Source organism: Pantoea sp. Cr_R13, assembly GCF_029222565.1.
Taxonomy (GTDB): domain Bacteria; phylum Pseudomonadota; class Gammaproteobacteria; order Enterobacterales; family Enterobacteriaceae; genus Pantoea; species Pantoea eucalypti.
The window spans coordinates 285,469-400,811 of sequence record NZ_JARHXL010000009.1; the positions used below are offsets into that span (position 1 = coordinate 285,469).

Annotated in this window: 98 protein-coding genes, 5 pseudogenes and 1 riboswitch (2 of these 104 only partly in view); of the genes and pseudogenes, 60 read left to right on the forward strand and 43 right to left on the reverse strand. The window is 50.9% G+C overall.

The annotated features are described in order from the left end of the window. Positions 1-428, reverse strand: partial view of a GABA permease gene (gene gabP, locus P2R09_RS05330; protein ID WP_275767776.1) — the 5' end (the start) only. It extends 988 nt beyond the left edge of the window; the window shows 428 of its 1,416 coding nt (coding positions 1-428); it begins with the start codon at positions 426-428; the stop codon falls past the left edge of the window. A gap of 76 nt (positions 429-504) precedes the next feature. Then, positions 505-1,791, reverse strand: coding sequence for a 4-aminobutyrate--2-oxoglutarate transaminase (gene gabT / locus P2R09_RS05335; protein ID WP_275767777.1), 1,287 nt, complete (start codon positions 1,789-1,791; stop codon positions 505-507). A gap of 110 nt (positions 1,792-1,901) precedes the next feature. Here gabT and P2R09_RS05340 point away from each other — a divergent pair, with 110 nt between their 5' ends. From P2R09_RS05340 to P2R09_RS05380, 9 genes are all read left to right on the forward strand, one after another. Next, positions 1,902-3,392: a PLP-dependent aminotransferase family protein gene (locus P2R09_RS05340; protein WP_275767779.1), complete on the forward strand. Its 1,491-nt coding sequence runs from the start codon at positions 1,902-1,904 to the stop codon at positions 3,390-3,392. Between the two features lie 127 nt (positions 3,393-3,519). After that, positions 3,520-4,863 carry a glycoside hydrolase family 10 protein gene (locus P2R09_RS05345; RefSeq protein WP_275768114.1) on the forward strand — a complete coding sequence of 448 codons (1,344 nt, stop codon included), beginning with the start codon at positions 3,520-3,522 and terminating at the stop codon, positions 4,861-4,863. A gap of 519 nt (positions 4,864-5,382) precedes the next feature. After that, positions 5,383-5,676 (forward strand): hypothetical protein, encoded by a 294-nt coding sequence (locus P2R09_RS05350; protein ID WP_275767781.1) that lies wholly within the window; start codon positions 5,383-5,385, stop codon positions 5,674-5,676. Further along, positions 5,673-6,377, forward strand: coding sequence for a replication protein P (locus P2R09_RS05355; protein WP_275767783.1), 705 nt, complete (start codon positions 5,673-5,675; stop codon positions 6,375-6,377). The genes P2R09_RS05350 and P2R09_RS05355 overlap by 4 nt, the downstream gene beginning before the upstream one ends. Further along, positions 6,370-6,522, forward strand: a complete 153-nt coding sequence (locus tag P2R09_RS05360; RefSeq protein WP_275767785.1) for a hypothetical protein — start codon at positions 6,370-6,372, stop codon at positions 6,520-6,522. The genes P2R09_RS05355 and P2R09_RS05360 overlap by 8 nt, the downstream gene beginning before the upstream one ends. Further along, the gene (locus P2R09_RS05365; protein WP_275767787.1) at positions 6,519-6,743 is read left to right on the forward strand and encodes a hypothetical protein; all 225 of its coding nucleotides are present in this window, start codon (positions 6,519-6,521) and stop codon (positions 6,741-6,743) included. The genes P2R09_RS05360 and P2R09_RS05365 overlap by 4 nt, the downstream gene beginning before the upstream one ends. 731 nt (positions 6,744-7,474) lie before the next feature. Continuing rightward, positions 7,475-8,194, forward strand: a complete 720-nt coding sequence (locus tag P2R09_RS05370; RefSeq protein ID WP_275767789.1) for a Crp/Fnr family transcriptional regulator — start codon at positions 7,475-7,477, stop codon at positions 8,192-8,194. A gap of 187 nt (positions 8,195-8,381) precedes the next feature. Further along, on the forward strand, positions 8,382-8,630 hold the full coding sequence (locus P2R09_RS05375) for an SHOCT domain-containing protein (protein ID WP_275767791.1): 249 nt from the start codon (positions 8,382-8,384) through the stop codon (positions 8,628-8,630). Beyond that, positions 8,627-10,996 carry a phosphoketolase family protein gene (locus P2R09_RS05380; protein ID WP_275767793.1) on the forward strand — a complete coding sequence of 790 codons (2,370 nt, stop codon included), beginning with the start codon at positions 8,627-8,629 and terminating at the stop codon, positions 10,994-10,996. The genes P2R09_RS05375 and P2R09_RS05380 overlap by 4 nt, the downstream gene beginning before the upstream one ends. 51 nt (positions 10,997-11,047) lie before the next feature. On the opposite strand, the gene mgtA is transcribed toward P2R09_RS05380, so the two are convergent. The 3 genes from mgtA to P2R09_RS05395 all read right to left on the reverse strand — a co-directional run bounded on the left by mgtA (position 11,048) and on the right by P2R09_RS05395 (position 15,901). Next, a complete protein-coding gene (gene mgtA / locus P2R09_RS05385) occupies positions 11,048-13,795 on the reverse strand; it encodes a magnesium-translocating P-type ATPase (RefSeq protein ID WP_275767795.1) in 2,748 nt (915 codons plus the stop codon). Positions 13,796-13,883: 88 nt separating this feature from the next. After that, positions 13,884-14,159, reverse strand: a complete 276-nt coding sequence (locus P2R09_RS05390; RefSeq protein WP_275767797.1) for a hypothetical protein — start codon at positions 14,157-14,159, stop codon at positions 13,884-13,886. Positions 14,160-15,418: 1,259 nt separating this feature from the next. After that, the gene (locus P2R09_RS05395; protein ID WP_275768116.1) at positions 15,419-15,901 is read right to left on the reverse strand and encodes a helix-turn-helix domain-containing protein; all 483 of its coding nucleotides are present in this window, start codon (positions 15,899-15,901) and stop codon (positions 15,419-15,421) included. A gap of 435 nt (positions 15,902-16,336) precedes the next feature. Between P2R09_RS05395 and P2R09_RS05400 the strand changes: the two genes are divergently transcribed. From P2R09_RS05400 to P2R09_RS05415, 4 genes are all read left to right on the forward strand, one after another. Then, positions 16,337-17,167 (forward strand): MBL fold metallo-hydrolase, encoded by an 831-nt coding sequence (locus tag P2R09_RS05400; protein ID WP_275767799.1) that lies wholly within the window; start codon positions 16,337-16,339, stop codon positions 17,165-17,167. Between the two features lie 7 nt (positions 17,168-17,174). Then, positions 17,175-18,068: an alpha/beta hydrolase gene (locus P2R09_RS05405; protein WP_275767801.1), complete on the forward strand. Its 894-nt coding sequence runs from the start codon at positions 17,175-17,177 to the stop codon at positions 18,066-18,068. 77 nt (positions 18,069-18,145) lie between these two features. Beyond that, positions 18,146-18,556 (forward strand): hypothetical protein, encoded by a 411-nt coding sequence (locus P2R09_RS05410; RefSeq protein ID WP_275767803.1) that lies wholly within the window; start codon positions 18,146-18,148, stop codon positions 18,554-18,556. 56 nt (positions 18,557-18,612) lie between these two features. Next, positions 18,613-19,026, forward strand: coding sequence for a tautomerase family protein (locus tag P2R09_RS05415; RefSeq protein WP_275767805.1), 414 nt, complete (start codon positions 18,613-18,615; stop codon positions 19,024-19,026). A gap of 715 nt (positions 19,027-19,741) precedes the next feature. Here the strand turns inward: P2R09_RS05415 and P2R09_RS05420 are convergent. Beyond that, the gene (locus P2R09_RS05420) at positions 19,742-20,098 is read right to left on the reverse strand and encodes a hypothetical protein (RefSeq protein WP_275767807.1); all 357 of its coding nucleotides are present in this window, start codon (positions 20,096-20,098) and stop codon (positions 19,742-19,744) included. 1,160 nt (positions 20,099-21,258) lie between these two features. Between P2R09_RS05420 and P2R09_RS05425 the strand changes: the two genes are divergently transcribed. The 8 genes and pseudogenes from P2R09_RS05425 to P2R09_RS05455 all read left to right on the forward strand — a co-directional run bounded on the left by P2R09_RS05425 (position 21,259) and on the right by P2R09_RS05455 (position 37,367). Then, positions 21,259-22,401, forward strand: a complete 1,143-nt coding sequence (locus tag P2R09_RS05425; RefSeq protein WP_275768117.1) for an efflux RND transporter periplasmic adaptor subunit — start codon at positions 21,259-21,261, stop codon at positions 22,399-22,401. After that, a pseudogene (locus tag P2R09_RS05430) lies at positions 22,398-22,999 on the forward strand (ABC transporter ATP-binding protein); the annotation flags it as partial. The gene P2R09_RS05425 and the pseudogene P2R09_RS05430, both read left to right, overlap by 4 nt. Positions 23,000-23,449: 450 nt before the next feature. Further along, positions 23,450-24,115: pseudogene (locus P2R09_RS21590) on the forward strand (integrase); the annotation flags it as partial. A 954-nt stretch (positions 24,116-25,069) separates the two neighbouring features. Beyond that, positions 25,070-25,228 (forward strand): YnfU family zinc-binding protein, encoded by a 159-nt coding sequence (locus P2R09_RS05435; protein WP_222591975.1) that lies wholly within the window; start codon positions 25,070-25,072, stop codon positions 25,226-25,228. 157 nt (positions 25,229-25,385) lie between these two features. Then, the gene (locus P2R09_RS05440; protein ID WP_275767810.1) at positions 25,386-33,971 is read left to right on the forward strand and encodes a glucoamylase family protein; all 8,586 of its coding nucleotides are present in this window, start codon (positions 25,386-25,388) and stop codon (positions 33,969-33,971) included. A 491-nt stretch (positions 33,972-34,462) separates the two neighbouring features. After that, positions 34,463-34,606 (forward strand): annotated as a pseudogene (locus P2R09_RS05445) (general stress protein); the annotation flags it as partial. Between the two features lie 654 nt (positions 34,607-35,260). Next, on the forward strand, positions 35,261-36,001 hold the full coding sequence (locus P2R09_RS05450) for a nitroreductase family protein (RefSeq protein ID WP_275767812.1): 741 nt from the start codon (positions 35,261-35,263) through the stop codon (positions 35,999-36,001). 163 nt (positions 36,002-36,164) lie between these two features. Then, positions 36,165-37,367, forward strand: coding sequence for an MFS transporter (locus P2R09_RS05455; protein WP_275767814.1), 1,203 nt, complete (start codon positions 36,165-36,167; stop codon positions 37,365-37,367). 145 nt (positions 37,368-37,512) lie between these two features. Here the strand turns inward: P2R09_RS05455 and P2R09_RS05460 are convergent, their stop codons facing one another. The 3 genes from P2R09_RS05460 to P2R09_RS05470 all read right to left on the reverse strand — a co-directional run bounded on the left by P2R09_RS05460 (position 37,513) and on the right by P2R09_RS05470 (position 42,873). Continuing rightward, a complete protein-coding gene (locus tag P2R09_RS05460; RefSeq protein ID WP_275767816.1) occupies positions 37,513-40,986 on the reverse strand; it encodes an autotransporter domain-containing protein in 3,474 nt (1,157 codons plus the stop codon). Positions 40,987-41,630: 644 nt separating this feature from the next. Continuing rightward, positions 41,631-41,846: a YdgH/BhsA/McbA-like domain containing protein gene (locus P2R09_RS05465; RefSeq protein WP_275767818.1), complete on the reverse strand. Its 216-nt coding sequence runs from the start codon at positions 41,844-41,846 to the stop codon at positions 41,631-41,633. A 109-nt stretch (positions 41,847-41,955) separates the two neighbouring features. Beyond that, positions 41,956-42,873 (reverse strand): LysR substrate-binding domain-containing protein, encoded by a 918-nt coding sequence (locus P2R09_RS05470; protein WP_313044945.1) that lies wholly within the window; start codon positions 42,871-42,873, stop codon positions 41,956-41,958. Between the two features lie 161 nt (positions 42,874-43,034). On the opposite strand from P2R09_RS05470, the gene P2R09_RS05475 reads away from it, so the two are divergent. After that, positions 43,035-43,715 carry a type 1 glutamine amidotransferase domain-containing protein gene (locus tag P2R09_RS05475; RefSeq protein WP_275767822.1) on the forward strand — a complete coding sequence of 227 codons (681 nt, stop codon included), beginning with the start codon at positions 43,035-43,037 and terminating at the stop codon, positions 43,713-43,715. Positions 43,716-44,824: 1,109 nt separating this feature from the next. On the opposite strand, the gene clcA is transcribed toward P2R09_RS05475, so the two are convergent. Together clcA and P2R09_RS05485 are read right to left on the reverse strand one after the other, a co-directional pair. Then, positions 44,825-46,216: a H(+)/Cl(-) exchange transporter ClcA gene (gene clcA, locus P2R09_RS05480; RefSeq protein ID WP_275767824.1), complete on the reverse strand. Its 1,392-nt coding sequence runs from the start codon at positions 46,214-46,216 to the stop codon at positions 44,825-44,827. 93 nt (positions 46,217-46,309) lie between these two features. Next, positions 46,310-46,618 carry a YicS family protein gene (locus P2R09_RS05485; RefSeq protein WP_275767826.1) on the reverse strand — a complete coding sequence of 103 codons (309 nt, stop codon included), beginning with the start codon at positions 46,616-46,618 and terminating at the stop codon, positions 46,310-46,312. A gap of 163 nt (positions 46,619-46,781) precedes the next feature. On the opposite strand from P2R09_RS05485, the gene P2R09_RS05490 reads away from it, so the two are divergent. Further along, complete coding sequence (locus tag P2R09_RS05490) at positions 46,782-48,008, forward strand: FAD-dependent oxidoreductase (protein ID WP_275767828.1); 1,227 nt, start codon at positions 46,782-46,784, stop codon at positions 48,006-48,008. A gap of 151 nt (positions 48,009-48,159) precedes the next feature. Beyond that, positions 48,160-49,932 (forward strand): EAL domain-containing protein, encoded by a 1,773-nt coding sequence (locus tag P2R09_RS05495; RefSeq protein WP_275767830.1) that lies wholly within the window; start codon positions 48,160-48,162, stop codon positions 49,930-49,932. 33 nt (positions 49,933-49,965) lie between these two features. Here the strand turns inward: P2R09_RS05495 and P2R09_RS05500 are convergent, their stop codons facing one another. The 6 genes from P2R09_RS05500 to ascF all read right to left on the reverse strand — a co-directional run bounded on the left by P2R09_RS05500 (position 49,966) and on the right by ascF (position 56,306). After that, positions 49,966-50,901, reverse strand: coding sequence for an ABC transporter substrate-binding protein (locus tag P2R09_RS05500; protein ID WP_275767832.1), 936 nt, complete (start codon positions 50,899-50,901; stop codon positions 49,966-49,968). Between the two features lie 23 nt (positions 50,902-50,924). Next, on the reverse strand, positions 50,925-51,680 hold the full coding sequence (locus tag P2R09_RS05505; protein WP_275767834.1) for an ABC transporter permease: 756 nt from the start codon (positions 51,678-51,680) through the stop codon (positions 50,925-50,927). Next, on the reverse strand, positions 51,677-52,417 hold the full coding sequence (locus tag P2R09_RS05510; RefSeq protein ID WP_275767837.1) for an ABC transporter ATP-binding protein: 741 nt from the start codon (positions 52,415-52,417) through the stop codon (positions 51,677-51,679). The genes P2R09_RS05505 and P2R09_RS05510 overlap by 4 nt, the downstream gene beginning before the upstream one ends. Beyond that, on the reverse strand, positions 52,414-53,115 hold the full coding sequence (gene tenA, locus P2R09_RS05515; protein ID WP_275767839.1) for a thiaminase II: 702 nt from the start codon (positions 53,113-53,115) through the stop codon (positions 52,414-52,416). Before tenA ends, P2R09_RS05510 begins: the two co-directional genes overlap by 4 nt. A 68-nt stretch (positions 53,116-53,183) precedes the next feature. After that, positions 53,184-53,286, reverse strand: a riboswitch (TPP riboswitch). Between the two features lie 105 nt (positions 53,287-53,391). Further along, complete coding sequence (locus tag P2R09_RS05520; RefSeq protein ID WP_003854953.1) at positions 53,392-54,822, reverse strand: 6-phospho-beta-glucosidase; 1,431 nt, start codon at positions 54,820-54,822, stop codon at positions 53,392-53,394. Positions 54,823-54,857: 35 nt separating this feature from the next. Continuing rightward, positions 54,858-56,306 (reverse strand): PTS cellobiose/arbutin/salicin transporter subunit IIBC, encoded by a 1,449-nt coding sequence (gene ascF / locus P2R09_RS05525; RefSeq protein ID WP_275767843.1) that lies wholly within the window; start codon positions 56,304-56,306, stop codon positions 54,858-54,860. Positions 56,307-56,563: 257 nt separating this feature from the next. Here ascF and P2R09_RS05530 point away from each other — a divergent pair, with 257 nt between their 5' ends. After that, a complete protein-coding gene (locus P2R09_RS05530) occupies positions 56,564-57,580 on the forward strand; it encodes a LacI family DNA-binding transcriptional regulator (protein ID WP_275767845.1) in 1,017 nt (338 codons plus the stop codon). Here P2R09_RS05530 and P2R09_RS05535 read toward each other — a convergent pair. Next, a complete protein-coding gene (locus tag P2R09_RS05535) occupies positions 57,577-58,326 on the reverse strand; it encodes a DNA-binding transcriptional regulator YciT (protein ID WP_275767847.1) in 750 nt (249 codons plus the stop codon). The two genes, P2R09_RS05530 and P2R09_RS05535, sit on opposite strands and share 4 nt — an antisense overlap. A gap of 76 nt (positions 58,327-58,402) precedes the next feature. After that, a complete protein-coding gene (locus P2R09_RS05540; protein ID WP_275767849.1) occupies positions 58,403-59,668 on the reverse strand; it encodes a DUF1479 domain-containing protein in 1,266 nt (421 codons plus the stop codon). 254 nt (positions 59,669-59,922) lie between these two features. Between P2R09_RS05540 and P2R09_RS05545 the strand changes: the two genes are divergently transcribed. Next, positions 59,923-60,744 carry a Cof-type HAD-IIB family hydrolase gene (locus P2R09_RS05545; protein ID WP_275768119.1) on the forward strand — a complete coding sequence of 274 codons (822 nt, stop codon included), beginning with the start codon at positions 59,923-59,925 and terminating at the stop codon, positions 60,742-60,744. Between the two features lie 13 nt (positions 60,745-60,757). Here P2R09_RS05545 and P2R09_RS05550 read toward each other — a convergent pair whose 3' ends face one another. After that, positions 60,758-61,162, reverse strand: coding sequence for a helix-turn-helix domain-containing protein (locus P2R09_RS05550; protein WP_275767851.1), 405 nt, complete (start codon positions 61,160-61,162; stop codon positions 60,758-60,760). Between the two features lie 110 nt (positions 61,163-61,272). On the opposite strand from P2R09_RS05550, the gene P2R09_RS05555 reads away from it, so the two are divergent. Continuing rightward, a complete protein-coding gene (locus P2R09_RS05555) occupies positions 61,273-62,322 on the forward strand; it encodes an NAD(P)-dependent alcohol dehydrogenase (protein WP_275767853.1) in 1,050 nt (349 codons plus the stop codon). A gap of 226 nt (positions 62,323-62,548) precedes the next feature. Here P2R09_RS05555 and P2R09_RS05560 read toward each other — a convergent pair whose 3' ends face one another. The 3 genes from P2R09_RS05560 to P2R09_RS05570 form a co-directional block, all read right to left on the reverse strand. Then, positions 62,549-63,235 (reverse strand): hypothetical protein, encoded by a 687-nt coding sequence (locus tag P2R09_RS05560; protein WP_275767855.1) that lies wholly within the window; start codon positions 63,233-63,235, stop codon positions 62,549-62,551. Positions 63,236-63,329: 94 nt separating this feature from the next. Beyond that, positions 63,330-63,461, reverse strand: a complete 132-nt coding sequence (locus tag P2R09_RS05565) for a hypothetical protein (RefSeq protein ID WP_275767857.1) — start codon at positions 63,459-63,461, stop codon at positions 63,330-63,332. Positions 63,462-63,574: 113 nt separating this feature from the next. Then, a complete protein-coding gene (locus tag P2R09_RS05570; protein WP_039661474.1) occupies positions 63,575-63,799 on the reverse strand; it encodes a hypothetical protein in 225 nt (74 codons plus the stop codon). 229 nt (positions 63,800-64,028) lie between these two features. On the opposite strand from P2R09_RS05570, the gene P2R09_RS05575 reads away from it, so the two are divergent. Further along, entirely contained in the window at positions 64,029-64,337 is a 309-nt protein-coding gene (locus P2R09_RS05575) for a hypothetical protein (RefSeq protein WP_275767859.1), read from the forward strand. Positions 64,338-64,524: 187 nt separating this feature from the next. Then, positions 64,525-65,619 (forward strand): diguanylate cyclase, encoded by a 1,095-nt coding sequence (locus P2R09_RS05580; RefSeq protein WP_275767861.1) that lies wholly within the window; start codon positions 64,525-64,527, stop codon positions 65,617-65,619. Between the two features lie 36 nt (positions 65,620-65,655). Here P2R09_RS05580 and map read toward each other — a convergent pair whose 3' ends face one another. The 3 genes from map to P2R09_RS05595 form a co-directional block, all read right to left on the reverse strand. After that, the gene (gene map / locus P2R09_RS05585) at positions 65,656-66,441 is read right to left on the reverse strand and encodes a type I methionyl aminopeptidase (RefSeq protein ID WP_275767863.1); all 786 of its coding nucleotides are present in this window, start codon (positions 66,439-66,441) and stop codon (positions 65,656-65,658) included. Next, positions 66,438-66,683 (reverse strand): ParD-like family protein, encoded by a 246-nt coding sequence (locus P2R09_RS05590; RefSeq protein ID WP_003854973.1) that lies wholly within the window; start codon positions 66,681-66,683, stop codon positions 66,438-66,440. Before P2R09_RS05590 ends, map begins: the two co-directional genes overlap by 4 nt. Before the next feature lie 224 nt (positions 66,684-66,907). Beyond that, positions 66,908-67,399, reverse strand: coding sequence for a hypothetical protein (locus tag P2R09_RS05595; RefSeq protein WP_275767865.1), 492 nt, complete (start codon positions 67,397-67,399; stop codon positions 66,908-66,910). 362 nt (positions 67,400-67,761) lie between these two features. Between P2R09_RS05595 and P2R09_RS05600 the strand changes: the two genes are divergently transcribed. From P2R09_RS05600 to P2R09_RS05615, 4 genes are all read left to right on the forward strand, one after another. Next, positions 67,762-68,910: an efflux RND transporter periplasmic adaptor subunit gene (locus tag P2R09_RS05600; protein WP_275767867.1), complete on the forward strand. Its 1,149-nt coding sequence runs from the start codon at positions 67,762-67,764 to the stop codon at positions 68,908-68,910. 1 nt (position 68,911) lies between these two features. Then, on the forward strand, positions 68,912-72,073 hold the full coding sequence (locus P2R09_RS05605; RefSeq protein WP_275767869.1) for an efflux RND transporter permease subunit: 3,162 nt from the start codon (positions 68,912-68,914) through the stop codon (positions 72,071-72,073). After that, complete coding sequence (locus P2R09_RS05610) at positions 72,073-73,503, forward strand: efflux transporter outer membrane subunit (protein WP_275767871.1); 1,431 nt, start codon at positions 72,073-72,075, stop codon at positions 73,501-73,503. Before P2R09_RS05605 ends, P2R09_RS05610 begins: the two co-directional genes overlap by 1 nt. A 214-nt stretch (positions 73,504-73,717) precedes the next feature. Then, positions 73,718-74,299: a TetR/AcrR family transcriptional regulator gene (locus P2R09_RS05615; protein WP_275767873.1), complete on the forward strand. Its 582-nt coding sequence runs from the start codon at positions 73,718-73,720 to the stop codon at positions 74,297-74,299. A 1-nt stretch (position 74,300) separates the two neighbouring features. Here the strand turns inward: P2R09_RS05615 and P2R09_RS05620 are convergent, their stop codons facing one another. Then, positions 74,301-74,864, reverse strand: coding sequence for a TetR/AcrR family transcriptional regulator (locus P2R09_RS05620; RefSeq protein ID WP_275767875.1), 564 nt, complete (start codon positions 74,862-74,864; stop codon positions 74,301-74,303). A 160-nt stretch (positions 74,865-75,024) separates the two neighbouring features. Continuing rightward, complete coding sequence (locus P2R09_RS05625; RefSeq protein ID WP_275767877.1) at positions 75,025-75,273, reverse strand: hypothetical protein; 249 nt, start codon at positions 75,271-75,273, stop codon at positions 75,025-75,027. Between the two features lie 576 nt (positions 75,274-75,849). Between P2R09_RS05625 and P2R09_RS05630 the strand changes: the two genes are divergently transcribed. Further along, positions 75,850-76,371, forward strand: coding sequence for a GNAT family N-acetyltransferase (locus tag P2R09_RS05630; RefSeq protein WP_275768121.1), 522 nt, complete (start codon positions 75,850-75,852; stop codon positions 76,369-76,371). 40 nt (positions 76,372-76,411) lie between these two features. On the opposite strand, the gene P2R09_RS05635 is transcribed toward P2R09_RS05630, so the two are convergent. Both P2R09_RS05635 and P2R09_RS05640 read right to left on the reverse strand, forming a co-directional pair. Then, the gene (locus P2R09_RS05635; RefSeq protein ID WP_275767879.1) at positions 76,412-76,909 is read right to left on the reverse strand and encodes a GrpB family protein; all 498 of its coding nucleotides are present in this window, start codon (positions 76,907-76,909) and stop codon (positions 76,412-76,414) included. A gap of 278 nt (positions 76,910-77,187) precedes the next feature. Then, entirely contained in the window at positions 77,188-78,360 is a 1,173-nt protein-coding gene (locus P2R09_RS05640) for an EAL domain-containing protein (protein ID WP_275767881.1), read from the reverse strand. A gap of 611 nt (positions 78,361-78,971) precedes the next feature. On the opposite strand from P2R09_RS05640, the gene P2R09_RS05645 reads away from it, so the two are divergent. The 8 genes and pseudogenes from P2R09_RS05645 to P2R09_RS05680 all read left to right on the forward strand — a co-directional run bounded on the left by P2R09_RS05645 (position 78,972) and on the right by P2R09_RS05680 (position 85,576). Then, positions 78,972-79,943, forward strand: coding sequence for a D-2-hydroxyacid dehydrogenase family protein (locus P2R09_RS05645; protein WP_275767882.1), 972 nt, complete (start codon positions 78,972-78,974; stop codon positions 79,941-79,943). Between the two features lie 184 nt (positions 79,944-80,127). Further along, positions 80,128-80,445 (forward strand): metalloregulator ArsR/SmtB family transcription factor, encoded by a 318-nt coding sequence (locus P2R09_RS05650; protein WP_003854984.1) that lies wholly within the window; start codon positions 80,128-80,130, stop codon positions 80,443-80,445. Continuing rightward, a pseudogene (locus tag P2R09_RS05655) lies at positions 80,442-80,968 on the forward strand (rhodanese family protein). The gene P2R09_RS05650 and the pseudogene P2R09_RS05655 overlap by 4 nt, the downstream one beginning before the upstream one ends. A 455-nt stretch (positions 80,969-81,423) precedes the next feature. After that, positions 81,424-82,986, forward strand: a complete 1,563-nt coding sequence (locus tag P2R09_RS05660) for a methyl-accepting chemotaxis protein (RefSeq protein ID WP_275767884.1) — start codon at positions 81,424-81,426, stop codon at positions 82,984-82,986. Between the two features lie 192 nt (positions 82,987-83,178). Then, positions 83,179-83,739, forward strand: a complete 561-nt coding sequence (locus P2R09_RS05665; RefSeq protein ID WP_275767886.1) for a fasciclin domain-containing protein — start codon at positions 83,179-83,181, stop codon at positions 83,737-83,739. A gap of 61 nt (positions 83,740-83,800) precedes the next feature. Continuing rightward, a complete protein-coding gene (locus P2R09_RS05670) occupies positions 83,801-84,349 on the forward strand; it encodes a sigma-70 family RNA polymerase sigma factor (protein ID WP_275767888.1) in 549 nt (182 codons plus the stop codon). Then, a complete protein-coding gene (locus P2R09_RS05675) occupies positions 84,346-85,023 on the forward strand; it encodes an anti-sigma factor (protein WP_275767890.1) in 678 nt (225 codons plus the stop codon). The genes P2R09_RS05670 and P2R09_RS05675 overlap by 4 nt, the downstream gene beginning before the upstream one ends. A 112-nt stretch (positions 85,024-85,135) precedes the next feature. Then, a complete protein-coding gene (locus tag P2R09_RS05680) occupies positions 85,136-85,576 on the forward strand; it encodes a GNAT family N-acetyltransferase (RefSeq protein ID WP_275767892.1) in 441 nt (146 codons plus the stop codon). A 208-nt stretch (positions 85,577-85,784) separates the two neighbouring features. Here the strand turns inward: P2R09_RS05680 and P2R09_RS05685 are convergent, their stop codons facing one another. Next, positions 85,785-87,746, reverse strand: a complete 1,962-nt coding sequence (locus tag P2R09_RS05685) for a sigma 54-interacting transcriptional regulator (RefSeq protein ID WP_275767894.1) — start codon at positions 87,744-87,746, stop codon at positions 85,785-85,787. 186 nt (positions 87,747-87,932) lie between these two features. On the opposite strand from P2R09_RS05685, the gene P2R09_RS05690 reads away from it, so the two are divergent. The 4 genes from P2R09_RS05690 (at position 87,933) to P2R09_RS05705 (ending at position 92,196) form a co-directional block, all read left to right on the forward strand. Then, complete coding sequence (locus tag P2R09_RS05690) at positions 87,933-89,381, forward strand: sugar porter family MFS transporter (RefSeq protein WP_275767896.1); 1,449 nt, start codon at positions 87,933-87,935, stop codon at positions 89,379-89,381. A gap of 12 nt (positions 89,382-89,393) precedes the next feature. Then, positions 89,394-90,407 (forward strand): Gfo/Idh/MocA family oxidoreductase, encoded by a 1,014-nt coding sequence (locus P2R09_RS05695; protein ID WP_275767898.1) that lies wholly within the window; start codon positions 89,394-89,396, stop codon positions 90,405-90,407. Then, positions 90,407-91,186: a TIM barrel protein gene (locus P2R09_RS05700; protein ID WP_275767900.1), complete on the forward strand. Its 780-nt coding sequence runs from the start codon at positions 90,407-90,409 to the stop codon at positions 91,184-91,186. The genes P2R09_RS05695 and P2R09_RS05700 overlap by 1 nt, the downstream gene beginning before the upstream one ends. A gap of 86 nt (positions 91,187-91,272) precedes the next feature. Beyond that, positions 91,273-92,196, forward strand: a complete 924-nt coding sequence (locus P2R09_RS05705) for a substrate-binding domain-containing protein (protein WP_275767902.1) — start codon at positions 91,273-91,275, stop codon at positions 92,194-92,196. A 163-nt stretch (positions 92,197-92,359) separates the two neighbouring features. Here the strand turns inward: P2R09_RS05705 and P2R09_RS05710 are convergent, their stop codons facing one another. From P2R09_RS05710 to P2R09_RS05725, 4 genes are all read right to left on the reverse strand, one after another. Further along, positions 92,360-92,707: a hypothetical protein gene (locus P2R09_RS05710; RefSeq protein WP_275767904.1), complete on the reverse strand. Its 348-nt coding sequence runs from the start codon at positions 92,705-92,707 to the stop codon at positions 92,360-92,362. A gap of 686 nt (positions 92,708-93,393) precedes the next feature. Continuing rightward, entirely contained in the window at positions 93,394-95,013 is a 1,620-nt protein-coding gene (locus tag P2R09_RS05715; RefSeq protein ID WP_275767906.1) for a methyl-accepting chemotaxis protein, read from the reverse strand. Positions 95,014-95,096: 83 nt separating this feature from the next. Then, positions 95,097-96,203: an EAL domain-containing protein gene (locus P2R09_RS05720; RefSeq protein WP_345799215.1), complete on the reverse strand. Its 1,107-nt coding sequence runs from the start codon at positions 96,201-96,203 to the stop codon at positions 95,097-95,099. A gap of 973 nt (positions 96,204-97,176) precedes the next feature. Then, on the reverse strand, positions 97,177-98,115 hold the full coding sequence (locus tag P2R09_RS05725; RefSeq protein WP_275767908.1) for a helix-turn-helix domain-containing protein: 939 nt from the start codon (positions 98,113-98,115) through the stop codon (positions 97,177-97,179). Positions 98,116-98,588: 473 nt separating this feature from the next. Between P2R09_RS05725 and cybB the strand changes: the two genes are divergently transcribed. Together cybB and P2R09_RS05735 are read left to right on the forward strand one after the other, a co-directional pair. Then, positions 98,589-99,113 (forward strand): cytochrome b561, encoded by a 525-nt coding sequence (gene cybB / locus P2R09_RS05730; protein WP_275767910.1) that lies wholly within the window; start codon positions 98,589-98,591, stop codon positions 99,111-99,113. A gap of 84 nt (positions 99,114-99,197) precedes the next feature. Beyond that, the gene (locus P2R09_RS05735) at positions 99,198-99,548 is read left to right on the forward strand and encodes a DUF3147 family protein (RefSeq protein WP_275767912.1); all 351 of its coding nucleotides are present in this window, start codon (positions 99,198-99,200) and stop codon (positions 99,546-99,548) included. A 29-nt stretch (positions 99,549-99,577) separates the two neighbouring features. Here P2R09_RS05735 and P2R09_RS05740 read toward each other — a convergent pair whose 3' ends face one another. The 7 genes from P2R09_RS05740 to P2R09_RS05770 form a co-directional block, all read right to left on the reverse strand. Next, a complete protein-coding gene (locus tag P2R09_RS05740; protein WP_275767914.1) occupies positions 99,578-100,261 on the reverse strand; it encodes a VIT family protein in 684 nt (227 codons plus the stop codon). A gap of 164 nt (positions 100,262-100,425) precedes the next feature. Beyond that, entirely contained in the window at positions 100,426-101,046 is a 621-nt protein-coding gene (locus P2R09_RS05745; RefSeq protein ID WP_275767916.1) for a hypothetical protein, read from the reverse strand. After that, a complete protein-coding gene (locus P2R09_RS05750; RefSeq protein ID WP_275767918.1) occupies positions 101,047-101,853 on the reverse strand; it encodes an SDR family oxidoreductase in 807 nt (268 codons plus the stop codon). Next, positions 101,837-102,505, reverse strand: coding sequence for an iron-containing redox enzyme family protein (locus P2R09_RS05755; protein ID WP_275767920.1), 669 nt, complete (start codon positions 102,503-102,505; stop codon positions 101,837-101,839). The genes P2R09_RS05750 and P2R09_RS05755 overlap by 17 nt, the downstream gene beginning before the upstream one ends. Continuing rightward, positions 102,506-103,942: an AMP-binding protein gene (locus tag P2R09_RS05760; RefSeq protein ID WP_275767922.1), complete on the reverse strand. Its 1,437-nt coding sequence runs from the start codon at positions 103,940-103,942 to the stop codon at positions 102,506-102,508. It abuts the gene before it with no gap. After that, positions 103,932-104,531 (reverse strand): thermostable hemolysin, encoded by a 600-nt coding sequence (locus P2R09_RS05765; RefSeq protein WP_275767924.1) that lies wholly within the window; start codon positions 104,529-104,531, stop codon positions 103,932-103,934. Before P2R09_RS05765 ends, P2R09_RS05760 begins: the two co-directional genes overlap by 11 nt. A gap of 62 nt (positions 104,532-104,593) precedes the next feature. Then, positions 104,594-105,178, reverse strand: coding sequence for a cytochrome b/b6 domain-containing protein (locus tag P2R09_RS05770; protein ID WP_275767926.1), 585 nt, complete (start codon positions 105,176-105,178; stop codon positions 104,594-104,596). Positions 105,179-105,580: 402 nt separating this feature from the next. Here P2R09_RS05770 and P2R09_RS05775 point away from each other — a divergent pair. The 4 genes and pseudogenes from P2R09_RS05775 to fetB all read left to right on the forward strand — a co-directional run bounded on the left by P2R09_RS05775 (position 105,581) and on the right by fetB (position 108,610). Next, positions 105,581-106,239, forward strand: a pseudogene (locus tag P2R09_RS05775) (DUF1345 domain-containing protein). Between the two features lie 179 nt (positions 106,240-106,418). Next, the gene (locus tag P2R09_RS05780; RefSeq protein ID WP_275767928.1) at positions 106,419-106,907 is read left to right on the forward strand and encodes a hypothetical protein; all 489 of its coding nucleotides are present in this window, start codon (positions 106,419-106,421) and stop codon (positions 106,905-106,907) included. A gap of 277 nt (positions 106,908-107,184) precedes the next feature. After that, on the forward strand, positions 107,185-107,853 hold the full coding sequence (locus P2R09_RS05785) for an ATP-binding cassette domain-containing protein (protein WP_275767930.1): 669 nt from the start codon (positions 107,185-107,187) through the stop codon (positions 107,851-107,853). Then, positions 107,840-108,610, forward strand: coding sequence for an iron export ABC transporter permease subunit FetB (fetB, locus tag P2R09_RS05790; RefSeq protein WP_275767932.1), 771 nt, complete (start codon positions 107,840-107,842; stop codon positions 108,608-108,610). Before P2R09_RS05785 ends, fetB begins: the two co-directional genes overlap by 14 nt. Before the next feature lie 194 nt (positions 108,611-108,804). On the opposite strand, the gene P2R09_RS05795 is transcribed toward fetB, so the two are convergent. After that, entirely contained in the window at positions 108,805-109,206 is a 402-nt protein-coding gene (locus tag P2R09_RS05795; RefSeq protein ID WP_275767933.1) for a VOC family protein, read from the reverse strand. A 143-nt stretch (positions 109,207-109,349) separates the two neighbouring features. Here P2R09_RS05795 and P2R09_RS05800 point away from each other — a divergent pair, with 143 nt between their 5' ends. The 8 genes from P2R09_RS05800 to P2R09_RS05835 form a co-directional block, all read left to right on the forward strand. Beyond that, a complete protein-coding gene (locus tag P2R09_RS05800; RefSeq protein ID WP_275767935.1) occupies positions 109,350-109,664 on the forward strand; it encodes an antibiotic biosynthesis monooxygenase in 315 nt (104 codons plus the stop codon). Between the two features lie 186 nt (positions 109,665-109,850). Beyond that, entirely contained in the window at positions 109,851-110,810 is a 960-nt protein-coding gene (locus P2R09_RS05805; RefSeq protein ID WP_275767937.1) for a LysR family transcriptional regulator, read from the forward strand. Positions 110,811-111,163: 353 nt separating this feature from the next. Then, entirely contained in the window at positions 111,164-112,618 is a 1,455-nt protein-coding gene (locus tag P2R09_RS05810; RefSeq protein WP_275767939.1) for an NAD(P)/FAD-dependent oxidoreductase, read from the forward strand. Further along, positions 112,615-113,097, forward strand: a complete 483-nt coding sequence (locus tag P2R09_RS05815; protein ID WP_275767941.1) for a hypothetical protein — start codon at positions 112,615-112,617, stop codon at positions 113,095-113,097. Before P2R09_RS05810 ends, P2R09_RS05815 begins: the two co-directional genes overlap by 4 nt. Beyond that, positions 113,094-113,660: a peroxidase-related enzyme gene (locus P2R09_RS05820; RefSeq protein WP_275767943.1), complete on the forward strand. Its 567-nt coding sequence runs from the start codon at positions 113,094-113,096 to the stop codon at positions 113,658-113,660. Before P2R09_RS05815 ends, P2R09_RS05820 begins: the two co-directional genes overlap by 4 nt. A gap of 12 nt (positions 113,661-113,672) precedes the next feature. Continuing rightward, positions 113,673-114,410 (forward strand): amino acid ABC transporter ATP-binding protein, encoded by a 738-nt coding sequence (locus P2R09_RS05825; protein ID WP_003855046.1) that lies wholly within the window; start codon positions 113,673-113,675, stop codon positions 114,408-114,410. Positions 114,411-114,430: 20 nt separating this feature from the next. Then, a complete protein-coding gene (locus P2R09_RS05830; protein ID WP_003855047.1) occupies positions 114,431-115,246 on the forward strand; it encodes a transporter substrate-binding domain-containing protein in 816 nt (271 codons plus the stop codon). A 79-nt stretch (positions 115,247-115,325) separates the two neighbouring features. After that, positions 115,326-115,343, forward strand: the 5' end (the start) of a protein-coding gene (locus tag P2R09_RS05835; protein ID WP_197066380.1) for an amino acid ABC transporter permease. 672 nt of this gene lie beyond the right edge of the window; 18 of the gene's 690 nt are visible here — the first part of the coding sequence; it begins with the start codon at positions 115,326-115,328; the stop codon falls past the right edge of the window.

The following is a 115,343-nucleotide window of genomic DNA, read 5'->3' on the forward strand; positions in this document are numbered from 1 at the left end:
TTGGTGATGGTCAGCAGTAATGTAATGGCGAAAGTGAACTGCCAGATGGCGATATCGGGGAACCAGGCATGCAGAATGGTGCCTGCTGCATTGGCCTCCAGCGGAATGACCAGCACCCAGAACCACCAGTAAAGCCAGCCGATGGTAAAACCGGCCCAGCGTCCGAGAGCTTTATCCGCGTAGGTTGAGAACGAGCCGGAGTCGGGCGAGGCAACAGCCATCTCAGCCAGCATCCGCATGATCAATACGACCAGGGCACCCGCCGCTGCGTAAGAGATCAGGACCGCCGGGCCCGCTTCAGAAATTGCGTGGCCGGAGCCAACAAACAGTCCTGCGCCAATCACACCAGCAATTGAGAGCATACGCACGTGGCGCGGTTTCAGGTTTTGGGCGAGCGAATCTTCATTCGCATTCTGAGTCATCGTCATGTAAACGTCTCCAGACGGCGTCCGGCCTGTGAGACCGGACGAACGGGGATAAACTTGCGTTAACGCGCCAGCGAAATCAGGCTGGGACGACGGGATGTCCGGCAGATGCGACACAGTGATTGATCACCGTGGAGAGAATGGTCAGCGCCTGGCTGAACTGGGCATCCGGAATGGTGAGCGGGTAAAGGAAGCGGATGACGTTGCCTTTGGCTCCACAGGTCAGCAGCAGCAGGCCCTGTTCCATTGCCATCTTCTGAACGGCCTGCGCGGTGCTGGCCTGATAAAACTCCATCGCCACCATCGAACCCAGCGCACGCACGTCAGCAATATCCGGATGCTTGCGCTGGTGCTCCTGCAGCTCAGCTTCAAGCCGGGCACCGAGTTCAACGGCACGCTGACAGAGCTGCTCCTCTTCAATCACATCCAGAACCGCGTGGGCTGAAGCGATAGCCAGCGGGTTTCCGGCGTAGGTTCCGCCCAGCCCACCAGGCGCTGGCGCATCCATGACTTCTGCACGACCTGCGATGGCAGAGAGCGGCATCCCGCCAGCCAGGCTTTTGGCCATCGTGATGATATCGGCCTTCACCGGATAGTGTTCCATGGCAAATAGCTTGCCGGTGCGGGCAAATCCGCTCTGCACTTCATCTGCAATCAGCAGAATGCCGTGACGGTCAGCCAGTTCGCGCAGCTGCACCATAAACTCTGCCGGTGCCGCATGGAAACCACCTTCGCCCTGTACCGGCTCCAGCACAATTGCGGCGACGTCATGCGGTGCAATGTCCTGAGTAAAAATTTCGTCGAGGCTGGTCAGCGCGGCCTCAATGCTGATTCCCTGAACCGCGCTGGGATAGCGTGCATGAAACACTGACGGCGGCATCGGGCCGAAATCGCGTTTATAAGGCGCCACTTTCCCGGTCATCGCCATCGTCATAAAGGTACGGCCATGGAACGCGTTACCAAAGGTGATGATGCCGTGACGGCGGGTAAAGGCACGCGCCACTTTCACTGCATTTTCTACGGCTTCCGCGCCGGTTGTGAAGAAGGCGGTTTTCGCCGGCCCAGCGATTGGCACCCGCTGATTAATGCGCTCGGCAAGTGCGATGTAACTTTCATAAGGCGTGATCTGGAAGGCCGTATGAGTAAACTTTGTTAACTGTTCGGCAATCGCCTGTTCAATGCGTGGATGGCGGTGGCCGGTGTTCAGCACTGCGATGCCGCCCGCAAAGTCGATCCAGCTGTTACCGTCCTGATCCCATAAGGTGGCGTTCTCTGCCCGGGCAACGTACCAGTCGCATAGCGTACCGATACCTTTGGGAAGAGCCTGTGCTTTGCGCTGCTGCATCAGGTTATTTTTTTCGCTCATTTATTCCACCTCGTTAATATGCGTGTTTACAATTCCCGACAAACACGTTTATTTATGCCTGAGGCGCGGTGAGTTGCCAGAGCCAATTGTGAGAGGAAAGGTGGAGCCAATTGCGACTGTTGTACGCAGATCATCTATTAGCACGGTTACAGTTTCTAAGAACGGGCTCATTACATCAGCGGCTGCTGAATTGTATGCAGGCCGCGATCATTGAAGAGGTATTCCCGCGCGGAAGCCGTTTGCCGCCAACACGCGATCTGGCGCGCGAACTGGGCGTGTCGCGAAATACCGTTATGCATGTCTATGAGAGCCTGATGGCGCAAGGTTATGTCACGGCGCGAACCGGCAGCGGCACCTGGATTGCCGAGACGCTGCCGGAAAGCTGCCTGCAGAGCGATGCGATTGCCGATCTTCAGGCTGTGAAAGCGCAACGACCGGCGACGCTGTCAAAGCGGGGCGCCACGCTACTCGGTCATGCAACCGCATCACCGTATCAATGGGGCGCATTTGTCCCAGGCGCACCGGATGTCACTGAATTCCCCCACAAGCTATTCAGTCAGATTCAGGCGCGGCTGAACCGCGAACCTGACGTTCACCGTCTGGTTTACAGCAGCGGCGGTGGCTGTCCCGATTTGCGCCATGCGCTGGTGGATTATCTGCGGGTTGCACGATCTGTGCGGGCCGATGCTGATCAGATTCTGATTACGGAAGGGGTTCATCAGGCGGTTGATCTGGTGACGCGGGTGCTCTGCGATCCGGGCGATCGGGTCTGGATGGAGGAGCCGGGCTACTGGGGAACACGGAATCTGTTGCGTATGAATGGCCTGAAAATTCGCGCGATGCCGGTGGACGAGCAGGGCCTGGTGCCGGACAGCGGGCCGCCACCCAAAATGGTGTTTGTGACACCGTCGCACCAGTATCCATTGGGCGTTCATCTCAGTCTGGCCCGTCGTCAGGCATTGCTCTCTCTGGCCCGCCGTCATCAGAGCTGGATTGTTGAAGATGATTACGACAGTGAATTTCGTTTTTCGGGACAGCCACACCCTTCACTGCAGGGTCTGGAAGCAGATGCACCGGTTATTTACATGGGTACGTTTAGCAAAACGCTCTATCCCGCGCTGCGTATCGGCTACCTGGTGGTACCGAAACCGCTGGCGCAGCCATTACGCATCGCGGCGGCGGAGCTCTATCGCGGCGGGCATCTGCTGATTCAGCGGGCGCTGGCGGAGTTTATCCGGCTGGGTCATTACATGGAGCATATCCGCCGGATGCGGCTGCTTTATCGTCAGCGGCGACAGTTTCTCTGCCGGCTTATCGAGCGCTATCTGGGACCTGCTTTTTTACCGGCATTCAATCATGAAGCCGGTTTGCATCTGGTGATGCCGCTGCCAGCCGGTGCTGATGACGTGGCGATAGCCGCAGAGGCACTTAAGCGCGGGGTCAAGGTGAGGCCGCTTTCGCAATATTATATGCACCCACAGGAGGAGCGTGGATTACTGCTGGGCTACGCCTGCGTTAATGAGCGGCAGTGTCAGGATGCGTTTGGCACCCTTAAAGCCTGTCTGGCGTCTGCCGGTATTGAATTCACTCCACAGCGCTAGCGGGTTCAGGGCCTGATTTTAATGGCGGCGATTTTACCGTTGCCGCTGTGCTAACGCATTGACATTTAATCAGACTCACCGAGAATACATCTCTTTGCGCCCCGACCAGACAATACTGGAGTTCATCATCGTCTTTAATCTCTTTTCTGCACAGGCCAGAACCGCTATTAAGCGAGGCGCCGCGCTCGCTGCGGCGTTGTTGCTGGTCAGTTGCGCATCTGAGCCGCCGAAATCGCTGGTGACGCCTTTTCCGCCCGTAACAAAACAGCCGCTACCTGCAGGCAAGCCAGACCGCCCTGAGGTGCATGAACCTGTGCGGGGCGTCTGGTTAGCCACGGTATCGCGTCTTGACTGGCCACCGGTAGCGTCGGTGAATGGCACCCGTCCGGCGGCAGAGCGTATTCGCCTGCAGCAGCAATCACTGACCGACAAGCTGGATAAGCTGAAAAGCCTGGGGATCAACACGGTGTTTTTCCAGGTCAAACCCGATGCTACCGCGCTCTGGCCCTCAAAAATCCTGCCCTGGTCCGATATGCTGACCGGCAAAATCGGTGAGGATCCTGGCTATGATCCGCTGCAGTTTATGCTGGATGAGGCACATAAACGCGGTATCAAAGTCCATGCATGGTTCAACCCTTACCGGGTATCGGTGAACACTAAGCCCTCAACCGTGAGCGAACTGAACCGCACACTGTCACTGCACCCGGCCAGTGTTTTTGTATTGCATCGCGACTGGATCCGCACCGCTGGCGATCGCTATGTGCTCGATCCGGGTATTCCTGAGGTGCGTGACTGGATTACCAGCATTGTGGCCGAGGTTGTCGCGCGCTATCCCATCGACGGTGTGCAGTTCGATGACTACTTCTATTCCGAATCTGCGGGTTCGCTGCTCAACGATAATCAGACCTTCAGCCGTTATGGCCAGGGTTTTGCCAGTAAAGCAGACTGGCGGCGTCATAACACGCAGCAACTGATTGAGCAGGTATCTCGCACCATTAAGCAGCTGAAGCCGGAGGTTGAGTTTGGTGTCAGCCCGGCGGGCGTCTGGCGCAATCTGTCCCATGATCCTGCCGGTTCCGATACACGCGGCGCGGCGGCCTATGACGAAGCCTTTGCGGATACCCGCCGCTGGGTGCAGCAGGGTTTGCTGGATTACATTGCGCCCCAGCTGTACTGGCCATTTTCCCGTCAGGCTGCCCGTTACGACGTGCTGGCAAACTGGTGGGCAGAGGTGGTGAAACCCACTAAAACCCGACTCTATATTGGTCTGGCGCTCTACAAAGTGGGGGAACCTTCAAAAATTGAGCCTGACTGGACGCTTCAGGGTGGCGTGCCAGAGTTGAAAAAACAGCTCGATCTCAATGAATCGAACCCCAACATCAACGGCACCATTCTGTTCAGAGAGAACTATCTGAATCAGCCACAGACTCAGCAGGCGGTGAGCTATCTTAAAAGCCGCTGGGGAGGCTGAAAAATGCCACATCAGCATGACCAGTGCGGTTAAGTTTTTCCCTGTGACTTACTGCTATTCTTGCGCTATATAACAGTTTTTATTCCATCTATTTTCTATCGATTCCCGGCTATTCCGGTTTTGACCGCGATAGCTGGCGAATCGCATAAAAAACAGATAATTGATGAGTTTTTGTATTCCGCATTATTCCGGGTGTTTCTTTTCACTTACCCTTTTTTCGTGTACATAATGATGTACATAATTTCCAACCTCCAAAGAATCTATGGCGCTCTCGGATGCTGCCCTGCGTTCAATGCTGGGCAAGGAATATGAAAAAGTCAGGTCAAAACGGACCGTGACGGATTATCTGTCCGGATATCACGTAAAGGCCGGATTACCTTCCAATACCGTTACCGCTGGAACGGGCAGGGTGAACGTGTCGATATCGGCATCCGTCCTGAAGCGGCAACCCATTCACCGAAAGGTGACAAGTGGGGAACTGCTGACGACCTGAAGGCAGCCGAGTGGATGTTCAGCAGGGTGAAGATTATTACTCCAACTGCAAAAGCCCCAAACTGGCCTGCCTGGGCTAACGAAGTCCGCCTTCTGAGAGGATCGCTGGATGTCACGCATCACGACATCTGCGAAACCTTCAGGTGGGCTAACGCCGATCACTTCTGGCAGACCAATATCCTCAGCCCTGCAAAACTCCGCGCCAAGTGGGACACACTCCGTGCGCAGATGAGCCAGCCAGGGCGTAACCGGCAGGCAGTGGCTCAGCAGCCCGCTCAGCACTGGAACAGCCGCGAAGCCTGGGAGAATGAATTCCTATGAGAAATCTCGTATCAGCAATTCAGAATCGTGATGCAGGCGCACTGGCTCGCATTGCAGGAGATGGTCCGCGCCCGGTTGAGCGCGGAGTGCATGAGGACGTTGAGCGCCTTGTCGATGCTCTGTTTTCGAATCTTAAGCAGGTATTCCCGGCATCGGTCAGCACCGCCTGGCGCAACCCGAACGACGAAGCTGCAGCGAAACGCCAGTGGATTGCCGCGTTTGCCGAGAACGGCATTCACAACAAGCAGCAGCTGTCAGCAGGCATGAAGCTGGCCCGCGCCAGTGGTTCGCCGTTCCTGCCATCGCCCGGCCAGTTTATCGAGTGGTGCAAGCAGGGCGAGCATCGTGCAGCTGGCTTGCCTGCTGACGAAGAGCTTTACGGCATGTTCCGCCTGTACTGCCGCGATCGGAGCATATACGACAGCAGCGAAGAGTTCCCCTGGGAAAGCCCGGCCTGTTTCCACATGGTGACAGCGGTCTATAACCAGATGCGCTCATTTAACCTGACGGATTCTGAATGCCGGAAACGCCTGGGCGATGAACTGCGTAAGATGTCCCGCCGCATTGAAGCTGGCGAAGTCATCCCGCCGCCGCGCAAACAGATCCCACAACTCCACATCCCAACCGGTAGCGAAAAGGCACTGGACCACCTCGCCGACATTCACCGCCGCTTTGGCCTGAAAGGTGGCCGTCATGACTGAGATGAACCGCATACGCTTTGAGCGACTGTATCGCAGCGTTCACGATGACAAACACAACCTGACCCGCTCACATCTTGGCTATCAGGATGCCGTGGTAGACCGGGCGTTTTCCTTCTGGCTTGAGGGAAGGGAGAGCGCAGCATGACACAGGTAACTCAACTGATAATTAACACGCCGCTGATGCGACAGGCGCGCAACTTGCAGCTGGCAATCATCGATCTGGCTAAGAAGCGCGACCTGAAACCGGAGCAGTTCCGGGCGCACCTGCACGCTATCGACATGCTGGCGCGTGAAGCGCACGACCTTATTGTCGACGCTGAAGATGAGCAGCAGCCAGCAAAGGGCCAGAAACGGGGAGGATTTTGATGAAAATGAAATGTCCGCCACTTTGGTACATCAAAAAGAAATGGGCGGCCCGCCTGCAAAGACAAGGAGCGAGCCAATGAACAAGCCATCCGATGTAAAGTCATGGAGAGTGATTCACGCTGTCATACACTGGCGATCTTGCAGCCATATGTGGTCAAGTACTCGCGCGGCCGCTTCGACAATGTCATGCATATTATCCAGATTAGGCTGAGCTTTTCGTCCCTCTTCCCTTGGTGTACTTATGAAGTATCAACATCTGAATTCCGAATACATAATTGATGCGGCCAAATCGCGTTTTTTTCAATGATGCTTTCAGTTATCCATCCTGTCACACTCATGATGATGAGTGATACGCAAAAACGTTTTTTAAAATTTGATTTCTTATTAAGAGAAATATTAAAAAAGGCGGATTACTGGTAAGGGAGGAAACATTAATAAATGCTATCATCAAACTGCATTGATCTTACTTATTAAAAATAATTGATTTATAATATTATGAATAGAGCAAAGGACTTATGATTGCATCAGGAAGATTTTAAAAAGAACGCCCCTCCAGACTAATAATATACCCAAACCTTATAGTTATCCTTATCCAGAATTCACAAGGCTTCTCAAAGGGGCATGATTACTATCGGAAAATTATCCGAATTGTAATTTTAGTGTTACAATAAATGTCTATTAGTGTGAAAAAAATCAATCTGACTATCGTTTATAACTTAATAGGAAGCATCATGTCTGATGATAAAGTTACTGGTTTTCTAAACAAGAATCATCTACTTGCAGCACTACCTGAAGATGTGAAGGTTAGATTACGCCCTTTCACAGAGCTTGTTAATTTAGAACTTGGACAGGTAATGTATGAATCTGGTGATAAAATGTCATATGTCTACTTCCCTGTAGACTCTATCGTTTCGTTACTTTATGTCATGGAGAATGGTTCCTCGGCTGAAATTTCGGTAGTTGGGAATGAGGGACTTGTAGGCATATCACTTTTTATGGGAGGAAAGAGCACATCCAGTCGTGCTATTGTTCAAAGCGCTGGAATGGCCTATAAACTGAGAGGTAAAAAGTTAACAGAAGAGTTTGACCGCCACGGGAAGTTACTTGCACTGATGCTCCGTTATACACAATCGTTAATAACTCAAATGGCTCAGACTGCTGTTTGTAATCGTCATCACTCAATTGATCAGCAATTATGTCGCTGGCTTTTACTCTCTTTAGACCGACTTCCAGACAATCATTTAAAAATGACACAGGAATTAATTGCTAATATGCTGGGAGTAAGGCGAGAGGGGGTGACCGAAGCAGCAGGGAAATTGCAACGTTTAGGTATTATTGATTATCACCGTGGACATATCACTGTTTTGGATAGAGACAAACTTGAATCTCTCAGTTGTGAGTGTTATGCAGTTGTTAAAAAAGAGACTGATCGGCTATTACCTTATACTTAGTGATAAATAAAATAACTTTCGATTAAAACACTAATTACCCACCACTCTGCCTGCGATCAGAAAATAAATAAAGGCCGGGTAAATTTTTATTTACTTATGTTCGCTACCGTACAGAAGTCATTAACATACCTTCGTATAATAAAGCATAACCTGAAGTAAAGGTTCAACTTTTTAAGCAGAGGTGGTTATGCCGTATGATTTCTGGAATAGTCTCTATGCCGGTTGGGGTTGGTTTTTGTGGTTTGCCGTCTGGGTTCTTCTGGTTTCCAGCATTGGACACTGGGGTTACAGTTATCGTGTTAACAGACGTGCATCTGTAAATAAACATAAAACAGCCCTCGATATGTTAAACGAGCGCTATGCACGCGGCGAGATTAAGCGTGACGAATTTACACACATCAAGGCTGAAATAGCGCCAAGAAACCCAACATTATGAAATCCCCTACTCTTAATCAGGTTCAGTTATGGGAAATTGACGGCTACTGGCGAGCAGCTAACTATCTTTCAGTGGGGCAAATATACCTCACTGAAAACCCTCTTTTAAACCGTCCCCTCGTGTCATCTGATATTAAGAAGATGCTTCTGGGGCACTGGGGGACAACACCGGGTCAGAATTTTATTTATGCGCATTTGAATCGCGTTATTAAAAAATTTGACCTTGATATGATTTATCTTTCTGGGCCTGGTCATGGAGGCCCTGCAGTGGTAGCAAATACTTACCTGGAGGGGACATATACGGAAGTCTATCCTGAAATAAGTCAGGATTTCTCAGGAATAAAACGACTTTTTAAACAGTTTTCTGCTCCAGGCGGAATCCCTAGTCACGCCTCGCCAGAATGCCCAGGCTCCATTCATGAGGGAGGAGAGTTAGGATATTCACTAAGCCATGCTTTCGGAGCAGCATTTGATAATCCAGATCTGATTGTTGCCTGCGTCGTAGGTGACGGTGAAGCTGAATCAGGACCGCTGGCGACAGCATGGCACTCTAATAAATTTCTTAGCCCTGTCAGTGATGGAGCAGTATTGCCTATTCTGCATTTAAATGGATATAAGATTTCAAATCCGACCATATTGTCACGGATCAGTCATGATGAGCTAGAACATCTTTTAACGGGCTATGGCTGGCGACCGGTTTTCATAGAAGGTGATAGTCCTTCTAAAATGCATGAGAGCATGGCGGCAGCGCTTGATTGTATCGTAAAGGAAGTCCGGGATATCCAGTTTAATGCCCGAGTGAATGATGAGGACAAAAGACCGCGCTGGCCCATGATTGTTCTCAAATCGCCTAAAGGCTGGACAGGCCCTGAAGTTGTGGATGGCGTTCAGATTGAAGGTACATTTCGTGCGCACCAGATTCCCCTATCTAATCCGGCGACAAACCCCGAACATCTTCGGCTTCTTGAAAGATGGTTACGAAGCTACAAGCCTTATGAATTATTTGATGAGAGTGGGCGCCTGTTCCCAACATTTGCAGCATTAGCACCGACTGGAGAAAGGCGCATGGGCGCAAATCCGCACGCAAACGGTGGCAAATTATTGCGCGATCTGGAGATGCCAGATTTTCATAACTATGCCACTGATGTGCCAACCCACGGCGTCCAGGATGCTGGTGATACTCACGCGCTCGGCCCATTCCTGCGAGACATCGTAAAACTCAATAGTGCTTATCATAATTTTCGTGTTTTTGGGCCCGACGAAACTATCTCTAATGGATTAGTTGCTTTGTTTGAAGCCACTCGCCGGCAGTGGGAGGCTACGACTGAGATAAATGACGAATATCTCGGCCGCAGCGGCTGCGTTATGGAGGTCCTCAGTGAGCACCAATGTCAGGGCTGGCTGGAAGGTTACCTGCTAACCGGCAGACACGGCTTATTCAATTGTTATGAGGCATTCATCAGCATTGTGGATTCAATGTTCAACCAGCATGCGAAATGGTTAAAAGTCGCCACAAATTTGCCATGGCGTCGTGATATTGCGTCACTTAATTATTTACTGACGTCTCATGTCTGGCGACAGGACCACAACGGTTTCTCTCATCAGGATCCGGGCTTTATCTCGCATGTCGTTAACAAGAAGGCTGAGGTAGTCCGGGTTTACCTGCCGCCTGATGCCAATTGCCTACTCTCGGTAATCGATCATTGTCTGCGCAGTCGAAATTACGTAAACGTCGTTATCGCCGGGAAGCACCCCGCACCACAGTGGTTATCAATGGATCAAGCGGCTGAGCACTGTGCTGCAGGTATCAGTATCTGGGAATGGGCGAGTAACGATCAGGACAGTGAAGCTGATGTGGTTTTGGCCTGCTGCGGAGATGTTCCTACTCTGGAAACCCTGGCTGCAGTATCAATCCTGCGAAACTATTTACCAGCGCTGAAAATCCGCGTGGTAAATGTCGTCGATCTCATGAAGTTACAGCCTAATAACGTACATCCACATGGACTGAGTGACGAAGCGTTCGATGCATTCTTCACTGTTGATAAACCGGTTATATTTGCCTTTCATGCTTATCCTGCTCTGATTCATACACTGACTTATCGTCGAACAAACCATTTTAATATACATGTTCACGGTTATAAGGAGGAAGGTACGATAACAACACCCTTTGATATGACAGTGCTTAATGAACTTGATCGCTTTCATTTAGTGATGGATGTGATCGATAACGTTCCAGAAGCCGGACGAGAAGGTTCAGCAATCAAGATTTTGCTCGAAAGTAAGTTGAATGAGCATCGGCTTTATATTAACACCCATGGCGAGGATATGCCCGAGATACGTAACTGGAAATGGAATAACGAAAAGTGAAAATAAATAAATCTTTTGAATTATGAGAAAAAACAATCCGCTATGGGTTTATTACCAACCATAGCGGCGGATGTAGAACATCTTCATCAATTGAGTCAGGCCGATATACCCGGCGAGGATAACTGGTAAAAGTGAGAAATAGAGCGGTGGCAGTGACTCGAGTTTAAAGTAACTGGCTAATGGTCCCATTGGTAAAAATATGCCCGCCGCCATAACTAACGCAGTCATTATGATCAGCGGAAGGCTGGCGCGACTCTGTATGAAAGGAACCTTAGGAGTACGAATCATGTGCACAATCAGTGTTTGCGTTAACAGACCGACAATAAACCAGCCTGATTGAAAAAGTGTCTGAGTAGCAGGCGAGTTTGCGCCGAAAACATACCACATTAACGAAAATGTGATGAGATCAAATACCGTACTAATAGGTCCGAAGAAAATCATAAAACGACCGACTTCGCTGGGCTGCCAATGCTGTGGTTTTGCGGTCAGCTCATCATCAACGTTATCGAAGGGTATCGCAGATTGTGAAATATCGTAAAGCAGGTTTTGCACCAGAAGATGGACTGGCAGCATGGGTAAAAAGGGAATCAATGCGGATGCGAAAAGAACAGAAAATACGTTTCCGAAGTTTGAGCTTGAGGTCATTTTTATATATTTCAACATATTACTAAAAGTACGCCGTCCTTCTAAGACACCCTCCACCAGAATCAGTAAGTTTTTTTCGAGTAAAATAATATCTGCTGCCTCTCTGGCAATATCAACAGCAGTGTCAACAGATATTCCGACATCAGCGGAGTGTAAAGCGGGAGCGTCGTTTATACCATCACCCATATATCCCACGATATACATATTTTTTTTCAGCGCTTTAACAATCCGGTCTTTGTGAAGCGGCGTTAGTCTGGAAAATACATTATGGATTTCAACAGCTTTAAGTAAATCATTATCCTGCATATTCTCAATATCCTGCCCAAGCAGAATATTTTGTGATTGCAGACCGACCTCTTTACATATTTTAGCCGTAACCCGTTCATTGTCCCCCGTTAATACCTTGACCAGCACACCATGTTCGGCAAGTGCCATCAGCGCGGGCGCAGCAGAATCCTTTGGCGGATCCAGAAAGGCGATATAGCCAACCAGCGTGAGTTCAGACTCATCTGCTATGCTGTAACCCTTTAAAGCCTGCGGCTCTGCACGAGTTGCAACCGCTACCACACGTAAACCATCGTCATTGAAATTGCCGGTAATCTCCCGAATGCGCTCAAGTAAAGTTGCTGATAACGGCTCGGTAATTTCTCCATGCTTTACCTGCGTACAGACAGCGAGAATTTCTTCAACGGCTCCCTTTGTTATCAATATGTTATTTTCATTTTTCTCGCATACGACGACTGACATACGTCGTCGCGTAAAATCAAAAGGAATTTCGTCGATTTTTATGTAATCTTGCGTGAGAGTCAGATTCTGGTTTACCTCCTGATGTTCGAGAACAGCGACATCAAGCAGGTTCTTCAGGCCCGTCTGATAGAAACTGTTAAGATAAGCGAGTTCCAGCACCTGAGAGGACTCCTTTCCCCAGACATCGACATGGCGCGCAAGAAAAATTTTATCCTGTGTTAATGTTCCTGTTTTGTCTGTACATAAAACATCCATTGCACCAAAACTCTGGATAGCGTCCAGTCGTTTAACAATAACTTTTTTTCTCGACAAAACTACTGCGCCCTTCGCCAGCGTGGAAGTGACAATCATTGGTAACATTTCAGGTGTCAGACCCACCGCTACGGACAGAGAAAATAGCAGTGCCTGCAGCCAGTCTCCTTTACTGAACCCATTGATTAAAAAGACTAACGGGACCATGACAACCATAAATCGAATCAGAAGCCAGCTGACCTTATTCACGCCGGCCTGAAAAGCGGTAGATGTTCTCGTCGTCACGCTGATCTGAGAGGCCAGCGTACCAAAATAGGTTGCATTCCCCGTAGTCAGTACCACCGCAGTAGCAGACCCTGAAACCACGTTCGTCCCCATAAAAAGGATATTCTCAAGATCCAGTACGTTGTTCGCGTGCAGATCAGGTTGTATTGCGTGCTTCTCTACAGGCATGGATTCGCCAGACATCGCCGACTGTCCCAGATAGAGGTCTTTAGCAAACAACACCCGGCAATCTGCAGGAATCATATCTCCGGCAGATAAAAGAATGACATCACCGGGTACAAGCATCTTAATAGGGATGTCTGCATGCAGAATGGACTTTGTCTTTAGAGCATTCACATTGTCGTCCACAGCAGGTACATCCTCTTCAACTAGGGTGGGACGCTGGACAGTTGCGGTATTACTCACCATCTCTTTTAGCGATTCGGCAGCTTTATTAGATTTACTTTCCTGCCAGAATCGCAAGACCGTTGATATTGCCACCATGCAAAGAATCACAAGGGCTGACTTATTATCCTGCGTGAGAAAGGATATAACAGCCAGTAACGTCAGAAGTAAATTAAAGGGATTTTTAAAACTGCTCCAGAGTCGGATGCCCCAGTGCAGAGGTTTTTCGCGATCAATTTCATTCAGTCCAGTGCGTCTGCGTACTGCTGATGCCTGTTCCTCAGTCAGCCCCTGAGGATGTCCGGCCAAATGCATAATAATGACGTCAGGTGAACTAACCGCTGCTTTAATCAGCGAAGCTGTCAGCTCACCAGACACAGCTTCATGAGCAGCTGTTCGCACAGTCGTATCGACTAGCGCGCTACGCTGAAAATGGCGGTTATGCATAAGACCGACAAAATATTCATGTAAAGTGGTAAGCTTCATTGCATTCTCCCTGGCTACTACAAATGACATTCTCCATCAATGGGCAAAAACTTAGCTCGCTGCCCGGTGTCCTTAGCAATCACAAATATCAAAACCGTGAGTTACGAGAGGGAAATATTGATCGTGCAGGCTCGTAAGCTTTTCTTCCTGAAGTAATGCTTTTTTTTAGCGCTGAGGATTTTCCTAATGAAATACCCATTTCTGTATATGCACTGGAGATTTGACTTGAGCTTCCTCCGGAAAGAGTACAGTAATATTCTTTTTTCAGGACGTATTCTTTATGAGCAGATTCTGCATCCCGAAGCAGAGATTCGTGTTGACTGCTGGTTTTTACAATTTCGGACATCATCTTTATTTTGGTCATAATGTGAATCCTGAACGTTGATTATCTGTTCATTTTATCTCTTTATCAGAAGAGTTATGTTCGATAGCGAACATAGCCCTACATAAAAATTTTATTTGTTTTTCAAAAAGATAAATGCAAAAACTTCTGTTTATCTATAATCGATTTTTTATTTTTTCAAAGCAGTAAATAAAAATGACAGAGGCATTGTGAATATGAATTAATTTACTTCGGCAGTTTTAATATTTAATGATTAAAGGGCTTAACAAAGGCCTTGGTACACCTCTTCTTCTTGAGCGAAATGTAGACGAAGAATGGCATCCAGACTGTAAAGAACTCGCTGAAGGTCTGCTATCGTCTCTGCATTCGCTTTTACAACTGGCAACATGGTTTCAATGAGGTGAGTGAGACGTATTCCTAAAGCAAAAATTTCTCTGTGAGTACAACTCATTGCTGCCATGGGGTCGCCGCCGCTCAGTCGCCAGTCCAGAGCTAAAGCACATGCGGCTGCCACGTCATTAAAGAGGAGTGCGTAATTTTCTTTTGGGTGACCTGCCGCTGTGCCCAGGTAAAGAGCTGCCACTGGATGAGGTGTGGAGTCAGGTGAGTCATGAGCATTTGTGTGTAATAAAGCAAAGTCTGAAGACCAAGGCGGATGTCCTTCTTTTACTTAAAGAGCTATTTTTCTGAAGTCATCAGCCGTGTTTAGTGCGCCAGGATGTATAAATGAACCATTTTCAGAAAAACACAATTGTGAAAATCCAAAAAACGACATGACCGCAATAGCAATATTTTCATTTTTCATGATGTTAGATAATATTCAGTTGTGTTTTATAAGAGGAACGCTACGCAGCTACAACACAGATCACGATTGACATGATCGCCCACATATTAGTTCATGCCGATGTTAGCAAAGTCCGCTTTTGGCACAAAGCGGACTGACTCCAGGTTAGCGTCCTCCCTTATTTAAGGATAGCGATGCATCGAACCGTTGAACTCACAGCGAGAAACGGACCTTACAATCGTTTCAGGAAGCACAGGAAATATTGTTAACTCGATTATCAGTTTAGTAAAATTAAGGTTAAAGATTAGCTGCCAACCCGGAGTAAAGGGCCAGCTCTCAGATAAATCCCAGCACTCTGATGACAGTCGAAGCTGTGAGAGATATGGGGTGGGGGAATAGGCGAATGTTTGAGTCCTGATTGCTATGCTGGCATGTAACATTCACCTACCGCAAGGCTGGCCAGCTGAGCCAGGGAACATATCTGATGACAAAAGCATTAGCCTTGATTATCAACAGACCCCTCATTTTCAGCCTGGAGTGAATGCAATACGGAGCGCACAGGTTTCGTTGCGCCAAGATGCAGGTAGCGTAGTTCATCCATGAAGATATCCCAGAGTGCGGGCCCACCCTTTTCAAGTACTTCAGCACGTAACACCGATTCCTTACTGGCATCAGTATGTTTTATCCCCCAGGACACCATATATGCGAGTAAAGGGACGAGCTGTATGGCGGCTTCTGTAAGACTGTAGATGACTTTTTGCTGATGATTTGGATCCGGACTTCGTGTCAGCAGCCCTGATGCGGTGAGGCTTTTAAGCCGGCTGGCAAGAATGTTGGTGGCAATACCCTCTTTGTTTTTCTCCAGCAAGGTGCCGTAGTTACGCCTGTTTTCAAACATAACGTCACGGATAACGATGAGGCTCCATCGGTCTCCGATATGTTCAAGTGTCAGGTTGATAGGACAACCTGAGCGTCTCATTTGCTGCAATGTCTTTATCCTCTTTATAACTTTCCGCTTGCATTATGCAAGTATCATAAATATTCTACAACCACTTGCACGATGCAAGTGTTACTGGCTGTTATGCCTCAACAGAAAGATGTATATGAAAATATTCACTATTTTCATGTATTTAATAACGAAATCCACATACCTCGGACAGGGGTGCATTGGATGGATAAAGCCGGGTATAAAAGCACTTTATTGCTCCTCGTTGATTTCGGGGTGTACATATTTCACGATCAAGAGTAATCAGGAAGTAGTATGAAATTGTTAACTAAAAGTTCGCGTGCTTTACTCGCAGTATCCCTGGCACTTGCCAGTCCTCTCATTGCAGTCTCGCCGGTATAGGCCGCTGCGCCGCTGCAGCATCATCAGGTGCCTGGCTTCTATCGCACGATGGTTGGGGACTATGAAGTGACCGCACTCTATGATGGCGGTGGTACCATCAGTTCAGAACTGCTGCATGGAAATCCTAAGCTTATTCAGTCTCTTCTGGCGCGATCGTTCCAGAACGATCCCAAACACGTTTCAGCCACGGTTCAGGGTTTTCTGGTTAATACCGGCTCTAAGTTAGTCCTTGTTGATACTGGTGCGGGGGGGCACTGGGGACCTGCCACACTCGGTAAGCTTGTGCAGAACCTGAAAGCTTCAGGTTACAAACCTGAGCAGGTTGACCTCGTACTTCTGACCCATCTCCACGGCGACCATGCCGGGGGGATTTACAAGGACGGCAAACGCGTTTTCCCGAACGCGACCGTGATGATGAAAAAAGCCGACGCTGATTTCTGGCTCTCTAAAGAAATCATGAATAAAGCACCTGAAGATGCAAAAATTTTCTTCAAAATTGTACAGGATGGCTCAGCGCCTTACATCGCAGCAGGTAAATGGAAACCGTTCGACAGCATGGATGAAATCGTTCCCGGTATTAAACCTGTTGCTATTCCCGGACATACGCCTGGCCATACTGGCTACATGGTCTCTTCGAAGGGGCAATCCCTGTTGATATGGGGTGATATCGCGCATGTAAGTGCCGTCCAGATGCCGCATCCTGAAAACAGCATCGTCTTTGACTCGGACAACGAAGCTGCCGTCAAAACACGTGAAGCGCTACTCAAGAAACTGGCGGCTGATAAGACAATGATTGCCGCAGCGCACATGCCTTATCCCGGTTTAGGTCGTCTGCGCGTGGCTGATAATGGCGTAGGCTATGACTGGGTACCCGCTACTTTTAGCGATCTGGAGTAAACATGCCATGGCCTATAACTCGTCTTCACTTCATTCTTTGCGGGGTGCGATGTTCGCGTCAGCATCTGCGCATCCCGTAAAAACCGTCGGGGCCCTGCGTGCCGGAATAGAATCCATCGCGCAAGCGAATCCGCCAGCCGATGACCTGATCATCGAGGCCACTAATCTGGGAGGCGTATCTGCAGTTTCTATTACGGCACCAGGCGCATCGGCAGATCGCGTTATCCTTCATTTCCACGGCGGTGGCTGGGTATCCGGATCTCCTTCCTCCCATTCAGGCATGCTTGGCGAGCTTTCGCGAGCGGCAAAGACTCAGGTCATTGTGGTTGACCACTCTCTGGCTCCTGAACATCCGTTTCCGGCATCTTACGACGAGTCTATTCGCAGCTATGAAGCCGTGCGTAAATTGGGCAAGCCGTTTGCTATAACCGGAGACTCCAGTGGCGGCGGTATGGCGCTGAATGTTCTTGCCTATGCGTCATCACAGGGTCATAAAGACGCCCGGGCCGCATTACTCATCAGCCCATGGGCTGACCTGACACTGTCTCTGCCTTCAATAACGCAGTTAGCAGACCGTGACCCGATGGTCGATGTGGCAGCATTACGTGATGCAGTCAGAGCTTATACAGGAAACCATGATTTAAAAAATCCGCATATTTCCCCTCTTTTCGCAGACATGCATGATTTTCCTCCAGTGCTTATCCATGTGGGAAGCGATGAAATACTGCTTGATGACTCCCTGGAAATAGATCGGAAGATTCGGGCTGCGGGCGGCAGGTCTTACCTTGAGGTATGGCCTGAAATGTTACATGTCTGGCACATTCTGACCGGCACCTTACCTCAGGCCCATGATGGACTGCAGAGAGCCGGTGAGTTTCTTATGGGATATCTGGAGAAATAGTGCCTCCGCATTTCTGGTTGTAATGGTTATAACCAATCCGTTATCAACGAAGTTAACATTTCTGGCAGGCGATGATTATGAACAATAATACCCAATCAGCATCAGCATCATGGATGCAAATTCTCAGCAAGAAAGGAACTCCCGAATTTGCTGCATCCTTTACACCTGACGTCAGCCTTCAGACCTCTGCCCTGAGTAAGGATGTGGTCGGCCCGACAGCCATTGGAAGTTTCTTCACCACAACGAGCACCCTTTATGAAAACATTGTTTTCGTGAAAGAATCGATCGTTGATGAAAAAACTTACCTTGAGTGGGATGCTACACATTCGGGTAAACCCATTGCTGGCATGACTGTCCTCACCCGAAATGATTCAGGCCTCATCAATAATATTAAGCTTTTCCAGAGTCCTTTTTCTGTCATTCGTGAATTCTCATCTGCACTGAGTGTGCAGCTGCAGGCCGTTTTGGGTCAGGAATTTTTCAAGTAAGTCGGCATATCAGGAAAGCCTGACTAAAGCTAATTCACAAAACCGAGGTAATTTTTATGCCGACATTTCATGCTCACATTGCAGCCCAGACATTCTCCAGCGAAGAGAAGCGTGGCCTGGCTGATGCCTTAAATCTTGCGCTTCATGAAGCTATGGATACGCCTATGGAGGACCGTTTCATCATCATTACTGAGCACAAGGAGGATGAATTTTTCATCCATCCGACCTTTCCTGAGATGAAAAGATCAGAAAAGCGGATGCTGGTAACGGTAACGACCGGTATCAGCAGAACCGTGGAGCAGAAACGCAAGCTTGCGGAACTGGTTACCCGATACGCCGTTGAAAAAGCCGGCGTCAGTCAGGATGATATCAGTCTTCTGATTTATGCCATTCCACTGGAGAACATGAGCTTCGGAGCCGGGAAACTGGTGTCTGATGCAGAACTTTCTATGCCGTGGGTGAACAAATAAAAACGTTGGGATGTTGCGATAGGAAATATCTTTCCTGATTCCATGACCTTCAGGCCTATAGTTGCACAAAAAAATCAGCTTTATGTACCTAATGAAAAGCCGCCTCTGGGCGGCAATTTCTTCTGATGTTCCAGCGGTAGGCATAATTCACCCAATTGACCAGCTTCGCGCAGATTAGTGCATCCCGATGTTAACAACGTCCGCTTCTGGCACAAAGCGGGCCATCTGGATGTAAGGTCCGCTTTAAGCGATCTCTGTAAATTGATGATTGCCGGTGTCAGAGAATGACAGAGTAATGAGCTTTACCCTGGTCTTCCCAGCTACAATGACGGGAATGGTTAGGCCACTTTGTCAGAACGTCAGCTGTACTTTTGCCGCGCTATATTTAACTGAAGCCATTTCCAGTGCGGCAAAGGCTTCTTTCATACCAAGTTCTGCTGACAGTAGCGGTAGCGGATTTATTTTTGCCTGACTCCAGCCATCTTACCGCGGTTGTGAATCCATATATGAAGTGGAACGAACCCAGAAGCTGGATTTCTTTCACCAGTTACGGGCCGATTGGATAGTTTACCTCAGATGCTCCCATACCCAGATGAACGTTAACACCGGCCGGGCGTGTGTAAGCTACTACAGATACGAGAGCTGCAGCAGCGCCGGAGGTCTCCCCGAAGCTATCATTTAAGTAATCTCAGCATGGGTATCTGCTGCTGCACGACTACGAACCTACAAGCGTAAGCCTCTTTTTTATTGTCAGCGCTTCATACAGCGCTTTTGCAAGGCATACAGGTTCTACAAAGCCATCATTTAACTGCAGACCATCAGGATCAGCCCCAAATGAGAGAACGCGCAGCACCGTGTTAATTCGGGTGACACGCTCAAGCTCCAACACAGCCAGGACATTCTGACGCATCTCGCCGTCCTCTTCTGATGCCTCTTCCTGCACAACAGCTGCGCGTGATGCTTTTCCATCCCATAAAATCATGCAGCGTGCCCCATTGAGGGTGACGGCATCTATCACTTCGTAGTACTCATTTATTGATTCGGTACTGTAGGACTCAGGTACAACAAACATAGCTGGCGACTCGATATTTTAGTCATTGAGAAGCCAGCTTAAGGCAGGGTGAAATTCAGGTAAAGTGCTTGTTTTAATTGCAGAAATCACCCGTTAAAGAGGCAATTTTAATGACATTTAAATAGCTCAGGTTGTGTCTGGCTCTGGTGAATTGCTAAAAATCAGGTCGCACAACTTAGCAGGGTGCGGTTAGGGCATAAAAAAACCGAACCTTAAGGCTTAAAAGCGCGCCAGACGTTATTGTCTTAAAGTCCCTAAAGGTGGCATCCTGATCGGTATAGCTTTTATTTTTCATCAATCATTGTTGCTCACATTTAAGAATTTGCCCGGGACACCAGTGCGATAACGCAGCCTTCAAAAAAAAGCCTGCACGCGGCAGGCTGAAAGCATTTCATAGATACGTCTTATTATTCTCTCAAGTACGCACGCCATGCGTTAGCTGTGTGCGTTTAGTATGGCACAGCCTTACAATAAGTAATGCTTAAATATTAATCGCGTTACAGGGCGGAAAGGCGCTCAGGGCGGACAAAAAAAGCCAACACATGGCAGGCAAATCGCTTCGCAGTAAATCTTCTCGATTTGCTGTTAAGACCATTGTGGCTAATAAAAAGCTTGTCAAATTGCAGTATAAAGGGGGTAAATCAGCACAAATTGCGATGTCTCATTTGCTTGCGCAGCACTTATGACTATTCGCTATCCCCGGGACTACCAGGTTTTACTGTCTTGAAGAAAATTCGGGTTCAGCAAATATTCCGCTTTCCTCTCAGGCGTTACAGAAACAGAAATCTGGCGCTGGATACAATTTAAATGATTGGCGATCTATATCCGGCTGCATTGCAGGCTCGAGTCGGCACTCAGAACCTAATCTTTATGCTAATGGCGTAACTTTTAAAAAAGATTTTATCGTGAGCCTTTTAAGACAGAAGAAAATTACTCCAGGTTTCACACTTTCAATTCAAATTTCACTTTGCGCTACATTTATCAGGGACAACAGGCTCTTCCAGAAATATACAGCGCTTGCTGTATCCTGGCTTGATTATTTCAGAATACTGAACTCTATACAGGTTAATAATGAAGGATGAGACCTCAGCTCAACATCATTATGGAAATCCTGTTCGATGTCATCTAAACCCTATCTCATTCGTGGTCTGGTTATTGCCATGATGCTGGCCATCCTGATTGGGGTGGCTTTAATAAGCGTCAACAGTAATAGCCAGGTTAATGAGTATGTTACAGTAAAAGTGCGTGTTGGTAATATTATGAACTCAGTTCTGGCTACCGGCCATATTGACGCCATCAGGCGCGTTGACGTTGGCGCTCAGGCATCAGGACAGGTTAAGTCACTTTATGTAAAGCAGGGTGATTACGTTGTCAAAGGAAAAATGATTGCGAGCATTGATGATGTGCCGCAGCGTAATGCTTTACGTAATGCTGAAGCTACGCTTGAGGGCGCAAAAGCCAGTCTGCAGGCTACACAGGCAAAACTAAAACGTGCCGAACTACGTTTTAAACGCCAAAAGGCGATGCTGAAGGAAAATGCCAGCTCACGTCAGGATTTCGAAGCAGCAGAAGAGGAGCTTATCTCCTGTCGTTCGGAGTTAATGTCAAATAAGGCGCAACTCCTGAAGGCGCAGATTGACGTAGATAATAAAAGGGTAAAACTCGGTTATACCCACGTGCTGGCGCCAATGAATGGCACTGTTATCGCATTAGTTACCTTACAGGGACAGACGGTTAACTCCAGCCAGAGCACGCCAACGATTATCAAACTGGCACAACTCGACGTCATGACGGTTAAAGTGAAAATTTCGGAGGCTGACATAACACGTGTCACTTCAGGACAAACAGTACATTTCACTATTTTCTCTGAACCAGACAAACATTACGAAGCAACGCTCAAAAACATTGAACTCGCCCCGGAATCACTGATGAAAGACGGTTCTTCTGACAGGAATTCTTCTTCGGAATCAGCCTCCCATAATGGTTCAGTTTACTACAACGCGCTGCTTGAAGTGCCCAATCCAGATAACCGGCTTCGTATTGGAATGAATGCGGAGGTATCGCTGATTACTTCCGAAGCTAAAAATACGCTGCTGGTGCCAAGACAGGCTGTTCATACAGTTGATGGAAATGCACATCAGGTGCAGGTGCTGACTCAGGACCACAAGCTGGAAAGCCTTGCAGTTAAAACAGGAATTACCAACAGTGTAGATGTTCAGATCCTCGAGGGATTAAGTGCTGGTGATGTCGTAGTGCTGTCTCAAACAGATGATGAAGCCTCCAGGCAGGGGCAGACGTTATGAGAAATATTATTGAACTAAAGAATATCAGTCGGACGTACTGCACAGGTGGACAGGCGCTGAGGGTTCTGAATTCAGTCAATGTGAACATCGCGTCAGGCGAAATGGTGGCGATTATAGGTTCATCAGGTCAGGTAAATCGACTCTGCTGAATATTATAGGGTGCCTGGATGTGCCTGATAGTGGTGATTATTTTCTTGGCGGGCAAAATGTCGCGCGCCTGTCACCGGACGAATTAGCAAAAGTCAGCAGGGAGCACGTCGGATTTATTTTCCAGCGCTACCATCTGATGCCAGATCTGAGTGCACTGGACAATGTTAAGATCCCTGCGATTTACGCAGGCATCCGGCGTGATGAACGCAGGTTTTTAGCGGCCTCATTGCTGGAAAAGCTTGGGCTTAAAGGTCGTGAGCATCATAAGCCCGGAGAACTTTCCGGTGGTCAGCAGCAACGCGTCAGCATCGCTCGTGCATTGATTAACGGTGCTGAGGTTATTCTGGCCGATGAGCCCACAGGGGCGCTCGACAGCCGTTCCGGGCAGGAGGTGCTGGCTATTCTGAATGAATTAAACAAGCGTGGCCACACGGTGGTGATCGTGACCCCTTCATTTTCGGTCAGAAGAATCAGTTCAGCGCACCGGAAACACTCAGCCATCGTGAGCGAAAAATCTCCTTTTTGCGGACGAAAGCAGCATAAAAACGGCAAAAGTACAGATACGGAACAGGCCACTTACTTATTCTGTGGAAAGCATTCAGTCAGGGCAGTCGATCCTAAGCTTGGCACTATAACTTCAGGCATAAAAAAACCCGCGTTACACGGGCGTAAAGTTGTTCAATTGGGGCAAACCATCTATCAGCCTTGGCTGATGACAGAGAGAATACGCACACCGCAGTAATTTGGAAATAGACGTTCAACAATTTATTCTGATTGACTGAAGCATCAATGTCTGGTTAGGGCAGTATGCCTTTACGTTGCCGGCGATGGGGGAAAAGCGTCGGTGCTCAGGCCCCGCTCCCGCGAAAGCCTGTACAGTTTTATTCTGCAATGCGGCCTCTGGCTGAATGAACGTCTTTCTGAACACGGACTTTCTTACCGACGATCGTATCGGTAAGAAAGTCCGTGTTGTTTTTCAGTACCGCGGTAAGCCTGCCGGCAGCGCTATCCTCAACCGCACGGTGATACCGATGCTTTGCGCGAGGGGGGGGGGCCTTTAGAAGACCGCGGCGGAATGATAATTAGCCAACGGGGAAGGGCTTCAGCGGTGACCGCACTAGCCAGCCTACCTCAGGGCATGTCCCTGTACGAACTGATTCAGTGGACGGGGCATGTAATGCCTCAGTCCACCATGCATTATATTCGTATACGTCCAACTTAGCTGGCCGCCTCGTTCGTAAAAGCAGACAGAGTGGCTCACATGATAAGCGTGCTGATTGACCACGATCCAGAAGCCGCGAGTCTGACCGGACCCACGACGTACTATGATCAGGGTGACTAATACTGCACGAACCCCTTCTGGAGCAGCTGTCAGCAACGGATGACCTGCATCGGTTGCGATTTTAACCTGCTCAAACAGCGCGCGCGCGGACTGGTACTGCAAAGCAAAGCCTCTGTCAGACGTTACCTTGAAGAAGTTCCGCTTACACCCAATGAGAGAGCCATCGTTGAACAGGACGTAGAGAAAATTGAGCTTGCTCTTAAAAGGTTGTCCCTCAAAACCCGAAGGGTAAAACGGGCCGCTATGTTCCAGAATGGACGTTTCTCATATTACTATGTACCAACCGGTGAATCCGTCCGGCTAAAATATTTATTAAGGACTTAATCGTTTATTTACAGTATAAAAAATAACCAGAGATGGTAGAGTAGATCTCATTCATTTTTAAGGCCAAACATAATGTCCTTCTTCAATAGAATTTTGGACCAAATTACCGAGATAACATCTGCATCTATCTGTCCGATATGTAAAAAAGAGTCACAACAGTCGATAAAAAAAATAGGCAAAAAGCAAACTTTGCTCTGCCCACACTGCAAGTCGATATTTGTAAAGCCTGACTAATTAAGTTCATAAAAGGCATACACAATTAAGTGAAATGGTGCCCAACTAACGCTTAAGTTGCCTAGCGGTGGCTTGTTGTGACTATAGGGGCCGGAAATCTCTCAGAGGGAACCCGATTTGTTTTAGGGCTGGCGACTGGAGCGCCAATCCTGAGACAATTGTGCCGTTTTCAACTCATGCCGGGCATCAGTATCTGCTTACCCACATTGCTTTTCAGAAACAACATTATTAATTTTTTATTTCATCTGAGTTGTTACGCCGCTTAATTTTAAAATTTATCGCTTAAACTCCTCTCCAGTGAAAGTAATAAAATCATCATGCTAAAGTATCGCGTCTGATCATCTTCGTTTGATGCCGATGTTTATTATGAAAATATTTTCAATGCTGGTCTCGTCATCATCGCAAACGCTACTTTTTATCAATGAGTTGTTTTGCCAGTGTATGTCCGATTAGCGTCAGTCCCGAACGTTCCTGACACCAGCTGGTGTTAATTGCAGGCTTATGCCAGGGGTCTTCCATCCGGTCACGGTCAGGCAAGTAACAATAACATAAAACAAATTGACTAAAATTTAAGCATTGATGTTAGTATGGGACTCATTCCTTGAAGGGTTAATCACCATGTCTCTTCTCAGTTACGCAAGGAAGCTCATGAGTGGTACGTCCAGGGTCGTCTGTCCTGCCTGTGGTTTACGTTCAGACCAGCCAGCCTCAAAAGTGCGCCTGAAACAGGCAATGCTTTGTCCCGGGTGTAAAGCCCTTTTTGTCTCACCACAATAGCGCCCGACCTGGGTGACTAACGATCTTCGATATCCTGCAGTGAATACCTGGGCCAGCAGCTGATAAATCCCTGATGCCTTATGCACATCCTGAGAGAACGTTTCTGAACTGATTTTTCAACTGCTCTTGCGCGTTAACGTCGCACTAGAGTAACTCTATGAAAATAAATCCCATGGCATGGTTTCGCTCCTCCCATCTCCTGGCAAAAGCACCCGAATGTGCTGCGATTTCGTCCAGTGACATAAGGCTTGAAAACAGTCCGCATCCCGATTTGTTCTCAACGCCTCAGCTTGAGCGCTATGGCCAGAAACTGGCGCATACCCACAAATTGTCCCCGGAAAAATTGCCGTACTATCTGCTCAAACGGCTGGGAGATAACGAAGCCGTCATTACCCAAAACTGTTACACGCTTAACGAGGGTAAAAAATCGGGGATTATGCCTGCAGGGGAGTGGTTGCTGGACAATTATTACCTGATTGAGGAGCAAATTCGTAACGTCCGTCAGCATTTGCCGCCCAGCTTTGGTAAGGGTCTTCCCTCCCTCATTTCGCCGCAACTTTGTCCGCGTATCTATGATATTGCTACGGAGGCCATTGTGCATGGTGACGGGCGCTGGGATATCGCCAGCCTGACCAGCTACATTAACGCCTACCAGCAGGTGACGCCGTTGACGTTGGGCGAAGTCTGGGCTTTACCCGGCATGCTGCGCCTTGCACTTATTGAAAACCTCCGCCGGGTGAGTATCGAAGTTGTTCAGGCTCAGCAGGAACGCAGTCTTGCTGATATGTGGATTACACGCATGACCGAATGCGCGGAAAAAGCGCCAGCCGACTTAATCATGGTCATTGCCGACATGGCGCGTGCACGCCCACCATTGAGCAGTGCCTTTGTCGCTGAAATGGTTCGTCGGTTGCACGGACATGGCATTGCGCTGACGCTACCTCTTAGCTGGATTGAACATCGGCTTGCCGAACAAAGCCTTACTACCCAGGCGCTGATACATCGCTTTAACCAGCAGCTTGCGGCCAGCCAACTTTCTGTCAGCAACAGTATTGCCGGTTTACGCTTGATCAATGAAACCAACTGGGCCGACTTAGCCGAGAACATTAGTGTCGTGGAGCAGACTTTACGTCGAGATCCTGCAGGTATTTACCCCTCCATGCATTTTGATACCCGCGATCATTATCGCCACGTGATTGAGATTCTGGCCAGGGGGAGCCAATTCAGTGAGCCGGAAGTGGCAAATCGCATACTGGCGCTGTCAGATCAATCAGAACCCGGCCTGCCACAATGCCATATTGGTTATTATCTGATGGGCGAAGGGCGACATCAGCTGGAGCGTCGCCTTTCAGTAAATACGTCTGGCCTTAAACGTTTGCGGCACAATTTCAACAAATTTCCCCTGCTATCCTGGCTGGGGAGCATGAGCCTTTTGACCACGGCGGCGACGGCCGCAATTCTATTCAGAACCGCGAATCAGGGAATGGCCTTGTGGTTGATACTACTGGCATTGCCCCTGATTATTGCGGTGAGTCAGCTGGTAAGCGATATGCTGAGTGAGGCGACGACCCGGTTTCGCGTTCCCCGGCCGCTGCCAGCAATGGATTTTTCCAACGGGATCCCGGTTGCTTCTGCGACCCTGGTGGCCATCCCTTGCATGCTGACGAGCAGCGAAAGTTTTGGCAAGCTCCTCACCAGTCTTGAAGTGTGCTGGCTTGGCAATCAGGATGATAGTCTCTGCTTCGCGCTTGTTACTGATTTCGTTGACTCAACAACTGAAAATACAAAAGAACAATGCGCGCTGTTAAGCCAGGCGATGTCAGACATACAAACACTCAACCGGCGCTACCCATGTTGCCGTCAGCGTTTTTATCTGCTGCACCGATCGCCTGAATGGAACGCTTCCCAGGGTATCTGGATGGGTTATGAACGCAAACGGGGCAAGCTGGCGTTGCTGAACAGCTGGTTACGCCATCCTGACACACAATTTTCCAGCGTTGCAGGCATGCCCGCAAACCGTTTACCTGGCCTTATAAAGTATGTCATCACACTGGATAGTGACACCCTGCTGCCACGTGATACTGCGCATAAATTGGTGGCTACGATGGCGCATCCGCTGAACAAGCCAGAGTATGATCCTGTCCGTCAGAGGGTTGTTAAAGGTTACGGTATTTTACAACCGGGACTGGCAGAAGAGATGCCCCGTGAAGGTCAGGGTCGCTATGCAGCTATGCGTAGCAGCGTACCGGGTAATAACCCTTATTCGATGATGTCTTCAGATATCTATCAGGATCTATTTGAAGAAGGGTCCTTCGTTGGGAAAGGCATCTATGATGTCGATATCTTTGCGCAGGCCACCACCAATACCTGCCCCGAAAATCTGGTTCTCAGTCACGATCTGCTTGAAGGATGTTATGCCCGTTCCGGATTGCTGAGCGAGGTCTTACTCTACGAGCAGTATCCGAATGACTATTTGTCCGATGTTGCACGCCGTACGCGCTGGATCCGTGGCGACTGGCAACTGCTTAACTGGCTTAAGCTCCGTGTCAGAAAAGCGGATGGCACAAAGGATAAAAATCCGTTGTCCGCGCTGTCGCGGTGGAAGCTATTTGATAATCTGCGCCGCAGCCTGGTCGCACCCTCTCTACTGGTGCTGCTATTCAGTACGCTGCTGTGGGTGCCCAATCCGTGGTACTGGTCAGGTGTACTGACCCTCATCTGGCTGCTGCCTGCCGCGTTATGTATCATACTTGATCTTATCAATAAGCCGCTTCGTCGTACTTTGAGACAGCAACTGATGCTCGTCACTGCCGGAGCGATGAAACGAGTTTCCCGTGTTGGGCTTAATTTTGTTTTACTGCCGCATGAAGCGGGCTATTCGCTGTACGCGATCACAGTGACGCTCTGGCGCCTTGGTATTAGCCAGCGAAATCTGACCGAGTGGTCCCGTCACACTCCTGATAGCTTCAAGTCCACTTTTTCTGTTTTCCGTTTTTATCGGGCTATGTATCTGAATGTGGCTTGTGGTGTGGCACTTATCTTACTTACCCTGGTTTTTGCGCCGAAATGGCTGACCATAGCATTGATCATCGGCCTGTCGTGGTGCATGGCGCCGCTGTTGCTGAGCTGGCTGAGCCGCACGCCGGCGCGTAAGACTTTCCTGCCCACTCCGGAGCAGAAACAACTTTTGCGTCAGACCAGCCGGGAAATCTGGGCTTTTTTTGAGACATTCGCAACGGCAAATGAAAACTGGCTTCCTCCTGACAATTATCAGGAAATCCCGGAGCCAAAAATTGCACATCGAACCTCTCCTACCAACATCGGACTTTCCCTTCTGGCTAACCTCACGGCCTGGGATTTTGGCTATATCCCTGGCGGGACTGTATTGCAGCGCATCACACAGACGCTGGACTCGCTGGATAAGATGGAGCACTTCCGGGGACATTTGTATAACTGGTATGACACCCGCACGCTGTCCCCGCTTAGTCCGCGTTATGTTTCCAGTGTCGACAGCGGCAATATGGCGGGGCATTTACTGACATTGCGTGAAGGACTGTCTGCCATGCGCCATCAGCCGGTATTAAATCCTCAGCTCATCGTGGAGGGGCTGAGCGACACTTTAAGTGTTCTGGAGAAATACTGGGGATATAACGCGCCAGCCAGTCTGCGACTGCTGCGCATAGATTGTTTAAGTGCAGCATCATTACCTGCCGGCCAGCTGCTCAGCAAACTAAGAAAAATGCAGTCGCATTGCCACGATCTGACTCAACGCAGTCACCTGGAGAGCACGATTGTTGAGCGGTGGACGGCGCATCTGGTCACTCAACTGAAACAGCTTTGCGATGAATGGTCGACATTGCTTGGGTGGTTACCCACAACATATAATGCACAATCATTGCCTGCGCTAAGTGAGCTGGCAGGCGAGAAAACCATTGATGAAGTGCCTCTTCCGACCGCCGTAATAACCCAGGTCAGATTACGACTGTATATTATCAGCGAACTGGAACAACGGCTGGCTGATCATGCACGAATGGATTTTGCGTTTCTGTACAATACGGCTACCAGTATGCTGAGCGTTGGTTACAACTGCGACACCACCACGCTGGATAAAAGCCACTACGATCTTCTGCCCTCTGAAATCCGCCTGACCAGTTTTGTTGCAATAGCAACGAATCAGCTGCCGCTTAAAAGCTGGTATGCACTCGGCCGCCTGTTTACCACCCTGGATCGGGAAACTGCTCTGATGTCATGGAGCGGTTCAATGTTTGAATATCTGATGCCGAATCTGGTGATGCCGTCATGGCACGGCAGTCTGCTGGATACAATGAGCAAATCCGCGGTTATACGGCAGATAGGCTGGGGCAAAGAGCGTGGTGTGCCATGGGGTGTCTCCGAGTCTGGCTATCATGCGTTTGATGTTCAGCACAATTATCAGTATCAGGCATTTGGCGTACCTGGTCTGGGGCTCCGGCGCGGACTCGCCGACGATATGGTTGTTGCCCCTTATGCCACTCTGCTGGCGTTGTTAGTTGCTCCGCAGAAAGCCTGTGAAAATCTGTTCACCCTGGAGAAGAACGGCGCGTGCGGCGAATATGGGTTTTATGAAGCGCTGGACTATACGCCATCGCGGCTGGCATCCGGCCAGCTTTTTTCAGTCGTACAGTCCTGGATGGCGCACCATCAGGGTATGGCCTTCCAGGCGCTGGGGCATCTGCTGTTTGATGCGCCAATGGCCACACGATTTATGTTGAATCCTGCTTTCAGGTCGGCCAGCCTGCTGTTGCAGGAGCGCGTACCCGATGCAGTCGAGCTCTATAGTCCGCGTCGTCATTTTGAGTCCCATGAAGGAAGGGTTAAACCGGTACGCTATGAACCGCGCATTTTCACCCAAGCGGTCACCCCGACCCCGGAAATACAGTTACTTTCCAACGGGCATTACCATCTGATGATAACAACCGGCGGTGGCGGTTACAGCCGCTGGAAAAACATCGCACTCACGCGCTGGCGCAGCGATACCACCCGTGATAACTGGGGAACATTCTGCTATATCCGCGATCCACTGACCGACGAGGTGTGGAGTAATACCTGGCAACCCATGGGTGGCAACACGGATATCAGCAATGATGAAATCATTTTTACCGATGCGGGCGCTGAATTCACACGCGTGCTCGGATCGGTTAGCGTTAAAACTCAGGTTGTCATTTCCCCGGAAGATGACATCGAGCTACGTCGTGTCACTCTGGTGCATCATGGTCGTACACCGCGGACGTTGGAACTGACAACCTATGCCGAAGTGGTGCTGGCCCCGGACGCCAGTGATCAGGCTCATCCTGCATTCAGCAACCTGTTTATCCAGACTGAGACAGATCCCGCTCGGGATGCCATTCTGTGCCACCGACGTTCACGCTCACCGGATGAACAAAGTCCGTACCTGTTTCATATGATGGTGGTACATGGCGAAAGTTCCGGGAACACATCGTTTGAAACCGACAGGGCCAAATTTCTTGGCCGTGGAAGACATCCGGCTGATCCCCTGGCGGTCAGCACGGGCGGGCCACTCAGTAATACCTTCGGGGCCGTGCTGGATCCGATACTGTCGATATCTCACGCGATCAGGCTCCAGCCCGGACAGCCTGTCACCATTGATATGGTGTATGGTGTCAGCGAAAACCGTCAGCAAAGCCTCGAATTAATGGAAAAATATCGCGACCATCCTATCGCCAATCGCGTTTTTGAACTGGCCTGGTCTCACAGTCTGGTCGTGTTGCGGCAGATGAATGCCAGTGAAGAGGACGCAACCTTATTTAACCGCCTCGCCAGCGCAGTAATCTATCCCGGTCAGGAATTACGCAGTGACCAACAGGCTATCAGTCGTAACCGGCGTGGTCAGTCTGGCCTGTGGGGCTGGGGTATTTCAGGTGATTTGCCGATTGTTCTGCTTTGTCTCACCAGCGAGGAAAGAATCGCCTCCGTTGCCACACTGATCCAGGCGCATCGATACTGGCGAATGAAAGGGCTGGAGGTGGACCTCGTGATTCTGAATAACAGTGCCGGTGGCTACCAGCAGGTGTTACAGACGCAGATTATGGATTTAATCAATGCGGGTTCAGAAGCCAGCCTGCTGGATAAACCCGGAGGGATTTTTGTCCGTAACGGTGAACATCTTAGCGCCGAGGATAAGCTGTTGCTGATGAGCGTGGCCTGCCTGAGTCTGGATGATCGCGCTGACGGTATTAAAGAACAACTTAACCAGCGTATTGGCGCGACAAAGAAAATCGGCAGGCCTTTTGTGCCGGAGATAACAACAGGTAACAATCACCATACAGACTGGATACCGGATACGGGCCAGTTACGTCATTTCAATGGATATGGTGGATTTTCTCAGGATGGCCGGGAGTATCAGATTCTCTTAAGAGAAAATGAACCGACGCCAGTGCCCTGGTCAAACGTACTGGCAAATGAACATTTTGGCAGCGTAATTTCTGAAGCCGGGCAGAGCTATAGCTGGTTTGAAAATGCCCATGAATACCGCTTAACGCCCTGGGAAAACGATCCAGTGAGTGACCGATGCGGCGAAGCGTTTTATCTGCGGGATGAAGAGAGTGGTGTGTACTGGTCACCCATGACCTTACCCGCGCGCGGGCAAGGCGACTATCTCACTCGCCATGGTTTTGGTTATAGCGTCTTCGCGCACCGTGAAAGCGGGGTAGACAGTGAACTGACGATATTGGTAGCCGAACAGGCACCGGTTAAGCTTGCCATCCTGAAGCTCAGCAACCATTCGGGCCGCACGCGTAAATTAGCGGTCACTGGCTACGTGGAGTGGACACTCGGGGCAACGCGTGCACACTCTGCCGCGCATATCATTACGCATTCGCACCCCCTGCCTGGCGGTAGTGCAGTAATGGCAAATAACTTTTATGGTTCTGACGGCAGTGAACGCACCGCTTTTTTCGCCATCAATGATCCTCTGAGTACGGTAACCGGTAACCGTCGTGAGTTTGTGGGGCGCAATGGCTCACTACACGCGCCGGCCGCCATGAAAATGCGCAGACTCTCGGGCCAGACAGGGGCCGGATTTGATCCCTGTGCCGCGCTACAGTCGACAGCGACCATTATCGATGGTGATCAGAAAACCTTTGTTTTTGTCCTCGGCGTGGCAGGCAACCTTGTGCAGGCTCAGGAGACGCTTGCCCATTTTCTGAATGAGGATAACGCACGCCAGTCGCTGGACCAGGTTCATCATTTCTGGCACAAGATTCTTGATAAAGTTGTGGTTCAGACACCCGATAGCAGCGTTGATTTGCTGGTGAACGGCTGGTTGCTCTACCAGACAATAGCCTGCCGCATTATGGCGCGCAGCGGATATTACCAGTCCGGCGGTGCATTTGGTTTCCGTGATCAGCTGCAGGATACGCTGGCGCTAAGCCACGTTGCACCGGAGCGATTGCGTAGCCAGATCGTGCTCTGTGCCTCACGGCAGTTTACAGAAGGGGATGTTCAACACTGGTGGCATCCTCCGCACGGCAATGGTGTGCGGACCCGCTGTTCGGATGACTATCTGTGGCTCCCGCTCGCGGTTTGTCACTATGTGGATATAACGGGGGATATCGGGGTACTGGAGGAGCGCATTCCTTATCTCGAAGGACGTCCACTCATGCCTGGTGAAGAATCTGTTTACGATACTCCGGTTATAAGCCATATCGAGGAGACGTTGTGGCAGCACTGCGTCAAAGCCGTTGAACGGGGATTACACTTTGGCCAGCATGGCCTGCCGCTGATGGGGGCTGGCGACTGGAATGATGGGATGAATCTTGTTGGAATCGAAGGCAAAGGCGAAAGCGTCTGGCTCGGCTTTTTCCTCTACGATATTTTACAGCGCTTTGCGGCACTTGCTGAACAGCGACAGGATATGAATGTGGCGACCTTATGCCATTCAGAAGCGCTGCGCTTACAAAAAAACCTCGAATCTTCGGCCTGGGATGGTGAGTGGTACCTGCGAGGCTATTTTGACAATGGTGCGCCGCTGGGATCACGAAGGTCACAGGAGTGCTGTATTGATGCGATAGCCCAAAGCTGGTCGGTCCTGTCCGGCGCAGCTGATCCTGCACGTAGTGCCCAGGCAATGCTGTCGCTGGACAGCTATCTGGTAGATGAAGACGCGGGACTGATCAAACTGTTAACCCCTCCGTTTGATGGCCACGGGCCTGATCCGGGTTACATAAAGGGTTATCTGCCGGGAGTAAGGGAGAATGGCGGGCAGTACACGCATGGTGCTATCTGGGCTGTCATGGCATTTGCCCGTATAGGTGAAAAAGCGCGAGCCTGGCAACTGTGGTCAATGATCAACCCAATAAACCACACGCTGCAACCGGAAGGTATTACCACGTACAAGGCAGAACCTTATGTCATGAGTGCGGATGTGTACAGCGTTCCCCCCCATACCGGGCGGGCTGGGTGGAGCTGGTACACCGGTTCCGCGGGCTGGGCCTATCGTCTGGTAACAGAAGAGTTGCTCGGAATAAAACGTCACGGTGATACGCTTATCATTCATGCGCAGTTACCCGATGAATGGCCTTCATTTAGCATGACCTATCAGCACGGGCAGAGTCAGTATCGCATCACTGTTTCCCATGGTGAAAGTGAGTATCAGGTGACATTGGATGGCATCGGGTTGCCTGACGACCATATCGTTTTAGTGGATGACGGACAAAACCACAGGGTTGATATTATTCAGCGATAAGAAAAAGAGGCGATTGGCATAAAGCAAAAATAAGAGCTCTGAATGACACACAGCAATTCAAAGTTGGTCGCTATGTTTTATTAGCATGGTTGTGATTCAGCGTCCGCTTGTGCCAACAGCAGACATTTATGGTATTGCGTGATGTTATTGAGTGGAAGGACGCATCAGGTCTGCTGTCTAAGACTGAATGAAGATGGTAAAGATGTATGATTTTTTGAGCTATCTTCTATTAAATTTCATGCGCAATCAGCAGATTTTTTTGATGCCAAATCCAGGAAACGCTTAAAGATTTAAAAAATCCCGAAAACACATGATTTGAATCGTTAGGGTAAAATTCGCGTGAGGCAAAATGCATCTCACTGCAAAATAAGTGAAAGTAACGTTTTTTAGTCTTACCATACCTTCATAAAAGTTGCTGTAAAAAAAACAGCCAGAAGAACGGCGGCTCCTATACTTGAATAAGATAATACTTAACCTAAATTGGAGATTTTATGGCAGCAAAACGTGGTGGAGCCGGTAATTTTGCTGAAAATCCGGAGCGCGCGGCAGAAGCCGGACGGAAAGGCGGTCAGTTAAGCGGAGGGAATTTTAGAAATAGCCCTGAGCGAGCCAGTGAAGCGGGCCGGAAAGGTGGTTTGGTAAGAAAAAAGGAGTTCAGGAGCAGCTGCTTCCTGATGCTTGATGAGAAAAGCCCGCGTCCAGCGGGCTTTTTAATGTTGTGTACAGGGCCGTGATGTTAAATCATACTGCCCGGCAGTTAGGATATGTTTTACTTAGTTAAGTGCATGCCTGACGCATGTGATCGTATTCTGCCTTCGCATTTTAGAATGGATGTATGGACAGTTCGGACAGCGACCTGTATTGCGGCCTCGCGCGCTATATCCTCTGTGAGGGGCATGAAGAAGCGCAGCTTAAGAAGCAACTGAGCGCAGGTAATGGTTTAAGCAACAGGATAACGATTTCACCCATTATTGTTCGGACAGACTTTCTACTTCTTTTTTGAACATGCATAGCCGTCAGCGGTGAGCGCTCTTCCTGTGCGGCTGATCTGATATTCAGAATAGGTTAAATATCGCTCCGGTTTAGCTGAAGTTACGGCCACCATCATCGCGATGTATGAACCGCTACGGCCTACCATTTAGATTTCAAAACTAATGCCATAGAGCTTCAGATGTGTACACAGGCTTGTACAAAATAAAAAGCAGTTACAAAAATTATGCCAAAAACCCTTTAATTACCAAGCGTGTGGACACACGACTGTTATAGTTGCGCTTTATATGGGAGGAACCATGAGCGAACTGATTGATATTTTTACAAGTCATAAAAGTGAACGCAGTTTCACTGAGCAACCTGTCGATGAAGCGGTACTGGATCGTATAATCAGTACCGCTTACCGCGCACCAACATCAGTAAACTCGCAGCAGGTTTCTGTGGTCATTACCCGTGATGCCGGACATCGTGCCGAGATCGCTGCCATCGCGGGCGGTCAGCCGTGGATCGCCAAAGCACCCGTGTTTATCACCTTTGTGCTGGATATGCATAAATCAGCGGTCGGCATGGCCGCTGTCGATCAGCAGCAGATCGCTCATCAGAGTATTGAGAGTATCGTATCGGGTTCAACCGATATCGGCATTGCGCTGGGGTCAGTGATGGCCGCGGCACGTTCAGAAGGTCTGGGCATTGTGCCGATTGGTGGTATCCGTCGCGATCCGCAGGCAATGATCTCACTGCTCAATCTTCCACCGATGACCTTCCCGGTTGCCGGCGTGGTAATCGGTCACGTTGACCAGCCCGCTCACCAGAAACCACGTCTGCCGCTGGCCACTTTCCGCCACGATGAGACCTACCAGACCCAGGGTCTGGAGCAGCAGATTGCGGCTTATAATGAAGAAATGGTTCAGCACTGGAAAAACATCGGACGTGATGACGGTGAGAGCTGGAGCGAGAGCGTCAGCGGTTATTACAAGAACATCTACTTCCCGGCTGTACTGCCCGCACTGCTGAAGCAGGGTTTCGGCACAGATAAATAATTTGCTCTTTGTTGAGTGAAACGCAGGGCCATTCGCACACCGTTGCGGGTGGCCTTTTTCATTTTGTTACTATAACGAAATGTGACTTTCCAGGTTGTAACACATAATTTCTCTGTTAACCGAAGCGCAACTGCCTTTAACAGTTACTTTCCAGGGGAATTACATGTCTCAGCGTTCACTTTTTGCGCTCTGTTTAATGAGCTTTTTTCTGGCCGATGTCCGCGATGGTCTGGGGCCTTTTCTGGGTATATTTTTAACGGAACGACACTGGCGACCAGACGAAATTGGTCTGGTGATGACCTGTGGCGGAATAGCCGGATTACTTGCCACCCTGCCTGCGGGCATCGCTGCCGATGCGACCCGCCAAAAAAAAATGATTGTGTTACTGGGCTGCCTTGTCATCACCGTTGCCACGCTGCTGCTGTGGTACAGCAATCAGACATGGACGGCGATGGTCTCACAAATCGTGGCAGGTATTGCGGCGGCCTTCATCGGCCCGACCGTTGCGGGAATTACCCTGGGTCTGACCGGTCAGCGTGGTTTTAACCATCAGATGGGACGCAACGAAGCCTTTAACCATGGCGGTAATACCATTGCTGCCCTGCTGGCGGGTTTCTCCGCGTGGTACTGGGGAATGGGGGCAGTCTTTATTCTGATGACCGTGATGGCGGTTTTCGCAGCCTTCGCAACGCTGGCGATTCGCGGTGACGAAATCGATAACGATGTGGCGCGTGGGTATGAAAAACAGGAAGAGCGACAGCCAGCGCTCAACTTATCAATGTTGATACGTAAACCCGCGCTCATGATAGCTGGCGTGACGTTACTGCTGTTTCATCTTGCCAATGCCGCGTTGCTGCCGATGCTGAGCATGCGCGTCGCTTCGGCTGGGGGTCAGGCGGCAGTAAGTCCGGGGCTGTATGCGGCGGCAACGGTGGTGATTTCACAACTGGTGATGATCCCGGTTGCGCTGTGGGTGTCAAAGCGCGTTGAAACGCAGGGTTATCGTCTGTTCATTATGGTTGCGCTGATGATTTTACCGCTGCGCGCGGTGATTGCGGCAGGTTTTGCTGAGCCGATTTTTGTTATTCCGGTTCAGGTGCTGGATGGTATAGCGGCTGGAATTCTCGGTGTGGCGGTGCCTGGCTACATTGTTACGCTAATGCGAGGCACGGGGCATGTTAACGCCGGGCAGAGCGTCATTATGCTGATGCAGGGTGTAGGTGCTGCGTTGAGTCCTGCCATGACCGGTATGATCGCCGCACGTTATTCCTATAGCACGGCGTTTGCGGTACTCGGAGCGATAGCGCTGGCCGCGCTGATTTTATGGTGGCGTACCGGCAGTTCACCCGCCACCCGTCTTGCCTGACCGGGCACAAAAAAGGCTGCCCATTGGGCAGCCTCTCCTGGCAAATCCGTTTGCGACCATCCGTCATTGCGGGTCTATTTCGACATCCACGTGAGGCACTGAAATTGCGTGAAGAAGGATCGAAGGAGACCTTCTTATACAGCCTTCAGAAACCAATATTTACCCGGATCATCATCATCTGTTCGCGCGTATGCTGCGCGTCCAGTCCCAGCATCCCCTGATAGGCTATGCCTGGCGTGATGTTATGCGGCAACAGAAAATCAATGCCAGTCCCCATTGTCACCGTCTGGCGGCTGGGCTCTGTAAGTTGCACGCGCCAGGTGTCATCTGCGGTGTCGGCATAGCCGACGTGTGCCGAGCCGCTGTCGCTGAAAGCCTGTGCATACTCAACACGAGCCTGCAGTCGCAGGTCACCCCAGTGAGCCGGAATGCGGTGTTCACCGCGGAGTCCTGCTCCGGCAGTGACCTGCGAAAACGTCTTGGGGGCAAAAGCCAGACTGTTGGTGCCCACGCCAGTTTCACTGTAGCCGTCAAACCAGGTTCGGGTGTACTGCAGGCGGGCATAGGGTGAAAGCAGACTGTCCGGTGTGCGAAAGTCATAACCTGACGTCAAAGAGGAAAAGATCTGTCGCCCCGACCGGCTGCCACGGGCCTCTTCTGTGGTGCCGGTGATGACGCGCCTGCTGTCAAAGTCCATCAGCCCATGCCCGAGAAGTCCATCTACGAAAAACGCGTTCGGATGATAGCTGCCATAAAGCGCTGAGCTGAAAGCGCGTCCGTTCGTGCGTGTTCCGCTGTCGCCGATATCGCTGACATCACGGCCGAAACCTATTCCCAGGCCAGCAGTCAAAGCCCGGGAAAACCGATAGTCTGCGCCCGTAGTGACTCCCACGGTAGTATGGCTGAAGCGGATTCCACTGTTGTTGTCGCCACCAAAATCCACATAACCGCCGGTCCACCAGGAAAGCCGCTGTGCTTGCTTATCAGATGAAAAGGGCAGGGACGGAATAAGTGGCTGTGCCGGTATGTCGTTCGTAAAGGCTTTCTGTTGTTGCCATGCGGTCGCCCACATTTTCTGGTCCGCATCGTACTCCGGACGAGCTGAGGGTAACGAATAGCGGATACCGGTCATGTCAGAAGCAATATTTTTTCCGCTGTGCAGCTGCTCAAGTCGGTCGCTGAAGTTGCGTAACTGCGCGCGGGCAAAGTTCTGAGCAGCCCGGAATTGCGCGCTCACCATACCTATCACGTCAGCATCCTGTGCAGGATTGGGGCGGGCCGCAATAGTCAGCAATACCTGCGCCGGAGATGTTGTGCCGGCTGGGCCGGTCAGCACATAACGCAGTGCAAGTGTGCCACTGGCCTGCCCGGCAGCGGTAAAGAACAGCTGAAAATCATTGCCTGAGGTGCGTACTGCAGCAGATCCAAGGCTGCTGTCCGGCTGATCAAGCAACTGAGCACTGGTAAATGGTCCACCTGTTGCACCGTCGGTCAGGCTCACGGTCACCGACTGACCGGCGACAAGCGTGGCGCTGTGGTCGGTGGCCTGAGGAGCGGCGGCGACAACAGACAGGGTGTAATCCGACTGAACTGTGTTTCCGCTGGCATCCGTGACCTGAACGGCGAATGAACCGTTACCGGCAGCCTGCGGGAGGCCGCTCAGCTGGCCGTCAGCGAAAGAGAGGCCGGCAGGCGGGACGCCGTTGAGCTGCCAGCGATAGGGCGCTGTGCCGCCCGTGACGCTTAAGGCCTGAGTATACATTTTTCCGGCTGTTGCCTGAGGCAAGGGGCCGCCAGCAGGCTGCAGCTGGAGAGAAGACTGTGCAGCGGCGCTGACCTTAAGCGTATAGCTACTGGTACCGCTGGCACCCCGACTGTCCGAGGCCGTGACCTGAAAACTGTAGATCCCGGCAACGACTGGCGTGCCTGAGAGTTCGCCGGTCGCGCTACTGAGTGTGAGCCCCGCCGGCAGGTTAACAGCGGTATAGCCGTAAGGCGCGGTTCCTCCGCCCGCGGTTACGGTCTGAGTCCAGCGGATCCCTGCCGTTGCAGGCTGCAGCGCGCCGCCCGGAGGGGAAAGCGTCAGGACTGATGGAGAGACGCTGACTGAAATCCGTGCGCTGGCTGATGTCCCGCTGCTGTTGCTGGCGGTGTAAGTGAGACTGTCGTTGCCGGAGTAACCGGCGGCTGGCGTGTATGTTATCCCGATGCCGGAGACCGTGGCGCTGCCGTGCGCAGGAAGCGTGTTAATACTGATAGAAATGGCTGCACCGCCTGAGAGACTGAGGGACAGCGAATTGGCACTGCTGTTAGCCGCCACGGTTGCGGCGCTGTCGCTGGCTAGAGGCGCGGCGGCGCTGACGCTCAGTGTGTAGCTGGCGCCGCCGGTAGCACCGAGAGCGTCCGTCGCGGTGGCCTGGAAACTGTAACTGCCTGACGCAGAGGGTATTCCTGATAGCGTACCCGATGATGCATTCAGCGAGATGCCCGGCGGAAGTATAGTGCTGCTCCAGGTGTAAGGGGCCGTCCCGCCTGACACGGTCAGCGTCTGCGACCAGGCCGTGCCGGCTGTGGCAGAGGGCAGCGAACCGACCGCGGGAGAGAGGGTCAGGGTAGGTGCACTGACGGTAATGGACACCGTGGCGTCCGCTGACGTCCCGCCGCTGTTTGACGCGTGCCAGACAAAACTGTCGCTGCCGGAATAGCCGGCCACCGGCGTGTAAGTGACCATGGTACGTGAAACGGTGGCGCTGCCGTGAGCAGGTGACATCACGAGGGTCACCGAGGGGGACGTGCCTCCACTCAGGGCCAGCGGGATGGTATTATTCGCGCTGTTCGCCGGCACGGTTGCGCTGCTGTCCGCCGATACCGGCGGTGCCTCCCCGCGGGTAATGGTGATGCTGTATGAGCGCGTGGTACCATCCTGTGCCGTCACCAACACGGAAACAGTGTTGCTTCCGGTGTCCAGGCTGATGCTCTGAGAAGCAGAGCCCGAAGCCACTGCCGCGCCGTTAACCGTTACGGTGGCATGGCTTTCACTGACCACCGGCGTGACCGTGACTGAAGTAACACTGTTTGCGACAGAAGCGCTGTAGCTGCTGGTCCCGGAGCTGAACGACGGCGAGAGGGTACTGGCTGAAAGGGAGAGGCCTGACAGGGTGGCATCACTGGATGAAGAGGCGGCGCTCGTACAGTTAAACACCAGATTGCTTATCTGACCATGTGAGGTGTCTGCCCGGACGGCCAGTCCGTTAGTCTCAAGACTTCCGGTCGGTACGGTCATGGTGACGGTATGCGGAGAGTTACCTGTGGAGTTGGCTGCGTTATAGGTCTGGAAGCTACTCAGGTTGGCACGGGCGAGGCCCACGCTGTCAGCGTTAGATGCAATACCGCCGGAGGCGGAACCACTGTCAGTAAAACTTATGCTGAGAGCATCCCCCGGCAGAAAGTCGGAGGCCGGATACTTGTTTGCGCTGAATGAAAGCGATGTTGAACCTGAGAGCGCATTAACGGCTATACAGCCATTTGAAAGTGCCGAAACCGCCGGGGCAACGTAAATTGACAACACAGCAGACACCAGCAAGACGCTCATGCGTCGCCAGGAAATGAAATTAAGCATTCGTTACCCAGAAAATAATTACTAAGATTAGTCTTATTTACATACGGTAACACAGCCAATTAATAACCTTAAAGCGGGATTAGCAAGTCAAAAGTGGTGTATATCTCAGGACGGTTAAGCAAAGTAGAACAATGAAATTGAAATAATGCGATGAAATTGAGAATGATGATTTTCCGGCAGACAGAATTTCATAGAAACCCGGCTGGCCTGACCGCGGCCATTCTTAATTACAACGATCTGTTATTAATGTCAGATTAATTTTCTTCTGTTTCCCTAACCCGCTGCAAATTGAGAGGAGCTCCGGTAATTTAGCGACGAATGTAGACTGAACTTATTAAATTCCTGCCGCCACTCATCACTGATTCTTCTGGCATGAAGAATATCTTTAACTACCTGTTCATTCAGGCATTAATGGTGAGAACATTCGTTAAAACTCTCGATGAATCTGTGCCTCGTTAGCCTGTCTTGCTGAATGAAACACAGTTCGAGGCCCTGCTTAAAAGCCCGCTGTTCAGATGCTCTGCAGGAAAGATTCGGCCTCTTGTCAGTTCTTATCGTCGCCCGCCACCCGTCTTGCCTGACCGGGAACAAAAAAGGCTGCCCATTGGGCAGCCTCTCCTGGCAAATCCGTTTGCGACCATCCGTTATTTATACAGTTCTGCGGTCATGTGAACACGGTTATTGGTGTTCGCTTCCGTAATTTTGTACTGCGCGCCCTGTTCCTGAGCCTGAGCAGCGATTTTTGATTCTGCACCATCCAGTGTGGATGAGGTGACAGAAACGGTCTCAGCAAAGCTGCCAAATGAGATCATTGAGAATGCAGCGATGGCGGCGATAGAGAGTGCTTTTACGTTTTTCATGGTCATATTCCTGAGTTATGAATGGGGAGGTTGTCTGCCTCCGATGGGAATAATACTAACTCATGTTATCATATCATTATTAACTATTAGTGCGGCAATGGTGATCATGCTAATTGTTTGTCTGTGAGTCAGAAAGCTCCCGTGCCGTTTCCATGATTAACGTCCTGAACCAGCGATGGGCTGGGTCGCTGCGATAACGTGCATGCCAGCCCATTTCCACAGGAAAAGTGCCGAGATCGACAGGTGCGGGAACAATTTTGAGTCGCGGATCCCGGGAAAGGTGCTGACAGATCAGACGTGGTAGGGTGGCGCAATAGTCTGTGACTGCAATCATTTCTGGCACGGCGAGAAAATGTGTGACGGATACGGCAACCTGACGACGCAGGCCGCGCTGTTCAAGCGCCTGATACAATCCTGCACGCATACGGCCAGGTGGCAGAACATTGACGTGTTTAAGCTGCTCATACTGTTCGGCACTGAAGCTATCGCCTGCGAACGGATGATCTGCGCGTAATACACAGGCCAGACTCTCATTCATCAGGTGCTGCACCACCAGATTATCGGGAGGATCAACGATTCGACCCAGCACCATATCGGTGTTGCCGGAAATTACGCCGGTTTCGGTGACGTCATTGCCAAAAGGGGTGAGGCGAAGCCTGACATTAGGTGCTGAAGTCCGCAGGCGAGCCACAATGGCAGGCATCATGATGAATTCAACGTAGCTATTCGGTGCGAGAGTAAATAGCCGTGTGGCATGCAGGGGATCAAAATCCTGCTGGCCCAGAATCACTTTATCGATGGATGACAACGCCGATCCGACCACCTGAGCCAGCTGTTCGGCTTTTGGTGTCGGGCGCATCCCATAACGTTCACGAATAAATAGCGGATCGTTGAGTGTCTCACGAAGCCGGTTCAATGCATTAGATAGCGCCGGCTGGGTGATACCCAGTCGTTCTGCTGCGCGAGTAACGTTACGCTCTTCCATCATGACCAGCAAAACTGGCAGTAAATTCAAATCGTATTTCATTGAGCTATAATGCTATGTGAATAGCTGAAATTGAAGAGATAAATTTCATAAATATTCTTAAGCCCGCCATGATTAATGGGTCAACGCCGTGACTGGCGGCTTACACGCAGATTTTGAATATTCTTACACCTGAAACCGACTGACTGTTATATGGAGCGTAAATGAAAATTTTAATGGTTTTGACCTCGCATGATGAGTTGGGTACCACCGGCAAGAAGACCGGTTTCTGGCTGGAAGAACTTGCCGCGCCTTACTATGCCTTTCTTGATGCGGGTGCTGACATTACGCTGGCGTCGCCAAAAGGCGGACAGCCGCCACTTGATCCAAAAAGTGATGAGCCCGATTCTCAGACCGATGAGACCCGTCGCTTCCATGCTGATTCTGCTGCTCAGGCTGCGCTGGCTTCGACTGTCAGACTTGATACGATGAACCAGGATGCATTTGATGCCGTCTTCTATCCTGGCGGTCATGGACCGTTGTGGGATCTGGCAAATGATAAACACTCCATTTCATTGATCGAACAAACGCTGCAGGCTGGCAAACCGGTTGCACTGGTTTGTCATGCTCCCGGTGTCCTGCGTGATGTGAAAAATGCGGATGGCACGCCTCTGGTTAAAGGCAAAAAAGTCACTGGCTTCACAAACAGTGAAGAAGAGGGCGTTGGCCTGACAGACGTAGTACCGTTCCTTGTAGAAGATGCATTAAAACAGAATGGCGGTATCTACTCACGTGGCGATGACTGGCAGTCCTACACTGTTCAGGATGGCCTGCTGATTACCGGTCAGAATCCGGGTTCATCGGCTGAGACCGCAAAAGTGTTGCTGGCAAACCTGAAAAAATAAAGCAGGTTTTGGCATACACTGGTTGATGGGCGCCTGCGGGCGCCTTTTTTTATTACCGCCGTTGCGTGGAAAACAAATAGTGACCTGCTGAATTATTTATATCGAATAGATTAGGGTTCAATTATTCTTAACCTTTAGAGTAAATCTGCGGGCTTGTGCAGAGATTAAATAATTGGTTAAACCCTTCTACTGCAGATATAAACATGTCTTTAATAACAGTGTTGACATCGTTTTTTATATGCGTAAAGTAGAACTCATCAGCGGCATGAAACAGCCCTGATACACCGGAAACCTACGGTGTTAAGCGTAAAAGGTGTCGACGAATATTAGTTCAACATCGTCGGCGGTTCTGTTAAACATTGTTCTTTGAAACTAAACATTAGTTAATGATAACCCTGTTAAATGGAGTCGAAGTAAGTTTTAAGGTGTTGTAATATGTAGTTTGCAGTATCGCGTCGCGATGATGTAAGGCCTCGTAGTTCTGAACGTTACGTTACGACAGGATACGATTGCGGTTTAAACGTCGTAATGAAAGTAAGGCAACGCATCAAAGAGTATATATCGCGATGGGGGTGTACAGATTTATACGGGCCTGACCTGTCTTTGTCTCCTGAAAGACTATCAGGTGGTGAAAACCGCTAATGGTAATGACATTTTTGTTTCGTGATCATTATTATCCGCAGGATCTGTTCATAAATAGTAGTATCGAAGCAGTACCTTTCAATTAAGTTAGTTAATGGTAAACGTTAAATCTGTCGTACCTTAAAAGCCCTGGCTATTTCAGTCAGGGCTTTTATCATTTTAAGATGCGCATCCGATCCTGAAATATTCAAAGTATATTTATATTTTTGTGGTTGTTTATATTTGTAATATTTTATATAACTCCTGCAGACTCCGCGGCCCGAATTAAAAAGATGCTCCAGGGGATAAATATCCTGCTCAGTGACGGGCGGGTTGCTGTGGCCGAGTGTAACAGTGCTGCCTGACGGGCAGCGCGAAAATTACCTGCATAAAAATGATGGGCATGAGATCAATCACAGGATCAATTCGGCACCTGGTCAGATGCCGTCTGATTAATATGATGATAAGTAACAGAGTCGGATATCCGCTCACCGCGAGTGGGTAGTGTCTGCCTGACGCGCAAGCGTGCGGGCCAGAATAGATGAGTAGAGTGGTTTTCCTCCCAGGAACTGTGCCAGTAGCGTAGCGCCCAGACAGGTAATGATCATCGGCAATATCAGTTGATAGTTATCTGTCATCTCCAGTACCAGCACAATGCCGGTGAGTGGTGCTCTAACCGAAGCCGCGAACAGTGCGCCCATCCCCGCGATAGCAAAAGTACCCGCATCAAGATGGTAAAACGGAAACAGATCCGTCATTGCCACCCCAAATGCTGTACCGAGCAGTGTCCCTAACGCCAGCATCGGGGCAAAAATACCGCCGGGTGCACCCGACCCAAAACAGAGCAGAGTCGTTATCAGCCTGACCAGGAAGATAACCAACAGCAGGGTTAACGGGAAGAGACCATGAACCGCCTGGGGAATCAGTTCAGAACCGCCGCCTGCGCCTGGTGCGAACAGAAGAGCCAGAATGCCGCAACCTCCGCCCAGCAATGCGCCTGCCAGTACCACACGTGCCGTTTTACCTGCGTAAAAGCGGGCAAAAAGATCCTGGGTGATAAATATCATACGGTTAAATAAGACGCCGACCATACCGATAACCATACCCAGTATCAGATAGAGCCACAGCGTCTGCACTGGCGCATCAGCCAGCTTGCCCACAGAGATGACAGCCTGTTCGCCGTTGTAATAGCGAAACACGATGCTCGCCATAATGACACCGGTAAACACAGCTTTAATCGAAATCAGGTTATAACGAAACTGCGGGCGCATCTCCTCGATGATAAACAGGATGCCCGCCAGCGGTGCATTAAAAGCAGCAGCCAGACCGGCGGCCGCACCGGTAGCCAGCAGCGTATGTCGGGCTTCATTACTGCGCATTCCCAGAATATCAATGACCATGCGCCCTATGTTCCCGCCCAGCTGTACCGTTGGGCCTTCCCGGCCCAGCACCATTCCGGCACCCAGCGTGCCCATGCCGCCAAAGAATTTCACGGGAATGACCCGCCACCACCGCACAGGTCTTAGCTCTTCAAGCGCCCCTTCAATTTCAGGAATGCCCGAGCCACCCGCTTCAGGAGCATAACGTCTGACGAGAAAATAGCCGACCATCGCCAGCAGAGCCGAGATGGCAAAGGCAGTGGCGTAGAGTACCCAGCCTTGTAACTGCCCTGGCGCCAGCGTGTCGGCACGCCACTGCTGGATGGTTTCAACGGCGCGTGCAAATGCCACGCCTGCCAGGCCAACCAGCGAACCGACCAGCGCAGCACAAAACAGCATCGCCAGCGGCGTTTTATCACGATAGAGAAGGGCGCGGAACATTCGGCTACGCGCTGTAATGGAGCGAGGAACATAAACCGGCTGCGGTGATTCTTCGTTCATTAAGACATTCTTGTTTAAACAAACCAGCGTGCCAGTTTACTGAGTGGTAAAGTGAAAACAAACGGCAGTATCAATTTCGCCTGAGGAAAAGTGTTACTCGGTTTGTGGTGGACAAACCACTTGTGCCATGCGTTCGCGATAGGCTGGATTGTCCTGATTTTTCAGAGCCCGCACCGCTGCGTTTAATGTTGCCTGATTCTGTTCCATGTTCTGTTTATCGTTGATAAACGTCTGCCGCAATTTTTCATCAGGTACGGCGGGCAATATCTGACACTTCTGGCGCAGATCATCCGTTATTTGCTGCTGCCGCAGAGCAAACTTCAGGGTGTCATACGGAGCGGCGGCCACAACCAGTGGGCTTAACAGCGGCAGAATAAATAGTGTATTGCGGATCACGTTCATAATGATCTCCTCACTGCTGAATCAATAATGGCGGTTCAGCAGCTTCGATTGGAATAAATCGCATTGAGTGATTAGCCTGAGCACAGCACCATCAACCGGTGACGGTCATATCGCCACGGCTGACGCAATAATCATAGCAATACTGGCGCAACAGGGAGCTGATATGCAGCCACATTCCACTGAAATTCTCACCACTGACTGCTGTATTGTGGGTGGTGGTCCTGCGGGGTTAATGCTGGGCTATCTTTTTGCCCGCGCGGGACTGCGTGTAATAGTGATCGAAAAGCACGCCGATTTTCTGCACGATTTTCGTGGTGATACCATCCACCCCTCGACGCTGGAAATTATGCATCAGCTCGACCTACTGGACGCTTTCCTGACGCTGCCGCATCAGCGTGCTGAAAAGCTGGAGGCGGAGATAGCAGGACAGAGCATTACAATGGCTGATTTCTCACGTCTGCCGGTTCAGTGTCGCTTTATTGCTTTTATGCCGCAGTGGGATTTCCTGAACTACATGGCAGAACAGAGCATTCGTTATCCCGGCTTCAGTCTGCTGCAATCAACGTCGTTTGAGTCGCTGAAATATGACAATGGCACGGTCAGTGGCGTGACGGCTTCTCGTGGGAATCAGCAGCTGCATATCACCTGTAAACTGGTGGTCGGTGCCGATGGCCGCCATTCCCGTGTGCGCGAAGCGGCCGGGCTGACGGGACAGGAATTTGGCGCAGCGCGCGATGTTATATGGTTCCGCTTAAGTAAGCAGCCACAGGATCCCGACATTGGGATGGGGCACAAAGGACCCCGTCAGAACTTTATCGTTATCGATCGCGGTGACTACTGGCAGTGCGGGCTGACCATTCCGAAAAGAGAGTTTGCAGCGAAACAGGCTGCCGGACTCGACGCGTTTAAAGCAGAGGTTATGGCACTATCACCTTTTGAAGCGACGCGCATGGCAGAAATCGAGAGCTGGGAGGCGTTTAAGCTGCTGTCGATACGTATTGACCGGCTGGATAAGTGGGCCAGACCCGGCGTACTCTGCATTGGTGATGCGGCTCATGCCATGTCGCCAATTGGCGGGGTGGGGGTAAATCTGGCGATTCAGGATGCAGTTGCGACGGCGAACCTCCTGACGGAATCCCTGAAGCGGGGTGAACTGCAACTGCGCGATCTGGAAAAAGTGCAGAAACGACGTCAGTTCCCTACCGTCGCCACGCAGTTTCTTCAGATTAAAATGAGTCGCAACAAAGCAAAAAGAAAACCCTCGGGCAGTAGCAAGATTCCTGCGATTATCCGTCGCCTGCCATTCTTGCGTTTCGTGCTGGGACGCCTGATTGGTCTTGGCTTCAGGCCTGAGTCGCCACAGGTTGCGCGCGTGAAAGAAGAGCGTTAAATGGTTTCGACAGCGATCATATATCGTGCGACACTGTTTCGCTGTGAAAGTACTGTCAGATTGAGCCGTTATTTATCTGATAATTGGGCGTTAATTGAGCATTTGTAAGCTAAATTATTTCGATTTTTGCGCCTGCATAAGAGAGGTTTCAGTGCATAACGAGCAAAACGGCAGCGACGTAAAACGTCTTAGTGCAATTAAGGCACTTTTGTCACCAGATGAAGCACGGGACAAAGTGCTGGAGAGATTTGTTAATCTCGCCAGCCAGGTGCTGGGTATTTCAGGCAGTTTCATTTCGATTGTTGACGACCACAATCAGTATATTAAAGCGTCTCGTAACTTTGCTCTTAAGCAATCGACCCGCGATGAGTCTCTCTGCCGCCATGTTATTGATGGTGAAGGGCACCTGGTCGTGTATGACACCTTACTGGATGAGCGCTTTGTTACTCACCCGTTTGTTAAAGGCGACCCGCATATTCGTTTTTATGCCGGCGTTTCGCTGCAGAACCTCGACGGTGCCGTGCTGGGCACACTCTGTGTAACCGATACGCAGCCACATCCCTTTGCGGATGACAAACTCGTCACGCTGCGCTCACTGGCTACCCTGGTGTCCTCTTTTCTGGATGCCTGGAATAACGCGGGTTTTGCCGACGTTATTACGCATCTGCCGAATCGTCCCCGCCTGATTCGTGATATTCATCAGCTGACCCTGACCGCGCCTCATAGCCGTTTTCGCCTGATTCTTATCGACTGTCTCGATATCATTCGCGCTTATGAACTTACGCGCGCGGTGGGCGTTGCGCCGATGGAAAAACTCCTGAAGCAGATGGCGCAGGATGTCGCACATCGGCTCAATCTGCCGGAGAATGAAACACTCTATTCGTTTGCACCTGGCCGTTTCGCTATCGTTCAGCCCTATTCGGATCGGTTTACAGCACACAATATGCCTGACCTGTTTAAAGGCATGAAGGCCGACCTGGCGGAAAATATTACGCTCGATCTGAATGTCTTTACCGGCGAAACAGAGTTTGTTCCGGGCCAGATGGATGCGAATGAAACGATACGTCAGGCCGTGAGCGCGCTGCATGAGGCTATTGATGAAAACATCAATGCAATGTCGTTTGACGAGAGTTACGACTCGCGGCGCACCGATGATTTTATGATCATGAACGATCTGGCTCAGGCGCTGAATAAAGATGAAGAGCTCTATCTGGCCTGGCAGCCTAAAGTGTGTCTCAGAACCGGTAAGGCGGTCGGGCTGGAGGCGCTGATTCGCTGGAATCATCCTGAGCGAGGTGAGCTCTTTCCATCAGAATTTATTCCGTTAGCGGGTAAAACCAACCTGATTTCCGATCTGACCAATTGGGTTATCGATCACACCGTTGAGCAACTGGCGCGCTGGAATCGCGAATATGATCTGATTCCGGTCTCAATCAACGTCAGTGAGCGCGATTTCGCCAGACCCGATTTTGCCGATGAGCTGGTGGCTAAACTTGCGGCCGCTCAGTTGCCTAACGCTATCCTGGGGATAGAGTGTCTGGAGAATGAACTGATCACCAAAAGTGATGTGGCGATAAAAGGACTGGAAGCGCTGAAATCTCACGGTTTTGTGATCTCACTGGATGATTTCGGCACGGGTTACAGCAACATCAGCTATCTGCAGGATATCCCGCTGGATGTGATTAAGATTGACCGGTCACTAATCTCGCGTATGGGTGAGGATGACGCTTCGAAAATCATCGTCAGATGCATTATCCAGATGCTGAAAGAGCTGAATTACACCGTGCTGGCCGAAGGCGTCGAAACGGAAGCGACCCTGGGATTACTGAAAACCTACGGTTGCGATCAGATTCAGGGTTATTTCTTCTCAAAACCGCTGCCCGCCAGTGACATTGAACACTGGTTGTTTCAGAAGTCTCATTAATAACCTGCCCGCAGCGCTCGCTGCGGGCGCTTATCACTCACTGCCGATGGCGTAGCGGCCGACCGGCGTGATGCCTTTAATCAGCTTGTTATCAAACAGAAATTGCTCATAAGCCTGATAGCGTGCACGATCCAGTTTTGCCGGATCGGCGGCGAACAGCGGCAGCGTGGCACGCCATGCCTGATGGTTTAGCGGTGTATTCAGCTCAGGATGCTCGCGGGCAAAAATCAGCCAGTTCTCCTCAGGATGCGCCTGCAGCTCCGCATTTCCCTTCTTCAATGCCCGCAGAAACTTCTGAATCTTCTCCGAGTGCGCCTCATCACGGTTGGCGACGATAATCAGCTCGTCATAAGCGGGAACACCATAATCCTCGACGTTAAGAACGACGGGTTGTTTGCCGGCAAGTTTCAACTCCAGCGCTTCAATATTGCGATAGCCGCCGATTACCGCATCTACCTGGCCGGTCATCAGGGCGCTGGTGAGCTGAAAATTAACGTTAATCAATTTGACCTGATCGGCTTTGACGCCGTCATGGGCCAGCATGGTCGCCAGCGTCGCCTGTTCAATGCCACTCACTGAATAGCCGATGCGTTTACCTTTTAAATCCGCCGGTTTTTTTACCGTTTTGTCTAACGTCATCAGTGTGTTCAGTGGCGTGTTAATCAACGTGCCCACCCGCATCAGTGGCAATCCCTGATCGGCGAAGAAATGCAGCTGAGGCTGATAGGTGATGGCTAAGTCCGCCTGCTTTGCCGCGACCAGACGTGGCGGCAGGGCCGGATCGGAAGGCGGCACGATATTTACCTCCAGTCCTTCAGCGGCAAACGCGCCGGTCTGCTGCGCCACCATAATGGGCGCGTGATCGGGATTGATATACCAGTCGAGTACCAGCGTCAGTTTTTCCATCGCCTGAACCTGAGTGGTTAAGGTGGTGCTGAAGAGCAGGGTTAACAGGGGCAGTTTAGTCATGGGATTTCTCATTTTAATGGTCATCAAATTGTCTCAGGAGCCCAGCTAATCAGGCGGTGCAGCAGGCGATCGATAGTCAGCCACAGGGCGAGGGTCATCAGCACCAGAATGAACAGGGCAGCGAAACAGAGATCGCTCTGCATCCGGGCATTGGCATTCAGCATCACAAAACCCAGCCCTTCCGCTGAGCCGACCCATTCGCCGATAATTGCCCCTATCGGCGCGATGGCCGCCGCCATCCGTAACCCTGAACCCAGCGCAGGCAGCGCCGCTTGCAGCCTGACATGGCGCAGTTGTGCTGATGGGGAAGCGCCCATAGTGCGAGCCAGGTCAAGATAGCCGGGCGTAACGCGGCGCAGGCCATCAAAAAAGCTGGAGGTTACCGGGAAGAAGATCACCAGCACGGCCATCGCGACTTTGGCGCTCATGCCAAAGCCAAACCAGAGAACCAGCAGCGGAGCCAGCGCAAATACCGGAATCGCCTGGCTGGTGATCACCAGCGGCATCATCCAGCGCTGTAACCACGGTGAATAGGTCATGCCCAGCGCCAGCACACCACCCAGCAGCACGCCGAGCGCCATGCCGCTGAGGATCTCGGTCAGGGTAATCAGAGTGTGATAGCTGAGATAGTGAGCGTTATGCCACAGCGCAATAGCGACTGCAGCGGGCGAGGGCAGCAGAAAGGCGGGAATGCAGGTCAGCGTGGCCAGCCACCATGCTGCAATCAGACCGACAAACAGCGTAATTCCACGACGAAAACGGACAAAACGTGTACTCATCTGGCTATTCCACTTAGCTGTTTCAACAGTGCGGCCTGACTTCGTATTAAGCCGGCGTCATCGGCTGCTCTGGGCGGCAGGCCCAGTAGTGGTGGAGAGGCTTCGATTCCCGCCGTGCCCATCACCAGCAGGTGATGACTGAGACGACAGGCTTCGGCGGCATCGTGGGTGATCAGCAGCACCGTGTGACCAACCAGCACCTCCGCCGCCAGCGTCTGAATCTGATGACGGGTCAATGCATCCAGTGCGGAGAATGGCTCATCCATTAACACAACAGGCTGACGCGTGTAGAGAGTGCGGGCCAGCGCAGCGCGCTGACGCATCCCGCCGGAGAGTGTAGCGGGCCGCGCGCGGGCGCTCTGGCTCAGCCCAACCCTTGCCAGCAGATATTGCGCCCAGTCGCGATCGGCTTTCTCACCTTTAAGCCGACTGGCCAGGCAGACATTTTGCTCAATCGTCAGCCACGGATAGAGCAAATCCTGCTGCCCCATCCAGGCGATGCGTCCGGTCAGCGGCAGGCCATCGCTGCCGCTAATCTGTCCCGAGGTCGGTGGCGTCAGACCGGCAATGACACGCATCAGGCTGCTTTTGCCTGCACCGCTGGTGCCCAGTAACGCCGTAAATTTACCCCCGGTGATCTCCAGATTAAGCTGACTGAAAAGTTGTTGCTGACCCAGCGTCAGGCAGAGCTGGCGAACTGAAATACCTGGCGGTGTGGCATTGCACAGCTGGCTCATGGTCTGACCCGAAGATCGGCAGCGTGATCTATCCCCATCTGCCAGAATGCTGCTTCCAGCCGGGTCGCAGTGGTGAAAATCTCCGCCAGCCGATCAAAACGTTGTTCTCCGGCGCGCTGCTGAGCCAGCGTTTCAAAAAGTATCAGTGACGAGCCCACCCCCGCCAGATAGGCTTCATCGCCATAATTTTTAATCCATTCGGCGTAAGGATTGCCCTCAACGCGGGTCGCAGGATCATCCAGTAAAGTCAGGCCGATTTCAGCATAACCGGCAACACACGGCATCAGCGCCGTTATGAGCTCCAGTGCATCGCCGGTGTGACCGGCATCCAGCACATAACGGGTGTAATTGAGCGTTTCCGCTGCCTCGGGTTCGCGTGCCATTGTTGCCTCACCGATGCCCCATTGCTGGCAGTAAGCGAGATGCAGCGGCAATTCACCGATAATCGCGTTAAGTGATGCCGTACCGCGTCGTAAAGCTTCAGGCTCAGAGAGTTTGCTGATCAGCAGACCCCAGGCACGGGCGAAGTGGAGCAGGAACAGATAATCCTGGGTGAGATAGTGACGGAAGGCGGCAGGAGGCAGCGTACCCTGACCGAGTTGCTGCACAAAATCGTGCCTCACATAGGCGTGCCATTGCGTGCCCGCCTGCTGGCGCAGACGACCATAGAAACCGGTCTCGAAAAGCGGATGTGACATAGGATCTCCATTAAAAGGGAGATCCGGGCATACGGTCTGGAACAGGGGATAGTGCAGGAAATGAGACAGAAAATCTGCCGACCCGTCCCTTCGCTGGCATGACCCAGATCAGGTTCAAAGGGTTCGGCTTTCGCCATCTCAGCCCATGACAGGACACCCCTCGGAGACATTCGTTATACGATAATTAGTGCCTGAACACAACGCATGCGTCAGTGTTATGCTCAGGCACGTTTGCTACGCAACAGTGCATTCAGATGTACTTATTAAGTGACAGTGTCACTCAAGATCTGCGCCATTACTGGCAATCACTTTCTTATACCACCAGAATGATTTTTTTCGGGTACGCGCCAGCGTGCCGTTGCCCAGATCGTCGCGGTCAACGTAGACGAAACCGTAGCGCTTGCTCATTTCGCCGGTCGAGGCGGCAACCAGATCGATACAGCCCCAGCTGGTATAACCCATCACCGGTACACCATCTTCAATGGCGTCGCCCATCGCGCGGATATGTTCACGCAGATAGCTGATGCGGTAATCGTCATTAATCTCGCCGTTCGCGTCGACTTCATCGCGTGCGCCCAGGCCATTCTCCACCAGGAAGAGGGGCTTCTGATAGCGGTCATACATCATGTTCATCGTGATGCGTAACCCCAGCGGATCGATGCCCCAGCCCCAGTCACTGCGTGGCACATGGGGATTGGTCAGTGATTTCACCACGTTGGCGGCGCTACTGTTCTGCTCGTTCATCTCTGCCGATGCGCAGCGCGAAGCGTAGTAACTGAATGAGACAAAATCGACGCTGTTTTTCAGAATGTCGGCATCACCGTCAGCGATCTCCAGCGTCACCCCTTTTTCACGGAACACGCGGGCCGCATAAGCCGGATAGGCACCGCGCGCCTGCACATCTATAAAAAAGAGGTTTTCGCGGTCTTTCTCCAGTGCAGCCCAGACATCTTCCGGTTTGCTCGACCAGGGATAGAAATTGCCGCCGGCCAGCATACAGCCGACCTGATTGACCGGATTCACTTCATGCGCGATTCGCGTAACCAGCGCGCTGGCAACCAGTTCATGATGTGCTGCCTGATATTTTACCTGGTCTCTATTCTCGCCGGGTTCAAAGACCAGGCCAGCCCCGGAAAACGGACTGTGCAGCAGGATATTGATCTCGTTGAAGGTCAGCCAGTATTTCACCAGTCCATCAAACGCCTCGAAACAGCTTCGTGCGTAACGGGCAAAAAAATCGACCATTTTGCGATTGCGCCATGAGCCATATTCCGTAACCAGATGCATCGGCACATCAAAATGGCAAAGCGTGACCAGCGGTTCGATATTGTATTTCCGGCACTCCTCAAAGACCGCACGATAAAACGCAATGCCTTCCGGATTAGGCGTCAGTTCGTCACCGTTAGGATAGAGCCGGCTCCAGGCAATTGAGGTGCGGAACACGCTGAACCCCATTTCGGCCATCAGCGCAATATCTTCCGGATAGCGGTGATAGAAATCGATAGCGTCATGACTGGGATAGAACTCGTCGTCACGCAGGGCAAAACGTTTTTCCAGACCCAGTTTAACCGGCATCCGGTTTGGGCCATGCGGGATCATATCGACGGTGGTTAAGCCCTTTCCGCCCTCACGAAAACCACCTTCACTCTGGTTAGCGGCCAGCGCGCCGCCCCATAAAAACCCTTGCGGGAACCTTGAATCAGACATGCAATCCTCTTTTTTGGGTCAGCCTGACCCTTTTCCTAATGGCTATTGATCGCGTTAGCGCGTTCGGTAGCAGGCGCAGGTTGCGCAGCGCTTTCGGGTTCTGTCTCAGGAATATCCTCGAAGCCTAACAGTAGCGTCAGCACGAATGACAACACTACCGAGAGCACCATGACCGCACCGACCCAGACAATACTCATGGGATTGGTGGGATCGAAGAACTGTACGCTGGTAAAGAGGCCGGGTGAGGCCATCGAGTGGCTGGCCAGCCCGCCAATGCCCGCAACCGCGCCGCAGATAAAACCACTGATCAGACAGGCGATCAGTGGGCGTTTCAGGCGCACTGCAACGCCATACAGCGCCGGTTCTGAAATCCCTGCAATGATGGCTGATGCCGCAGCTGCCAGTGCTGTCTGGCGCAGTTCACGGTTTTTAGTGCGGAACGCCACCGCCAGCGACGATCCGCCCAGCGACAGGTTGGCGCCGATCTCTGACGGCATCACCATGCCTTCTTTGCCAGTTTCGGCAATGGTCTGGATAATGGTTGGTGTGAAAACCCGGTGCATACCAGTCATCACCAGCAGCGGCCAGATAGCGCCCATAATCGCAACAGACAGCCAGCCAAGATAGCCATGCACGGTATAAACCAGCGCGGAGATGCCGCTGCCGATCCAGATACCAATCGGGCCAATCAGCACAATCGCAATGGGTGCCGCAATGAGCACAATCAGCATCGGTTTCAGGAAGTTTTTAGTGACCGCAGGGGTGATGCGATCCACGCCTCGCTCAATGTGTGACAGGATCCACGTCATCACCAGCGCCGGAATCACCGTGTAGGTGTATTTCACCGCGGTGACCGGGATGAAAGCGAACTCGACCGGCTGACCCTGAGCCGCTTTTGCCATCAGCTCAACAAAATTTGGATGGACCAGAACGCCGGCAATGGCAATCGCCAGCGACATATTAGTTTTGAACTTCAGCGCCGCTGAGGCGGCAACCATGATCGGCAGAAAGAAGAATGCGCCGTCGCCAATGACGTTGAGGATCACCAGCGTTGATGAACCTTTTTCAAACACGCCCGCCATATCAAGAATCATCGCCAGCAGTTTCACCATGGACCCACCAATAATGGCTGGGATCAGTGGCGACATGGTGCCCACCAGCGCATCCAGAATACCTGCGCCAATACCTTTAAGCGTGATTTTGCGTTTTACCGGCACAGTCGATGCTGCGCCGGGCGATCCCAGTTCCAGCACCGCCTGGTAAGCCTGCGATACGTTATTCCCGATGATCACCTGGCACTGGGTATCGTTGTGTACCACGCCCATGACACCAGTGATGGCTTTAAGACGTGGATAGTCGACCTGTGTTTGATCTTTCAGGACAAAACGCAGGCGGGTCATGCAGTGAGTGACGGCTTCGATATTGGTGAGGCCGCCAAGCGCATCGACAATGGCGCGTGACACCTCGGCATAGTTCATGGGCATGATCGCTCTTCTCTGTAGGGTAAATCGGTCAAAATTTTTATGTTTTTAATGCCTGTAAGCAGACAAATAGGAAACCGGTTTCACAAAATCATGAAGGTCTTTACGTGCGGCGACAAGAGTATAAATCGGGCAGATTTCTATTTTGTGAAGTTCATCACCTGCTAAATGCAATGATGTGCGTATGCATACCGGGTAAATATTTCCAATATTGAGAGGCTTAGGTAGACTGCAGGACGACGTAGCAAAGGAGCATCACGATGACAACGATTCAGGAAGTAGCAATTAAGGCGGGCGTTTCAAAAGCGACAGTGTCACGTGTGCTCTCAGGTAATGGCTACGTCGGACAAGAGAAGCGTGAAAGGGTGTTGAAGGCTATTGCAGAAACCGGGTATCGGCCTAATTTGCTGGCCCGCAATCTGGCGACTAAAACGTCTCAGACAATCGGACTGGTCATCACCAACACGCTCTACAGCGGCAGCTACTTTACTGAGTTAATGGCCCACTCCGCACGCATGATGGAGCAGCAGGGCCGTCAGCTGATTCTGGCGGACGGCAAGCACACCGCCGGGCAGGAAGAGGCGGCCATTCAGTTTCTGCTCGATCTGCGCTGTGACGGCATCATCATCTATCCGCGCTTCCTGAGCATTGACGCGCTGGATGCGATTATCTCCAGCCACAAACAGCCCATTCTGGTTATTAACCGGCGGCTGCGCGTCAATCACAGCTACTGCATTTACAGCGATCAGCACGCCAGCAGTGCCACGGCCGTGGGGTATCTGCTGAACCAGGGACACCGCGATATCGCATTTATTACCGGTTCGCAGGATTCTCCGACCGGTGTTGAGCGCCTTAACGGTTATCGTGCTGCGCTGGCTTCAAAGGGCCTTAACGCCGACGACCGCCATATTGTGGCGGGTAAATGGACGGCGCAGAGCGGTATGGCAGCCGTCGACACGCTCCTTGAGCGCAACGTGTCATTTACTGCGCTGGTGGCGAGTAATGATGAGATGGCGATTGGTGCAATCAAACGCCTGACCGAGTGCAACATTGCAGTACCCGATCAGGTCTCGGTAATAGGCTTTGATGATATCCCGCTGGCACCCTATATCACGCCGTCATTATCGAGTATGAAGCTACCGGTCACAGAAATGATCGACGAGACGATCAACCGTCTGGTAACCATGCTGGACGGGGGTGACTGGCAGACTCAGGCGCCTTTCACGGCCAGCCTGATGATGCGGGACTCCGTGACTAAAGGCCCCTGGCCTGCTTAACCTATCGCGATCTGTATCACCTCGATCCCCTGTGCGCTGAGTTGCACGACCGTCGCGGAATCCAGTGTCTCATCAGTAATTACATGCCCGACCTGAAAGCCGGATGAGAGCGGATAGGGGTGAATCTGACCAAATTTTGACGCGTCAGTCAGCGCATAGCTTTCAGCGCCTTTCGCCAGCACTGCATCTACTACATCACAGCGCAGCATGTTGCGGCCGGTGAAACCCGTCTCCGGATGCCAGCCATCCACGCCAACAAACGCTTTATGAAAATGGACCTGCTGAATGGAATAACGCGTCAGCGGACCCACAACGGATTCACTGCTTTTCTGCAATAATCCGCCAAGCACAATCACTTCACAGGCAGCCTCCCGCAGAAGCTGGGCAATATAGTGGCTGACGGTAATCAGCGTAAGGTCCGCACGATCAGCCAGCGTCCGCGCCAGCAGCGCATTGGTACTGCCCCCTTCGATGAAAACCGACTCACCCGCCTGCACCAGGCTGGCCGCATGTTTTGCCAGCGCCTGCTTGGTGGAATAACGGGTATTCATGCGTGTGCCGACGTTATCGCTATCCAGTGCCAGCGCAGAGCCATGAACCCGGCGAAGCAGCCGATCACGTTCCAGCAGTGTAAGATCCTGGCGCACCGTCACTTCCGAAACACCCGTATGCTGGGCCAGTTCACTGACAGTTACGCTGCCCCGGTCATTAACTAATTGAATTATCTGATGATGTCGCGGGTTCATAATCGCGCTTCGCCGTTAAATAAAAGAGGCAGTGTAACAGGGATTATCCCGCGCCGGTGCGCGACGCGGGGTTGCGTCAGGCTAAATCCAGAGAGCGTCGGCCATTGAGGTTGAGATCTTCCGGCATGAAACGTTGCTCCCATTCTGCTTCATAGTCTTCAGGCGGGAAATCGCCCGGTGAACGTCCCTGCTCCAGTGCCTCTGCAACCCGACGGGCATAAGCGCGGTTTTTCTCACACATCGGTGCTGCGGGGATATACATCACGTTGCCCCAGCCTTGTTGGTTCTCAACCGGTGCAACGGCGTGAATCACATCACAGTGCCACCACACGGAATCACCCGCCTCAAGAGCCGGTATTGAACAGAGCCCGGCAATCAGGTGCGGATGCCACTGTTCATTAACGGGCAATACCCGACCCGGCGCCACACCGCACAACTCATCTTCAGGCACATCCGAAAGCAGCGGACGCAGCAAAACGTAAGCCATCGCCTGCGGCACCGGCACCACATGCAACAGGCCCTGACCGGGGATCATATCGGAGAGCGCGGTCCAGCCCTGAAAGGTGCGAAACACAGAACATTTGGTGGTGCCTGGCAGATCATATTCGTTTACTTCGGTACGGTGGGCCGCGTCCCAGGGATCGTATGCGGCAAATTCACCGTGGAACAGCTTACTGAAAACCTGCTGATAAGCGGGCAGCAACCAGCGTTCAAGTGCTCCTGAATCGGTGTGGGCACCCAGGCCTTTAGAGGTTGTACCCGGCAAGCGACGACGGATGCGATCGGGATAGATAACGCTGACATCCGGATCAAACCACTGCTTGCCCTGGGAATTAAATGTCCATAGCCGGTTAAGAAAAGATTGTGCCTCCGCCATTGCCGGGCTCTGCCGCGCCTGCATTTGCGCCTGCGACCAGTAGATGGGATAGATTTCAGGACGGGAGGCAGCCAGGGTGCCAAAAAAGTCATCACCGGGCCCACGATACTGTTCATCAAAATGATTGTGATCCAGATAGTCGAGCATCGACTTATCCCAGGCCAGAGCCTGATTTCGTGCAAAATGCTGCTTAATCACCACACAACCGCGACGTTTAATCAGCAACCGGGTTTCATCTGAAACCCTTCCTTCAGTAATGTCCTGCATTGGCACGACCGGCCAGGCCGTACCGGTTTGCGCTTCCTCTGTTTTTGCCTGCGCAATGGCAGTGGTGACGTTGTCGCAGACCTGTTTGAACAGAGCATCAACATCGCCGATTTGTTGACGTAACTGCTGTTTCATTTCTCGGATAGCGGTTTTGACGTCGTCAGGTAATGGGGTAGCCAGGGTTTCATCACGGATCATATTCTGCTCCTTTATTTTCATGGTTGAGTTTCGAATGTAATTTAAATAATCTTCATTCGTAACGTGTCGTTGAGCTTAACATTCTTTTAACGACATAAACCGTGCGCGCTAACACAACTGATGAACCGGAACGCTCTGAAATCCGTTAGCAATGTCACTATTTGCATTCTCATTAATCCACACAGCGAGTAAGCTTTATGAATCAAATCAATCAGCCGAAAGGACAGAACGGCGAACGTAAAGGGGCAGGCGAAATGGCGGTTAAGATGATTGCGGTGGATATGGATGGCACCTTTCTGGACGACAATAAGCAGTACAACGTCCAGCGGTTTTCACGTCAGTATGCGCTGCTGAAGCAGAAGGGCATTCGTTTTGTGGTGGCGAGCGGGAATCAGTATTACCAGCTCCAGCGCTATTTTCCCGACATTAAAGATGAAATCGCGTTTGTGGCGGAAAATGGTGCGTGGGTTTCGGACTGCAATGAAGAGATTTTCTGCGGCGAGTTAGCGCAGGAGAAAGTGCATAAGATCCTCGATATCCTGGCGCATGAACCTGACATCGCGGTTGTGGTCTGCGGACGTAATGGTGCGTATGTACACGCATCCGCTTCAGACGAGATGATGGCGCAACTGGCAAACCATTATCACCGACTCGAAAAACGTGATGACCTTTATGCCATCGACGACACCATTTTCAAGTTCTCGCTGAAGCTGGAGCACGAAGGCGTAAATGCACTGCTGCAAAGACTGCACGCCACACTTGGCGAGCTGGAAAACATCATGCATCCGGTCTCCAGCGGCTTTGGCTTTATCGACCTCATCATTCCCGGTTGCCATAAAGCACACGGCATTGCGCTACTACAGGAAAAGTGGGGCATCAGTGACTGTGAAGTGCTGGCGATTGGTGATAGCGCCAATGACATTGAGATGCTGCGTCAGGCCTGCTATAGCTTCTCGATGGCGAATGCTGCTGAGTCTGTCGCCGCCGTGGCGCACTATCAGACTCAGAGCAACAACGACGAAGGCGCGCTAAATGTGATTGCACGCGTGCTGGCGCGCGAATTCCCGTTTGATTAATCCGTAACGTGCATCACTGGCGGTCATCTCCGCCACTCTCCTGATGGCTGCGCACATGATTTTCCATTTCATCCAGCGCAGCCTGATTCTCCAGACCCCATTCATACATCTGCTCAATCGGTTCTGCAAAGGTATGGCCGAGTGGTGTGAGGCTGTACTCCACTTTCGGCGGGACAACCTGCCAGACATGACGCGACACCAGCCCGCGCTGCTCAAGCTCGCGCAGCGTCTGAATCAGCATCTTCTTTGAAATTCCCTGCAGGCTGCGCTCCAGTTCCCCTGTGCGCGCCCGATTTTCCGGCCAGTGATAAAGCGCATGCAGCACCATCGTGCTCCATTTCACGGAAAAGAGCTCAAGCAGGCGACGTGGTGGTGAGTCTGCATAAAAATAAAGTTTTCCTTCAACCCAGACCGGCACAGTCTCTCCTCACATTCATGGTAACCAAAAGGTAACTACTACCAAACAGGTTCCTGCATGTCTATAGTGGGCCGCTTTCTTTACGACCATCAGATGAGAAGAGGCAACAGATGAAAATTAACGCGCTGGTAGCCACCCAGTCAGATCAACCGTTAAAGGCGGGTCAGATTGAGTTACGTGACGTGCAGGCTGACGATGTCAAAATCGAAATCCTGTATTGTGGCGTCTGTCATTCTGACCTTCATATGGCACGCAATGAATGGGGCGTGAGCCGCTATCCGCTGGTTCCCGGTCATGAGATTGTGGGGCGCGTGGTGGATAAAGGTGACAACGTCACTCGCTTTTCTGTCGGAGATACGGTGGGTGTGGGTGTTATGGTCGATTCATGCCGTGAATGCCATTTTTGCCAGCAGCAGGAAGAGCAATATTGCGAGGCGGGCTTCACGCCAACCTATAACGGTACCGACAAATACACCGGCAATACCACCTTTGGCGGGTATGCGCAGCATGTCATTGCCGACCAGCATTTTGTGGTGACGGTACCCGACAATCTGGCGCTGAGCGCTGTGGCACCGCTGTTGTGTGCAGGTGTGACTGTCTGGTCACCGTTGCAGTATTTTAATGTCAAAGCAGGCGACCGCGTAGGTGTTATCGGCCTTGGCGGACTGGGACACATGGCGGTTAAGCTCGCCAGCGCACTGGGTGCAGAAGTCACTCTGTTTACCACTTCTCCGGCGAAAGGTGCAGATGCGCGTCGTCTGGGTGCTAAAAACGTGGTCATCTCGCGAGACGCGGCACAAATGGCAGAGTGTCAGGCCTACCTGGATATCATTCTGGACTGTGTGGCTGCGCCTCATGATCTCGATCCTTACCTTAATGCGCTGAAGACCAATGGTCAGCTGGTGCTGGTCGGCATCCCCGATCAACCGCATAAGTCCCCGAATGTCACCCCAATGGTGTTTCGCCGCCTGAGTATTAGCGGCACCTCAATTGGCAGCATTAAGGAGACGCAGCAGATGCTCGACTTCTGCGGTCAGCACAACATCACGGCTGACGTTGAGATGATCACCGGTGAAGACGTTGAAAAAGCCTTTGAACGTATGCTGATCGGTGACGTGAAATACCGTTTCGTTATCGAAATGCAGAAAACTTACTGGTAATGACGGCAGGCCCGCTATCAACGCGGGCTTTCTGGCGGAGATTCGTTAGCGCTAAGTGGGGTATAATAAGGTGGTCATATAGTTACAACATACTAAAAGTTTCTTTCATTACGCGTTCCATTGGATTCATTGCAAAAATGGGCCTGCCAGTAAAAATGGCCAGTTTGTGGCAAAAAAATACCCGGCTCACTGTGGCCGGGTATCCTGATACCGAAGATGATCTTAGTTAATCCTGTTCTTTATCCGCATCACGCTTTTCTGATTCATCTTTATCCATCACATGGATGAAAGGCTTAAGCAACTGAATATCCAGAATCACATACACCATGGTGCTGATGAACAGCGAAATCACACTACCGAATACACCGCTGGTGGTGAATGTAAGATAGTTATAAATCACCAGCCAGGTTACACAGATAAACATCGCCAGCGAAATGGAGAGGTTAGGCACGGAGTAATTGCTGGTGCCGCCGCCCTGGGTGTGTGTCACCTTGAACAGGTTTCCGATGGCGTATTTCTCCAGCACCAGAATCGTCTTTTCCCAATTACGCTGTTTACGCGCACTGGCGCGAGTCAGGAAAAGATAGAGAATAGAGATGAAGACACCGGAGAAGGCGATGAGTACCGGAATCGCTTCCAGCGCATAGGCAATACTTTTATGGCCCGTGCCCGGGGCGCTGAGATCAAGCGTCAGTGAGGCACCCAGCGCAGCATACAGAAAGAGAAACAGCAGCAGAAACGTCAGGCTACGTTTCCAGTCGCCATCGGCTTCTGCACCTTTTTGCTGAATGGCCAGCTGAAGAGATTGCGCAATTTTTTGAGCCTGCGGCGATTCTGTTTCGAGAGTGTGGCAGGGTGCATCAAAGAAGTTTTGCATAAACAGCTCATCTTCTTTGTGAATGGTGATTTTCATCAGAAACCTGTATTCGGGGAGTTTGCTTTATTCTAATCAGCACGGTTTGAATTAACACTAAATTTGGCGTTGAACCGGATGAACACTCTCCGGCTTACCAGGTAGACAGGCGCAACAGACTGCTTTCCACTGATTCCGTTGCATACGACTGTGCGGCATTATCTTCTTCGCGACGCATCGGCTGATCGTGCAGCAGGGCTGCAACGGCGTTATCGGCATGCTGCACGCCATATACCGTCTTACAAACCCTCGAAACTCGAGCATCCTGATTATCCTGCACCACAACGCACACGGTTCTGACGGCGTGATCCCTCTGAAACTGGCCATGATCAGGCAGGGTTATTTCTCATCAGGGTTATCCAGCGCTTTAAACTGCTTAATGGCTTCATTGATATTGTTAGTTTCTACAGTCGCAATACAGCGGTCACCATTGAAAACATCATAGCGGGCGTTGTGCAACTGAAACAGCAGATCTCTGCCTCTGAAGTGTATGCGTTTCTGTTTAATGCCAATCCCATGCCGCCGTAATAACGCCTGTGACAGGCGATCGGTCTCTCTTATCATTGGTTCTGCTCTCTGGCGGTACGTGGTCACTACCATTAAACCTGATGAACATTAGTTTTATATTAAGAAAGAAGCCTGATTGAGTCAGGCTTACGAATATGATCAGGCGTATTTGTCCTGCCGGAAGGCTCATGAAACTATCACGTCGACGGATTAATGCCATTCCCTGCATTTACGAACGGCAAATGCGGTACACTTGCCTGAATAACTCGCCACAGGACATGCCGCTATGAACGATAAGAAGATGATTTCAATTGATCAGTTCAACGCTGATGAACGTCTGGCCGTCGAGCAAACCTACAAGGGACTGGCAGAGAAGTACCGTCAACGAACCGGTAAAGAGCCTGATAGCAAGAAAGAAAAAGAATTTAATAGTGAAGCACGTCAGATCGTCATGACCAGTAAACTGGAGAAGGAAAAAGCGCTGGCGCTAAAAGCGCAAAAAAAGCCGCTTCGTAAAAAGAAACCCTCTTCATTGACCGCCAGCGAAGTCAGCGATTTCAACTGGTCTGCCTCAATCGTTAAAGGCCGCAGATAATCTGCTTCAGAGAGCCGCGCGTTATTCACGACGCGTGGCAATCCCTCACCGCTGTTTCCGGTCCCGTAATTTAATTCCACCGCATAGTTAAATTACGTGCGGGCAATAAGAATAATCTGCAAATAATTCACAATCTTTCTTCATTTACCGATAAACTTACCTGACCTGTAACTGCTTCAGTGCGCGTATGAATTATTACACCCCCGATGATGTACAACTGAAGCGACGTTCGACGCGATTTGTCCGGCGAATGTTTATGATGCGCCAGCTTGGTACCTTTCTCTGTTTTCTGCCCATTCTTTCTGTCCTGATGGAGAGGGGAATGTGCCCGCAGGTCTGCGCCTTATTGTTTACTAACGCGTTTGTCTGGCCTTATGCAGCGTACCGACTGGCGCTGCGATCCCGCGACCCCACTGGATTTGAACGCAAAAGTTTAACGCTGGATGCCGCCTTTGGCGGATTCTGGGTTGCTAACATGGCGCTAAGCCCGTTGCCCTCAATTATTATCATGGCTGTACTAATCTCTGACCGCTATTCGGCTGGGGGCTGGGGTCAGCTAAAATCCGCAATAAAAGCTTTTCTGTTTACCTTCATGCTAGCGTGGCTGGTGGAAAAGGCGCCCATTCTGCTTAATTTCAGCCCCCGGACAGTCTGGCTGACCTTGCCGCTGGCCAGCGGATATCTGCTGGCACTCAGCGTGGTGTCACATAATCTGACTCTGAGTCTGCGCAAAAAAAACCGCGAGCTGGAACGTATTGCACTGATGGATCCCGGGCTAGAAATCCCAAATCGTCGTCTGTTTGAGCAGCGTCTGGAAAGTGAGTTTTTGCGCACCCAGCGAGGTGAGGGTAAAGCCTGGCTAATGCTGCTGGATGTTGATCATTTCAAGCAGGTGAATGACACCTTTGGGCATGAGGCTGGTGACTTTCTACTGGCAGAAATCTCGGCGCTGCTGCGTAATAGCGTCGGGCTGAAAGATATTCCTGCCCGTTTCGGGGGGGATGAGTTATGTGTCATTGTGCGCGATGCAGACGAAGCCAGCATTACGCTGCTGGCAGAGCAGATTAAACAGGGCATTGCGCTGCTCCGGCTGCCAGCGTCTCCCACTTTTCAGTGCTCGGTGAGTATTGGAATTGCACCGGCATGTGATGCGGGATCAATTCATCAATGGCTGAGATGCGCTGATGAAGCGCTGTATCAGGTTAAGCGGGCCGGTCGTAATAACATACAGGTCTGGCATTCGGGCACGCTGGAAACGCTGAATGAAGTCAGAAGCAGATAGAGAACACCGCCTGAGACAGTGTCTCAGGCGGTGGGATTAAATTGCGGGGTAGTCGCCGGTACCTTCAGGCCACGGCGTCAGCAGATCAAAACCTTCTTCAGTCACTGCGACGGTATGTTCCCATTGCGCGGAAAGCGAGCGATCTTTCGTGACCACCGTCCACCCATCTGACAGTACGCTGGTGCCTGCTTTACCGGCGTTGATCATCGGTTCAATGGTGAAAATCATGCCGGCTTTCAATGGCATCCCTTCGCCTGGTGTGCCGTAGTGCAGCACCTGCGGGTCGGTGTGGTAGATCTCACCAACGCCGTGACCGCAATATTCACGGACCACCGAGAAGCCTGCGGCTTCCGCAACACGCTGAATTGCTGCACCCACATCACCCAGCGTCGCGCCAGGACGAACCGTTTTAATACCCGCAACCATCGACTGATAGGTGATCTCAACCAGACGTTTGGCCCGGACTGATGGGGTGCCGACAAAGTACATGCGGCTGGTATCGCCGTACCAGCCATCTTTGATGACCGCCACATCGATATTCACAATATCGCCATCCTTAAGCTTCTTACTGGCCGGAATACCGTGGCATACCACATGATTTACCGATGTGCAGGTGGTGCGGGTATAGCCGTGATAGCCAATGTTCGCGGGTGTCACCTTAAGTTCATTCACAATGAAGTCGTGGCAGATATCATCAAGCTCTTCCGTGGTGATACCGGGACGCACATGAGGCGTGATCATCGCCAGTACCTGAGCCGCAGCGTGTCCGGCTGCGCGGGCCATTTCAATTTCCGCTGCGCTATGTATTTTAACGGTGTTCATGACACGTCTCCTTGTGGGATGAGGCTCTCTTTTGGGAGCATACTGCGAATATCAGCGCTGCCTTCCAGTTCAAGCCGGATCAGCATTTGCGCCAGTTGGTGTTGAGTCTGCTGCGGATAGAGTTCAGCCAGCATGCCAAGCTTAAGCCAGTGTTCTGCCTGGGCATTGATCGAGCGGCTCATCGCCTGGCTGGCGATGCGGAGATTCTCATGCATCAGGTCGGAAATTTTTACGATACCCATACAAACCTTATATGAAATGTATACGTTTCGTATAGATTAACGTTGGCGGGTGTGATTTGCAACGAGGAGTGGCGCATCAGAGAGTAAAGCGCGTGTGACTTTCAAACACTACATCAAAATTAACAACATAGAACTGTGCTTTGGCTCTGCCAGGCTTCTACATCAATACAGCATCGGCTCTTCATTGCAGAGACATATTCTGATATGCGGCAGCAGAGAGCATCTCACTTACCAACATAAATATTATCAAACCCGGCGTCATGACGCTGATTAAATACGACAGTGAATGTTGTCGTGGTTGGGTTAGCAAACGTCACAGTGAAATGAAACAGGAGCATTTTAAGTGGAATGATGAAGCGTTGCCATTTTGATGTATAGCAGAACCTGACGTCCTGTAATGCGTAACCCTGTTCCTGGGTAAAACGCTGAATTGTTTCAATCATTTCATCAGTGATCAGATGTGATGCAAATGTCACGCTATGATAATTTTTCTTTTCAAGATCCTGTAAGCATTGTTTAAGCGAAGAGATCACGTTGCGCAGATCGGACATCTCTCTCGGCGTGCCAAAAATTGACAGGCGCAATGTGAGATTATTTTTTCTTTTATCAAAATAGATAAAGTGTCCTGAAAGGCTGCGCGTCATTTTTATGTAATACAATACAAAGGCAATAATAAAGAGTATTGCCACTGTGAGTGAATCTTTGTCTATCATCATGTCTCCGCAGCCAGCAATATTCAGGAACAGATTTCGCAGATTTTAGCGAATACTTAATAAGGCCTATCGAACGTCCCTGCTCATTTTAATACTATCAGAAAATTATACCCTCTTACCCTGCAGCGCTTTTGATTAATCAGCCATGAAAGGCGATGAACATTTAATGCTACGGTTTGAGACAGACCCGCCCAGGGTTCAGGTAAGTGATAACCGTTGGTGTAATAGACCTGCCGGTCTGCTGGAGGTTGCAACCAGGCAGGATTTTTATGTTCAGAAATTCTTCTTTTCGTTTTGCTGACATACATCCTGTTGATGATTAATTAAACTGCAGAATGAGAATGAACGTTCATTACAGGGTAACTATGAGAAACTTTCAGCGCAGTATGATCGCCGGACTCGTGATGATTGCGGCGTCCTGCGATCAAAACAGTCATCAGCAAGTACCAGTTATGACCCCAGAAGTGGGTGTTAAAACCTTGAAAACCGAATCTGTGACGCTGGATAGCCAGCTTGCCGGGCGGGTTACGGGCAGCATGACGTCAGATGTCAGGCCACAGGTGGATGGCATCATTCAGAAACGCCTGTTTACCGAGGGCGATGAAGTTAAAGCCGGGCAGATACTCTATCAAATCGATCCTGCCAGCTATCAGGCCAGTTACGATCAAGCCGTAGGGCAGCTAAAAAATGCCAAGGCGCTGGTGAAAAGCAGCAAATTGAAAGCCGAACGCTATGCTGCACTGCTTAAAGATAATGGTGTGTCGCGACAGGATGCCGATGATGCGCAGGCAACGTATCAACAAAATGTCGCCTCTGTGGATCAATATCGTGCTGCCGTTGAAAATGCCCGTATCAATCTGAACTACACCCAAATCAAAGCGCCGATCGGTGGCCGTATCGGGATCTCATCCGTGACACCTGGCGCACTGGTTACGGCAAGCCAGACCTCTGCACTGGCAACCATTCGTGCGCTGGATCCTATCTATGTCGATCTCACGCAATCCAGTGTGCAACTGCTGAAACTCAAACGCCAGCAGGCGTCGCTGCAACAGAGTACCGATGATGTCCCCGTAACGGTGAATCTGGAAGATGGCACGACCTACGAATATCCTGGAAAGCTGGAGCTGACGGAAGTTTCGGTCGATGAAGCCACCGGTACGGTCACGCTACGCGCGATTTTCCCGAATCCGCAACATGAACTCCTGCCGGGCATGTATGTGCGCGCCAGCGTCACCAACGGCGTTAAAAGTGATGCCATTCTGGCACCGCAACAGGGAATTAGCCGGGATCCCAAAGGCAATGCCACTGCAATGGTGGTCGACAACGAGAGCAACGTTGAAAGCCGGCAGGTCGTGGCCGACCGTGTGATTGGCAACAAATGGTTGATTACTTCAGGGCTGATACGCGGTGACAAACTGATTGTTGAGGGCAGCGCTAAAGTTCAGCCAGGCATGCATGTCAAAGCCGTCGAAGTGACGCCAGACGGTAAAGCTGCTATCCGCGAGGGCAAATAATATGTTGGCTCAGTTCTTTATTCGTCGTCCTGTTTTCGCCTGGGTGATTGCCCTTGGTATTATGATGTTCGGTATCCTGAGCGTCAGAAGCCTGCCGGTTTCGCAGTATCCGGATGTCGCACCACCACAAATCAGTATCCAGGCAACGTATACCGGCGCTTCCGCCGAAACACTGGAGAGCAGCGTTACCCAGGTCATTGAACAACAGCTTACCGGGCTGGACGGTTTGCTCTATTTCGACGCCAGCAGCACGGCGTCCACCGGCCAGGTTAAAATCACGGTCACGTTCAAACAGGGGACCGATCCTGATATTGCTCAGGTTCAGGTTCAGAACAAGGTTCAGCAGGCAGAAAGCCGCCTGCCGACCGCAGTGACGTCACAGGGTGTGACGGTGCAGAAAGCGCAGAGTGATTTTTTGCTGATTATGGGGTTGTACGACAAAACCAATAAAAGCAGCTTATCAGATGTTGCCGACTATATGGTGAGTAACATGGAAGACAGCCTGGCGCGTGTCCCCGGAGTAGGCGGTGTGCAGGTATTCGGGTCTGAATATGCGATACGTATCTGGCTCAATCCCATCAAGCTGACGTCCTATTCCCTGATGCCATCCGATGTCACAACGGCACTGGAAAGTCAGAACACCCAGGTCTCCTCCGGGCAGTTGGGGGCGCAACCGTCCAGCAACGAACAACAACTGGTGGCGACTGTGCGCTCGCGGTCACGACTTCAAACGCCTGAGCAGTTCCGCAATATCGTCCTGAAAAGCCAGGCGGATGGTTCGGTGGTGCGGCTGAGAGATGTCGCTCGGGTAGAAATGGGTGATGAAGATTACAGTTTCAACGTTCTGGCGAACGGCCATCCGGCATCCGCGATTGCCATTCAGCTGGCGTCCGGTGCCAATGCACTCTCTACCGCCGGGCAGGTGAAAGCGAAGATTAATGAGTTTCGCAGCAGTATGCCTGCAGGCTACGAGATCGCGTATCCGCTCGACAGCACCGATTTCGTAAAAATTTCGATTGAAGAAGTGGTGAAAACGCTCATCGAAGCGGTGATTTTAGTCGTCATTGTGATGTTTATTTTCCTGCAAAACACTCGCACCACTTTAATCCCGGCGGTAGCGGTTCCGGTCGTGTTACTGGGTACCTTTGGCGTGCTATCCCTCTTTGGATACTCGATTAACACCCTGACGATGTTCGGTATGGTACTCGCTATCGGCTTACTGGTGGATGATGCGATCGTGGTGGTCGAAAACGTCGAACGCGTCATGCGTGAAGAGGGATTACCCCCGCGTCAGGCGACGGAAAAATCGATGAAGGAGATCACCGGCGCATTAATTGGTATCGCGATGGTGCTCTCTGCCGTGTTCCTGCCAATGACCTTTTTCAGCGGATCGACGGGTGTGATCTACCGTCAGTTCTCCATCACCATTGTTTCCTCGATGGTGCTGTCAGTCATTGTGGCGTTAACGCTGACACCCGCACTCTGTGCAACTCTGCTCAAACCCCACAATCATGAAAGCGGCAGCAAAGGCTTTTTCGGCTGGTTTAATCGCAGTTATGAAAATGTCCAGACGCGATATCAAAAGGGCGTCGGCCATGTCGTCAACCGTTCAGTGCGTTATCTGCTTCTTTATGGCGTGCTGCTGATTGGGTGTGCAGTGCTCTATATGCGGCTGCCGACGGGCTTCCTGCCTACCGAAGACCAGGGTTACATCATGGTGCAGTACCAGCTGGCCCCAGGCGCGACAGAGAACCGGACCAATGAAGTACGTCGCCAGGTTCAGCAATACTTTGCCACCCAGGAGAAAGCGAACGTTAACATCAGCATGCTGGTAAACGGTTTTAGTTTTGCCGGGAGTGGTCAGAACGCGGGAATTGGCTTTATCGCCTTAAAGAACTGGAGTGAACGTAAAGGCAGAGAGAACAGCGCCGATGCCATTGCAGGCCGGGCGATGATGGCCCTGTCGGGCATTCGCGATGCGCAAATTTTTGTCCTGACACCTCCCTCGGTTTCCGGGCTGGGCCAGTCCAATGGCTTTACATTTGAACTGCAAGCGCGGGGTGCGACCAGTCGTGACGAACTCCTCGAAATGCGTGATCAACTTATTGCGGACGCGAATCATGACCCCGTTCTCATGGCCGTTCGTGCCAACTCGCTGCCGAGCCTGCCGCAGCTGGATGTCATGATTGATGATGCTAAAGCGCAGTCGCTGGGTCTGACCCTCAGTGATATTAACAGCACGTTAAGTGCTGCCATTGGGGGGAGCTACGTTAATGACTTTACCGATCGTGGGCGAGTGAAAAAAGTCTACATGCAGGGTGATCAACAGTTCCGCAGCAAGCCTGAAGATATTGATGAGTGGCATGTACGCGGCACGGATAGCAGTAATAACACCACCATGGTGCCGTTCTCTTCTTTTGCCTCAATGAACTGGGCGTATGGTCCGGATGTCCTGTCACGTTATAACGGTCTGGCATCTTACGAAATTGAAGGCGCAGCTGCTCCTGGCAAAAGTTCCGGCGATGCCATCACCGCAATGGAGAAACTGGCGGCGAAGTTACCCGCCGGTAACACCTTCTCGTGGAGTGGACTCTCTTATCAGGAAAAGCTCTCAGGCAATCAGGTAATGTCACTGTATGGCATCTCACTGATCGTCGTGTTCCTGTGCCTTGCGGCCCTGTATGAGAGCTGGTCAGTGCCCTTTTCAGTAATGATGGTTGTGCCTTTAGGCGTCATCGGTTCGCTACTGGCCATTACGCTGCGCGGGCTGGAAAACGACATTTACTTTCAGGTCGCGTTGCTCACTATTATTGGGCTGTCGGCCAAGAATGCCATTCTGATCGTGGAGTTTGCTGAAGAGCAATATCGCAAAGGAGAGAGTCTGGTCAGGGCCGCGACCCATGCAGCAACGATGCGTTTACGTCCCATCATTATGACCTCGCTGGCGTTTACCGCCGGGGTGCTGCCGCTGGCACTCTCTTCCGGTGCCGGTGCAAACAGCCGTATCGCTATCGGTACCGGTATTATTGGCGGGACCTTAACTGCGACCCTGCTGGCCATCTTCTTTGTTCCCCTGTTCTTTGTGCTGGTCCGCCGACTGTTCCCGGCGAAGCCGCATGACGACATATCGTCTACTGATTCCGCTGCGAAGGTGAAGGAATAATGACACTATCTGCGAAACTTTTAGCGGTGTTTTTGCCCTGTTTTCTTGCGGGATGCGTTTCACTCGATCCGCATTATGCCCGCCCTGAGAATGCTGTCGTTGCCGCAACGCCTGACGGTGAAGCTTACCGCAAACTGCAACAGGACGCGGTGAATTATCGCGATATCAGCTGGCAGGATTATGTGCAGGATCCTCGCCTCCGGCAGGTCGTCGCCATGGCTCTGGATAACAGCCGGGATTTGCGTGAAGCCGTCGCGAGTGTGAAATCGGCGCACGCACAGTTTGGTGAGCAGCGTTCGAATCTCTTACCTTCACTGAGTGCTGATGTCAGTGGGACCCGCTCACGGGCTCTGACAGGAGAAGGTAATCAAACTGCGCTGGGCAACAGTTATTCTGCGGAGGGAAATGTCAGCTCATTTGAGCTGGACCTGTTCGGTAAAAACCAAAGTTTGTCGCGTCAGGAATATGAAACCTACCTTGGCACGCTGGAAGGCGCACGAAGTACGCGTCTGACGTTACTGTACAACACGTCAGATTACTGGTTACAGCTGGCGGCCGATCGCAGTAACCTGAAGATTGCAAAAGAGACGGCAGAGAGTGCCCGTCAGTCTCTGGAGGTCACGCGCAAACGGCTGCAGAACGGCGTCGCATCAATGGTGGATGTGGCGTCAGCGGAAACCACCTGGCAGTCTGCGCAGGCAGATGTCGCCAGTTATACTACCAGCGTGGCGCAGGATAAGAATGCCCTGGACCTGGTGGTGGGTAAAAGCGTACCTGACAACCTGCTGCCGCAAAACCTTGAGTCTCTGGGGCAGGCGTTGCGAGAGGTGCCGGCAGGGGTGTCCTCGGAAGCCCTGATCAATCGACCTGATGTGTTGCAGGCTGAGCACAACCTGAAGGCGGCGAATGCCAACATCGGCGCAGCACGGGCAAACTTCTTCCCGAGTATTTCATTGACGGCAAGCGGAGGGGTCGGCAGTGCCGATCTCTCTTCGCTGTTCAAAAACGGGGCGGGGATCTGGTCATTTGCTCCCAGTATTTCACTCCCGATCTTTAAAGGGGGCTACAACGTTGCTTACCTGAACTATACCAAAGCGCAAAAAGAGTATTACGTGGCGGTGTACGAGAAGTCGGTGCAAACCGCGTTTCAGGAAGTCGCAGATGCTCTGGCGCGAAGAGGCACCCTCCAGGATCAACTGATGAGCCAGCGTAATAATGTTGTGGCTTCACAGACCTATTATCATCTGGCCGATCTGCGTTATCAGCGTGGAGTGGACACCTGGCTCAATGCATTGACCGCTCAGCGTACGCTTTATACCGCCAGGACAAGCCTGGTAAGCGTTGAGCTGGCGTACTTCCAAAACCTGAACACGTTTTACAAAGTGATGGGTGGCGGTACGGCATTGCAGGAGTCGGAACTAAAAATGTAGTTCGGGCGCACACGCAGGCTTCGGTGCGTGTGCGCCTTTTGTAACGTGCAGGGCAATGCTGTGGGCGCTCAAATGCCGACTCCCGGTGTCAGCAGGGGTGACCAGCGCATACAGGTCAGAGTTTAAAGCAATTATTCCCTCCTACTCCTACCTCGGGTAACATAAGACATTATTAAAAAAACGATGATATTACGTACAATTATCAGGAGTTATTTTGAGCAGGTCAGATAATGATGATTTCTTACAACAGCGCCAGCAGCAGATAATCTCGGCGGCAAAAAAGTGTTTCAGTCGATCCGGATTTCATGGTGCAAGCATGGCCGATATTAGCCGTGAGTCGGGTTTGGGCGCGGGTCAGATTTACCGCTATTTTGAGAGCAAAGAATTAATTGTCAGTGAAACGATAAAAAATATTGCTGAAAACTGGCGGATGTTTTTAGTGAAAAACTTTCAACTAAAAATCAGCACATCCAGTATTATCGATACTGAGTCCGAATTCTGGCAGGACTGGTCTTTCACAGATCGTTGTTTATTACTTGAAATGTATTCGGAAGCCTCACGAAATGCATCCGTACGCGAGATGCTTGCGTTTGAAGAAGCATTGCTGATGACGGAACTGGACAGCGTATTTAAGCAACAGATGCCAGCAGCAAGTTCGCAGCAGCGTAGCGACCGTATTCAGTTTTTACTTATGCTGGTCGATGGGGTGGCCTGCCGCACGTTTGGTGACAAACACCTTGAACAGCAGGAGTTAGCGAGAATCAACAGCGTCCTCGCCAGCCATCTGTTTCCTTGATTTACGCCACACTCTGCTGATTAATGTCCTGGCTGATGGCATCAAGGAATGACATAAAGCTGCCTTCGATTTCGCGTTGCTTCATATAACGGCGTATAGTCATGCCGTCCAGAATAAGTGAAATGATATACAAGCGCGTCTGAATAATCTCTTTATTAAGCGCCGGGTTAATAGCCTGCTCCTGAATAATAAAGTTCTCTTTCAAAGCCTGCCAGGCATCATAAATTATCTGACGGATGCGTTCATTACGTGTGGCTTCTGCTGAGATATCAATAAGCAGTGCAATGCTTTTTTCAACATCGATTGACACAGTGTCGTGCGCAGAATAGGTGACATTTCCAGCCTGGGCAAGATTGTCGAGGTCATCTTTTAATAAATCAATCATGCGTTGTACGACGCTCTTTATCAGTGCCTCAATAATCGCTTCTTTATTTTTATAATATTTGTAAATCAGGCCAACGCTGACATTTGCCTGTCTGGCAATACTCTGAACCGATGTCTGATAAAAGCCTTTCTGTCGCATGCAATATTCTGCGGCTTCAAGGATTTCTTCGCTACGATTCATAATAATCCTTACCTGAGAAAAAATAATACTCTACCGGCTTTTCCGCTGCGTGGCTATACGTCGTAGCCCAGGTTTGGCGATGACAGACACTACAGCATGGCGTTCTCTGCCCTGAGACCGGTTGCTGAAGCGTAAGGTGAGGATGTGCATCGCGATGCCGTTAACCGTTGTCCGCAGCAGACAGTAAATTCTTACTCCGGTATGCGCTCCACTCCGGCCAGCAATGTTCAGGATTGATATCAAAATAACCCCGGCATTCAGCCATGGTGAAAGCAACATCACGGGGCACTTCGATAGACGTAGCGTTATCCCGGATGTGGCGGACTTCATCCTCTGTAAGTGGGCTTCCTTTCTCATTCTCTTTTTTCATCAGTAAGGGAATGAGGGCAGGTATATAAACGATGCTCATTTTTCATTTCCCGCAATATGCAAAACAGACGCCGCCGGGACGTCATGTTGTTGTTGGCTCTTTATCATGCAGTAGGTCATGTTCCGGACGTCTCTGCTTCCTGAAATATATCGATTCATCGTTGTTCCAGTGCCGCCAGGCTACTTAATGTCTATTGCTCTGGGAAATAGGCAGGAGCGTTAATCCCGGCTGGGTTGCCAGAGAGCGTGGTGAACGTGCAGGAGAAATATCTTCTATTATCACTCCCTTTTAGTTCTTATTTTCTTATTATGTTTTCGACAGAAATCACGATATCTTCAGCCCGATTAGTCATTTTTTTTAAATTGAGTTAAGTCATTAATCGCAGACGATCTTTAAACAAGTCCGGACGATAAAAAGAGGATTAATCGAGAACAGTAGCGGCGTCTGTTAATTTGACTTACCGGGACGTAAGTACGATGAAATAACTGCTATCACGTTATCACAACGTTGTTCAGGTGAGGTATTGACTGGGTGACCGGCACCTTTTACTGTGTTTATTTTCAGGTTTTCCCGTTTCTTTACCGAACACAGGAGGTTCTTTTGCAGCCAGACGTCATGCGGTTAGCCCTTCGTCCAGTCAGCGCAGCAGATGCAGGCGATCTTTTCAGGATTTATGGTGACCCTGCGACGAACGTGTTTAATCCAGCCGGTCCTTACCCGAATATTGAACATGCACGTGATGTCTTGTCTCGCTCAATAAGCCACTGGGAAACACAGGGTTTCGGTAATTGGGCTATTTCGCTTCGGGATGAGCCTGACAGAATCGTAGGCTTCGGAGGGCTGAGTATCCGAAACTTCGCTGATATCAGGATCAATAATCTGGGGTATCGATTCTCGCCGGAATCCTGGGGGAAAGGGCTGGCGACAGAGTTTGCCAGATATGCAGTCAGATATGGGTTTAATGAGTTAAAACTCACTGAAATCTCTGCAATGGTTAGAGCAAACCATCTGGCGTCACAAAAAGTTCTGATTAAAGCCGGACTTCGGCATATTCGCGATGTCTATGATGTGCCAGATGCGGCTGCAAGCATGCTTTTTACGCTGAGTCGGGATGACTGGAATTTAACACGCCCCTGAAAAGATTAAGCCATGATGACCCTCAACTGGAATTCTGGACTTAACGCTTGAGGTCAATCAGCGCGAGTTGCAGATGATGCTCAATAAACGCGGCTTTGAGAGAGCTATAACGTTGTGAATTATTATTGCAGAGCAATGCGGCAGTGGACTTAATCTCCGCATAGATTTTAGCAATACCACTGTTTTTTCGGAGATAATCCCGAAAAGCCAGGTGGCGAAGTATTTGCTCATCCCCGGTTGAAAATGCATGTACCTGATGGCTACGCAGATGGACACCTTTAGTGAAATATCTGCGTCCCGGAATGCCGTTTTCACCTCTGGTACTGTACCCGATGCTGCTCATGGCAGAGGTACACTCATCCAGCTGGTTAATATCAGAGACTTCCAGCAGTATGTCGATCACGGGCTTTGCTGCCAGACCCGAAACAGAAGTGCTGCCAATGTGATGAATATTCACTGCAACTTCCCCTAATAAGGCCTGTATCACCAGACGCTCAGCCTCGAATGCTTCCGGCCATTTTTCATCATAGGGCACCACTGAAATGGTCCGCGTCAATCCCGGCCTCCTTTGACCTGAAATTTCTTTCTGGCGGTTAAAGTACTTACCTGAAACTGGCGGGAAGGAACAACATCAGTTCAGGAATGAACAGTCAGGCTACAGTTTTGTTGAACGTGAAGTCAGTGTCTGGCGGAAATAATGTTCAACGGCAAGATTAGGGGCGGATACAGCCAGTGACATCCATTTGTGCTGTATTGCAGTGCAGTAGGGTGAAATGAGGTGATGAGTGCTGTCTGATTCGTAATCCTGACAGCAATCTATTTTGCTTCATTGCCGTGACGACCCGTTAGTTTGACACCGAAAACGCAGAAGCCTAACAGGTCCTTTGCTTCATCTTCAACACGCGTAACCATGACAAGATCGGATGAACCGTCGGGCAGTACGACTTCATATGGCGGGTAGGGTAGCCCTTTTATTCGGAATTCCTGCAGCCAGAGCAACTTGTCCGCCTGAGACGGTATCACCTCATAAATGTATTTGTGAATAACATCCTGTGGGGCCCAGCCAAGCCTTTCAGCGAATGTGTCGCTTGCATCGACAATCATCAAATCCGGGTTAAGAAAGCAGATGGAGGTACCAGGAACTGCGTACATTGATGATATCTGATGCGCACGCTGGTCAAGAGAAAGACGCACAACCCGGCGAAGAAAACCTTTTTCGGGCGCCCTGGCCAGCATCAAGTGGCTTTCTGCCGCGGTAACCGGCTTGCCGAACAGATAGCCCTGCGCATACAGGCATCCAATTCCGCGTAACATTTCAGCCTGTTCATCCGTTTCAACCCCTTCGGCGATCACATCCATATCAAGGCTTTGTCCCAGTCCAACCACGCTGGAGATAATTTTTCGGCTATCCTTTTTTTCCAGCATGGAGCGAATAAAGCTGCTATCAATTTTAAGAGTATTGACGGGTAATTGAATTAACCAGGAAAGACTGGAATAGCCTGTCCCAAAGTCATCCATCGCAATCGTACAGCCCATATCAGACAAGGCTTCAACCTCTGCACGGGCTGTTATGATGTCATCTAACAGTGCAGTTTCGGTTATCTCAATCTTTAATCTTGTCAGATCAAACTGAAATCGATTAGCAGTTTGACTGATCATTTCAGCCAGGTCTCTGCCATTGAGCTGAGAGGGTGACACATTCATCGACAGAAACTGCTGTTCCGGCCATGCAGCAGCCGTTTTGAAACCTTGCGCCATCAGGCTGAGCATCAGCTCGTCCAGCAGACCGCTTTGCTCCATGGCAGGAATGAAGTCTGCTGGTGGCGTAACAGTTCCTTGCGGGGAAATGTGGCGTGCAAGCATTTCAAAACCCGTCACGCGCAGGTCTTCCAGTGAGACGATAGGCTGAAAAAACGGGTGAAACTCACCGCCGTTAATACGCCGTAGCAAAACATCGCGCGGCTCGTCATTTTTCACAACAGGTTTCATTTTATTCCTGTAAATCCATAATTTTCAGCCGCTTAAAAAAACTATATAAACTCTAAACAATGAAAATTGAACAAAATTTGAGGGCATCCATTTCATTTTTTTGAATTATCAGTCTGACCACATTAAATAATGTATGTTTAATAAGAGTTGTATGTTCAATCCTGCTTAACATTATTAAAGAGTTGATATTCTGATGTTATCATTTTCAAATTAGAACTGACGACGTAAGTTTACTTTCCAGATGTCTGTCATTATCGGCTAAGCCTCACTTTTCATTACCTTCTAATTGTAAGATGTTGACACAATCCCGCCTTTACATTCTGTAATGACTTCGCTTCCATTGACGGAATCTCGTATCCACATGCAATAAGCCCTGGACACAACATTGAACCCTCGCGGATTCGAAAAGCGAGTGTTCTGAAATGTTCCTGAGAGGGTATGCGGGAACACCCGCGATGAGGCTAAACGGATCTGCTCGCCTGCAGAAATAACTCACATATCATGTAATTAAATATCCGCTATGGCACAACGTCTGGAAGCCGTTAGTATGACATAACGTTATTTGATTAAAGTTAATGCTCTCCGAAAATACCCCACAAAGAGGATGATTGATGGCCATTCATATAGTGATTCCAGACGATTATCAGCTCGCGACTCAGCAGTGTGACTTTCTTCAGCACAACGACAAATACCAGTGCTCGTCTCTGGGAGACCTCACTAAAGATTCAATGGCTGATCACCATCTATCTGCAGCAGAGGCATTGATACTCATCAGGGAAAGAACAGTGGTTGATGCAGCCTTTCTGCGATGCACACCGCGTCTTAAATTAATCAGCCAGACGGGTAAGCTGGCGAGGAATGTCGATGTTGAGGCCTGTACAAGGGCGGGTGTGGCAATTGTAGAGGGGACCGGTTCCCCGGTCGCGCCTGCAGAATTAACCTGGTTGCTGATCATGGCATCACGCAGAAAATTAGTCTCTTCGGTGAATGCAATGGCCGAAGGACGATGGCAAACAGAAATAGGCTCTGCAGTCAATAATCAGCTCATCGGCATTCTTGGCTATGGGAAAATAGGAAAACGTCTCGCTTCCTTTGCAGCCGTTTTTGGGATGAGAGTGCAGGTATGGGGAAGTCTTCGCGCACAGGAAGAAGCCCGTACTGACGGATGGATAGTGCCGGAGAGTCGGGCGCAGTTTTTCGCCACCAGCGATGTGGTAACCGTACATCAAAGGCTTGTCGCGTCGACGGAAGGTAATATCACGGCGGCCGATCTTGCGCTGATGAAAACGGATGCGTTATTTGTGAATACCAGCCGCGCTGAACTGGTTTCGGAAGGCGCATTGTTAAACGCCCTGAAACAGGGGCGCCCCGGATTTGCGGCACTGGATGTTTACGACGATGAACCGTTGTACGACACGCAACATCCTTACCTGCAGATGCCAAATGTGCTGTGCACGCCACATCTGGGCTATGTCGAGAAGGCCAGCTATGCGCTCTACTTCAAAACGGCCTTTGATAATGTCGTACGTTACTTTAGTGGCGATAGGTCACATGTGATTAATTCTGGGGTATCAGAACGATAAATTTACCCGTGATCTGGCGGTAAAGGCTTTTTCTGAACGTGCATTTCTGATGCCGGATGATTCGGTTGCAGGCTGTGTATTTACCCTCGGGCATCTTCAACAGTCATCGGCAAAATTAGTCATTGCATCCCGCTCGCTTTTATTTTAGTATCTACTTAATTTAGAAAACACTAAAATAATGAACATGAAAAACAGTCAGCTTGTTCGGTTGCAGGAAAGCGCTTCACTGGCGACAACGTTGCTGAAGTCGATGAGTAACAGCAATCGCCTTTTAATCCTCTGCATCCTTATTGAAAAACCCGGTACCTCGTCAGGGGAGTTGGCCCAGCAAAGTGGGCTGACACCTTCTGCCACCTCTCAGCACCTGGCGAAAATGAAAGAAGATGGTCTGATTGAGTCTTCAAAGGTGGCTCAGCGGGTGAACTATTTCATAAAAGACGATGCGGTTAAAAAAGTTGTCTCCACACTAAAAGATATCTATTGCCCGGAGGATTTAAAATGAAGTCTGAATCGATATCGCCGTTGCAAGCCAGTGAGCTGATTGCGCAAGGAGCCGTGCTGATTGATATCCGTGAACGTGCAGATTATCTCAGAGAACACATTCCGGGGGCGGTCTCACTGCCACTTTCCGACATCACCGCAGGTAAACGCGTCGAAAACGCAGGCTCCCGTCCTGTGATTTTTCATTGTCAGGCAGGGATGCGAACTACCAGTAACGCTGATGCACTTATAAAAGCGGTAACCTCTGAAAACGTCTTCCTGATGTCCGGAGGCATTAATGCGTGGAAAAGTGCCACGTTCCCGACAGTTGAAGATAAAAACAACCGCTGCCTCTCATAAGACAGGTTCATATTACGGCAGGTTCACTGGTTTTGCTGGGTGTTGTATCTGGATATACCCTCGATAGCCGATTGTTTTTGCTCTCAGGAGTGATAGGTGCCGGTTTAATTTTCTCTGGCGTGACTGGTTTTTGCGGGATGGCAACGTTGTTGCAAAAAATGCCCTGGAACAGAACGGCGAAATAGATTCCAGGACGCATCTTTATTCTCAGCTTTCATCAATGTGAGGCAGATGCGCACTGTTTTCATCGTATAAAACCACTGCGATATTTTATGTCATTAAGACCACTCTATATGTATCGATTCCAGCATAGAGACTGAGTCTATTGTGTTATCAGCACGCATGACCGGACTGGTCAGCCTGTTGCTTACGGCTGGTTCGACTTCAGTGAGGCGTGGATTTCCCCTGAAAGTGACGCTTTTTAATTAGTCAGAGGCTGCCTGAATTATTTCACTTTACTATTTTGTTAACGCGCTGAGAGGGAGCAGGGGTTTGTCAGCCTGCTCTTGAGGATTATTGCGTCTGCCTCCTTTCATTACTGTAATTTCCTCGCCTGCTGCCGATAAACAGATCAAGTACCAGCGAGCCATAGATGCGGAACGTCGGTGATAACCCATTAACTCAGACGTTGAGATCTTCTATGTATCGGAATAAAAAAATCAAACTAAGCGCCATGCTCACTGCAGCTTTCTTTACTGTCATCCTGACGGGCGTTTTTGTCACCGGATTTGCCGGATTTAAACTTAATACAGCCAGCGATCAACAGGAATTAACGCGCGCGCGGCTGGGTGATCTCCAGGTTCTTCAGACCCTGAAAGATAATTTAACTCAGCAAACCGTTCTTTTACTCTCTGCGGCCCCGGACGCTCAGGCAGCACTCAAAACGCCGTTCTTTGCTTTGCAGTCCAACAGTGACCAAACCACCGCGCATTTTCGCGAGCTGATTAACGGCGCAAAAAGCATACCGGGGATTAATCTTGCTGAAGTTGAAGAGGCCTCCTCTCAATTAAAAAAAATCGAAGTGGCATCGGGTCCGCTTAACAAAGCCGCGCAAAATCTGTTTACGCAGGATGCCGTGTCGTACCGGGATAAACTCCGTAGCGAACTGATTCCCGCACTCTCCCGGTATCGCATTGCAGTAAATGGGATGGTCGATTATCAGGCGAGGGTAACGAGTAAAACAGCAGAGACGTCGACGCAGGCACTATCAGGGGTCTATCTGACGCTTGCTGGCCTGACGACTCTGTTTGTTATTTTGGGTTTTGCAATGAGTGGCCTGATTACCCGCTGGATTAAGATTCAGTTGGGTGGCGAACCTTCCCATGCCCAGGGCCTGGCCGCCGCGATCGCAGCAGGTGATTTGACCACGAAAGTCACGCTTCGTCAGGGTGATACTGCCAGCATGATGGCTTCGCTGGAAAGCATGCAGAACAATCTGCGTGGCCTTGTCTCACACATCAAAGACGCTTCCTCGTCGGTCGCGATGGCTGCCGATGAGATTTCTCAGGGCAATACTGAACTCTCTTCCCGCACAGAGCAGCAGGCCGCCGCTTTGCAGGAAACGGCGGCCAGTATTGAACAGCTCACCGTCACGGTAAAAAGCAATGCAGCGGGCGCGCAGCAGACTGCGGACTCCGCCCGCGAAACTGCCGCGCTGGCGCGTTCCGGCGAGCATGATATGCAGCGCATGTCAGAGACGATGAATGATATTTCAAAGAGTGCAGTAAAAGTCAGGGATATCACCTCCGTTATCGAAGGCATTGCCTTCCAGACCAACATTCTGGCGCTTAACGCCGCGGTGGAAGCCGCGCGTGCGGGCGAGCAGGGACGCGGGTTTGCTGTGGTCGCTGGTGAAGTCAGGACGCTGGCGCAGCGCAGCGCGACGGCAGCGCGGGATATTAAACATCTGATTGAAGAGGCTGTGGCGCAGGTTGAAAGTGGCGTCGTCGTGGCAACCGGAACCGGCAAGAGTATTCTGGATATCAACGCTATGGTCGGAAAACTGGCTGTGGCAATGGATAACATCTCGCTCGCCTCGGCTGAACAGATGCAGGGTATTTCTCAGGTCAGCATTGCGGTAAACCAGATGGATGGTGTGACGCAGAATAATGCTGCGCTGGTGGAAGAATCCTCTTCTGCATCGCAGTCTCTTTCAGTTCAGGCGCACTCTTTACGTGAAGCCGTTAACGCCTTCCGCATCTGAGCAGACAGCTAACCATTCAGGTCCGAATCAACTTATGACAAACAGTGAGTGACATCTGTTCAGGCCCCGGCAGCAGGGCCTGAGCAGGTAGCTCAAAAAAAGAAAATTTTTTGCATCCGTTTCCCTCCCTCATTCGTATTAACAGATAAGGGCACTTCGGCCCTGTCCGCAAACTGAATGAGGGAAGTGAAAATGAAGCCATTCCTGCCAACTCTGCTTTTATCTGCATTAGTCTTCAGCGGTGCCACTTTCGCGGCGAGTATGGACAGCGACACGGTGATGGTCGGTGGAGCGGCCATGTACCCGTCAAAAAATATTGTTGAGAACGCAATTAACTCCAAAGATCACACCACGCTGGTGGCCGCCGTCAAAGCCGCCGGGCTGGTTCCGACGCTTGAAGGCAAGGGGCCTTTTACCGTATTTGCACCGACTAATGCGGCGTTTGAAAAATTGCCGAAGGGTACCGTCGACTCCCTGCTGAAGCCCGAAAATAAACAAAAACTGACCAGCGTGCTGACCTATCATGTGGTCGCAGGAAAAATGGACATGAAAGCGCTGGAGAAAAAAATCAAAGCCGGTGGCGGTAAAGCCGAGCTGAAAACAGTCAATGGCGAATCACTCTGGGTGATGTCCAACGGCCCGCATAACATTCAGCTTAAAGATGCTCAGGGCAATGTTGCTAATATCACCACCTATGATGTGAACCAGAGTAACGGTGTCATCGACGTTATCGATACTGTGCTGATGCCATAAAGCGTTACCTATACTGTGTGTGGCCACTGAAAGCGTGGCCACACCTTTTACAGGGAAGCCGATGACAAAAAATGTGCCCCACATTCAGGCCGATTTAATGAGCCAGATAGCCTGCGGTGATAAAGCTGCTCTTGAGCAGCTTTACCGCGTCCTGTCGCCCCGACTTTATGGGATCATCCTGCGGATGGTCAGGCGCCGGGACTGGGCAGAAGAGATCCTGCACGACACATTTATCCATATCTGGCAGTCGGCAAACTATTACGATGATGCGCGCAGTGAACCGCACATCTGGCTCAGCCACATAGCCAGAAATCGGGCGATTGATTTCCTGCGAAAACATGAGAACCGATGTTGTTCACTGGAAGAAATCAGCGAAACGGAAGCGGGTTTTCAGGCGTTACTTCCCGCCGATGACAGTCCTGCAGAGGCGCGTCGTCTTCAACATTGTATGGCGCACTTACCTTCAGAACAGCGACAAAGTCTTTCGCTCGCTTATTATCGTGGCCTGTCGCAGAGTGAGATTGCGCTCTCCATGAGCCAGCCTGAGGGTACGGTTAAAAGCTGGATCCGTCGCGCGTTAATCCATCTTCGGGAGTGCATAGGCTTATGACTGCTCAGGAACACAATGATCTCACTGCGGCGGAATATGTGCTCGGTCTTACCGACGATGTGACACGCCATCGACTTGATAAACGCCTCAATGACGACTCACACTTTGCCGCAGAGGTGCTGCGCTGGCAGAAAGCGTTTAGCGGCATCGATTTGCTCACCCACGATGTACTTCCTCCTGCTGCGGTCTGGCCGCTGATCAAGCAGGATCTTAACCGGAACGCTGACGCCTCTGGCGCGATATCAGTCCGCAGGCAACCTGGCTTCTGGCTCGGCTGGAGTCTGGCGGCGGCAATGGCGGGCCTCCTCATTTACACCCAGGTGATTAAGCCGGATACCCCGCATTCCCTGCAGCCCATTGCGGTACTCAGTGGCGTGCAGCCCAACGCACAGTTTGTGGTGAGTCTGGATAAGTCTGATTCACTCATTAAAGTCTCTGCGCTGAACATCACGCTGCCAGAGAATAAAGCCCTGCAACTCTGGCTGATCAGGGGCAGTGCTGCGCCGCAATCGTTGGGACTGATCAATCATACCGACAGTAACGCTTTCCGATTAGCGCCAGGCGAGTTAAACAATCAGACGGTGCTGGCGGTGAGTCTGGAGCCTGTTGGGGGGTCTAAACTCAGCGGGCCGTCCGGGCCGGTGATTTTCCAGGGCAAAGTGACGTTGCTCTGAGAGCAATTAGCGCAGTTTTAGGGTGCGGAATTCACAGGATAAAGGGAGGGGGATTACCGGATGGCAAACCGCCATTCCCTTACCGTTAAAAATCAGGGGGAAAGACAAAAGAATGGAAATCAGAGCGGCCATTGAGTCAGATGCGACAGGCATCAGTGAGCTGATACACAGCGTGTCGATACAGTGTAACTTTTCAGAGGTAGAGCCCTGTCCGCACTGGTTTATCGAGAGCATAAAGCCCGATGTGCTTAAACCGTTGATTGTTGCAGATGACTATCTCTGGCTGATTGCCGTGGAAAGCGGTGAGGTAACAGGCGTACTCACCCTTTTCGAAGGCAATTTAGTGAAATACTTTTTTGTGCATCCAAAGTTTCACCGTCAAGGGGTGGCAAGGGCACTCTGGCAGCAGGTAGCGCCCATGCTGCGTTCAGAAATCAGTGTACGGTCCTCACTCTTCGCCGTTCCCTTCTATGAAAAACTGGGATTTAAGAGAGTGGGGGAGGTTAAGTTTTTTAACGGCGTATCATTCCAGACAATGATGGCTCAACGCTGAATTAAAAAAGAGATTTTTATATCTCTGTTTCTGACATAACCCTGCCAGGTCACTTATTTATCAGACCCGCTTCAGGATCGCGTGGACTCGGGACTACCCCTCTCATTATGTTTACCTGCGAATATTCCTTTTATCACAAAGCTGACTTTGTATGCCATCCGCGCCGGGTCTGATTCAATGCCGCTAATCAGCCAAATCGTCGCAGCGTTCAGGCATCATTTTTCCTGAAAGCACGGTAGTCGATTTTCCATGCATTGAGCTTGTTATATAACGCCGTTCGTGAGATCCCCAGCAGTTGCGCCGACTGACGCAGATTCCCCTGTTGTTCACTGACAACCTGTAAAATATGCATCCGCTCCAGATTTTGCAGTGAGGGTTGAATCTCTCCGGGCGCATCACTGGCTGAGACTTGCTGCAGGGATTCGGGCAAATCGGCTCGGGTTATTTCTAACCCTTCACTCAGGTTGACGACACGCTCAATCACATTTTCCAGTTCACGTACGTTTCCCGGCCAATCCCAGGCTTGCAGACAGGTCATTGCGTCCGGCGCGACCACAGGCGGAATACGCTTCAGACGTGTGCAGAGCGCCTGAATGAAAATATTTACCAACTCCGGTATGTCTTCACGACGGTCACGCAGCGGAGGAATTTCTAATGAAATTACATTCAGGCGGTAATAGAGATCGCGCCGAAAGGCATTTTTCTCCACGGCATCCAGCAAGTTGCAGTGCGTTGCCACGATAATGCGCACATTCACTTTCACGGGCTGAGCCGCGCCGATACGCAGCACTTCACTCTCCTGCAGCACGCGTAGCAAGCTGGTTTGCGCTTCGAGCGGCATCTCACCAATCTCATCCAGAAAAAGGGTCCCGCCGTCTGCCAGTTCAAACTTGCCCGCCGAACCGCCACGCCGTGAACCTGTGAAGGCACCATCCGCATAGCCAAACAGCTCGCTTTGCACCAGATCGCGTGGCAGTGCGCCGCAGTTAAGAGCGATAAACGCTTCCTGCTGACGTGGGCTGGCATTATGAATGGCCTGCGCAAACAACTCTTTGCCGGTGCCACTTTCACCGCTGAGCAGCACTGTGCTGTCGGTTCGGCTGCTGACGCGTGCCTTATGGATTGCCTGCTGCAGACGCGACGAGCGACCGCGAATCATGTCAAAGGTGTAACTCGCATTCACGCCCATGACACGTCGTGTAATGGCACGGATACGCTGATTTTCACGCAGCGACAGCACGCGTCCGCCATCCGGCGCGGGCATCAATGATATCAGGCAGGAGAGGGGAGCCAGGCCGGCTGGCCTGAACTGCAACTCAATGTCATTACAAAAAGGCATGGTCAGCAGCGATCCGCCTTGTGGCTGTAGCAGTTCATCAATCGGGGTATTGCCTGGATTCAGCCCGCTGAAAATCTGGCGCGCATAGCGGTTAAGCGTTTTAATGCGCCCCTGCTTATCACAGACAATCACACCTTCATTCAGCGTCTCAAGAATGGACTGCTGTTCAGCCAGCAGGCGTCGTAGCATCAGTTGCTGTCCGACTGCTTCTGCCGCCGCCTGGACCGTGCCAAGTGTGTGGACGTTGAAATTATCAGGCGTGGCGGTCAGGGTGAGCACACCTATCAACTGTCCGTTTTCATTACGGACGGGGGCCGCAGCGCACTGCCGGCGGCGTTTTCGCAAATCAAACTTCCAGTTTTCACCGCTCAACACATAGACCAGCCGCTGTTCAATCAGGCAGCGCGCGGTACAGTTAGTACCCAATACCTCTTCACGCAGAATACTGCCGATCGGTGTCAGGTCGGCACCGCAAAAATGGAGCGTTACACCCTGCGCATCGGTGAGGTTAATGTGCCCGTCCGGATTATAGGCGAGCAAATTTTCCATAATGCTGCGTGCAACAAGAATGAGTTCTGCATTGTTTTCAAGAATCGCCGTCAGTTCGCTGGCTGGGGGCGCGGTATAGATAAATCGATCTGGATCGATAGCGTACTGCTGCGAGCGTTGCCAGGAGTGCAGAATAGTTTCACGTAGCGCTGGCGGCGCTTCGCTCTGGGTAAAGCTCTCCCAGCTCCGCCATAACAGCGCGTCCCAACTGTCGGCGGCCTCCCTGTCGGGCAGGCTGAAGATCGCCTCGCTCTCATCTCGTAATAACAATTGCTGATTCACACGCCACTCCAGTGGGATTAAATGTCCATTTTATGGGCATGTTAAGTTGACATGTAAACTTTGTTGCCAGTTTGTGATGTGACGTTGTGTCAGCGCTCACAAAATTTCCCGGATTTTGGTTGGCACCACCTTTGCAAAGGTTGTTGCAATCACCTGAATCAATCATGCGAAGGGAAATAAGTTGTTATGCGCAAAAACAATTTACGGCTGATTCTGTTTATCTGTGCCATTGCTTCACTGAGTGGCGTGATTCTTGGTTATGACGCTTCTGTGATCTCTGGCGTTATCGACCCGCTGACAGAACATCTGAATTTAACGCCATGGGAAAGTGGCTGGGCGGTGTCCAACGTCATTCTCGGCTGCATCGTCGGCGCATGGAGTGTTGGCTTCATTTCTGAGCGTATCGGTCGCAAAACGACCCTAATCGTTACCGCTCTACTCTTTTTGCTCTCCGCGGTGGGCGCTGCGCTGGCGGGATCGCTGACCGATTTCGTTATCTGGCGACTGACTGGCGGGCTGGCGGTCGGGATGGCCTCTGCGATTACGCCGCTTTATATCGCCGAAGTTTCACCCAGAGACTGGCGCGGACGGATGCTCGGCCTGCAGCAGATGCTGATGGTAGGCGGACAGGTTACCGTCTATATCGTGAATTACCTGATTGCACGCGGCATGCCGCATCAATGGATTGTCAGTGAAGGCTGGCGCTGGATGCTCGCCTCAGGCGTGGTACCTTGCGTGCTATTCCTGCTGCTGGTGCCGTTTATGCCAGAATCACCGCGCTGGCTTGCGCTGAACGGCAAAAAAGAGCGCGCCCTTGAGGTGCTGACGCGTCTTTCAAATGCGCAGCACGCCGAGCGACTGTTACAGGAAATCCTGACGTCAAATCGGGATGACAACATCCAGACCCGTCAGCGCGGCATCCTGCGGGATGCGCGGGCACGCTATATCCTGCTGGTGGGTTGTGCCATTGCAATTTTGCAGCAGATCTCCGGTATCAACATCCTGCTCTATTACGCGCCGTCACTCTTACAAAACATCACCGGCAGTACCCAGTCTTCCCTGTTTCACAGCATTTTCATTGGTCTTGCGCTGCTGGCTGGTGTGGCCGTTTGTCTGAGTACCATTGATCGCCTGGGCCGGACGTTGCTGCTGCGCTGGGGGGCACTGGGATGCGCGCTCTCTATGATCTTCACCGCCCTGGCATTTATCGCCGATGCAGGTGGCCTGCTGCCGGTGATTGGACTGCTGGTCTTCGTGCTGATATTTGGCCTCTCATGGAGCCTGGGTGCCTGGCTGCTGATCTCTGAAATCTTTCCTAATCGAATTCGCGCCGTGGCGATGGGGTTTGCGTTCGCCTCGATGTACGTCGCTAATTTTATCGTTACCCAAAGCTTCCCGATGATGAACCGCAGCCGGGTGCTGATGGAACACTTTCATGGTGCCTTCCCGCTGATGTTATGCGCAGTGGGATCGCTCATCGCGTTCTGGTTTGTCCGCCGTTTTTTACCGGAAACCCGGGGCGTGTCGCTTGAGCAAATTGAACCGCTAATGCTCTCCAAATCCCGTCGTTTCGCCGCTGAGGTGCAGCGATCTGAACAACACCCTTCATCGCCCGCCTGGGCAAAAGCAAAATAATAAGGAGTTTTTATGAACCATCAAACAGTGCGTGTGGGTTTAATCGGCGCAGGTCGCATGGGCAGCTTCCATGCGGAAAATCTGGCCTGGCGTGTGCCTGGTGCCACCCTTGCGGCAGTGGCCGATCCGTTCCCTGGCGCAGCAGAGAAGCTCGCCAGCCGGCTTGGGGTGAACAAATCGTACAGCGATCTGCATGCGCTGCTTCAGGATGATGAAATCGACGCCGTTGCGATTGCTGCACCAGCACGGACGCATGCGGAGTGGGTGATTGCCGCGGCCAGAGCCGGCAAACATGTGTTCTGCGAAAAGCCTATGGCTGTCACGCTGGATGAGGCCGATCGCGCCATCGCGGCGGCAAAAGAGGCAGGCGTCGTGTTACAGGTGGGCTTTAATCGCCGCTTTGATTCCGGTTTTGCGGCAGCAATTGCAGCGGTAAAAAACGGTGAGAATGGCACGACCCAGCTTAGTCGCTCTGTGACCCGTGACCCAGGCCTGAACGATCCAGCGCCAATTCCGCAATGGACCATCTTTCTTGAAACGCTGATTCACGATTTTGACACGCTACTGCACTTCAATCATGGCGCAAAGCCGGTAGAAGTCTATGCGCTGGCCGATGCGCTGGTGCGGCCAGATTTTAAGGATAAAGGGCTGCTGGATACCTCGGTTGTCACTATTCGCTTCGACAACGGCGCTATTGCTATAGCTGAGGCAAACTTTCAGGCGGTCTATGGCTATGACGTGCGCGGTGAGGTTTTTGGCAGCAAAGGCATGCTGCAGGCGGGCCATATCAATGCCAACCACTGCGTGCGTTACACCGCCAGCGGAATAGCCGTCGATACGTCGCGACTGGATTCAGATCTGCTGCGTGAGGCCTATGTGGCAGAAATGACCGAGTTTGCCCGCTGTATCCGAAGTGGTGAAACGCCTCGCGCCACGGGCGAAGATGCGCGTAACGCGCTGGAAATTGCGCTGGCCTGTATCGAATCTGTACAGAGCAACCTGCCGGTTAAGCTGGGGGCGCGCTGATGGCTGATTATCAACTTTCCATCTGCGCTGAAATGGTATTTCTGGAGCTGCCATTTACAGAGCGCGTAAAACGCATTCATGAGCTGGGTTTCGGCGTCGAAATCTGGGGATGGGCCAATAAGGATATCGATGCGCTGGTGGCGACCGGTGCGCGCTTTACCTCTATGACCGGTTATCTGAGCGGCAATCTTACCGATGAAACAGAGATAGCGCAGTTACTGCAGAGCGCTGAAGCCTCACTGGCTGTGGCCGAACGTCTCAGTTGTCCTGTACTGAATTTGCATGGCACCGGACTTGACGACCGCGGACTGCCGGTAAAACCCGTGACAACGGTAACGGGCGTTATGTGGCTCAAGGCCGCCGATACGCTGCGCCAGGTTGCACAACTTGGTGAACGAGCCGGACGCGTTTTCACCCTCGAAAACCTTAATCTGCCGGTCGATCATCCGGGCACACCCTTCGCCCTGGCCTCTGAAACGCTGGCGCTGGTCGAGGCGGTCAACAGCCCGGCGCTGAAGATGAATCTGGATCTCTACCATGCACAAATTGGCGAAGGCAATCTGATTGAACTGGTACGGCGCTGCGGTTCTGCGATAGGGGAAATCCAGGTTGCCGATGTACCAGGCCGCCAGCAGCCGGGCACCGGCGAGATCAATTACCGGGCTATTGCCCGGACGCTGCAGGAGATAGGTTACAGCGGCACCGTCGCCATGGAGGGCTGGGCCAGCGGTGATAGCACGGCGGCTGTCCAGCAGTTCCGCGATCACTTTACGTTGTAAGCAGCATGTGTCGGGTATTTGCCTGTTACCCGACGCACAATAACGTTAATGAAAACAATAACAACCTCAACCTACAGGAATTGACTATGAACATCAGAAATCTTCTGCTTTGTCTTTGCTCCCTGCTGTTTAGTGCAGGAATCAGTGCCAAAACGTTTACCGCTGGCGTCGCGCTGGCTAACTTCGACCTTAACTTTGTCTCCATCCTTCGCACTCAGATGCAGAAAGAGCTTAACGCCAGTGAACTCAAGAGCCAGTTTGTTGATGCCAAAGGCGATGTCGCGCTGCAGGTGCAGCAGGTTGATGACTTTATCAACCAGGGCGTTGACGCCATTATTCTCAATCCGGTTGATACCCAGGGTGTTTTACCGATGATCACGGCCGCCAAAAATGCCGGTATTCCGCTGGTTTTCGTAAATCGTAAACCGGAAGTGAAACTGCCAGCAGATATGGCATATGTCGGCTCTGATTCGGCGCTGGGTGGCGAAATGCAGATGGAGGCGTTGGCAAAGAAAATGAACTACAAAGGTAATGTAGCGATACTGATGGGCGCCCTGTCGAATGAAGAGGCACGTGAGCGTACCCGCGCTGTGGAAGCGGTTATTAATAAATACAAAGACATGAAAGTTATTGAGAAGCAGACGGCGAAATGGCAACGCAATGAAGCGGTTGATGTGGTTTCTGGCTGGCTGCTAAATCAGCGTCCCATTGACGCCATTGCTGCAAACAACGATGAGATGGCGATTGGCGCGATTATGGCTTTAAACCAAGCGAAGAACGATAAAATCCTTGTGGCGGGAATTGACGGAACACCAGATGGTCAGCAGTTCATTAAAAACGGCAGGATGGTGCTCACTATTTTTCAGGATGCAAAAGGACAGGCTACCGGCGCAGTTCAGGTGACCAAGGCCCTGCTGAACAAACAAAAGGTTGAGACGCTTAACTGGGTGCCTTACAAGCTAATTACACCTGAAAATTATCTGAACTTTGTTGCTGAGAATTCAAAGTAGTCTCACGTTCAGGGTTATTTACGATCATCTCCTTCAGGTGAAAGTGATCAACTGGGGTGCCTGAACAATGATGAACATGCGCGCGTATTCTGGACCGCGAACGGTGAAATGGGGAATTGAACACGCGCGCACATTGCCAGTGAATGATTTTCAGCCGTCTCTCTTACAAACCGACCAGCGTAATCTGTTTCTTAATGGTCAGCGCTTTATAGAGTGCTTTAGCCAGGCTGCCAGGCTCAACGTCAGGCCTGGCGCCCTCCGGATCAGTCCAGAACGATTTAATCCGCAAAATGGTGTTAATGCTGGTCACGCGCTCCAGTTCCAGAACGGCTAGTACAGGGTGACGCATTTCGCCAAGTTCTTCTATGGTTTCGGCTTCAATGACCGCGGCACGGGATGCCTGACTATCAAAGATAACGTGGCAGCGTGCACCCTTGAGGTTAAGAATGTCGATGACTTCATAAAGGCATTCAACAGCCTCTGCACTGTAGGTTGCGGACACATTAAACATAGCAAATCCCTCTGACGTAAAACGTAGTAAGCAGCCAGCATAGGCGAACTACAATCAGAGTAGAAGTTACTGTTTTTGAATGAAAAATATAGAGTCAAAAGGTGACGATAACGTGTGTCATTTTAACTCTTATTTACACTGGTACTAATAATAAGCGAGGCGTTAACAGATTCTGGCGATGGGAGGCGGATTTGACTTAAAGAAGGACTCACATCGGGCATGCTAATCGTTCCAGTGAGCAGTGTATTTACAGATGTACGTAGCGCATTCAGCTACAGGTTTTAACCATTTTACACAATGAACCTTAGGTTAAGTTTAAGATTTATCGCTCTCTTAAATCTCAAATTCCCCGGGCTGACTGGGGTAATGACTTAACCTGGCTCAACACTCAGTCTGATTTGTTTCTGTGATTCAGCGGGATATTCTGGTGGGTCAACATCCTGATGGGGTTTCGCAACTTTGGTGAATAGTACGGCGTGAAACGGATTTGGCGGCGGATGAGACGTCCCGGAATTATGCGGGGTTGTTCACATATGCGGGCGACACGCTGGCGGTTACTGCCTGATCAACCAGATTTTAAAAATACGAAAACGAGAAAAGCCACCACAGAGGATGGCTTTGCCTGCACGATGATCTGCGAGTGGCGCGAGAGAATGGCTACCTGAAACCTGAGTTAATCAGGCTCATCACGCTGTCGCGTAAGTTATTTCTTTTTGATTGCTCAATCCCTGAACATTCTCTGACGGGGCGTCCTCAGTCCTGAATGCGCTTACCGTACGCATCATGATAACGGCCTGATCATTCAGCATGGCGGAAGCAGCAAGCGATTCCTCTACAAGAGCGGCGTTCTGCTGGGTGGTGGTGTCGATCTGTGTAATGGCAATATTAATCTGAGCAATACCGTCCGCCTGTTCGACGGCAGCCTGATCGATTTGGCTCAGGATTGTTTTCATCTCAGAAACGTTGCTGATCATGCCGCCCATCAACTGATTTGCGTCCGTTGCCATTCTTTGTCCGTCTCGTGTCTGGGATGAAGACTTTTCAATCAACGCTTTTATCTCGCTGGATGAAGTGGCCGTCTTCTGTGACAGGGAACGAACCTCCTGCGCCACTACCGCAAATCCCCGGCCATGCTCACCGGCACGCGCTGCTTCAACCGCCGCATTGAGCGCCAGAATATTGGTCTGGAACGCAATCGAGTCAATTAAGGTCAGTATTTCCGCCATCTGACGTGAGGAGGCTTCGATTTCATTCATCTTAACCGTCACGGCCTGCATCATTTCACCGTTTTGACTGACGGCATTCTCAGCCTGCGCTGAGAGCGTGGAGGCAAAGCGCGTATTGCTGCGGGTGTGGGCAATGGTGGCGGTAAACTGCTCAACAGAGGCAGCCGTTTCCTCTACCGAGCTGGCTTGCTCTTCCGTTCGTTCCGATAAATTACGGGTGCCGGCGAGTATCTGATGGGCCCCGGTAGCGATATTTTCTGCACCTTCGCGTATCTGACGGACCATCACACTGAGATTAGTTTGCATGGCGCCAATGGCGTTCATGAGAAGTCCTGTCTCATCCCGACGTTGCGTGCTGATACTGTTAGTGAGGTGCCCTTCAGCGACTCGCTGTACCCGGGCGATAACGTCATAAAGCGGGGCAGTAATCGATCGGGTAATAAACAGTGCCAGCGTAATGGCTGTCAGGATGCTGAACAGAGAGATGAAAATAATCTCCTTGCGTACGCTGTTATATCGCGTAGTGAAACTTTCATAGGAGCTTTTCATCTGGGCTTCCTGTAACCCGATGAAATTCGATACTTGCTTAACATACGCATCCTGTAGTTTCACTGTTGAGTTGAGATAAAACGAGTTTGCCTCCGCTTTATTTACGGCCAGGCGCGACAGGAAATCCTGGCGCGAACTCAGGAATTCGCGGCGTTTGACCTCAATATCATCAAGGATCCTCTGTGAGTCACTGTCGTCTGCAAGACGCCGCAGTTCGCCAAACGTGGTGCTGATATTCTTTGTTTTTTCCAGCATCTCACGCTCAATGGTCACTTTGGAAACGGGATCTTCGGCATTTATCAGCATCAGCTGTAGCTGGACACCCTGATTTATATTCTGAATAAGGTCATTGCCTAAAGATATCGTTGGATAGTCGTCGTTAATCATACCGGTGATACTTGTTCTGGCCATTCCCAGCGCGTTGAGTCCGATAAGGACGCTGACAAGCAGAAAAGAAATCAGTGCGAAATAAGAAATTCCAAGCTTTGATCTGATCTTTAGATTTTCAAAAACCTGCTTAACTCTGTTCATTATTAACGTTCCCGGTGAGTGTGTGGTGAAAATGAAAATGGGGGTAATGCCGCAATGGTTACCCTAAGCATTAATGTGTTCATTCATGCATTATGATTTATGAAATAACCAAACTGTTGTGGGCAGAGTGGGCGCGACCACAGATATCCCTGTATCAGAACTTCATTTTTCAGATCCATTCGGCTGATAAGTTCTAACTGCTGTTGTGTTTCTATTCCCTCTACGACAATGACTTTGCCCAGCTTTTGGGCCAGTTGAATACTGGACTCCATTACCGTGCAGGCGAGTGGGTTGAAAATGGCTTCTTCAGTCAGACTTTTATCAATTTTTATGCACCTGAAGTTGCTGTTGTAAAGATAGCGAAGCCCTGAACTGCCGGTTCCGAAATCATCCACGGCCATCTCAACACCTGCTGCGATTAAAACGCTGAGAGTCGTCTTTACGCTCATCTGCTGCGCCAGTTCCTGGCGCTCAGTTAATTCCAGCACCAGTTTTATTCTGCAGGCTGCTGTGGCATTCAGAAAGTACTGACAGGCAATGATAAGAGATTCCTGTTCAAAGTGGGATGAATGAACATTAAAGTTAAGCCTGAACGAAGGCGGAAGTATCAGAATTCCTGCTAAGATTCTGTCAGCAATATCGGTTAAAAGAAACTCTGCCAGTTTGTTCACGATATTATGTTTTTCAGCAACAGGAATAAAAAGGTGGGGCGATATCATAATGGATAGGCTCACTCTCCAGCGTATCAAAACCTCGCCTCCCATGAGGCGTTTTTCGTTCAGGCTGAATACCGGTTGTATGTCAAAAGAGAAAGCCTTATCTCTAAGGGCGTTAATGATGTAACGCTTTCTGGAGTAGAATCGGTTCAGTGTCCAGCGTGAGGTAAGGAAAAACGCCAGAAACAGGGAGGAAAAAAAACCAGCAGAGATTATCGTATGGTCAATGCCATCGGTGTTTTCTGATGAGGTCTCTATTATTTTGTACGGAAACAGGGCGGACTTTTTTAAATAACCATTTTCTTCCACCGAAGAAGATGCTGTTAAACCGTGCCAGGAGAGTCGCATTCCATCTGCTTCAAGTGTATAAATTTTGTTGCTTACCAGATGGATTGTGCTGAGTGGTCTCGTAAAATATCCGGCATCTATTGCAAGTGTCATCATGCCATTATTGAAAGGTATTAAAATCACCATTGCATTTATATCTGGTACGCGGTTGGAGCCGGATATGATTTTTATTGAAATTCCTTTTTCATTTTGTTCGATGCGTTTTCTGATATCGTGCCTGATGTTCAGGTTAACCCTTTCGTTTGGGATGTAGGTCTGACCTGTCGATGAGGAGCAGTAAATATTCCCGGAGGCATCAAACAGAGTTAACGATCGAATATAGCCGTTTGTCTGAACGGTTTTTTTTATTAACTGCAGTTGCTTGTGCAGTCTGTCCCCGTTTTTATTAGTGCGGTGGCACTTTCGATCGCGTCCGCCAGAATTCCGTCGATTTTTATTACCAGGCTCTCCAGTGTCCGGGTTCTTTGTTTGTCGTCAGAGGATGAATTAATGCAGTAAAAAAAGATCGCTGACAAAGCGACCAGAATTGATGAAATGATCAATGACGCCCATAATTTCTTTTTATCCGCACGCTCAGGGTTTTGAAAGGCTTCTGAAATTATAGTTGCGTGCCTTGCCTTCATCATTTCTCCCCTGGTGTTATGTGGTTTAAAAGAAATTAATTTTTCCCAAAAAACACTGGGTCAATGGCTAAGTTGTTGTCGGAGGGACTTCTGTCACTCATATAAATAATGAATGACGTAATATCACCTTTTTTTCTAAAATAGATTGTGTAGCGCAACTGCTAATACACTGTAATCTAATCATCAATTTTATGTCAAGATGATCGGGTTGGCGTAAATTATCAGTGTGACGCCAGGCAATAACGGCAAGTTTTAATACTCTGAAAAATAAACATGTCGTTATATCGGCAATGGAACAGGAAGATATAGTTCAAATAAAGTGAACGAGTGCAGGAGCTGTAATCAGTTTAACTGATTACGGCCTGCAGAAAGGGGGCTTTAATCCAGGGTTTATATTGATAACGCTAAGTGATCATCACCTCATAATAACCTGCTGCCAGTTCATCCAGCATCCCATCTGTAAATGCCGGTATGTTTTAGCCCTGCGGTGAGGCTTTGTTGGCAAGCCATTGACGGTAACGTGCTGGCGCCATTCCCATTATCTGTGTGAATGCTTTTCTGAAGGCTGTCTCTTCTGAATAGCCACACTCTGTCACCACCTGTCGTATGCTGATCGTAGGATTCGCGAGCATGACACAGGCAGATTCTATTCTTATCCGGGTGATGAATTCTTTAGGCTTTTCCTGCGTGAGCGCTTTAAGTTTTCGTTGCAGCGTGCGTTCAGTGGTATTGAGTGCTTCAGCCAGTTGTGCCGCGCTGATAGAGGGATTTTTAAACCGTATGATGTCCTGAGCACGTAATAAAAGCGGGTGGCCATTATCTGCCAGCCCGGGAGGGACATAAAGGTGCTGGCATAAAGAGTCGTTGTCCGTAAGCGACATGCCTGCGGCAAGTTTTGCCACATCGGCTCCAGCGCCTTTCTGAATAATATGCAGAACCAGCGAAATCCATGAGAAACAGCCGCCGGTGGTCAATACCCGTCCATCTTCCTCAAGCACCTTACCCCATTGAGACTGGGCAAGTGGGTAGCGTTCCCGCATGGTGTGATAAAACCACCACGTTGTTGAAAAAGACTTTCCGTCAAGCAAACCTGCTTCGCCCAGTATGAACCCACCTGTACCTGTTGAGGCGACGATAGAACCAGCGTCATATTGCTTCCTTAACCAGACGGCGGCCTCTTTTACGCCCATCATATTCACGGGCTCCCGGTTGTTTCCCAGCACCATGCCGGGCGCAATAATGACATCAGGTTGACCAACTGACTGAAAGGAGCTGTCAATGTGAATGAGACGGCCCTGAACGTCCCATACGGGGCCACCATCCGGACTGACGATAACGGTCTGAAAAGGGTCGTTTTCAAACCGGGCTGCATGTTGTGGACTGGAAGCAACGGCATAATTCGCTATCCAGAACATGTCTGCTATTCCTGAAATGGCTGAGAGAACGCTGCCCTCAATAGCCAGTATCGCAATTCGCATTGCCTGAACCCCCATGGTGTTAAATTGTCGTAAATTGCGTGAAAATTGTTACTTGCTGCGTAACATAAACAACGCAGCTGTTTAACCCGCTAAGCGTGTATAGAGCCACAACGCGCTACCGTCATGCAAACTGAACCTGAGATGCAGAACATCTGGGCAGTAAATGGGTGTACTCTGATTGTTAAAAAGAGGGTTTTTCCAGCCACAAATGCGTCTGAGAAGGTGAGGGGGATGCATTACAGTGTGAAACTAACGAAGCGTGCAATCAGGCCACAGCCAGATGCTGTGAAGCATCGGATGGCTGCTTTGCAGCTGAATTATTAAGCTTTAAAATCACAGGTAAATTGCTAATAAACATCTAATTATTTGCTGGTATAGTGACATAAAAAAATAGTCACTGGAGTTTATCGATGTTGAGCAAATACAAAGGTTCGCAAATTCTTTTTCACTGGCTTACGGTTCTGTTGATCATCGTGGCTTACGCTACGATTGAGCTGCGCTGGATGGCAGACAAGGGCACCTGGCAGCGAAATGTGGTTATGATTACTCATTTTTCAGCAGGTTTCTGCATATTTCTCCTGATGATAGCCCGTCTTTTTTTGCGCACCCGCACGAAAACCCCGCCGATCACGCCACCTGTTGCGCGATGGCAGACGGGTATTTCGCATCTGGTGCACACCTTGCTGTATGCACTTTTTGTTGTTTTACCGGTCCTGGGGCTGAGTTCACGTTACCTGCGCGGAAAAGAGTGGTCCCTGTTTGGGCTTAACATGCCTGTCGCGACGATTCCGGACCCTGCCACTGCCAGTATGTTAATTGACTGGCACGAAACCCTGGCGCCACTGGGATACTGGTTAATTGGTCTGCATGCGGTGGCGGCGTTGTTCCATCACTATTTTCTGAAAGATGACACGTTGCGCAGGATGATGCCGTAAGCGCGTGGCCTGATAATCAGAGCGTGTTGATCGTTCACGATCCTGCACTCGTCGGTTGGATGAACAGGAATTTTGAGGAGAATCATGCTCTGGTTAATATCGAAATATGCCATTACGGCGTTTATGGTCGTACTGATATCAGAAGCGGCGAAGCGCAGCGATCGACTTGGCGGTTTGCTTGCCGCCTTACCGCTGGTCACTCTTCTGGTGCTGATCTGGATGAAGCTGGAAGGGCAGACACAGGAAAAAATCAGCGCTCATGCCTGGTACACTTTCTGGTATGTGGTGCCGACACTGCCGATGTTCGTTCTTTTTCCCTGCCTCTATCAGCGAACCGGCTTCTGGCTGACGCTACTGATATCCTGCGTAATCACTGTCGTCCTCTTTGCTCTCTGGGCGCTGTTTTTAAAGCGCTTTGGTATTCAGCTTATGTAGTTAAGGTGACGCTTAAGCGTCACCTCAATTCACCCTGCGAAATGGCCAAACAAAGCGCCAGTCACGCCGGACAGCGCCATTGCGAGACTGCTCCAGAAACTGACGCGGATGACGCTGCGTATTACTGGTGCTCCGCCTGCTCTGGCGGCTACAGCCCCTAAAATCATCAGCGCCAGCAGAGCCGCGATAACGAAACCCGCAATACCTGAATAAGTCAGAGCGACAATAAGCGGAATTAATGCCCCCACCGTAAAACTGCCTGCAGAGAACAGTGCAGCCTGAAGCGGCCGGGCGCTGGAGATATCAGAGATGCCAAGCTCATCACGCGTATGCGCATCAAGGGCATCATGCTTCATTAATGCGGTGGCAACCTCATGCGCTAACGCTTTATCCAAACCGCGATGAATATAAATCGCTGCCAGCTCATGTGTTTCAGCCTGATAGTTGCTTTCCAGCTCGGCCTGCTCTTCGGCAATAGCGGCGCGCTCAGTGTCAGCCTGCGATGAAACAGAAACGTACTCACCTGTCGCCATAGACATGGCACCGGCCACCACGCCGGCTACGCCTGCCAGAAGCAGACTATGAAAAGAGCTGTTTGCAGCAGCGACACCGGTGAGAAGGCTGGCCGTAGAAACAATGCCATCATTGGCACCCAGCACGGCTGCACGCAGCCAGCCAGAGCGCGAAATTTTGTGCGATTCTCCATGTATCAACAGTTTATCCCTCTTGTGTCAGACGTTGACGTTTTAAAGCAGGCCGCAGCAGGCACTTAATATGTAAATCATGACCTCATTGGCTCTCGAACAGTCGCCCTCGAAAAAGTATAGACGCGGTGCGAAAGTCAACGAGGGAACCGGCGGGCCATCGTTAAAAAACCTCAATCAAGCTTGCTGAGATCACGTTCAATATCGGCATGCCGTCCATTGTCAGCGATTTCCCGCCCTGGACGCGGCGCTGCTTTAAGTGCTTTTTCCAGATATTGCCTGGCGATCTGTTTATTACCCTCATTGAGCTGGAAATCGCCATAAAAATAGTTTGAGTCAATACCATCAGGATTAATGGCAAGCGCTTTATGCAGCATGACTTCTGCCTGTTTTTTATCACCAAAACCAATCGGCCATCCTGGTACCTGATAATAAAGTGCACCCAGACTGGTATAAGCGGAACCCTGCAGCGCGTGAGGATCAATCGCCAGCGATTTTTCAAGATCGACTTTAGCCTGTTTCACCAGGCTAAGCGCGCCCAGTCCGCCTTTAGCGCCTGCCCAACTGCTATCTATGATTGCGCTCCAGATAAGTAACGCCGGATCGCTCTCACGGTCGGGTAGCCGATGCGCCTGCTGGCTAAGTTCACTTAAGCAGTTCTGTTTCTGATTTTCCAGCGTACGATACTGGCACACCGACCAGCCTTGCTGAAGAGCGGTCAGTGTCGTTTCAGCTGAAGCCAGACCGGGCAAGGTGATTAGCGTCAGTGATAAACAGGCAAAAAGAGTTTTCATTTATTTCATCTCCACTGAAGCATCAGATTGCAAAAAGCGATTAATAACAGGCAGCTTTTTAATCAGCGCACGATCAACGAGAGTGGGAAAAACGGCATTAATAAACACAAATATCCGCTCCATTCTGCCAATACGCGCCCTCAGGCGTTCCTGAGTCAGCGATTCTGTGATAAATCGGGCGACCTCATCCGGTGAATCACTTTTGTTACCGAGTGCGGCATTCATTGCATTGACCGCTGAAGAATTAAGGGATGTCTTTGCTGAGCGGGGAGCGGCATACAGCACCTTGATACCTGATGCGCCCAACTCACGGCCCAGTGCCTCAGAAAAACGATACAGTGCTGCTTTAGACGCACTGTAAACGCTGTATCCTGGATGCCCCAGCTCGCCAAGGATCGATCCCACGTTGAGAATGATTGCGCCAGCATTGAAACTGGGGAGCAGGGTACTCGTGAGAATCATCGGAATTTCAACATTGATGCGTAGCTGCTCGCGAATATCAGCCGGGCTTTGCTGAACCAGCCGCGCAAAACGACTGGTTCCGGCATTATTAATCAGCACATCAATGCGCCGTTCAGCCTGGAAACAGCGACTAAGCGCCAGGATCTCTTCATCACTGTAATCAAACAGCGCAAAGACAGTGTGTCGTTCAGGATCCTGCATTCTGTGCCGTAGCGTCTCCAGTTCGCTTTGGCTGCGCCCCACCAGCCAGACACAGGCTCCCGCTGCCGCAAGGCGCAGTGCCAGGGCCTGTCCGATGCCACCATTCGCGCCAGTCAGTACGATATTTTTATTCCGTAGTTCCATTGGGTACCTCACCCAGAGCACGGAGCATATCGCCATAAAGCGCATAGACTACGTTGGCGGTATGTATGATGTCCTGCTGATCGCGCTCATCCGTCACTTTATCCATCAGGCTGGCAAAGAACTTGAGATGTTCAAGATCCAGTGCGCCGTGTGAACGCAAATAGGTGGTCGCTTCTTCCGGCAGATTCAGTGCATGCTGCAGTGACTCAGCAATCGGTGTTGCGATGTGTACACTGGTGCCTTCCAGGACGTGAACCATCCCGAACACGCACAGCGGATTGACGCGTTCAATACGGTAGTAGAGCCAGGCGAGCATCAGCTCAATCGCCCGTCCGGGTATTCCACTGCGCACACTTTCAGCATCGCCACCGCAGGCACGGATATCATTCAGTATCCATTCATGATGACCATATTCTTCTTCAATATATTCAGCCAGCGCTGCCCGGAGCCACTCTTTTTCGGCGGGCAGACGGCTGCCTGCACTCATCAAAAGGGGCACGGTATGGCTGACGTGATAATAGGCCTGGCTCAGGAAGGCGATATACATGTCACGTGTAACCTTCCCGCTGGTGCTTTGTTCAATCACCGCACTGCTTAACATCGCGTTGCGTGCCTGTTCTGTCTGATCCTGCAGTTGCTGATAAAAAGCCATTCAGAGGTACTCCTCACAATTCACTATTTGATGTTTCATCAACGTCCAGATCGCATCGCGACGCGGGCGTTCGTTTGCGGTCAGCAGTTCAGGTGATGAAATGACCGGGGTAAAAATCAGGTGGTGGGGTCGTGCGTAATCCGGTAAATCTGCTGACAATGCCATCAGTTGTTCGCGTGCAGAGGATTCCATTCCTTCCGCGGCGTGAACCAGCGCCACATTGTGTTTTAATCCTTCGCCAAACATGACGATGCGGCGAACAGCATTACAGGTCATCGCTTCAGCTTCTATCCACTCTGGCGAGAAGTTACGGCCAAAGGCTGTAATCTGGACGTTGCGTGCCCGTCCGTTGATATGCACGAAACCTGACGAATCACATTCAGCAAGATCGCCTGTGTTAATCAGCGAACCAAAGGGTTCCTCACCCAGATAGCCAGCGGCATTACCCGGGCCTGAAACAAGCAGGCTGCCTGTTGCATCGAAGGTGATATTGATGCCAGGCAGTGGTCGGCCGGTGCTGCCTGCTTTGTGGCTGCCGGGCAAGTTCAGGGTCACCACGGAGCCACACTCTGAAAGACCATATCCTTCATAAACCGGTAAACCGGCTTCGCTAGCCGCATGCAGCAGGCCGACCGAAACTTTTCCACCGCCGACCGCGATAAATTTCAGCGATTTACAGATGTCCGGCATGTGGCTATGCAGGAGGGTGAGCATGCGCAGCAATTCAGGAACCAGTACAAGGCTTTGCGGTTGCCAGCGCATCAGCGCCGCGGCAAAAATCACATGGCTGAACTGACTGGAGCCCGTAAAGCCGATCTCTGCAGAGGAGGGAATGACAGTGGTCACGCCCAGCAACAGCGGAACATAACCGCCGCAGATATTTTCCAGTAGTGTGCTCAGCGGCAGCACAACCAGGTGCTGCTTCAGCGCCAGAGGTGCCATCGCAGCTGCCAGCGCTGAGGCGGTCCACTCAATTCCGCGCTGAGTCAGGCATACCCCTTTGGGCTGGCCGGTGGTACCGGAGGTATAGGTGATTTTGATTGAATCCCGATGAAGGGCGGGCAAGTCAGCCCCGGGGTAACTGTGCAGCACACCTACTGAAACAGATTGTGACTGCCAGCCCGCCGGGCAACGCTCACCCACAATACCGTCGAGACCCGCCGAGCTAATCACCCACGATCGCTGTTGCTGCGAAAAAAAAGCGGGAACAGGGACGCAGACAACGCCAGCTTTCAGGCAGGCCAGGTCGGCAATAAGCCAGAGCGGTCCGTTTTCCAGCGCCAGTCCCAGCCGCTTAATGCCTGCCTGTTGCAGTTCTGCGGCAAAGTGAGATACGGCCTGTTCATATTCGCGCCATGTCCAGCTTTGCCCGGTGCTGAGCAGTGCCACCCCATCGGGCTGCGTTGCGGCATGATCGATAAGTGCATTAATGAGCATGGCGAAGATTCTCCTGCTCTGATTGCCACGGGGCGGCAGGTAATTCACCAAAGAGATTCAGTAGCAGCGAGCTCTCAGCCAGCGCTTTCTGACCGCCAGCCAAATCGCCAGCCATGACCTGAGGCTGATGCTGGTAATAGCGTCCCCAGACTGTTTCACCATCAGTGACTTTTGCATGATCGGCTGTGGAAATGCAGACCGGCATCAGATTAAGTCTGGCGAAAATGTTGCGGATTTTCTGAGTGCCTGTAAACATGATGTACTGGTAGCGATAGTTGTTCAGCAAAAGGCAGACAGCGGCGTACATGACGCGAGCGGCTGCACCATCTACCGCTGCAAAATTTCCCGCTTCCACAATGCTATTGCGATCCGCATTATTAAATCCGCGCTCAGTCAGGCTTGCTTCTGCGGGTTTATCCAGGTACTGCTCCAGAAAAAGCGCGCCCTGAGAGGCAGGCATGACGCCGCAGGCCGCCAGCAGATTATTTTCGCCATCACACAACATCAGAATCCACGGCATTAATACGGTCAGCTGGGCATCAAAATGCTGAGAGTAGTGCTGACGGATAAAGTCGGTTGCATTATTCAATTGTGACGAACCTGCAACCCACTGAAGGGAACAAGCTGGTGTAATTCTCATATCGTCACCTTTTAATCAACAGAACGTAAATCAGCGGTTTGTTTTTTATTGCGCAGGAAAATATGCGCGACACCCATCAGCCCATGTGCATAAAAATAAATCTCAATAAACGTTGTCAGGAATTTATGCCAGTGCAGAAAGCGATCTGAATAAGATGACAAAGCGGGAAAGACGATTTCAGCAGCAAACCATGCGCCTCCTGAGGCTGCAACTAACAGCAGAGAGGCGACACCCAGACCCTGAATGGTCGCGGCGATACTACCCCGTGAGGATTCAGGGAGTGACAATTTCATCAGCTGACGGATGTCGTCTTTGATCTGTCTGAAATCCAGGAATGCCCAGCTGTAGTACCATCTGACGCCCCTCTGGCTGACCATCCAGGCTAACAGGATGAACCCCAGAATGAGTGTAAGGGAGCCTGAAATAACATGCAGCCATGTGACCAGCGCAGTTAATCCCGTTTCACCCAGTACATCTTCATCAATAAAATTTGAATTAATAATCTGAAATGCAATCAGTAGCGCAATTGAAACATGAAGGCCACGGAAGAAAGGGGCGTAATCATGCGGTATATATCTGAGGAAAGTTTTAAGCATTTTTCACTCCCGGTCAGTATGGAATGAATTATCGCTGCCGGATATTAGTTTTACCTTAAGGAAGAAGAGAGTGGGGATTTATTTTCACCGCCCTCAGGTTAGCGTAATTGAGAATTATTAACATCTGTTTTATTCGTAAAGGCGAAATAGATAATTAACCAAAAAACCAACTGCTAAAGCGGCAGTCATACCTGATGGAACAAACACCGTTAGATTATTCACCCTCTCAATACCCGCAGGCTTTACTGCATAAGTGATTCGCTGCGCTTTTTAGACATTCACGTTCTGGAATCGAACCCTGGCGGGTACTTAAAAAGTGTAAGTATTGATTCTTTGTTTATAATTTTTACCCGGTTTTAGCTAAAGTGGGTATCATTCTGACTAAACCATAATGACTTTACGATGCCGACATCTTTAACCTCCACGCTCTATACCCGCTTGCGTCTGGTGCTCTCTGTTGCTGCCGGTTTAATGTGCTACTTTTTGCTCTCTGCTCAGTTGGGTCAGATGCAGCGTTTGCTGATTAGCTGGAATGTGGGGCCTGGCTCTATCTCTGCATTCTCTGGGTTCGTATGCTGCGAACCGATGCAACGGGAATTAAGCGTATTGCTCAGCTGCAGGATCAGAGTGCCGCGCTGGTGCTGGGAATCGTGATCGTGGCGTGTATGGTCAGCATTGTGGCTATTCTGAGTGAACTCCCTACCCTGAAAGGACTGACCGACACACCACGACTCCTGCATTTGTTGCTGACAGCAATGACATTGATCGCATCCTGGGCCATGTTGCCCAGCTCATTTGCAATGCACTATGCTCACCAGCACTACCTTAACCGGAGTGAACATGTGAGTCCGTTGATATTCCCCGATAAAACGACGGATCCAGGCTACTGGGATTTCCTCTACTTTTCATTCACCATCGCGGTTGCGTCACAAACTGCGGATGTCGCCACCGGAACCACAGAGATGCGTAAACTCGCATTACTGCAATCTGTTATCTCCTTTATTTTCAATCTGGCTATTCTGGGTTTATCGGTGAATGTCGGGGCTGGTTTACTGAATTAAATCCAGCCACAGCCTGGCATCATTTGCGGAGCTGTCATTCTGTAACAACCTGGTCACCTTAAGTGATTATAACAATATGTAATGAGGTGTTTTCTGCCTCTTCAATCGACACGCACTGCCGTGTAAGTTTTGTCGTGTCTTACGTTTATTGTTCCCGTAATCCGATCAGGAGAAAGAGAGTGAAAGCAACTGCAATGGTTACAACCAGCCTGTTAATGCTGATGAGCAGTGTTCATGCTGAAGGCCTGACGACCTCAGCGGATGGTAAAAACCTGACTGTCAGTTTCGGGCAGCCCACCATCAAACAGGTGCTGCACTACCGCAAAATGTATGACAAAAAGCCGTTTCCGGACGCTGAGATCTATTATTACGACAATGGCACCTACAAGATCATTTCTCAGGGCGAAAACCACTACGGCGTTTACGTTATGCAGGGCAAGTTTGATGATGAAACGTTCACCGTGCGTTTTATCTCTCTGCCTTCTGCTGACTGGGGGAATAAAACGGCCTTTCACCAGTTAACCTTTATCAGAAGTGAAAAGCAGAACGTTTTCATTCAGAACGCGATTGTAGACACCGGCGAGGCCATCGCACAGCAGAACGGCACCTATACACAGGAAATGAATACGGTCACCAACCCCGTTTCTACCTACTGGGAAAACAAATAATTGCCGCAGCGGGTCAGCCACCTTTGTCTGACCCTCGTGCTTTTTGCGGAGGAACGACCCACAGCTATCTCAATCCACTCATTTTTAACTCAGAAGATGATTAGCCGTTCTGAAATGTCTACTCTTATGTCTCGCAGTCCGATGCGCTTAACCCGCCATTCGCGCTGTAAATGGGCGGCAAAGCACACCACGTGTATCCGGCCAATGAAAAACAGTGTCTGATTCCGTCTGACGCAAAAATCCTGCCACTTGCTCTTTAAGGTCCTGAGGCGTAAATATGGACAGAGTTTTGCCCCTGCTCAATGTGCAGGAGGTCACTTTTTCAGTCAGAGATCGTCAGCTACTACGACCGGTATCTCTGCAGTTACATCAGGGCGATTGCGTATTATTGACCGGCCCTTCTGGCAGTGGAAAAAGCACACTTTTAAAAATTATGGCTTCCCTCATTACGCCAGATTCCGGGCAACTCTTCTTCAAAAACCACGACATCACTACCCTGGACGCAGAGGCGTATCGCCAGCAGGTCTCGTACTGTTTTCAGACACCGCAGCTGTTTGGTCAGACGGTGTACGACAACCTCGCGCTTCCCTGGCAGATCCGGCGCCAGAAACCGCATCGGGAAAGGCTTGTTGCTTACCTTGAGAGTGTCAATCTCTCACCCGATATGCTGAATAAATCTGTTGAACAGCTCTCCGGTGGGGAAAAGCAGCGTATCGGGCTGCTTCGTAATCTGCAGTTTATGCCGGATATTTTGCTACTGGATGAAGTCACCAGCGCCCTTGATGACGTAAACAGGCTGGCGGTGCTTTCATTGATTAACAGAATTTCAGTTGAAGACAAGGTGGCGGTGGTGCGTATCAGTCACGATGTAAATGACATTCAGCAGGCCGGGAATGTGCTTCGTCTGGCAGCACCCGAAGAGGAGCATCAGCGTGAATCAACATAATATTAGTGACACCTCGCTGTTGCTCTCATTGACGCTGGTCGTCATTGCTTTGCTAATCAGTCAGAAAGAAAAGCTCGGCATGAGCAAAGATATTATCTGGAGTGTATGCCGGGCGATTATCCAGCTGATTATTGTTGGCTTCGTGCTGAAGTCAATTTTCGACGTTAATAACAGCTGGCTGACGGTAGTGATGGTGTTGTTTATCTGCGTAAATGCCGCAATCAATGCACGCAAGCGCGGTCGGAATATCGATAACGCCTTTGCGATATCATTTGTCGCTATCTTCAGTGGCACCGTCATCACACTGACGATTCTGGTGCTCAGCGGCGCAATCGCCTTTGTGCCGATGCAGGTCATTCCCATCTCAGGCATGATTGCCGGTAATGCCATGGTCGCGGTAGCGCTCTGTTACAGCAGTCTGAACCAGCGTTTCAGCGATAATCACCAGAAAATTATGGAGATGCTGAGCCTGGGCGCATCAGTGAAGTTGTCGTCGGGCCGTATTATTGCTGACAGCATTCGTACAGCTCTGATCCCCACGGTAGATGCGGCCAAAACGGTCGGACTGGTCAGCCTTCCTGGGATGATGTCAGGATTGATCTTCGCAGGAATCGATCCGCTTAAGGCGATTAAGTATCAGATTATGGTGACATTCATGCTGATTGGAACCGCCAGCCTGTCAACAATCATCGCGGTCTACTTATCTTACCGACGTTTTTATAATGCCAGGTCACAGCTGAAAATATCGGATAAATAGCGGGATTAAAGAAACTGATTCGCGGATCTGAACGTCGCAGCCTGAGCGCAATAGAAGCGCTATTGGTTTACTTGCTGATATTTAGCTGATAACAACGTTCCGGTAAATAATTCAAAAGCACTTATCCAGTATCGAAGATATCGTGTCTGGATTCGTGCTTTTGCTGGTGCATCGGGTTATCTGGAGGACAGCTTTTAAGTTTGTCTGTTCTGATAAAGGTCCCAGCGGTTACCGTAAAGATCTTCGAATACCACCACGGTGCCATACTCTTCTTCTCGCGGCTGCTGGCAGAACGTGACACCTTTCGATTTCATCGCGTTGTAGTCACGCCAGAAGTCATCTGTCTGCAGAAAAAGGAAAACTCTTCCGCCGCATTGATTGCCGATAAAATTTTCCTGTCGTTCATTTGATGCGCGAGCCAGAAGAAGATTGCAGTCACTCTCAGGATTGGGTGTGACTACAACCCAGCGTTTACCCGGCTGTGGTGTATCTTCAACAAGTGTAAAACCCAGTTTTTGCGTGTAATACTCAATTGCCCGGTCATAGTCATCAACTACGATTGCCACGTATCCGATACATCGCTTCTGTGTTCTCATTTCTGCTCCAACTGGTTTCCGTTCCGGTTTGCGTAAAAGAATGTTTTAACACAAACATGATTTACCCGCTTCTGATAAATAATTCCGGTTTAGCGAGTGGCATGCTATGGTTAAAATCCCTTCCATAACATGAGGATAGTGACATGATTGTCAGGACATGGCACGGATGCGTACCAATTATCCATGCAGAGGGTTTTGCGATTCATCTGCAGAAAACCGGCGTTGAACATTCACAAAAGACGCCTGGTAATCTGGGAGCCTATGTGAGAAGAGAGACGCAAGGGAAATGGGAACATTTTTTTCTTGCAACATATTGGGAAGATTTAGAGGCAATCAAAGCGTTTGCTGGTGAAGAGTACCAGATTGCCGTGACCTATCCTGATGATGAACAGTTTGAACTGATATCAGATCCTTTCGTCTTCCAGCACCACGTTCAGACGATAACAGCATTAGAGTGACGTAACCGCCGCCACATTAAGGCGGCCTGAATATCCTGCATTCAGTCGCTGGATACACGCCGTGACGAATCGGCAACTGTCCCGCGATTTTTGTCGTTATGGCTAATTTGACGAACTCTCTCTATGATGGATTTTTTCCCGTGTGTTTATCGGGAACGATCAATGACTTAGGGAAGAATCCTCGCGATGACTTTGTTAAATGACCTCGATCTGCGTCAGCTGGAAGCCTTCTCGGCGGTAATCTCTGCGGGCAGCGTCACCGCGGCAGCCAAAGCGCTAAACCGCTCACAACCCGCCGTTTCCCGTCTGATTCAGGAGCTGGAGCAGTCGCTGGGTTACCCACTGTTTATTCGTAATGGTCCGCGCATTCATCCCTCAGAAGAGGCGTTGCAGCTGCATCAGTATGTGCAAAAAGCGCTGCTGTCATTACAGCAGATACGCTTGCGTGCTCAGGAAATTGCGCATCAGCAGCATCGCCCGCTCAGTATTGCGGCTACGCCCGCGCTGGCTGCCGGCTTATTGCCACAGGCACTGGCTGCGCTGAATCTGCAAAACAAAGTGCAAATCATCAGTGAATCCGCCGTTCAGACGGCGCATGCGGTGATCACCGCACAGGCTGACATCGGTTTGTGCAGTTTGCCGCTTGAACATCACGCGGTTGAGTTGCACTGGATCGGACAGTCGCAGTGCGTGGTCGCGCTGCCGGAAAAAGATGAGCTGGCATTGAACAGTACGCTATCGCTGAGTCAGTTAGCAGGCCGCCGTTTAATTGCCCCATGGAGTCCACAGCGTTTGCGTGGCCGCTATGATAAAGCGCTGAAGAAGGTCAAAGCGCCGCTGCTGGAAACTATCGAAACCAATTCGTCGGCGAATATTCTGGGCTGCGTGCGGGCTGGATTAGGTGTGGCGATCCTCGAACCGGTTACAGGGTGGGGCATGCCGCTGGCCGGTGTGGCGATCCGCCCGCTTCAGGAAGATATCCCTTACTTTTTTGGTGTGATCACGCCTCAGGGCCGCCAGCTTTCCAGCGCGGCGCAGGCGCTGGTGGAGGCGCTGGCAGATGCTGCCGCGCAGTTGCTGCCGGGATTTAAACGTCTGGCTGCCAGTGAACACCCTCGCATTATGCGAATCATCAACCAGGATTAATAACGGTGTGCGTTTCAACGTCACTATCAAGTGGAAGGCTGCGATATAGAGATCGTTTTTACTGCAGATATTAAGGCAGAACCAGACGCCAGATTTTAAAAAACCCCTTCATATTCAATGCTTATAGCTTTTTCTGCATAAGATATAAGAAATCCATTGGTCGAATCCTGAGCGGAGTTATTGACTCTGAATTAGGGCAAGAGGATTATGCGAAAACTTAGTTCTTACTATGCGTATTAATGATTGTTAGCCGCCTATTATGTGTTTTAAAGATAATTAAAGGCCGTCTCATTGACGCACATTGACCGTTTTCGCTCGCTCTCATGCGATCGCTGACACCAGGGGATTGCTTTATGACATTTGTCGCCAAAGGTCTTGGTGCGCTGGAAGCTCAGCTTCAGCAGGATCTGGAGTTTCTGGAGCTGCCTGCCAAATCATGGGTACCGGAACGGACTTATCAGAGCGCACCGGTTCGCGATGTGGTGGTGATTGGTGCGGGCATGTGCGGTCTGGCAGCGCTCGCTAAATTACAGTTTACCGGCATTAGCAATGTGGTGGCCTATGACGCTGCGCCCGCAGGGCTGGAAGGGCCGTGGGTTACTTTTGCGCGCATGGAAACGCTGCGCTCGCCGAAAACGCTACACGGTCCGGCTCTGGGTCTCGCGCAGCTGACCTTCCGTGCATGGTTCACGGCACAGTGGGGGAATGAAGCATGGGAAGCACTGGACAAAATTCCTAAAGGTCAGTGGATGGATTACCTGATTTGGTACCGCAGGGTATTGAATCTGCCGGTGCAGAACAACGTGCGTGTCAACCATATCGCGCAGGCCGGGGATCTCATTGCGCTCGATCTGGACGGTGCCGAAACCGGGCGCGTCTACACACGCCGATTGGTGCTGGCTACCGGGCGTTCAGGACTCGGTGGTTTTGCCGTCCCGGATTTCCTGCAAGGTATCGATCGCCAGTTCTGGGCACACTCCGCCGATAACATCAATTTTGCCGCATTACAGGGCAAACGCGTCGCGGTGATTGGCGCTGGCGCATCGTCGATGGACAACGCTGCCACCGCCCTGGAGCAGGGCGCTGCCGCAGTCGATCTGCTGATCCGACGTAAAGAAATGCCGCGCATTAACAAGATGACGGGCATTGGCAGTCAGGGCGTGGTGCATGGCATGTATCAACTCCCCGACGCCTGGAAGTGGAAGTTTGTCGATTACACCGCCGCGACACAAACGCCGCCGCCGCGTGCTTCAACCCTGCGCGTATCCCGTCATGACAATGCACGTTTCTTCCTCGACTGCGCCATCAACGCCGTTAAGCAGGAAGCCGATGGCTTGCTGATCGAAACAACCCAGGGCGTATTGCGCTACGACTTCCTGATCGCCGCCACCGGCTTCACCAACGATTTCCACGGTCGTCCGGAATTTGCTGCTATTGCGCCGCATATTCGTAGCTGGTCCGACGGACGCTATCAGCCGGAAATGGGGACTGCACGACACAGCCTGCTGGAAGCGCCGGATCTCGGTCCTTCGTTTGAATTCCGCGAATTGACGCCGGGTGCCTGCCCGATACTGGCGCACATTCACTGTTTCAATGATGCTGCGATGCTGACGCACGGCAAAGTTTCTGGCGATATTCCTGCAGTGAGTGCGGGAGCGGAACGCCTGGTGCGTGGCATTGCTGCTTCACTGTTCGCCGATGACGTCGGGCAGCACTACGCCAACTTACAGGCTTTTAACACCCCGGAATTACTGGGCGATGAATGGGTGGATTCAACCCCGCAACTAAAACAGGAGAACGCGTTGTGAGCGACGTTATTGATCAGGCAGCCGGATTAGTACCCGAAGAGGCGTTGTATCAGACGCGCCGCCTGCGTCCCGAATTTGTTGAGGGTGCAGAAGCGTGCCGTCTGTCAGTGTTAACGCCGGAAGACGAACAGGGTTTGCCTGCGGTTCTCCGTCTGGCGCTGGCGCAACGTATGGCGGTCTTGAACGCGGATGAACCGCTGCAACGCGATTATCATGCACAGCTGGCGGTGTTAAACCCGTCTGACGCGTTACTGGCGCTCGCGGCCGGTAACCCTGTGAATGAGGAACCGCTGGCAACGATTGCACGCCATGCTGACATGGTGACGCAGCACCCGATTCAGGCGACTGAACAGCACATTCGCCTGCTGGAGCAGGCAGGCTTGAGCAACCCGCAAATTGTCGCGCTCTCTGAACTGATCGCCTTTGTTAACTTCCAGACGCGGGTCGCGGCTGGCTTACGTCTGATGAGGTCCGCATGATTCCGTCGGTTAATCTCAAGCCGCTGCACTGGCATCCCTACATCAAACCCGTAGAAGTTGAACAGGCAACGCCGGCACAGCTTGATGCGATGAAAGTGACGCCGTCCAACAAGAAGATCTCAGAGTATGTGCGCACGCTGGTACACGATCCAGAGAGCTACACTGCGCGTACCGGCTTATTCAACGCCATCATGTATGTTGACGGTGGTCTGAACCGCGCAGACCGTGAACTTGGCGCACTGGGTGCTTCCATTGTTAACGGTTGCCGCTATTGTGCGGTGGTGCATGCGCGCCGTCATGCACAGCTGGCCGACAGTGACGCCGTGGTCAGTGCCATCTATTTTGACCGGGCGGACGTGCTGGGTGAACGCGACGCGGCTATTTATCACTTTGCACGTCGTTTATCGGTCACACCGTCTGAAGCCACGCCGGAAGATGTTGCCGCACTTCGCGCCGTCGGCATGAACGATCAGGAGATTATCGATCTGATCCACGCTATCGCCATCTTTGGCTGGGCCAACCGTCTGATGCATGTGCTTGGCCATGCTGACCTGAACAAATAAGGGCTGCACCGGATGTTAGAACTCAACAATATTACGCTCGCGTACGGAAGTAACCCTATCCTGAAAGGTGTCGATCTGTCAGTAAAACGCGGCGATGTGGTCTCGATCATTGGGCCAAGTGGTACGGGGAAAACTACGCTGCTGCGCTGCATTAACTACCTGGCGAAGCCGTCTGCGGGGACAATTCAACTCGACCAGATCCGCATGGATTATCAGTCACCCGACAAAGCCGCGATTCAGGCTATCCGTCTGCGCACTGCCATGGTGTTTCAGCAGTTTAACGTGTTTAAAAATATGACGGTGCTGGAAAATGTGATGGATCCGTTGATTGTTATCCAGCGTAAAACTAAACAGCAAGCGCGCGACATCGCCGTGCAGGAGCTGGAACGCGTAGGCCTGGGAACCCGGCTCGATCACTATCCATCGCAGTTATCGGGCGGCCAGTTACAGCGGACCGGTATCGCCCGTGCGTTGGCGGTGCGTCCGGATGTGATGTTGTTTGATGAACCGACCTCATCGCTCGATCCTGAGCTGGTGGGTGAAGTGCTTAAAGTGATTAAAGATGTGGCGTCATCCGGCATTACCTCGCTGCTGGTGACGCACGAAATGCAGTTTGCGAAAAGCATTTCGAATCGCATCGTGTTTATGGATCAGGGTGTGGTGGCGGCGCAGGGGACGCCAGCAGAGATGTTTGATAACCCAACGCTGCCGCGCCTTGCCCAGTTCCTCAACTCAGAAAAAGTATTCTAATAATTAAAGGAATCAAAAACATGCCTGCAATCAAAACCACATTACGTCGCCTGGCCGCGCCTGGCATCATCGCACTGGCCCTGATCAGCGGTAACAGCTTTGCTGACGCCGTACGTACTATCAAAATCGCCACCGCTGCAGAATCCAAGCCGCTGTCATGGGGCGCAATTGGTCACGAACCCGAGGGATATGAGCCGGACGTGCTGAAAGCCATCAACGCTAAGCTGCCACAGTACAAATTTGTGATGGAAGGTGCGGCGGATATCGCACAGGAAACCGGCCTGGTGACCGGCAAATATGACATGGCCACCGGCGGATACTATAAAGCGCCTGCGCGCAGCAAACAGTTCCTGATACCTGATGCGCCAATCGGTGCGAGCCTGATGAAGATCTACAGCCGCAGCGATAGCAATATCAACGGTATGAAAGATTTGGTCGGCAAGAAGATCGTGCCTGTCACCGCAGGTGGGGGCGTGTATAAGTTCGTCACCCAGTGGCAGCAGGATAACCCGAACGACAAGATCACCATCAAAGCGTCCAGCGCCGGGGTGCCTTATCCTGATCGTCTGAAAGAAGTACAGAACGGTAAATATGACGCACTCATCCTGCCTTCAAACCTCGGTGAGCAAACGGTAATCGACAACCAGAAGCTGGCTATCAAAGCCAGTGAGCCGGTGGTCATTAACAATACCTATGTTCTGATCCACCGTTCTGCTCAGAATCAGGCACTGAATGATGACATCACGAAAACGCTGAAAGAGCTGAAGGCGGACGGCACGCTCGATAAGCTGGCGCAAAAGTGGTTTGGCGAAGACGTCTCCAAATACATGAAGTAACAGATTCACTGCGTCCGGCGCTGAGCCGGGCGCATGCTGTCCTTATTAGCAGGAGTGTTTAACCGTGAATCTTTCCTCCATGATTCCAGAACTGCTG

Excerpts from the sequence above, each read along its gene's own strand:
- P2R09_RS05675 (WP_275767890.1), top strand. The coding sequence starts at position 84,346 with ATGACTGCTCAGGAACACAATGATCTCACTGCGGCGGAATATGTGCTC.
- P2R09_RS05470 (WP_313044945.1), bottom strand. The coding sequence starts at position 42,873 with ATGAAATACGATTTGAATTTACTGCCAGTTTTGCTGGTCATGATGGAA.
- P2R09_RS05580 (WP_275767861.1), top strand. The coding sequence starts at position 64,525 with ATGAATTATTACACCCCCGATGATGTACAACTGAAGCGACGTTCGACG.
- P2R09_RS05395 (WP_275768116.1), bottom strand. The coding sequence starts at position 15,901 with ATGAGACGCTCAGGTTGTCCTATCAACCTGACACTTGAACATATCGGA.
- P2R09_RS05640 (WP_275767881.1), bottom strand. The coding sequence starts at position 78,360 with ATGAAACCTGTTGTGAAAAATGACGAGCCGCGCGATGTTTTGCTACGG.
- P2R09_RS05590 (WP_003854973.1), bottom strand. The coding sequence starts at position 66,683 with ATGGGTATCGTAAAAATTTCCGACCTGATGCATGAGAATCTCCGCATC.
- P2R09_RS05555 (WP_275767853.1), top strand. The coding sequence starts at position 61,273 with ATGAAAATTAACGCGCTGGTAGCCACCCAGTCAGATCAACCGTTAAAG.
- P2R09_RS05415 (WP_275767805.1), top strand. The coding sequence starts at position 18,613 with ATGCCGACATTTCATGCTCACATTGCAGCCCAGACATTCTCCAGCGAA.
- P2R09_RS05785 (WP_275767930.1), top strand. The coding sequence starts at position 107,185 with ATGGACAGAGTTTTGCCCCTGCTCAATGTGCAGGAGGTCACTTTTTCA.
- P2R09_RS05360 (WP_275767785.1), top strand. The coding sequence starts at position 6,370 with ATGACTGAGATGAACCGCATACGCTTTGAGCGACTGTATCGCAGCGTT.
- P2R09_RS05810 (WP_275767939.1), top strand. The coding sequence starts at position 111,164 with ATGACATTTGTCGCCAAAGGTCTTGGTGCGCTGGAAGCTCAGCTTCAG.
- P2R09_RS05600 (WP_275767867.1), top strand. The coding sequence starts at position 67,762 with ATGAGAAACTTTCAGCGCAGTATGATCGCCGGACTCGTGATGATTGCG.
- P2R09_RS05805 (WP_275767937.1), top strand. The coding sequence starts at position 109,851 with ATGACTTTGTTAAATGACCTCGATCTGCGTCAGCTGGAAGCCTTCTCG.
- P2R09_RS05690 (WP_275767896.1), top strand. The coding sequence starts at position 87,933 with ATGCGCAAAAACAATTTACGGCTGATTCTGTTTATCTGTGCCATTGCT.
- P2R09_RS05715 (WP_275767906.1), bottom strand. The coding sequence starts at position 95,013 with ATGAACAGAGTTAAGCAGGTTTTTGAAAATCTAAAGATCAGATCAAAG.
- P2R09_RS05520 (WP_003854953.1), bottom strand. The coding sequence starts at position 54,822 with ATGTCTGATTCAAGGTTCCCGCAAGGGTTTTTATGGGGCGGCGCGCTG.
- P2R09_RS05535 (WP_275767847.1), bottom strand. The coding sequence starts at position 58,326 with ATGAACCCGCGACATCATCAGATAATTCAATTAGTTAATGACCGGGGC.
- P2R09_RS05435 (WP_222591975.1), top strand. The coding sequence starts at position 25,070 with ATGTCTCTTCTCAGTTACGCAAGGAAGCTCATGAGTGGTACGTCCAGG.
- P2R09_RS05610 (WP_275767871.1), top strand. The coding sequence starts at position 72,073 with ATGACACTATCTGCGAAACTTTTAGCGGTGTTTTTGCCCTGTTTTCTT.
- clcA (WP_275767824.1), bottom strand. The coding sequence starts at position 46,216 with ATGAACGAAGAATCACCGCAGCCGGTTTATGTTCCTCGCTCCATTACA.
- P2R09_RS05570 (WP_039661474.1), bottom strand. The coding sequence starts at position 63,799 with ATGATAAGAGAGACCGATCGCCTGTCACAGGCGTTATTACGGCGGCAT.
- map (WP_275767863.1), bottom strand. The coding sequence starts at position 66,441 with ATGAACACCGTTAAAATACATAGCGCAGCGGAAATTGAAATGGCCCGC.
- P2R09_RS05800 (WP_275767935.1), top strand. The coding sequence starts at position 109,350 with ATGATTGTCAGGACATGGCACGGATGCGTACCAATTATCCATGCAGAG.
- tenA (WP_275767839.1), bottom strand. The coding sequence starts at position 53,115 with ATGTCACATCCGCTTTTCGAGACCGGTTTCTATGGTCGTCTGCGCCAG.
- P2R09_RS05760 (WP_275767922.1), bottom strand. The coding sequence starts at position 103,942 with ATGCTCATTAATGCACTTATCGATCATGCCGCAACGCAGCCCGATGGG.
- P2R09_RS05605 (WP_275767869.1), top strand. The coding sequence starts at position 68,912 with ATGTTGGCTCAGTTCTTTATTCGTCGTCCTGTTTTCGCCTGGGTGATT.
- P2R09_RS05720 (WP_345799215.1), bottom strand. The coding sequence starts at position 96,203 with ATGGTGATTTTAATACCTTTCAATAATGGCATGATGACACTTGCAATA.
- P2R09_RS05620 (WP_275767875.1), bottom strand. The coding sequence starts at position 74,864 with ATGAATCGTAGCGAAGAAATCCTTGAAGCCGCAGAATATTGCATGCGA.
- P2R09_RS05370 (WP_275767789.1), top strand. The coding sequence starts at position 7,475 with ATGTCTGATGATAAAGTTACTGGTTTTCTAAACAAGAATCATCTACTT.
- P2R09_RS05465 (WP_275767818.1), bottom strand. The coding sequence starts at position 41,846 with ATGAAAAACGTAAAAGCACTCTCTATCGCCGCCATCGCTGCATTCTCA.
- P2R09_RS05425 (WP_275768117.1), top strand. The coding sequence starts at position 21,259 with ATGATGCTGGCCATCCTGATTGGGGTGGCTTTAATAAGCGTCAACAGT.
- P2R09_RS05705 (WP_275767902.1), top strand. The coding sequence starts at position 91,273 with ATGAACATCAGAAATCTTCTGCTTTGTCTTTGCTCCCTGCTGTTTAGT.
- P2R09_RS05755 (WP_275767920.1), bottom strand. The coding sequence starts at position 102,505 with ATGGCTTTTTATCAGCAACTGCAGGATCAGACAGAACAGGCACGCAAC.
- P2R09_RS05440 (WP_275767810.1), top strand. The coding sequence starts at position 25,386 with ATGAAAATAAATCCCATGGCATGGTTTCGCTCCTCCCATCTCCTGGCA.
- P2R09_RS05825 (WP_003855046.1), top strand. The coding sequence starts at position 113,673 with ATGTTAGAACTCAACAATATTACGCTCGCGTACGGAAGTAACCCTATC.
- P2R09_RS05355 (WP_275767783.1), top strand. The coding sequence starts at position 5,673 with ATGAGAAATCTCGTATCAGCAATTCAGAATCGTGATGCAGGCGCACTG.
- P2R09_RS05665 (WP_275767886.1), top strand. The coding sequence starts at position 83,179 with ATGAAGCCATTCCTGCCAACTCTGCTTTTATCTGCATTAGTCTTCAGC.
- P2R09_RS05460 (WP_275767816.1), bottom strand. The coding sequence starts at position 40,986 with ATGCTTAATTTCATTTCCTGGCGACGCATGAGCGTCTTGCTGGTGTCT.
- P2R09_RS05650 (WP_003854984.1), top strand. The coding sequence starts at position 80,128 with ATGAAAAACAGTCAGCTTGTTCGGTTGCAGGAAAGCGCTTCACTGGCG.
- P2R09_RS05670 (WP_275767888.1), top strand. The coding sequence starts at position 83,801 with ATGACAAAAAATGTGCCCCACATTCAGGCCGATTTAATGAGCCAGATA.
- P2R09_RS05750 (WP_275767918.1), bottom strand. The coding sequence starts at position 101,853 with ATGGAACTACGGAATAAAAATATCGTACTGACTGGCGCGAATGGTGGC.
- gabT (WP_275767777.1), bottom strand. The coding sequence starts at position 1,791 with ATGAGCGAAAAAAATAACCTGATGCAGCAGCGCAAAGCACAGGCTCTT.
- P2R09_RS05595 (WP_275767865.1), bottom strand. The coding sequence starts at position 67,399 with ATGATGATAGACAAAGATTCACTCACAGTGGCAATACTCTTTATTATT.
- P2R09_RS05455 (WP_275767814.1), top strand. The coding sequence starts at position 36,165 with ATGTCTCAGCGTTCACTTTTTGCGCTCTGTTTAATGAGCTTTTTTCTG.
- P2R09_RS05490 (WP_275767828.1), top strand. The coding sequence starts at position 46,782 with ATGCAGCCACATTCCACTGAAATTCTCACCACTGACTGCTGTATTGTG.
- P2R09_RS05820 (WP_275767943.1), top strand. The coding sequence starts at position 113,094 with ATGATTCCGTCGGTTAATCTCAAGCCGCTGCACTGGCATCCCTACATC.
- P2R09_RS05795 (WP_275767933.1), bottom strand. The coding sequence starts at position 109,206 with ATGAGAACACAGAAGCGATGTATCGGATACGTGGCAATCGTAGTTGAT.
- P2R09_RS05725 (WP_275767908.1), bottom strand. The coding sequence starts at position 98,115 with ATGTTCTGGATAGCGAATTATGCCGTTGCTTCCAGTCCACAACATGCA.
- P2R09_RS05500 (WP_275767832.1), bottom strand. The coding sequence starts at position 50,901 with ATGACTAAACTGCCCCTGTTAACCCTGCTCTTCAGCACCACCTTAACC.
- P2R09_RS05530 (WP_275767845.1), top strand. The coding sequence starts at position 56,564 with ATGACAACGATTCAGGAAGTAGCAATTAAGGCGGGCGTTTCAAAAGCG.
- P2R09_RS05735 (WP_275767912.1), top strand. The coding sequence starts at position 99,198 with ATGCTCTGGTTAATATCGAAATATGCCATTACGGCGTTTATGGTCGTA.
- P2R09_RS05710 (WP_275767904.1), bottom strand. The coding sequence starts at position 92,707 with ATGTTTAATGTGTCCGCAACCTACAGTGCAGAGGCTGTTGAATGCCTT.
- mgtA (WP_275767795.1), bottom strand. The coding sequence starts at position 13,795 with ATGAAGCTTACCACTTTACATGAATATTTTGTCGGTCTTATGCATAAC.
- P2R09_RS05375 (WP_275767791.1), top strand. The coding sequence starts at position 8,382 with ATGCCGTATGATTTCTGGAATAGTCTCTATGCCGGTTGGGGTTGGTTT.
- P2R09_RS05475 (WP_275767822.1), top strand. The coding sequence starts at position 43,035 with ATGAAAATTTTAATGGTTTTGACCTCGCATGATGAGTTGGGTACCACC.
- P2R09_RS05645 (WP_275767882.1), top strand. The coding sequence starts at position 78,972 with ATGGCCATTCATATAGTGATTCCAGACGATTATCAGCTCGCGACTCAG.
- P2R09_RS05660 (WP_275767884.1), top strand. The coding sequence starts at position 81,424 with ATGTATCGGAATAAAAAAATCAAACTAAGCGCCATGCTCACTGCAGCT.
- P2R09_RS05505 (WP_275767834.1), bottom strand. The coding sequence starts at position 51,680 with ATGAGTACACGTTTTGTCCGTTTTCGTCGTGGAATTACGCTGTTTGTC.
- P2R09_RS05410 (WP_275767803.1), top strand. The coding sequence starts at position 18,146 with ATGAACAATAATACCCAATCAGCATCAGCATCATGGATGCAAATTCTC.
- P2R09_RS05510 (WP_275767837.1), bottom strand. The coding sequence starts at position 52,417 with ATGAGCCAGCTGTGCAATGCCACACCGCCAGGTATTTCAGTTCGCCAG.
- P2R09_RS05700 (WP_275767900.1), top strand. The coding sequence starts at position 90,407 with ATGGCTGATTATCAACTTTCCATCTGCGCTGAAATGGTATTTCTGGAG.
- cybB (WP_275767910.1), top strand. The coding sequence starts at position 98,589 with ATGTTGAGCAAATACAAAGGTTCGCAAATTCTTTTTCACTGGCTTACG.
- P2R09_RS05830 (WP_003855047.1), top strand. The coding sequence starts at position 114,431 with ATGCCTGCAATCAAAACCACATTACGTCGCCTGGCCGCGCCTGGCATC.
- P2R09_RS05770 (WP_275767926.1), bottom strand. The coding sequence starts at position 105,178 with ATGCTTAAAACTTTCCTCAGATATATACCGCATGATTACGCCCCTTTC.
- P2R09_RS05405 (WP_275767801.1), top strand. The coding sequence starts at position 17,175 with ATGGCCTATAACTCGTCTTCACTTCATTCTTTGCGGGGTGCGATGTTC.
- P2R09_RS05695 (WP_275767898.1), top strand. The coding sequence starts at position 89,394 with ATGAACCATCAAACAGTGCGTGTGGGTTTAATCGGCGCAGGTCGCATG.
- P2R09_RS05625 (WP_275767877.1), bottom strand. The coding sequence starts at position 75,273 with ATGAGCATCGTTTATATACCTGCCCTCATTCCCTTACTGATGAAAAAA.
- P2R09_RS05540 (WP_275767849.1), bottom strand. The coding sequence starts at position 59,668 with ATGATCCGTGATGAAACCCTGGCTACCCCATTACCTGACGACGTCAAA.
- P2R09_RS05630 (WP_275768121.1), top strand. The coding sequence starts at position 75,850 with ATGCGGTTAGCCCTTCGTCCAGTCAGCGCAGCAGATGCAGGCGATCTT.
- P2R09_RS05560 (WP_275767855.1), bottom strand. The coding sequence starts at position 63,235 with ATGAAAATCACCATTCACAAAGAAGATGAGCTGTTTATGCAAAACTTC.
- P2R09_RS05680 (WP_275767892.1), top strand. The coding sequence starts at position 85,136 with ATGGAAATCAGAGCGGCCATTGAGTCAGATGCGACAGGCATCAGTGAG.
- P2R09_RS05380 (WP_275767793.1), top strand. The coding sequence starts at position 8,627 with ATGAAATCCCCTACTCTTAATCAGGTTCAGTTATGGGAAATTGACGGC.
- P2R09_RS05575 (WP_275767859.1), top strand. The coding sequence starts at position 64,029 with ATGAACGATAAGAAGATGATTTCAATTGATCAGTTCAACGCTGATGAA.
- P2R09_RS05390 (WP_275767797.1), bottom strand. The coding sequence starts at position 14,159 with ATGACCAAAATAAAGATGATGTCCGAAATTGTAAAAACCAGCAGTCAA.
- P2R09_RS05485 (WP_275767826.1), bottom strand. The coding sequence starts at position 46,618 with ATGAACGTGATCCGCAATACACTATTTATTCTGCCGCTGTTAAGCCCA.
- ascF (WP_275767843.1), bottom strand. The coding sequence starts at position 56,306 with ATGCCCATGAACTATGCCGAGGTGTCACGCGCCATTGTCGATGCGCTT.
- P2R09_RS05545 (WP_275768119.1), top strand. The coding sequence starts at position 59,923 with ATGGCGGTTAAGATGATTGCGGTGGATATGGATGGCACCTTTCTGGAC.
- P2R09_RS05420 (WP_275767807.1), bottom strand. The coding sequence starts at position 20,098 with ATGTTTGTTGTACCTGAGTCCTACAGTACCGAATCAATAAATGAGTAC.
- P2R09_RS05745 (WP_275767916.1), bottom strand. The coding sequence starts at position 101,046 with ATGAAAACTCTTTTTGCCTGTTTATCACTGACGCTAATCACCTTGCCC.
- P2R09_RS05365 (WP_275767787.1), top strand. The coding sequence starts at position 6,519 with ATGACACAGGTAACTCAACTGATAATTAACACGCCGCTGATGCGACAG.
- P2R09_RS05450 (WP_275767812.1), top strand. The coding sequence starts at position 35,261 with ATGAGCGAACTGATTGATATTTTTACAAGTCATAAAAGTGAACGCAGT.